At 68.1% G+C, this 112,635-nt stretch carries 106 protein-coding genes (2 of these 106 running past the window's edge); 64 read left to right on the forward strand and 42 right to left on the reverse strand.

All coding sequences use genetic code 11. The annotated features are described in order from the left end of the window. Positions 1–135, forward strand: partial view of a Gfo/Idh/MocA family protein gene (locus AC5RVG_RS14845; RefSeq protein ID WP_494014429.1) — the 3' end only. It extends 957 nt beyond the left edge of the window; the window shows 135 of its 1,092 coding nt (coding positions 958–1,092); its start codon lies off the left edge, out of view; its stop codon occupies positions 133–135. 136 nt (positions 136–271) lie between these two features. Here AC5RVG_RS14845 and AC5RVG_RS14850 read toward each other — a convergent pair whose 3' ends face one another. Further along, on the reverse strand, positions 272–2,500 hold the full coding sequence (locus tag AC5RVG_RS14850; RefSeq protein WP_494014430.1) for an NADP-dependent isocitrate dehydrogenase: 2,229 nt from the start codon (positions 2,498–2,500) through the stop codon (positions 272–274). Positions 2,501–2,820: 320 nt separating this feature from the next. Continuing rightward, a complete protein-coding gene (gene purH, locus AC5RVG_RS14855; protein WP_494014431.1) occupies positions 2,821–4,497 on the reverse strand; it encodes a bifunctional phosphoribosylaminoimidazolecarboxamide formyltransferase/IMP cyclohydrolase in 1,677 nt (558 codons plus the stop codon). A 131-nt stretch (positions 4,498–4,628) separates the two neighbouring features. Between purH and AC5RVG_RS14860 the strand changes: the two genes are divergently transcribed. The 7 genes from AC5RVG_RS14860 to AC5RVG_RS14890 all read left to right on the forward strand — a co-directional run bounded on the left by AC5RVG_RS14860 (position 4,629) and on the right by AC5RVG_RS14890 (position 10,326). Next, positions 4,629–5,435, forward strand: a complete 807-nt coding sequence (locus tag AC5RVG_RS14860; RefSeq protein ID WP_494014432.1) for a hypothetical protein — start codon at positions 4,629–4,631, stop codon at positions 5,433–5,435. 93 nt (positions 5,436–5,528) lie between these two features. After that, on the forward strand, positions 5,529–7,175 hold the full coding sequence (locus AC5RVG_RS14865) for an AAA family ATPase (RefSeq protein ID WP_494014433.1): 1,647 nt from the start codon (positions 5,529–5,531) through the stop codon (positions 7,173–7,175). A gap of 31 nt (positions 7,176–7,206) precedes the next feature. Next, positions 7,207–7,419 carry a DUF2997 domain-containing protein gene (locus tag AC5RVG_RS14870; protein WP_494014434.1) on the forward strand — a complete coding sequence of 71 codons (213 nt, stop codon included), beginning with the start codon at positions 7,207–7,209 and terminating at the stop codon, positions 7,417–7,419. Further along, positions 7,400–8,209 (forward strand): 4Fe-4S single cluster domain-containing protein, encoded by an 810-nt coding sequence (locus AC5RVG_RS14875; protein ID WP_494014435.1) that lies wholly within the window; start codon positions 7,400–7,402, stop codon positions 8,207–8,209. The genes AC5RVG_RS14870 and AC5RVG_RS14875 overlap by 20 nt, the downstream gene beginning before the upstream one ends. Next, positions 8,206–8,688, forward strand: a complete 483-nt coding sequence (locus AC5RVG_RS14880; protein WP_494001529.1) for a hypothetical protein — start codon at positions 8,206–8,208, stop codon at positions 8,686–8,688. The genes AC5RVG_RS14875 and AC5RVG_RS14880 overlap by 4 nt, the downstream gene beginning before the upstream one ends. Next, positions 8,675–9,493 (forward strand): ComEA family DNA-binding protein, encoded by an 819-nt coding sequence (locus tag AC5RVG_RS14885; RefSeq protein ID WP_494014436.1) that lies wholly within the window; start codon positions 8,675–8,677, stop codon positions 9,491–9,493. The genes AC5RVG_RS14880 and AC5RVG_RS14885 overlap by 14 nt, the downstream gene beginning before the upstream one ends. After that, positions 9,493–10,326 (forward strand): ComEA family DNA-binding protein, encoded by an 834-nt coding sequence (locus tag AC5RVG_RS14890; protein ID WP_494014437.1) that lies wholly within the window; start codon positions 9,493–9,495, stop codon positions 10,324–10,326. The genes AC5RVG_RS14885 and AC5RVG_RS14890 overlap by 1 nt, the downstream gene beginning before the upstream one ends. A gap of 48 nt (positions 10,327–10,374) precedes the next feature. Here the strand turns inward: AC5RVG_RS14890 and AC5RVG_RS14895 are convergent, their stop codons facing one another. Next, the gene (locus AC5RVG_RS14895) at positions 10,375–10,752 is read right to left on the reverse strand and encodes a hypothetical protein (RefSeq protein ID WP_494014438.1); all 378 of its coding nucleotides are present in this window, start codon (positions 10,750–10,752) and stop codon (positions 10,375–10,377) included. A 143-nt stretch (positions 10,753–10,895) separates the two neighbouring features. Between AC5RVG_RS14895 and AC5RVG_RS14900 the strand changes: the two genes are divergently transcribed. Next, positions 10,896–12,248 (forward strand): MFS transporter, encoded by a 1,353-nt coding sequence (locus AC5RVG_RS14900; RefSeq protein ID WP_494014439.1) that lies wholly within the window; start codon positions 10,896–10,898, stop codon positions 12,246–12,248. A gap of 87 nt (positions 12,249–12,335) precedes the next feature. Here AC5RVG_RS14900 and AC5RVG_RS14905 read toward each other — a convergent pair whose 3' ends face one another. The 4 genes from AC5RVG_RS14905 to purN form a co-directional block, all read right to left on the reverse strand. After that, positions 12,336–12,929 (reverse strand): DUF6318 family protein, encoded by a 594-nt coding sequence (locus tag AC5RVG_RS14905; RefSeq protein WP_494014440.1) that lies wholly within the window; start codon positions 12,927–12,929, stop codon positions 12,336–12,338. Between the two features lie 149 nt (positions 12,930–13,078). Then, positions 13,079–13,573 carry a hypothetical protein gene (locus AC5RVG_RS14910; RefSeq protein WP_494014441.1) on the reverse strand — a complete coding sequence of 165 codons (495 nt, stop codon included), beginning with the start codon at positions 13,571–13,573 and terminating at the stop codon, positions 13,079–13,081. A 412-nt stretch (positions 13,574–13,985) separates the two neighbouring features. Next, on the reverse strand, positions 13,986–14,645 hold the full coding sequence (locus AC5RVG_RS14915) for a DUF6318 family protein (protein ID WP_494014442.1): 660 nt from the start codon (positions 14,643–14,645) through the stop codon (positions 13,986–13,988). Between the two features lie 210 nt (positions 14,646–14,855). Beyond that, positions 14,856–15,413 (reverse strand): phosphoribosylglycinamide formyltransferase, encoded by a 558-nt coding sequence (gene purN / locus AC5RVG_RS14920; RefSeq protein WP_494014443.1) that lies wholly within the window; start codon positions 15,411–15,413, stop codon positions 14,856–14,858. 41 nt (positions 15,414–15,454) lie between these two features. On the opposite strand from purN, the gene AC5RVG_RS14925 reads away from it, so the two are divergent. Continuing rightward, the gene (locus AC5RVG_RS14925) at positions 15,455–15,865 is read left to right on the forward strand and encodes a hypothetical protein (protein WP_494001537.1); all 411 of its coding nucleotides are present in this window, start codon (positions 15,455–15,457) and stop codon (positions 15,863–15,865) included. Between the two features lies 1 nt (position 15,866). Here the strand turns inward: AC5RVG_RS14925 and AC5RVG_RS14930 are convergent, their stop codons facing one another. After that, complete coding sequence (locus tag AC5RVG_RS14930) at positions 15,867–17,168, reverse strand: cell division protein PerM (protein ID WP_494014444.1); 1,302 nt, start codon at positions 17,166–17,168, stop codon at positions 15,867–15,869. A gap of 217 nt (positions 17,169–17,385) precedes the next feature. Between AC5RVG_RS14930 and AC5RVG_RS14935 the strand changes: the two genes are divergently transcribed. Then, positions 17,386–17,967, forward strand: a complete 582-nt coding sequence (locus tag AC5RVG_RS14935; RefSeq protein ID WP_494014445.1) for a dihydrofolate reductase family protein — start codon at positions 17,386–17,388, stop codon at positions 17,965–17,967. Between the two features lie 354 nt (positions 17,968–18,321). Here the strand turns inward: AC5RVG_RS14935 and AC5RVG_RS14940 are convergent, their stop codons facing one another. Both AC5RVG_RS14940 and AC5RVG_RS14945 read right to left on the reverse strand, forming a co-directional pair. Next, positions 18,322–18,450, reverse strand: coding sequence for a hypothetical protein (locus tag AC5RVG_RS14940; RefSeq protein WP_493978854.1), 129 nt, complete (start codon positions 18,448–18,450; stop codon positions 18,322–18,324). Between the two features lie 109 nt (positions 18,451–18,559). Then, the gene (locus AC5RVG_RS14945; protein WP_494014572.1) at positions 18,560–19,306 is read right to left on the reverse strand and encodes a sulfite exporter TauE/SafE family protein; all 747 of its coding nucleotides are present in this window, start codon (positions 19,304–19,306) and stop codon (positions 18,560–18,562) included. A 101-nt stretch (positions 19,307–19,407) separates the two neighbouring features. On the opposite strand from AC5RVG_RS14945, the gene AC5RVG_RS14950 reads away from it, so the two are divergent. The 4 genes from AC5RVG_RS14950 to AC5RVG_RS14965 all read left to right on the forward strand — a co-directional run bounded on the left by AC5RVG_RS14950 (position 19,408) and on the right by AC5RVG_RS14965 (position 25,234). Next, on the forward strand, positions 19,408–20,577 hold the full coding sequence (locus AC5RVG_RS14950) for a glycosyltransferase family 4 protein (protein WP_494014446.1): 1,170 nt from the start codon (positions 19,408–19,410) through the stop codon (positions 20,575–20,577). Positions 20,578–20,635: 58 nt separating this feature from the next. Next, positions 20,636–21,052: a hypothetical protein gene (locus tag AC5RVG_RS14955; RefSeq protein WP_494014447.1), complete on the forward strand. Its 417-nt coding sequence runs from the start codon at positions 20,636–20,638 to the stop codon at positions 21,050–21,052. A 181-nt stretch (positions 21,053–21,233) separates the two neighbouring features. After that, the gene (locus AC5RVG_RS14960; RefSeq protein ID WP_494014448.1) at positions 21,234–21,662 is read left to right on the forward strand and encodes a hypothetical protein; all 429 of its coding nucleotides are present in this window, start codon (positions 21,234–21,236) and stop codon (positions 21,660–21,662) included. 110 nt (positions 21,663–21,772) lie between these two features. After that, a complete protein-coding gene (locus AC5RVG_RS14965; RefSeq protein ID WP_494014449.1) occupies positions 21,773–25,234 on the forward strand; it encodes a DEAD/DEAH box helicase in 3,462 nt (1,153 codons plus the stop codon). Between the two features lie 51 nt (positions 25,235–25,285). Here AC5RVG_RS14965 and AC5RVG_RS14970 read toward each other — a convergent pair whose 3' ends face one another. The 3 genes from AC5RVG_RS14970 to AC5RVG_RS14980 all read right to left on the reverse strand — a co-directional run bounded on the left by AC5RVG_RS14970 (position 25,286) and on the right by AC5RVG_RS14980 (position 28,631). Next, entirely contained in the window at positions 25,286–25,426 is a 141-nt protein-coding gene (locus tag AC5RVG_RS14970) for a hypothetical protein (protein ID WP_494001544.1), read from the reverse strand. A gap of 215 nt (positions 25,427–25,641) precedes the next feature. Further along, the gene (locus tag AC5RVG_RS14975; protein WP_494014450.1) at positions 25,642–27,426 is read right to left on the reverse strand and encodes an ABC transporter transmembrane domain-containing protein; all 1,785 of its coding nucleotides are present in this window, start codon (positions 27,424–27,426) and stop codon (positions 25,642–25,644) included. Positions 27,427–27,428: 2 nt separating this feature from the next. Continuing rightward, entirely contained in the window at positions 27,429–28,631 is a 1,203-nt protein-coding gene (locus tag AC5RVG_RS14980) for a P-loop NTPase family protein (protein ID WP_494014451.1), read from the reverse strand. Between the two features lie 265 nt (positions 28,632–28,896). Here AC5RVG_RS14980 and AC5RVG_RS14985 point away from each other — a divergent pair, with 265 nt between their 5' ends. Further along, positions 28,897–29,454 (forward strand): histidine phosphatase family protein, encoded by a 558-nt coding sequence (locus AC5RVG_RS14985; protein ID WP_494014452.1) that lies wholly within the window; start codon positions 28,897–28,899, stop codon positions 29,452–29,454. A gap of 93 nt (positions 29,455–29,547) precedes the next feature. Here the strand turns inward: AC5RVG_RS14985 and AC5RVG_RS14990 are convergent, their stop codons facing one another. Continuing rightward, positions 29,548–30,834 carry a hypothetical protein gene (locus AC5RVG_RS14990; RefSeq protein ID WP_494014453.1) on the reverse strand — a complete coding sequence of 429 codons (1,287 nt, stop codon included), beginning with the start codon at positions 30,832–30,834 and terminating at the stop codon, positions 29,548–29,550. Positions 30,835–30,970: 136 nt separating this feature from the next. Here AC5RVG_RS14990 and AC5RVG_RS14995 point away from each other — a divergent pair, with 136 nt between their 5' ends. From AC5RVG_RS14995 to AC5RVG_RS15005, 3 genes are all read left to right on the forward strand, one after another. Continuing rightward, complete coding sequence (locus AC5RVG_RS14995) at positions 30,971–31,732, forward strand: DUF1353 domain-containing protein (RefSeq protein ID WP_494001550.1); 762 nt, start codon at positions 30,971–30,973, stop codon at positions 31,730–31,732. A gap of 136 nt (positions 31,733–31,868) precedes the next feature. Continuing rightward, positions 31,869–32,390, forward strand: a complete 522-nt coding sequence (locus AC5RVG_RS15000) for a MarR family winged helix-turn-helix transcriptional regulator (RefSeq protein WP_494001551.1) — start codon at positions 31,869–31,871, stop codon at positions 32,388–32,390. A 40-nt stretch (positions 32,391–32,430) separates the two neighbouring features. After that, positions 32,431–33,072, forward strand: a complete 642-nt coding sequence (locus AC5RVG_RS15005; RefSeq protein WP_494014454.1) for a hypothetical protein — start codon at positions 32,431–32,433, stop codon at positions 33,070–33,072. Between the two features lie 98 nt (positions 33,073–33,170). Here the strand turns inward: AC5RVG_RS15005 and AC5RVG_RS15010 are convergent, their stop codons facing one another. From AC5RVG_RS15010 to AC5RVG_RS15025, 4 genes are all read right to left on the reverse strand, one after another. Beyond that, on the reverse strand, positions 33,171–34,076 hold the full coding sequence (locus AC5RVG_RS15010) for a macrolide 2'-phosphotransferase (RefSeq protein ID WP_494014455.1): 906 nt from the start codon (positions 34,074–34,076) through the stop codon (positions 33,171–33,173). 198 nt (positions 34,077–34,274) lie between these two features. Next, entirely contained in the window at positions 34,275–35,816 is a 1,542-nt protein-coding gene (locus AC5RVG_RS15015; RefSeq protein WP_494014573.1) for an APC family permease, read from the reverse strand. A gap of 2 nt (positions 35,817–35,818) precedes the next feature. Beyond that, the gene (locus tag AC5RVG_RS15020; RefSeq protein WP_494014456.1) at positions 35,819–36,742 is read right to left on the reverse strand and encodes a universal stress protein; all 924 of its coding nucleotides are present in this window, start codon (positions 36,740–36,742) and stop codon (positions 35,819–35,821) included. A 2-nt stretch (positions 36,743–36,744) separates the two neighbouring features. Next, positions 36,745–38,142: a flavin monoamine oxidase family protein gene (locus AC5RVG_RS15025; protein WP_494014457.1), complete on the reverse strand. Its 1,398-nt coding sequence runs from the start codon at positions 38,140–38,142 to the stop codon at positions 36,745–36,747. 212 nt (positions 38,143–38,354) lie between these two features. On the opposite strand from AC5RVG_RS15025, the gene AC5RVG_RS15030 reads away from it, so the two are divergent. The 10 genes from AC5RVG_RS15030 to AC5RVG_RS15075 all read left to right on the forward strand — a co-directional run bounded on the left by AC5RVG_RS15030 (position 38,355) and on the right by AC5RVG_RS15075 (position 47,034). Then, entirely contained in the window at positions 38,355–39,053 is a 699-nt protein-coding gene (locus tag AC5RVG_RS15030) for a TetR/AcrR family transcriptional regulator C-terminal domain-containing protein (RefSeq protein ID WP_494014458.1), read from the forward strand. A 323-nt stretch (positions 39,054–39,376) separates the two neighbouring features. Then, on the forward strand, positions 39,377–39,613 hold the full coding sequence (locus AC5RVG_RS15035; RefSeq protein WP_494014459.1) for a Flp family type IVb pilin: 237 nt from the start codon (positions 39,377–39,379) through the stop codon (positions 39,611–39,613). A gap of 80 nt (positions 39,614–39,693) precedes the next feature. Next, a complete protein-coding gene (locus AC5RVG_RS15040) occupies positions 39,694–40,098 on the forward strand; it encodes a TadE family protein (RefSeq protein ID WP_494014460.1) in 405 nt (134 codons plus the stop codon). Then, complete coding sequence (locus AC5RVG_RS15045) at positions 40,086–41,111, forward strand: pilus assembly protein TadG-related protein (RefSeq protein WP_494014461.1); 1,026 nt, start codon at positions 40,086–40,088, stop codon at positions 41,109–41,111. The genes AC5RVG_RS15040 and AC5RVG_RS15045 overlap by 13 nt, the downstream gene beginning before the upstream one ends. 11 nt (positions 41,112–41,122) lie before the next feature. Then, positions 41,123–41,842 (forward strand): Flp pilus assembly protein CpaB, encoded by a 720-nt coding sequence (gene cpaB, locus AC5RVG_RS15050; RefSeq protein ID WP_494014462.1) that lies wholly within the window; start codon positions 41,123–41,125, stop codon positions 41,840–41,842. Further along, positions 41,839–43,032, forward strand: a complete 1,194-nt coding sequence (locus tag AC5RVG_RS15055; RefSeq protein ID WP_494014463.1) for a CpaE/TadZ family protein — start codon at positions 41,839–41,841, stop codon at positions 43,030–43,032. The genes cpaB and AC5RVG_RS15055 overlap by 4 nt, the downstream gene beginning before the upstream one ends. A 2-nt stretch (positions 43,033–43,034) precedes the next feature. Beyond that, the gene (locus AC5RVG_RS15060) at positions 43,035–44,579 is read left to right on the forward strand and encodes a TadA family conjugal transfer-associated ATPase (protein WP_494014464.1); all 1,545 of its coding nucleotides are present in this window, start codon (positions 43,035–43,037) and stop codon (positions 44,577–44,579) included. Continuing rightward, positions 44,576–45,511, forward strand: a complete 936-nt coding sequence (locus AC5RVG_RS15065) for a type II secretion system F family protein (protein WP_494014465.1) — start codon at positions 44,576–44,578, stop codon at positions 45,509–45,511. The genes AC5RVG_RS15060 and AC5RVG_RS15065 overlap by 4 nt, the downstream gene beginning before the upstream one ends. Positions 45,512–45,542: 31 nt before the next feature. Then, on the forward strand, positions 45,543–46,424 hold the full coding sequence (locus AC5RVG_RS15070; RefSeq protein ID WP_494014466.1) for a type II secretion system F family protein: 882 nt from the start codon (positions 45,543–45,545) through the stop codon (positions 46,422–46,424). A 178-nt stretch (positions 46,425–46,602) separates the two neighbouring features. Continuing rightward, positions 46,603–47,034: an Hpt domain-containing protein gene (locus AC5RVG_RS15075; RefSeq protein ID WP_494014467.1), complete on the forward strand. Its 432-nt coding sequence runs from the start codon at positions 46,603–46,605 to the stop codon at positions 47,032–47,034. Here AC5RVG_RS15075 and AC5RVG_RS15080 read toward each other — a convergent pair. Next, the gene (locus tag AC5RVG_RS15080) at positions 46,985–47,755 is read right to left on the reverse strand and encodes a response regulator transcription factor (RefSeq protein ID WP_494014468.1); all 771 of its coding nucleotides are present in this window, start codon (positions 47,753–47,755) and stop codon (positions 46,985–46,987) included. The genes AC5RVG_RS15075 and AC5RVG_RS15080 overlap by 50 nt on opposite strands. Positions 47,756–47,964: 209 nt before the next feature. Here AC5RVG_RS15080 and AC5RVG_RS15085 point away from each other — a divergent pair, with 209 nt between their 5' ends. Next, positions 47,965–48,600 carry a prepilin peptidase gene (locus AC5RVG_RS15085; protein ID WP_494014469.1) on the forward strand — a complete coding sequence of 212 codons (636 nt, stop codon included), beginning with the start codon at positions 47,965–47,967 and terminating at the stop codon, positions 48,598–48,600. 8 nt (positions 48,601–48,608) lie between these two features. Here AC5RVG_RS15085 and galK read toward each other — a convergent pair whose 3' ends face one another. From galK to AC5RVG_RS15105, 4 genes are all read right to left on the reverse strand, one after another. After that, on the reverse strand, positions 48,609–49,814 hold the full coding sequence (galK, locus tag AC5RVG_RS15090; RefSeq protein ID WP_494014470.1) for a galactokinase: 1,206 nt from the start codon (positions 49,812–49,814) through the stop codon (positions 48,609–48,611). Next, on the reverse strand, positions 49,811–50,992 hold the full coding sequence (gene galT, locus AC5RVG_RS15095; RefSeq protein WP_494014574.1) for a galactose-1-phosphate uridylyltransferase: 1,182 nt from the start codon (positions 50,990–50,992) through the stop codon (positions 49,811–49,813). Before galT ends, galK begins: the two co-directional genes overlap by 4 nt. Positions 50,993–51,068: 76 nt before the next feature. Further along, entirely contained in the window at positions 51,069–51,446 is a 378-nt protein-coding gene (locus AC5RVG_RS15100; RefSeq protein ID WP_494001568.1) for a TraR/DksA family transcriptional regulator, read from the reverse strand. A 193-nt stretch (positions 51,447–51,639) separates the two neighbouring features. Beyond that, positions 51,640–53,157 carry a SulP family inorganic anion transporter gene (locus AC5RVG_RS15105; protein ID WP_494014471.1) on the reverse strand — a complete coding sequence of 506 codons (1,518 nt, stop codon included), beginning with the start codon at positions 53,155–53,157 and terminating at the stop codon, positions 51,640–51,642. Between the two features lie 170 nt (positions 53,158–53,327). Here AC5RVG_RS15105 and AC5RVG_RS15110 point away from each other — a divergent pair, with 170 nt between their 5' ends. The 3 genes from AC5RVG_RS15110 to AC5RVG_RS15120 all read left to right on the forward strand — a co-directional run bounded on the left by AC5RVG_RS15110 (position 53,328) and on the right by AC5RVG_RS15120 (position 55,766). After that, positions 53,328–53,720 carry a MerR family transcriptional regulator gene (locus tag AC5RVG_RS15110; RefSeq protein WP_494001570.1) on the forward strand — a complete coding sequence of 131 codons (393 nt, stop codon included), beginning with the start codon at positions 53,328–53,330 and terminating at the stop codon, positions 53,718–53,720. Between the two features lie 81 nt (positions 53,721–53,801). Next, positions 53,802–55,373, forward strand: coding sequence for an FAD-dependent monooxygenase (locus AC5RVG_RS15115; protein WP_494014472.1), 1,572 nt, complete (start codon positions 53,802–53,804; stop codon positions 55,371–55,373). 54 nt (positions 55,374–55,427) lie between these two features. After that, positions 55,428–55,766 (forward strand): GYD domain-containing protein, encoded by a 339-nt coding sequence (locus AC5RVG_RS15120; protein ID WP_493987808.1) that lies wholly within the window; start codon positions 55,428–55,430, stop codon positions 55,764–55,766. Here AC5RVG_RS15120 and AC5RVG_RS15125 read toward each other — a convergent pair. Further along, positions 55,750–56,754 (reverse strand): universal stress protein, encoded by a 1,005-nt coding sequence (locus tag AC5RVG_RS15125; protein ID WP_494014473.1) that lies wholly within the window; start codon positions 56,752–56,754, stop codon positions 55,750–55,752. The genes AC5RVG_RS15120 and AC5RVG_RS15125 overlap by 17 nt on opposite strands. Before the next feature lie 113 nt (positions 56,755–56,867). Here AC5RVG_RS15125 and AC5RVG_RS15130 point away from each other — a divergent pair, with 113 nt between their 5' ends. The 3 genes from AC5RVG_RS15130 to AC5RVG_RS15140 all read left to right on the forward strand — a co-directional run bounded on the left by AC5RVG_RS15130 (position 56,868) and on the right by AC5RVG_RS15140 (position 60,168). After that, complete coding sequence (locus tag AC5RVG_RS15130; RefSeq protein ID WP_494014474.1) at positions 56,868–57,533, forward strand: TetR/AcrR family transcriptional regulator; 666 nt, start codon at positions 56,868–56,870, stop codon at positions 57,531–57,533. A 77-nt stretch (positions 57,534–57,610) separates the two neighbouring features. Continuing rightward, positions 57,611–58,525, forward strand: coding sequence for an ABC transporter ATP-binding protein (locus AC5RVG_RS15135; protein WP_494014475.1), 915 nt, complete (start codon positions 57,611–57,613; stop codon positions 58,523–58,525). After that, positions 58,522–60,168, forward strand: a complete 1,647-nt coding sequence (locus AC5RVG_RS15140; RefSeq protein WP_494014476.1) for an ABC transporter permease — start codon at positions 58,522–58,524, stop codon at positions 60,166–60,168. Before AC5RVG_RS15135 ends, AC5RVG_RS15140 begins: the two co-directional genes overlap by 4 nt. 93 nt (positions 60,169–60,261) lie before the next feature. On the opposite strand, the gene nhaA is transcribed toward AC5RVG_RS15140, so the two are convergent. Together nhaA and AC5RVG_RS15150 are read right to left on the reverse strand one after the other, a co-directional pair. Continuing rightward, complete coding sequence (gene nhaA / locus AC5RVG_RS15145) at positions 60,262–61,605, reverse strand: Na+/H+ antiporter NhaA (protein WP_494014477.1); 1,344 nt, start codon at positions 61,603–61,605, stop codon at positions 60,262–60,264. Between the two features lie 122 nt (positions 61,606–61,727). Continuing rightward, positions 61,728–62,135: a sortase gene (locus tag AC5RVG_RS15150; protein ID WP_494014478.1), complete on the reverse strand. Its 408-nt coding sequence runs from the start codon at positions 62,133–62,135 to the stop codon at positions 61,728–61,730. A 373-nt stretch (positions 62,136–62,508) separates the two neighbouring features. On the opposite strand from AC5RVG_RS15150, the gene AC5RVG_RS15155 reads away from it, so the two are divergent. Further along, positions 62,509–64,113, forward strand: coding sequence for a stealth conserved region 3 domain-containing protein (locus tag AC5RVG_RS15155; RefSeq protein ID WP_494001579.1), 1,605 nt, complete (start codon positions 62,509–62,511; stop codon positions 64,111–64,113). A 79-nt stretch (positions 64,114–64,192) separates the two neighbouring features. Here AC5RVG_RS15155 and AC5RVG_RS15160 read toward each other — a convergent pair whose 3' ends face one another. Both AC5RVG_RS15160 and AC5RVG_RS15165 read right to left on the reverse strand, forming a co-directional pair. After that, positions 64,193–65,107, reverse strand: coding sequence for a phosphodiesterase (locus AC5RVG_RS15160; protein ID WP_494014575.1), 915 nt, complete (start codon positions 65,105–65,107; stop codon positions 64,193–64,195). A gap of 113 nt (positions 65,108–65,220) precedes the next feature. Next, the gene (locus tag AC5RVG_RS15165) at positions 65,221–65,880 is read right to left on the reverse strand and encodes a pentapeptide repeat-containing protein (protein ID WP_494014479.1); all 660 of its coding nucleotides are present in this window, start codon (positions 65,878–65,880) and stop codon (positions 65,221–65,223) included. Positions 65,881–66,016: 136 nt separating this feature from the next. On the opposite strand from AC5RVG_RS15165, the gene AC5RVG_RS15170 reads away from it, so the two are divergent. The 3 genes from AC5RVG_RS15170 (at position 66,017) to AC5RVG_RS15180 (ending at position 68,993) form a co-directional block, all read left to right on the forward strand. Further along, complete coding sequence (locus tag AC5RVG_RS15170; protein WP_494014480.1) at positions 66,017–67,024, forward strand: NAD-dependent epimerase/dehydratase family protein; 1,008 nt, start codon at positions 66,017–66,019, stop codon at positions 67,022–67,024. Between the two features lie 10 nt (positions 67,025–67,034). Further along, on the forward strand, positions 67,035–67,862 hold the full coding sequence (locus AC5RVG_RS15175; protein ID WP_494014481.1) for an alpha/beta fold hydrolase: 828 nt from the start codon (positions 67,035–67,037) through the stop codon (positions 67,860–67,862). 405 nt (positions 67,863–68,267) lie between these two features. Further along, positions 68,268–68,993 carry a FadR/GntR family transcriptional regulator gene (locus tag AC5RVG_RS15180; RefSeq protein ID WP_494014482.1) on the forward strand — a complete coding sequence of 242 codons (726 nt, stop codon included), beginning with the start codon at positions 68,268–68,270 and terminating at the stop codon, positions 68,991–68,993. A 102-nt stretch (positions 68,994–69,095) separates the two neighbouring features. Here AC5RVG_RS15180 and AC5RVG_RS15185 read toward each other — a convergent pair whose 3' ends face one another. From AC5RVG_RS15185 to AC5RVG_RS15200, 4 genes are all read right to left on the reverse strand, one after another. Next, entirely contained in the window at positions 69,096–70,151 is a 1,056-nt protein-coding gene (locus AC5RVG_RS15185; RefSeq protein ID WP_494014483.1) for an L-idonate 5-dehydrogenase, read from the reverse strand. A 133-nt stretch (positions 70,152–70,284) separates the two neighbouring features. Continuing rightward, positions 70,285–71,058 (reverse strand): SDR family oxidoreductase, encoded by a 774-nt coding sequence (locus tag AC5RVG_RS15190; RefSeq protein ID WP_494014484.1) that lies wholly within the window; start codon positions 71,056–71,058, stop codon positions 70,285–70,287. Positions 71,059–71,118: 60 nt separating this feature from the next. Next, positions 71,119–72,525 carry a GntP family permease gene (locus AC5RVG_RS15195; protein WP_494014485.1) on the reverse strand — a complete coding sequence of 469 codons (1,407 nt, stop codon included), beginning with the start codon at positions 72,523–72,525 and terminating at the stop codon, positions 71,119–71,121. An 86-nt stretch (positions 72,526–72,611) separates the two neighbouring features. After that, a complete protein-coding gene (locus tag AC5RVG_RS15200) occupies positions 72,612–73,142 on the reverse strand; it encodes a gluconokinase (protein ID WP_494014486.1) in 531 nt (176 codons plus the stop codon). Between the two features lie 262 nt (positions 73,143–73,404). Between AC5RVG_RS15200 and AC5RVG_RS15205 the strand changes: the two genes are divergently transcribed. The 11 genes from AC5RVG_RS15205 (at position 73,405) to AC5RVG_RS15255 (ending at position 85,425) form a co-directional block, all read left to right on the forward strand. Then, a complete protein-coding gene (locus tag AC5RVG_RS15205; protein WP_494014487.1) occupies positions 73,405–73,683 on the forward strand; it encodes a DUF3040 domain-containing protein in 279 nt (92 codons plus the stop codon). 255 nt (positions 73,684–73,938) lie between these two features. After that, positions 73,939–75,609 carry a thiamine pyrophosphate-dependent enzyme gene (locus tag AC5RVG_RS15210; RefSeq protein ID WP_494001878.1) on the forward strand — a complete coding sequence of 557 codons (1,671 nt, stop codon included), beginning with the start codon at positions 73,939–73,941 and terminating at the stop codon, positions 75,607–75,609. 191 nt (positions 75,610–75,800) lie between these two features. Continuing rightward, a complete protein-coding gene (locus AC5RVG_RS15215) occupies positions 75,801–76,358 on the forward strand; it encodes a hypothetical protein (protein WP_494014488.1) in 558 nt (185 codons plus the stop codon). Positions 76,359–76,432: 74 nt separating this feature from the next. Continuing rightward, positions 76,433–76,984, forward strand: a complete 552-nt coding sequence (locus AC5RVG_RS15220; RefSeq protein ID WP_494014489.1) for an RNA polymerase sigma factor — start codon at positions 76,433–76,435, stop codon at positions 76,982–76,984. Then, positions 76,981–77,766 (forward strand): hypothetical protein, encoded by a 786-nt coding sequence (locus AC5RVG_RS15225; protein ID WP_494014490.1) that lies wholly within the window; start codon positions 76,981–76,983, stop codon positions 77,764–77,766. Before AC5RVG_RS15220 ends, AC5RVG_RS15225 begins: the two co-directional genes overlap by 4 nt. Before the next feature lie 223 nt (positions 77,767–77,989). Further along, positions 77,990–79,747 carry an alkaline phosphatase D family protein gene (locus AC5RVG_RS15230; protein WP_494014491.1) on the forward strand — a complete coding sequence of 586 codons (1,758 nt, stop codon included), beginning with the start codon at positions 77,990–77,992 and terminating at the stop codon, positions 79,745–79,747. A gap of 76 nt (positions 79,748–79,823) precedes the next feature. Further along, the gene (glsA, locus tag AC5RVG_RS15235) at positions 79,824–81,638 is read left to right on the forward strand and encodes a glutaminase A (RefSeq protein WP_494014492.1); all 1,815 of its coding nucleotides are present in this window, start codon (positions 79,824–79,826) and stop codon (positions 81,636–81,638) included. 161 nt (positions 81,639–81,799) lie between these two features. Then, the gene (locus AC5RVG_RS15240; protein ID WP_494014493.1) at positions 81,800–82,444 is read left to right on the forward strand and encodes an ABC transporter permease; all 645 of its coding nucleotides are present in this window, start codon (positions 81,800–81,802) and stop codon (positions 82,442–82,444) included. Next, complete coding sequence (locus AC5RVG_RS15245; protein ID WP_494001596.1) at positions 82,441–83,658, forward strand: ABC transporter ATP-binding protein; 1,218 nt, start codon at positions 82,441–82,443, stop codon at positions 83,656–83,658. Before AC5RVG_RS15240 ends, AC5RVG_RS15245 begins: the two co-directional genes overlap by 4 nt. 1 nt (position 83,659) lies before the next feature. After that, positions 83,660–84,457, forward strand: coding sequence for an ABC transporter permease (locus tag AC5RVG_RS15250; protein ID WP_494014494.1), 798 nt, complete (start codon positions 83,660–83,662; stop codon positions 84,455–84,457). A gap of 26 nt (positions 84,458–84,483) precedes the next feature. After that, positions 84,484–85,425, forward strand: coding sequence for a glycine betaine ABC transporter substrate-binding protein (locus AC5RVG_RS15255; protein ID WP_494014495.1), 942 nt, complete (start codon positions 84,484–84,486; stop codon positions 85,423–85,425). A gap of 69 nt (positions 85,426–85,494) precedes the next feature. Here AC5RVG_RS15255 and asnB read toward each other — a convergent pair whose 3' ends face one another. Further along, a complete protein-coding gene (gene asnB, locus AC5RVG_RS15260) occupies positions 85,495–87,015 on the reverse strand; it encodes an asparagine synthase (glutamine-hydrolyzing) (RefSeq protein WP_494001599.1) in 1,521 nt (506 codons plus the stop codon). A 214-nt stretch (positions 87,016–87,229) separates the two neighbouring features. Between asnB and abc-f the strand changes: the two genes are divergently transcribed. Continuing rightward, positions 87,230–88,867 carry a ribosomal protection-like ABC-F family protein gene (gene abc-f / locus AC5RVG_RS15265; RefSeq protein WP_494014496.1) on the forward strand — a complete coding sequence of 546 codons (1,638 nt, stop codon included), beginning with the start codon at positions 87,230–87,232 and terminating at the stop codon, positions 88,865–88,867. Positions 88,868–88,896: 29 nt separating this feature from the next. On the opposite strand, the gene AC5RVG_RS15270 is transcribed toward abc-f, so the two are convergent. From AC5RVG_RS15270 to AC5RVG_RS15285, 4 genes are all read right to left on the reverse strand, one after another. Then, positions 88,897–90,336, reverse strand: coding sequence for an amidase (locus AC5RVG_RS15270; protein ID WP_494014497.1), 1,440 nt, complete (start codon positions 90,334–90,336; stop codon positions 88,897–88,899). Next, entirely contained in the window at positions 90,333–91,628 is a 1,296-nt protein-coding gene (locus AC5RVG_RS15275; RefSeq protein ID WP_494014498.1) for a M20 family metallo-hydrolase, read from the reverse strand. The genes AC5RVG_RS15270 and AC5RVG_RS15275 overlap by 4 nt, the downstream gene beginning before the upstream one ends. A 103-nt stretch (positions 91,629–91,731) precedes the next feature. Then, positions 91,732–92,994, reverse strand: a complete 1,263-nt coding sequence (locus tag AC5RVG_RS15280) for an MFS transporter (RefSeq protein WP_494014499.1) — start codon at positions 92,992–92,994, stop codon at positions 91,732–91,734. 364 nt (positions 92,995–93,358) lie between these two features. After that, positions 93,359–94,276 carry a LysR family transcriptional regulator gene (locus tag AC5RVG_RS15285; RefSeq protein ID WP_494014500.1) on the reverse strand — a complete coding sequence of 306 codons (918 nt, stop codon included), beginning with the start codon at positions 94,274–94,276 and terminating at the stop codon, positions 93,359–93,361. A 175-nt stretch (positions 94,277–94,451) separates the two neighbouring features. On the opposite strand from AC5RVG_RS15285, the gene AC5RVG_RS15290 reads away from it, so the two are divergent. The 5 genes from AC5RVG_RS15290 to AC5RVG_RS15310 all read left to right on the forward strand — a co-directional run bounded on the left by AC5RVG_RS15290 (position 94,452) and on the right by AC5RVG_RS15310 (position 99,103). Then, positions 94,452–94,754, forward strand: a complete 303-nt coding sequence (locus AC5RVG_RS15290) for an ArsR/SmtB family transcription factor (protein ID WP_494014576.1) — start codon at positions 94,452–94,454, stop codon at positions 94,752–94,754. After that, positions 94,751–95,236, forward strand: a complete 486-nt coding sequence (locus AC5RVG_RS15295) for an SRPBCC family protein (protein WP_494001601.1) — start codon at positions 94,751–94,753, stop codon at positions 95,234–95,236. The genes AC5RVG_RS15290 and AC5RVG_RS15295 overlap by 4 nt, the downstream gene beginning before the upstream one ends. A 162-nt stretch (positions 95,237–95,398) precedes the next feature. Then, positions 95,399–95,887, forward strand: coding sequence for a pyridoxamine 5'-phosphate oxidase family protein (locus AC5RVG_RS15300; RefSeq protein WP_494001602.1), 489 nt, complete (start codon positions 95,399–95,401; stop codon positions 95,885–95,887). A gap of 50 nt (positions 95,888–95,937) precedes the next feature. After that, the gene (locus AC5RVG_RS15305; RefSeq protein WP_494001603.1) at positions 95,938–96,477 is read left to right on the forward strand and encodes a hypothetical protein; all 540 of its coding nucleotides are present in this window, start codon (positions 95,938–95,940) and stop codon (positions 96,475–96,477) included. A gap of 259 nt (positions 96,478–96,736) precedes the next feature. Continuing rightward, complete coding sequence (locus tag AC5RVG_RS15310) at positions 96,737–99,103, forward strand: putative bifunctional diguanylate cyclase/phosphodiesterase (RefSeq protein WP_494014501.1); 2,367 nt, start codon at positions 96,737–96,739, stop codon at positions 99,101–99,103. A 60-nt stretch (positions 99,104–99,163) separates the two neighbouring features. Here AC5RVG_RS15310 and idi read toward each other — a convergent pair whose 3' ends face one another. Beyond that, positions 99,164–99,694 (reverse strand): isopentenyl-diphosphate Delta-isomerase, encoded by a 531-nt coding sequence (idi, locus tag AC5RVG_RS15315; RefSeq protein WP_494001605.1) that lies wholly within the window; start codon positions 99,692–99,694, stop codon positions 99,164–99,166. 176 nt (positions 99,695–99,870) lie between these two features. Here idi and AC5RVG_RS15320 point away from each other — a divergent pair, with 176 nt between their 5' ends. Beyond that, positions 99,871–100,464, forward strand: coding sequence for a helix-turn-helix domain-containing protein (locus tag AC5RVG_RS15320; RefSeq protein ID WP_494014502.1), 594 nt, complete (start codon positions 99,871–99,873; stop codon positions 100,462–100,464). Between the two features lie 41 nt (positions 100,465–100,505). Here the strand turns inward: AC5RVG_RS15320 and speB are convergent, their stop codons facing one another. Further along, a complete protein-coding gene (gene speB / locus AC5RVG_RS15325; RefSeq protein WP_494014503.1) occupies positions 100,506–101,471 on the reverse strand; it encodes an agmatinase in 966 nt (321 codons plus the stop codon). 246 nt (positions 101,472–101,717) lie between these two features. Between speB and AC5RVG_RS15330 the strand changes: the two genes are divergently transcribed. After that, a complete protein-coding gene (locus AC5RVG_RS15330) occupies positions 101,718–102,905 on the forward strand; it encodes a CaiB/BaiF CoA transferase family protein (protein WP_494014504.1) in 1,188 nt (395 codons plus the stop codon). A gap of 3 nt (positions 102,906–102,908) precedes the next feature. On the opposite strand, the gene AC5RVG_RS15335 is transcribed toward AC5RVG_RS15330, so the two are convergent. Next, positions 102,909–104,498: a PucR family transcriptional regulator ligand-binding domain-containing protein gene (locus AC5RVG_RS15335; protein ID WP_494014505.1), complete on the reverse strand. Its 1,590-nt coding sequence runs from the start codon at positions 104,496–104,498 to the stop codon at positions 102,909–102,911. 81 nt (positions 104,499–104,579) lie between these two features. Here AC5RVG_RS15335 and AC5RVG_RS15340 point away from each other — a divergent pair, with 81 nt between their 5' ends. The 4 genes from AC5RVG_RS15340 (at position 104,580) to AC5RVG_RS15355 (ending at position 109,624) form a co-directional block, all read left to right on the forward strand. After that, positions 104,580–106,010, forward strand: a complete 1,431-nt coding sequence (locus AC5RVG_RS15340) for an aminotransferase class III-fold pyridoxal phosphate-dependent enzyme (protein WP_494014506.1) — start codon at positions 104,580–104,582, stop codon at positions 106,008–106,010. A 78-nt stretch (positions 106,011–106,088) separates the two neighbouring features. Then, positions 106,089–107,249, forward strand: a complete 1,161-nt coding sequence (locus tag AC5RVG_RS15345) for an acyl-CoA dehydrogenase family protein (protein WP_494014507.1) — start codon at positions 106,089–106,091, stop codon at positions 107,247–107,249. A 28-nt stretch (positions 107,250–107,277) separates the two neighbouring features. Then, a complete protein-coding gene (locus tag AC5RVG_RS15350; protein WP_494014508.1) occupies positions 107,278–108,747 on the forward strand; it encodes an aldehyde dehydrogenase family protein in 1,470 nt (489 codons plus the stop codon). A 7-nt stretch (positions 108,748–108,754) separates the two neighbouring features. Further along, positions 108,755–109,624: a 3-hydroxyacyl-CoA dehydrogenase family protein gene (locus AC5RVG_RS15355; protein ID WP_494014509.1), complete on the forward strand. Its 870-nt coding sequence runs from the start codon at positions 108,755–108,757 to the stop codon at positions 109,622–109,624. Positions 109,625–109,753: 129 nt separating this feature from the next. Here AC5RVG_RS15355 and AC5RVG_RS15360 read toward each other — a convergent pair whose 3' ends face one another. Next, the gene (locus AC5RVG_RS15360; RefSeq protein WP_494014510.1) at positions 109,754–110,521 is read right to left on the reverse strand and encodes a VOC family protein; all 768 of its coding nucleotides are present in this window, start codon (positions 110,519–110,521) and stop codon (positions 109,754–109,756) included. 31 nt (positions 110,522–110,552) lie between these two features. Beyond that, on the reverse strand, positions 110,553–111,488 hold the full coding sequence (locus AC5RVG_RS15365; RefSeq protein WP_494014511.1) for a VOC family protein: 936 nt from the start codon (positions 111,486–111,488) through the stop codon (positions 110,553–110,555). Between the two features lie 162 nt (positions 111,489–111,650). Between AC5RVG_RS15365 and AC5RVG_RS15370 the strand changes: the two genes are divergently transcribed. Further along, a protein-coding gene (locus AC5RVG_RS15370) for a glutamine synthetase family protein (protein WP_494014512.1) crosses the window boundary here: on the forward strand, positions 111,651–112,635 show its 5' portion. Its footprint extends 338 nt past the window's final position; only the first 985 of its 1,323 coding nucleotides appear in the window; the start codon lies at positions 111,651–111,653; its stop codon lies off the right edge, out of view.

Below are 112,635 nucleotides of genomic sequence, written 5' to 3' on the forward strand. Positions count from 1 at the left end.
GTCCAGTCCGGCCTGCAGCAGAGCCCCACCATGCCCTGGGCGGACACCGTGGACACCATGCGGCTCTTCGACGGGGTCCGCGCCCAGCTGGGGGTCAGCTATGCCAATGACCGTGCGGTGCCGGTGACGGACTGAGCCGAAGAGCAGCGGCCGACACGGCGGCAGCGGACCGGCCCGGACAGCACGACGGCGGACGGCGCACCTTCCCGCGGGAGGTGCGCCGTCCGCCGTCGCAACGGGTGGCTGCTGCCGGACGGGCGCCCGGCGCGGCCTACTTCTTTTCGGTCAGCGTGGCCACGATGCTGTTCAGCGTGGCCGACGGGCGCATGACCTCAGCGGCCTTGGCCGCATCCGGCCGGTAGTAGCCGTCCAGGTCCACCGGGGATCCCTGCACGGCATTGAGCTCGCCGACGATGGCCCCTTCGTTCTGGGCCAGCTCGGAGGCAATGCCGGAGAAGGCCGCGGCCAGCTCGGCGTCGGCGGTCTGGTTGGCCAGTTCCTGCGCCCAGTAAAGGGCCAGGTAGAAGTGGCTGCCGCGGTTGTCCAGCTCGCCGGCCTTGCGCTTGGGCGACTTGTTTTCCAGCAGGAACGTGCCCGTGGCGGCGTCCAGCGTGTCGGCCAGGATCTGCGCGCGGGCGTTGCCCGTGGAGGTGGCCAGGTGCTCGAAGGACACGGCCAGGGCCAGGAACTCGCCGAGCGAATCCCAGCGCAGGTGGTTCTCGGCCAGCAGCTGCTGGACGTGCTTCGGAGCGGAGCCGCCGGCACCTGTCTCGAACAGGCCGCCGCCGTTGATCAGCGGGACGATCGAGAGCATCTTGGCGCTCGTGCCGAGCTCCAGGATCGGGAACAGGTCCGTGAGGTAGTCGCGCAGCACGTTTCCGGTCACCGAGATGGTGTCCTCGCCCTTGCGGAGGCGCTCCAGGGTGAAGGCGGTGGCCTTCTCCGGGGCCATGATCTCGATCTGCAGGCCGTCGGTGTCGTGGTCCTTGAGGTACTCGTTCACCTTGGCGATCAGGTTGGCGTCGTGGGCGCGGGTTTCGTCGAGCCAGAACACGGCAGGGGTCTGGCTGGCGCGGGCGCGGGTGACGGCCAGTTTCACCCAGTCGCGGATCGGCAGGTCCTTGGTCTGGCAGGCGCGCCAGATATCGTTCGGGAACACCTGGTGCTCGATGAGCACGGTGCCGGCCCCGTCGACTACCTGCACGGTGCCGGCGGTCTGGATCTCGAACGTCTTGTCGTGGCTGCCGTATTCCTCCGCCGCCTGGGCCATCAGGCCGACGTTGGGGACGGTGCCCATGGTGGTCGGATCGTAGGCACCGTTGGCGCGGCAGTCGTCGATAACCACCTGGTAGATCCCGGCGTAGGAGCTGTCCGGCAGCACTGCCAGCGTGTCGGCTTCCTGGCCGTCCGGCCCCCACATGTGGCCGGAGGTGCGGATCATGGCCGGCATCGAGGCGTCCACGATCACGTCCGAGGGAACGTGGAGGTTGGTGATGCCCTTGTCGGAGTCCACCATGGCGATGGCCGGGCCCTCGTCCAGGCCCTTGTCGATCAGTTCCTGGACGCCCTTGCGGTCTTCGGGGTCCAGCGCCGCCAGCCCGTTCAGGATGGCGGCCAGGCCGTTGTTCGGGCTCAGGCCGGCAGCGGCCAGCTTGTCGCCGTAGGTTGCGAACAGCTCGGAGAAGTAGGCCTTGACCACGTGGCCGAAGATGATCGGGTCGGAGACCTTCATCATGGTGGCCTTCAGGTGCGCCGAGAAGAGCACGCCTTCTTCCTTGGCGCGGGCCACCTGGGCCGCCAGGAATTCGTCCAGCGCCGCGGCGCGCATGACGGTGCCGTCGATGACCTCGCCGACCAGCACCGGGAAGGCCTCCTTCAGGACCGTGACGGTACCGTCCTCGGCCACCAGCTGGATCTTGATCTTGTCGTCGGCCGGCATGACGACCGACTTCTCGTTGGAGCGGAAGTCATCGGCGCCCATGGTGGCCACGTTCGTCTTGGAGTCGGCGGTCCAGGCGCCCATGCTGTGCGGGTTCTGGCGCGCGTAGTTCTTCACCGACAGGGGCGCGCGGCGGTCCGAGTTGCCCTCGCGCAGCACCGGGTTGACCGCCGAGCCCTTGATCTTGTCGTAGCGGGCGCGGATGTCCTTCTCCTCGTCGGAGGACGGATCGTCCGGGTAGTCGGGCAGCGCGTAGCCGTGGCCCTGCAGCTCCTTGATGGCAGCCTTCAGCTGCGGCACGGAGGCGCTGATGTTCGGCAGCTTGATGATATTGGCTTCCGGCTGCTTGGCCAGTTCGCCCAGTTCGGCCAGGGCGTCGCCGATCCGCTGCTCGGGGGTGAGGTAGTCGCCGAAGACGGCGATGATACGGCCGGCGAGCGAGATGTCGCGGGTCTCCACTTCCACACCAGCCGTGGAGGCGTAGGCCTCAACGATCGGCAAGAACGAATAGGTGGCCAGCATCGGCGCTTCGTCGGTGTGGGTATAGATAATCTTGGCCATGGGTGAGGCGTCTCCCTGCAAAAGTGGGTCTCTTTGGTTACTCAACTCCTCCAATTTACCCGAGGAGGGCAGCCGGGCGCCGGTTGAAGACGCGCACACCGCAGATCGCGAGGACGACGGGAAGCCGCCGTGCCGCAGAAGCCACACGCGTCCGGACCGGTCCCGCGCCCGGCACGACGGCGGTGCACCGACTCCCGAGGGGCGCGACGCCTGGCGGCCGGTGCCGGGCACGCAGGTTCCCTTGAACCTGCGCCCCCGGCACCCTGCCGGCAAGGATTTTCGCCCGTTGACGAGGCCCCGCTGCCCAGCGGGGGGACCGGTCAGTGGAAGAAGTGGCGTGCCCCGGTGAAGTACATGGTGATGCCGGCGGCGTCTGCCGCTGCCACCACTTCTTCGTCCCGGACCGAACCGCCGGGCTGCACTACGGCACGGATGCCGGCATCGAGGAGGATCTGCAAGCCGTCGGCGAACGGGAAGAACGCGTCCGATGCCGCCACGGCACCGCGGGCCCGCTCGGGCGCCCCGGAGCCCTGCACATTGGCCGCTCCCCCGGCAGCGTCCGCCCCGCCGTCGACCGCCACGCCGAGCGTATTGGCCCGCTCGACGGCCAGGCGGCAGGAATCCAGCCGGTTAACCTGGCCCATGCCGATGCCCACCGCGGCGCGGTTGGCCGCGACCAGGATGGCGTTGGACTTCGCGGCCCGGACAGCGCGCCACGCGAAGGCCAGATCCGCCAAGGTCCCCTCGTCGGCGGCCTCGCCGGCGGCCAACGTCCAGTTGGCAGGGTCGTCGCCGTCGGCGTCGATCCGGTCGGAGGCCTGCAGCAGCATGCCGCCGGAGACCTGCTTGTACTCGACCGTGTCCCGGGCAAAGCCGTCCGGCAGGACCAGCAGCCGGATGTTCTTCTTCTTCGACAGGATCTCGACGGCCTCCGGCTCGAAGCCCGGGGCGACAACCACCTCGGTGAAGATGTCCTTGACGGTGTTGGCCATGCCCGCGGTCACCGTGCGGTTTGCGGCGATGACGCCGCCGAATGCGGACACGGGGTCGGTCGCGTGGGCCTTCGCATGCGCATCCGCAATGGGATCGGCGGCGCCCGGGGACGCGACGGCGATGCCGCAGGGGTTGGCGTGCTTGACCACCGCGACGGCCGGCTCGGCGAAGTCGAAGGCCGCGCGCACGGCGGCGTCGGCGTCGACGTAGTTGTTGAAGCTCATGGCCTTGCCGTGCAACTGTTCGGCCTGCGCGATGCCCGGCTCGGCGCCGGTCTCCGCATACAGCGCGGCGGCCTGGTGCGGGTTCTCGCCGTAGCGCAGCGACTCCGAGCGCTCCAGTGCCAGGCCGGCGTACGGCGGGAGCGCCGGCGCCGCCTCGACGGCCTCGGCGTCGTCGCCGAACTGCTCGGCGGTCCACTTGGCCACGGCGGTGTCATAAGCGGCGGTGTGGGCGAAGGCCAACGACGCCAGCCGGCGGCGGGTCTTCAGGTCGAATCCGCCGGAACCCGCCGCCTTCACCACGTCCGCGTACGAGGCGGGATCCACCACGACCGCCACGGACGGATGATTCTTCGCCGCGGCCCGCACCATCGAAGGGCCGCCGATGTCGATCTGCTCCACGACCTCGTCCTGGCTGGCGCCGGACCGCACGGTCTGCACGAACGGGTAGAGGTTGACCACCACGAGGTCGAAGGGCTCGATCTCGAGGTCGGTGAGCTGCCGGACATGGTCATCGAGGCGGCGGTCGGCCAGGATGCCGGCGTGAACGCGCGGGTGCAGCGTCTTGACCCGGCCGTCCAGGCACTCGGGGAAGCCGGTGATTTCGGAAACCTCGGTGACGGGGATGCCTGCGGCGGCGATCTTCTTGGCCGTCGAGCCGGTGGAAACGATGCCGACCCCGGCGCTGTGCAGGCCTTCCGCCAGCTCCTCCAGCCCGGTCTTGTCGTACACCGAGATCAACGCGCGGCGGATGGGAACACGGTCAAGCTGCTTCAGGCTCACACAAATCTCCAAGGAAGAATGGATTCGGGGATGCTCCAAGTCTAGCGTCGGGCTACTGCCGGGCACCGAGTGTGAAGCGGATCCGCGGTGTGGGTAACCTCATGGGGACATACAAAGGAGAACAGCACAACATGTCGGCACCGATGACTGAGGACGCGGCACTGCGGATCGGTCGTTTTTCGCTCGTGGTCTGGCTGCTGGGTCTCCTGGTTCTGTGCGGCGCGCTCGGCTTCGCCGTCCCCCGGCTGCTGCCTCACCTTTTCACCGCCGCGGCCGCCACGGGTGCTGACCCCGGTCCGGCGGACGGACCGGCGGCAGGGAACGCAGCGGATCCGGCGCCCGGCGCCGGGGAAGCGACCGGCACGGCGTCGGCGGCGGCCGGGGAGGGAACCGTGGCAGAAGCCGGCGGCCCCGGCAGCTATGCAGGATCCGGCAACGCGGTCCTCGGCTACCAGCGGCCGGCCGGTTACGACGGTCCGTTCGAGATCGTCATCGACAGCGGCGTGGATGCCAGCGTAGCCGTGGACGACCCGGAGAACCCCGACTGGCCGGTCCACTTCCTCTACAAGTCCGGCGACCGGGACGAACCCTCGGCCGGTCTCCTGGCCACCGCGCGGGAAGAATTTTCACTGCATGTCGAGGCGGACGGCGACTGGCGCCTGGAGGTCCGCCCGGTCGCTTACGCCGTACCGGAAGACGGTAGGGTCGCCGGCTCCGGCCCTGCCCTGGTGCGCTACGAGGGCGATGAGGTACTGGCCGAATTCACCTACACCGGTGACGCCAACATCGCCGTCTACACCTGGCAGGAATCGCGTCGAAACCTGGTGGTCAACAAGATCGGCACCAGCACCACACGGTTCTCCTGGCAGCCGTACCCGGTGACGTATTTCCTGGTGGACACCAGCGAGGGCAGCTGGAGCCTGGACATCGGGCGCTGAGAACTGCGCCAAACCCGCGGCCAAAGCGCCCAGTCCCTGCAACTGTGCCTAAAGTAGAGCCAGATCCCGATCCGTTCCTTAAGGGGAGAGACCATGTCTTTTGCTGAAACGCTTGACCAAGCGTTCAAGGCCCGCATCCCCGTGCTGTATGTCGAAAGCCATGAAGAAGCACGCGTGCACGCCGAAGTGCTCAAGTGCGCCGCCGCGCTGCGCACCCCGCGCCCCGTCTGGACGTGGAACGCCAGCAGCGGGCTCCTCTCCCCCAGCGACGGCCAGCAGTCCAACACCACGGCCCCGGCGCGTGCCCTGGACCGGGTGCTCGGCGCGCACGATCCGGGCGTCTTCATCTTCTTCGACCTGCACGCCTACTTCGGCACCGACCAGCGCCCGGCGGACCCCGAGGTGGTCCGGAAGGTCCGCGAGGTCTCTGCCGCCTTCCGGCAGGGCACCACCGGTCGGGTGCTGATCATCGTCGCCCCGGTGCTGCGCATTCCGCCCGAACTGGACAAGGCCGTCACGTTGGTCGACTTTCCGCTGCCCAGTCATGACGAAATCAAGGCCATGCTGGCGCACATGATCAGCCAGAATTCCGACGGCGGACGGATTAAGGTCAGCCTGGGTGAAGCCGACCAGGAGAACATGGTGCAGGCGGCCCTGGGCCTGACCATGGCCGAAGCCGAGAACGCCTTCGCGCGGGCGATGGTCGACGACGGCGAGCTGACCGCGCACGACGTGCACGTGGTGCTGGACGAGAAGCGCCAGACCATCCGCAAGTCCGGGCTGCTGGACTACGTGGACGTGAACATCAGCCTGGACGAGGTCGGCGGGCTGAACAACCTCAAGCGGTGGCTGGCCAAGCGAAAGGGATCCTGGCTGGATGCCGCTGCCGACTTCGGCCTGCCCGCGCCCAAGGGCGTGCTGATCACCGGCGTGCCCGGCTGCGGCAAGTCCCTAACGGCCAAGGCGATGGCGTCGGCCTGGGGGCTGCCGTTGCTGCGGATGGACATCGGCCGGGTCTTTTCCGGCCTGGTCGGCTCCAGCGAACAGAACATGCGCAACGCCATCGCCACCGCCGAAGCCATCTCGCCGGCGATCCTGTGGATCGATGAGATCGAAAAGGGTTTCTCCGGCACCAGCGGCGAGGGGGATTCCGGAACCTCCGCCCGCGTGTTCGCCTCGTTCCTGACCTGGATGCAGGAAAAGCGCCATCCGGTTTTCGTGGTCGCCACCGCCAACAACATCGACCGGCTGCCCCCGGAGTTCATGCGCAAGGGCAGGTTCGACGAAATTTTCTTCGTCGATCTGCCCAGCGACGCCGAACGCCGGGTGATTTGGCAGATCCAGATGGCCGGCAAGGGCACCGCCGCCAACCAGCTGCACGCCGTCGCCAACGATCCGGCCGCCGTCGGACTCCTCGCCGATGCCTCGGAAAACTATTCCGGTGCGGAAATCGAACAGGCGGTCGTCGCCGCGCTTTTCGATGCCTATGCCGAAGACCGCCCGGTCCGCCTGAACGACCTGCAGCGGGCCGTCGCCAACATGATTCCGTTGGCCATCACGCAGGCCGAGGAAGTGGGCGCCATCCGGCAGTGGGCTGCCTTGCGTGCCGTCGGTGCCACCGGCAGCGAGGATCTGGACGCGGACATTCGACAGCCGATCGACCCGGCGCCACCTGCCGGTGGCCTGCCCGCAGCAGCCGCCGGGCAGCCGGTACGCGGCGGCCGCACCGTGGACTTTTAGACAACACCCGACCTCCCCCGAAGGAAGAGCGATGGACCAGCAACAACTGATCGTCACGGTCAGGCCCGACGGCGCGGTATCGGCCGAGACCCGCAACATCTTCGGCGCCGAGTGCCTGGAATACATCACGGTTTTGGAGGATCTGCTGGAGGCCGAGAGCGTCTCCAGCTCCTACACGGAGGACTACCACCGCACCGCCGTCACCACCAGCGACTACGTCCACAATGAGTCCGCAGACCGATAGCCCCGGAGCGCCCGGCCAGCCGCGCGGCCCGGCCCCGGAGCCCCGCATCCACAACGGCTGCGCTCCGGCGCCGGCCGATGCCGGCCTCATTCGGCACGCGCGGTTCCTCCCGGCCACCGAGGCCGAGGGACCGGGCCGGCGGGCCGCGCTCTGGCTGCAAGGCTGCTCCATCCGGTGTCCCGGCTGCTTCAACCCCCACCTGTGGGCCGCCCACGGGGCAGAGCTCGTCCCGACCCGGCAATTCGCCGCCGATCTCGTCGACCAGGCGGTGGCGGCGGGCGCCGAAGGCCTGACCCTGCTGGGCGGCGAACCCTTTGAACAGGCGGCGGCCAGCGCCGTCGTCGCGCGCGCTTTCCAGGCCGCCGGCCTGTCCGTGATGACGTTCACCGGCTACCTGCACCGTGACCTGCGGCGCTGGGCCGCGGACCGCGAAGACATTGCCGGGCTGCTCGCTGCCACCGACCTGCTCGCGGACGGACCGTACCTGAGGGACCGGCCGGAACTGCACCGGCCCTGGATCGGTTCAACCAACCAGGGCCTGACCGCGCTGACCGGCCGCTACCGCAACCTGCTGGAAGACATTCAGGCACAGCCCGACCGGATCGAGATCCGGGTCGCGGCCGACGGCACCGTCGGCCTGAACGGCTGGGCCACCGACGACCAATTGGACGCCCTGCTGGCGGACCTGGGCGCCCGGGCCGACCGCCCGGCCGCCCGCCGCAGCCCGCTCGCCCCCGCCACCATGCCCCGCCCGGTTCCGGCCGGCGCCGAACCAGGAGAAACCCCATGAGTGTTTCCGTTCTGCTGATCCCCGCGGCCATCGCCGCCGTCGCCACGGTCAATGCCGCCCTCGAGGGCAGGGCCAAGAGCCGTACCGCGGACACGGTGCCGGAGATTGCTGCCGTGCCCCAAATCCAGGTGCAAACCCGGATGCGGGACCTGAACCTGCTGCAGGCTGCCCTAGAAGATACGCAGGCGAAGGTTTCCCGTGTCACCGAGGCCTCCCTCGAGGCGGACTGGGCAGACGTGGCGGCGGTCTTCGAACGCGACGCCGACGGCATTTGGCAGGTCCACTTCAGCGGTGAAGACGTCGACCGGCGGCGCGCGGCCGAGATCGTCCAGGCGATCGACGCCGCGTACGCGCGCCAAGTCCAGCAGGCGGTGCTGCAGAAGCTGCGGGAACGCGCGCACACCGCCGGCCTGGAGCTCGCATCGGAGAGGGTCGAGGAAGACCAGAGCGTCACCATGGTCCTGAATGTCCGCCGCTGACTCTCCCGCCGCCCTCGCGGGCCGGACCGGAACACCGCCCATTCCCTGGCTGGGTGTCGCCAGCCTGTGGCTGCTGCTGCCGCTGCTCGGCCTCGGGGTGGGCTGGGCCGGCTTCGTGATCATCGGCCTGCTGGCGCGCCGCGCCGCCTGGCTGTCCGCCGGCGGCCTCTATTTGGTGGCACTGCTGGTTTCGCTGTTCATGAACGAAGAGGCCGGCCCGACGGCCCGGCTCCTGCTCTGGGCCATCAGCTCACTGCATGCGCTGGGCATCAATCAGGCCTGGCTGCGCAACCGCTGGAACCAGGCGTCCCGCTCCTCCGGCAGCGCGTGGAGTGCCCTCGTCCGCCGGACTCCAGCGGGCACCGGAATGGACAGCACGACGGCGATGCCCACCGCCGCTGCCATGTTCCGCCGTCGTCCCCGTTCCGCCTCGCCACTTGCAGGGACTGCTCCGGCCCCCGCGGGGGCCGCGGCCGATCTCCTCAACGACCCCGGGCTCGACGCGGCAAGCTACTACGCCCAATCCGGCAGACCGGGAGCAGGCGCGTCTTCTGCGCTGCCGGGCGAGCCCGTGGACGTGAACTCGGCACCGGCGGCGGCCCTGCAGAAGCTGCCAGGGATCAGCAGGCACAAGGCGCGCAAGGCCGTGCGGTTGCGCCTGGAGCGTGGGCCCTTCCGCACCGTGGCGGACTTCGCCGCCGCTTTGGATGTGCGGGATCCAGAGCTCGCACGGTTGAACCGGTTGGTGGTCTGCAAGCTTCCGCCGGCCAAACCGGTGCCGTTTGGAAGGTCGGTGGATTACTGATGTCTTCGGCCCAACCGAGCCTGATGTGGAATCTGCGCCAGAGCCTCTGGCTGCTGGTCCCCTTGGGAACCTTCGGGTTCCTGGGCGGAGCTGCCTTGCTGGTGGTCGGTTCGCGGGCGGGGCGGCCGCTGTGGTGGATCCTCGGTCTGGTCCACCTCACCCTCACGGCCGTGGCCATAGCCCTGGTCGACGGCACCGGCGTGCAGGAAGAAATCGCCACGTGGCTGCTCCTGGCATGCTGGCTGGCCGGCAGCAGCTTCGCTCTGGCCATCAACCCCGAATACCTGCGCTTCAAGTGGGACCGGGACCGCGGCGCGGCCCGTCCTTCCCGCACCTCGGGGTCAACAACACGGGCGCGCTCCGGCAGCCAGCTGAACTCCCGCGGTCGGTCGCGCAACCGGTCCGGCTCGGGCAGCCCCAGGTCCGCGCACCGTAGCCGTGCCGGTTCCCGCAAGGGCGCCCCGGCACCCGGAGCCGACACTGGCGGGGAACCCCGGGCGGCCCGGCCGGACGCGCCAGGTTTGGCCGGACCACTTGGCCGGCAGGCTGGAGCTCCGGCGGCTGCCTCACGGGCGACGGCCGATGCCGCGTTCGAACCGGTAGATGTGAATGCGGCCACCGCCCGCGAACTCGAAACGCTGCCCGGATTCTCGCGTGCGCTTGCCAAAAAGGCCGTCCAGGTCAGGGAAAAGCGCGGCGGGTTCACCTCTGAACAGGACTTCGCCGCCGCCCTGGACCTGCCACCGCACATCTTCCAGCGGCTGCGCGGCCGCATCGCCTGCCGGCGCCTGCCGCAGGCACCGCCGTCGTTCGGACGCGTAGTGGATTACTGACGCGGTACCTGGGCAACTTCCGGGACCCCGGGCAGCATTGGCGCTCCGTTAGTCAGCACTCTGCGCGCTCGGGGCCGAAACCGCGGACTGCGCCGAGACCGGCGAGGGCGCGCTCTGGGCCGAGACCGGGCTGGCGGGTGACTGCGCCGAGACCGGCGACGGCGCGCTCTGGGCCGAGACCGGGCTGGTCGGGCTCTCGGCCGTAGCGGCGGAGGCCGCTGTCTTCACATCCTGCCTGTCCAGATTCACCGCAGTCGGGGACACGCTGCTGCTCACGACGGGGGCAACTGCCGGTGCTTCCGGCGCCTGGACGATGCCCGGGCCCAGATCCTGGCTTCCGAACCCGGAGTCCGCGACGGCGGCACCGGCACCGATTGCCATGATGCCGAGGGTTCCGGTCGCGATCCACAAAGTGCGCTTGTTCATGTTGATGCCTTTCATCCTGCGGTGAGGTGCTGATGAATCAACAATGCACGCCGACCGTGAGACGTTCAGGAGAACTCCATGAGAACGTTCTCATCTGCCGCCCGCGACTAAAGTATCCATAGCTACTCCCTGGAAGGCCACGAATGACGCAGACCGCTCACCTGCCCACCGGCGACCAAATCGTGCAGGAACTCCCCTGGCGCTGGCGGGTGCAGGGCAAGATCTTCCTGCTTGGCGGCCTCGGCTTCATGTTCGACGCGTGGGACGTCACGCTCAACGGCGTCCTGATCCCGCTGCTGTCTGACCACTGGGACCTCGTTCCGGCGCAGGCCGCGTGGATCGGCACCGCGAACCTCATCGGCATGGCCCTGGGCGCCTTCATCTGGGGATCGATTGCCGACATCATCGGCCGTAAGACGGCGTTCACTGCCACGTTGCTGGTCTTCTCGCTCTTCACGGTCCTCGGAGCCTTCGCCCCAGACCTCGTCTGGTTCTGCGTTTTCCGGTTCATTGCGGGCTTTGGACTTGGCGGTTGTGTCCCCGTGGACTATGCGCTGGTCGGCGAATTCACGCCGCGGCGGCTTCGCGGGCGGGTCCTTACTGCCATGGACGGCTGGTGGCCGGTCGGGGCCGCGCTCTGCGGCGTCGTCTCGGCCCTCATCATGGCCACCGTGGCCGATTGGCGATTCACTATGCTGATCATGGTGCTGCCGGCGCTGCTTGTCTTCTGGGTCCGCCGGTCGGTGCCCGAATCCCCGCTCTATCTGGTCAGCCGGGGCCGCACGGCGGAGGCCGAGCAGGTTATCAACAGCATGATCGAGCGAACCGGCGCAACAGTTCGCGACTGGCGGCTGCCTGAACCGAGCGAGGCGCCGCGCCTGTCGGCCGTCAACGTCCTGGAGCAGTTCCGCGCGGTCTGGAAATTCAACTGGAAAATTACGACGGCGGCGTGGGCTTTGTTCTTCAGCATTCTGCTGGTCTACTACCTTGCCCTGACTTGGATGCCGATCATCCTCATCGACGCCGGGTTCGCCGCAGCGCGGGCCTTCCTGACCACGGCGGGCATGGCCGCCGTGGGCTTGGTGGGCGTCATCATCGCCGCCTACTTCGTCGAGAAGACCGGGCGCAAGTGGATCCTAGCCATCACCGGGCCGTTGTCCGCACTGACGCTGGTCGTCGTCGCGCTTCTGATCGATGTCCCCGCGGCGGTGGTGGCTCTGCTGCTGGCCTACGGCATGATCGTGCAGATTGCCATCCCCGTGCTGTACACCTACGTCTCCGAGCTCTACCCTACGGAGCTGCGCGGGTCGGGCTTCGGCTGGGCATCGACGTTCTCCCGCGTCGGCGCGGGCTTCGGCCCACTCATCTTCGCCTCGGTCATGTGGCCCTACCTCGGGCTGGCCTGGTCCTTCGCCATCGCCGGAGTCCTGGTGCTGCTCGCCGTGTTGTGGATGGCGCGCTTTTCTCCCGAGACCAAGGGCGCCGAACTTCTCTAGTGCAAAGCCCCGCCCCGCCCCGCAGACGGCAGTGCGCCCTTCCGCCATCAGGCGGAAGGGCGCACGTGGCTAGGAGCCGACCGGGGTCTACTCCGGGATCTCGGCGTCCGGCGTCTCTTCGACAGACACCATCGACCACGCGCCGTCGGCGTAGTTGGCAGTCACTGTCAGAGTGGTTCCGTCCGAATCCCATTCCTTGGTCTCGACGGTCTGGCCGTCCTTGTCCAGGGTGGTACGGGCATCTTCCATGAACGGAACGACTGCGCTCAGGTTGCCTTCGTCGTCCTTGGCCTTAGCCAACGCCACGACGTTCAGCGCCTTCGGCTGGCCGCCGGCAATCCAGCCGCCGTCCGCGTAAACAGCCTCGAGGGCGTCAGCTTCTGCCATGCAGCCTGTGCAATCCGCGGCAACTTCACGCATCAGATCTGCATCACCGGTCTGGACCGCGTAATTCTTGGCGTCAAAGTAGTAGTACGTGAAGGAGGCCAGGCCTTCGGCCGAATCCTCGGCCATCCGGTCGTTCTTCTCCGGAGTCCGCACATTCTGCGCCGGCGCTTCGGTGGTAGCTGCTACCGGTTTGTTGCTGTCGGCTGGCTTGTCGGTACCGGCCTCGCTGCCACAGCCGACAAGCGCAATCGCCGCCACGGCCATCACGGCGCCGGACATCATCAACTTCTTCATGCTCTCCCCTGGAATAACGGTATGCGAGGGCCGACTGCCGCTCGTCTCGGTGGCGTCAGCACCGTCACATACCCTATCCGCGGGTCGGCCGCATATTCTGAAAAAACTGCTTCAAGTGCTGCATGTCACAACACGTAATTGGCTCCTGGCTAACAGCCCGCACCCTCGGGATTCTCCAGGCAATTATCTGCGTAGTTATTGACCACTGAACGCCAGACGCTGATTGCAACAGGTGCTGAACGGAAATCAGCAGTGTTGGGAATTGGGATCTCTTGGCCGCCATTCACAGAGTAATAACCCCTGAAAGTAGTAGTCAGGAGGATCTGAAAGTCCCCCGTCTGTTGGTAGATGTGGCTCGTCGCCGTCTGCTCGCCCCAACGCTCGAGCGGCACCGGTCCGCCTGGAGTTGTGACCGGGCCAAACCCGCTCCCGTCCCCGTAAGTCCATGCATAGCCCACGGGCTCAACCCTGATAACAACTTCTTGTCCGAGCATATTGAGTTCAAAGATCTGCTCCTGGGCCACAGCGTAGATATTTGTGTTAGCTCCTCTCAGTGTGTGCTCATTCGGTTGGAGTAAGACCTCCCCAGCTATCACCGGCCGTTGCTCAAACTGATGCTGGATTTGCCCCGCGATTTCTTCCATGATGTCCGCAGGCTCATCCGCATACACACAAACATTGCCACCGAATGCGACCCAGTCACTTGTGTCGGTTCCTCGAAGGCCTCGGTACCATTGCACAAGTTGGGGCTGGTCACCTTCTGTGCAGCGCGCGGTACGAGCCACGCATCCAGGTGAGATGTGGGCTTTGTCTTCTAAACACAGAGGCCGAAACTGGTAAGCAAATGGGTCAGTAGATGACGCGTAATTCTCGCTTGACCACACACCCATGCCTGGGTGGAAATACCACGACGACGCTTGAGCACCACCACTACCCAGCCCAACTCCATCTTTGCGATCCGCCCATACAGTGTCCCCTAAAACCATCAGGCCTATCAATGCGGCAAACAGCGCACCTATTGTCCTGGCTGCGTCTCCTCGAAAATCAGGCATCTCACTAGCTGGCCATCAGTTCAACGACTTCAGCAGTCCACGCGCCACTTGAATAGGTCGCTTCCATCATCAACAGCGAGTCATGTGATTCAGTGGAATTGTTCAAAGTTCCGTCAGGACGATAGAAATCCAACTCTTCCTGTGAAAAGTGCAGAACTATTTGATACCTCTCATCCACTGTCTCCTGAAAGGTAGTTTGAGACGTCAGCAGTTCCACTTTTCCACCGTCAATCCAATGTCCGTCTGACATCCAATCGTCAACGGTTGTCACTACTTGTTGACATATGGTGCACCGCTCACCACTAATGGTATCCAACGGTATGACGTCTCCTGATTCGTATGCGTACGAAACAACGTCGAGCCAGTGCTTACCGAAGGCGGTAAGTCCCTTTTTCGACTTCTCCGAGGCGGCTTTCGGGAGTTTTGGCACCGGCACATTTTCCGCCGGGCCTTCCTCGGTTGCAGGTTTGTAAGTCGGCGCGGGTGACGGGGTTGGAACCGGCGGCGGAGTCTGACTGGCTGGAGTAGAAGTAGCGGACGGAGCGGAGGGCTCGGCCCCGGCAGAGCCGGTGCAGCCCGATAGGGCGAGGGCAGCCGCTGCGAGGAGCGGGGCAAGGACACGGGCAGCGCGCGTTCCTGCTGAGAGTGGTAGCTGCTCGCTCACTCAGACCCCCCGGTGCTGGTCGGCTAGACGCTAGGTGCGTGCCAGTCTAGCCAGACGCCTCCGCGGATGCGGAGGTTTTCCACAGGTTTGGTCTGCAGCACGTCGAAACGTCAGCCGTCCCTTGACAACACTCTCCCTATTCTCGGTGTTGGGAAGGAGAAGCGAGCCGGAGCACCCCGACGAGACACCGACGTCGTTGTTGAGCCGAGGCTAGGCGAAGTTGGCGAGGGTTTGCACCAGAAGTTGGCGTTCCTCAACCTTGATCCGTTCGTGGAGGGATTCTTCAGTGTCGTCGTCGAGCACCGGCACCGCGGCCTGGGCGAGAATGGGTCCCGTATCGACCCCGGAATCGACCAGATGCACTGTCACGCCGGTGATCTTGACCCCGTGGGCAAGGGCATCGCGCACGCCGTGGGCGCCGGGGAACGAGGGCAACAGCGCCGGATGGGTATTGAGCAGCCGCCCCTCGAAGCGGGCAACAAATACGGCGTCGAGGATGCGCATGAACCCTGCCAGCAGCACCACGTCCGGTTGGAAGGCGGCGGTAGCTTCTTCCAACGCCCGGTTCCATTCCGGCCGGGCGGCGAAGTCTCCGGGAGCCACGCTGAACGTCTCAATGCCCGCAGCGGCGGCACGTTCCAGGCCGCGGCAGCCGGGCACGTCGCTGCCCACGGCCACGATCTCGGCGTTCAGGCGACCGTCGCCGATAGCGTCGATGACGGCCTGAAGATTGGTGCCGGAGCCGGAAACGAGGACCACAATGCGCATGGAAGCAACTTTATGCGTCCCTCTCGCCTAGGCTTAAACCCATGTTGCAGAACACGCGCCCGGCGCCGACCGAGGAACAGACCAAGTCGGCGGGGCTTTTCATCCGTGTGCTGCTGCTGCTACTGGCTTCCACGTTCCTGGCGACGGCGCTCCCGCTCCCCTGGAAGGCCGTGGCTCCCGCGCTTGCCGTGGCCAGCATTGTGGTGGCCGTGATCGGACTCGTCAAAGCGGTGCGCGCCGGCCTGCCGGGATCGCTCCGGCTTACCTATGTGCTGGGTGTCGGTGCTGGCGGCTTCTTCCTGCTGACCACGCTGGCGCAAGTGCTTTTCTGGCCGCTGACGGCCGAGTTCGAGGCCTGCAACCAGATGGCCGTTACGCAGTCAGCCCGCGAAGAATGCCTGGCCGCCTATGAAGACGAGCTGCTGAACCTGAACGATCTGCTGAGGCCGTAGGTTACTTCCGGCTGCGGGATTTGGCCGGCTCGCGTTCCAGCCAAGGGGCCACCGCGTAGCCGAGCATCGTGCCGACGGCGACTTCGCCCGCCACCCAGAGGGCGGTCGAGATCGGATCGGGTCCGATCTCCGTCAACCGTCCGATCCCCAGCGAACCGTTGGACAGCCACACCAACCCGGCGGTCACGGCCCCGGCGACAGCACCGACGAACAGGCCCAAAACCACGGTGGAGCCTGATGCGGTGAACCAGCGGGCTTGGATCTTGATGGAGAGCCACTCGTCGAAATGGTTCTCGCCCTCGCGCAGGAACCACCATCCGGCCAGCACCCCGGCAAGCACGGGCAAGGCCAGGGCCGCGAGGCCATAGGACAGCTCCCCCGTGGGCAGCGCCCCCAGCACCGGGAACGCGGGCATCGGGCCCACCGTGGTGGCCAGCGGACCGATTGAACTGCCCGAGCCGATAGCAAAGCCGGCCCCCGAGGACCATGCCAGCGTCCACACCACGAGGTTCGGGACCAGCCCAAGCTGCGCCACCGTGAGCACTGCGCCGCCGATAATGCCCGCGCCGAGCTGTTCGTAAATTTCCACGATTTCGGCCCAGTGCAGTCCGAGATCCACGGCGAGCAGCAAGGCCGAGAGGGACACCGCGGCCGTCACCGCCAGCAGCCCCGCGCGGACCGCCGCCCAGACGTAAGATCCCGCCCAGCGTGAGTGCTGGCTGGTGCGGGCGACCCAGGCCGCTGCATCCACGCCGATCAAGCGCCCCCACGATCCGGCCTCCCGGTACGCGCCGACAATCAGCCCGGCACCGGCGGGCAGCAGCGGGATGAGCGCGCCGGCCACAGTGGAAATATCCACTTCGTCGGTGCGCACCATGTAGGCGGTTGCGGCTCCCGCCGCCGCGTACGTTCCCAGCGCGCCGCCCAGCGCCTGCCACAGTTGGTCGGTGTACGAGGCCCTCGCCAAGCGCCGTCCGGCGCGCCAGGAGAGGAAGAACGGAACGAGCATGAGTCCCAGCGGCACCAGAGATAACGTGCCGCGCAGGGTTTCCGCCGAACTGGAGCCGGTCTGGATGGCCAGTTCCAGCGGGACGCCGTGGATCAGCAGCCATGCCTGGCCTCCGAGCCGCGCCAGCGAATCGAAGCTGCGGTCGTCGAAGCCGTCCGCGAACCACACACCTACCAGCGGCAGCAGCACCAGGATGGCCGAGAGCAGGGCGCACTGAAAGAACTCGAAGACACCCTGCAGCCACAGGGGCATCGGCAGTCCGGCCTGGCCTTCCGGTCGCGACGTGAGTTTCATTGCTTCTATCGTGCCAGCCCGGCTGCCCCTGTCCGTTCAGCGACTCGGTGCCGTGGCAATTGGCACACGGCGCGCTCGAGCGGACCCTGCCGACGCAGCGGGTGCCGGGCTGGGCTTTGGCAGCGGGTTCGAGTCGCTGCAGTTTCCCCGCGCTTGTTGCTGGAGCACCAGCTCACGAGACGTTAGTGTGGGGGCACCCGAAGCAGAGGAGAGCCCCGTGGGCAAGGTGGTCATGTACAGCTCGGTGTCGGTGGATGGCTTCGTCGCGGACGAGGATGACCAGCCCGGACCTCTGTTCGACTGGTTGTCCAACGGCGACGTCCCGTTGGACGAGAGTGGCGAGTTGAACGTGTCGCAGACGTCCTACGACTACACGCGGCCGTACTGGGACCAGATCGGGGTGACACTGGTCGGCCGCCACGTCTTCGACCTGACGGACGGCTGGGACGGGAAGCCTCCGAGCGGGGTCGACCACGTGGTCGTCGTGACGCACCGGCCGGAGCCCGAGGGCTGGGACCCCGAGGCGCCGTTTCACTTCGTCGACGGCGTCGAGGCAGCCATGGCCAAGGCGCAAGAGCTTGCGGGTGACCGCATCATCGAGGTCGCCGCCGGTGACGTCGGTGGCCAGATGCTTGCCGCGGGCCTGGTCGACGAGGTTCGCATGGACGTCGTACCCGTCGTGTTCGGGTCCGGCAAGCGCTACTTCGGGTCGGTCCACGCACAGCACCTGCTGGAGGATCCCGACGTAGTGATTCAGGGCAACCGGGTGCTTCACGTGCGCTATCAAGTGCGCCGCTGATGGGCCTCAACGCCTCTCACCCCGCAGCCACGCTCCCAGCGGCGCGCCGCTCTCCCCCACCGCAACTCGGAACGGCCCGCTTTGTCCGGGAAACTCATACTGCTTCGAGAGTCGGGCTCAACAATGGAATGGGCGGCCGGATGACATTGACATCAATCCGGCCGCCCCGCAGGCGGATATTTGCTCAACGAAAATTCAACGCAGGAAACCAAATTCCGCGGACTCTTTCCGTGGCTCCGCCAGTCTGCAAGAACCGTGTTTCAACGATTCTTTCGGCATCGGCATTCCGTACGCCTCTAGACCGCAGCACCGCAAGGGCTGTCGATTTGAGGGACGGTGTTGGTTACCGGTGTGTTAGCGCTTGCGCCGCTTGGGAACGGTTTCGTTCTCCAGGACCGCCTTTTCGCGCTTTTCGGCACGCTTTTCTTTGATGCTTCTGCCTTGTTTCTTTGCACTCTCGCGTGACGGCGTTTTACCTGACATTCGTGCTCCTCTTTCTCAAGCGGGATGTCTTGCTAAAGACCATACCCGCTTTGGGAAATAAAGCCAGCCCCCTATTCCTGCTCCCCGGAATACCGGAAAAGGCCCGGATTCAGGCCATCAAGTCCGCCAGCCCCTTGGCCAATGCACCCGCAGCTCCCAGAAAGGCAAGCACGACTACTGCGGTCCTGGCGTGCTCGTCCCGCAGCCGCCGTCCGAGCCGTTCGCCGGCAACGATGCCCATGATGATCGAAAGCACAATCACCGCCCACATCCACCAGTCCAACTGCGGCACGCTGCCCGGGTCCACCGCCAGCTTCGCGCCCACGGTGATGATGCACAGCTGCAGGAAGAATGGCTGCAGCGTCGCAGCGAACCGGCGCGGCGGCCAGTGGGACAGAATGGCGTACGCGCTGACGGTGGGGCCACCCACGCCGGCGAGCGCGTTGGTCAGCCCGGAGCCGAAACCCGCGAGCACCTTGGGCAACTGCCCGGAAACGGTGACATCGGCACGGCCCAACACCACCGCCACGGCCAGCCCCGCCATCACCACCCCGCCCACCACGGCGGAGAGCACTGCGGGCGCGACCTGCACCGCAAGCCAGGAACCGAAAACCGTGCCGGCGGCGGCCGGGACGGACAACCACAGCAGCAGGTTCCAGTCAATCTCCTGCCAGACCCGGGGCACGATCAGCCCGCAGGAGACGACGGCGCAAATGTTGATCATCATGATGCCCTCGTGCGGCCCGAGCAGGATCGCCAGGATCGGCGCCACCAGCAGCGCGAACCCGATGCCCGCGATGCGCTGGGCCACCGAACCGAAGAAGATTGCGCCGGTGATCAGCGCCAGGAGTCCCATGGTCACCCGACCACCCTCCCAGAGTGGAGTTAGGCCGCCGTTCACCGACACGATCACACGTGCTTGCCTGCCGGTCGCCGGCCGCGGGCAGGCTGGGCGGTGTGAGGATAGCTATCGTTGCCGAATCGTTCCTTCCGCACATGAACGGGGTCACCCAGTCGCTGTTGCAGGTCATCGCCCACCTGCGCCGCCGCGGCGACGACGTCCTGGTGATCGCACCGGCGTCGTCCTGGCTGGAGGACACCGCCCCGGCCACGGTGGAGGGCTACCCGGTCCACCGCCTGCCGTCCATCCCGCTGCGCGGTTATCCCAACGTGCGGGTGGCGGCCGGAACCGTGGCTCGCCTCCGCCGCGTGCTGGCGGACTTCGGTCCGGACGTGGTCCACGTGGCGTCGCCCTTCATCCTGGGCTGGCGTGCGGTGCAGGCCGCAAAGCAGCTCGGCCTGCCCACGGTCTCCGTCTACCAGACCGAGGTGCCCGCCTACGCGGCCCGCTACGGCGCGCCCTGGCTGCAGGAGCTGCTGTGGCAGCGGGTGGAGAACATTCACAAGGCCTCCACCCTGACCCTGGCGCCGTCGTCGTTCGCCATGGAGCAGTTGCGCGGCCGCGGCATCCGCGTCCACCTGTGGCGCCGCGGCGTGGACACCAGCCGTTTCCATCCGGATAAGCACGACGCCGGCTGGCGGGCGTCCGTGGCGCCGCGCGGCGAACGGATCATCGGCTATGTGGGCCGCCTGGCGGCGGAAAAGCAGGTGGAGGACCTGGCCGTGCTGGCCGACCTAACCGGCACGCGGCTGGTGGTGGTCGGCTCGGGTCCGCTGAAGGAGGAGCTGCAGGAGAGGCTGCCCGGCGCCCACTTCGCCGGTTTCCAGGGCGGCGAAGACCTGGCCCGGCATGTGGCTTCCTTCGACCTCTTTGTCCACCCCGGCGAATCCGAAACGTTCTGCCAAACCATCCAGGAGGCCATGGCCAGCGGCGTGCCCGTCGTCGCTGTGGGCCGCGGCGGCCCGGTGGACCTGGTCGATCCCTCGCGGACCGGCTGGATCTACGAGCCCGGGAGGCTGGACCAACTGCGCGGGTACGTCCAGGATTTGGTGGGCGACGACACCAAGCGCCGCGCGCTGGGCAGGGCCGCCTTCGACTCGGTGCAGGGCCGCACCTGGCCGGTGCTCTGCGAGCAGCTGGTGGACTATTACCGGCTGGCCATCCGGGTCAAGCGCCGCGCCCTTAACCTCGAAGCCCGCGGCGTGCTCGGCTTTCTCACCGGGTGAAAGCTTCAGCCCGGCCCGGACCGGTGGACCCCCTCCCTGCCTCGACTAGGATGTGGCCATGCCAACAGAAACCGGTTCCGTCCCGCCCGACAGTGGCTCCTCCCTGCGACAGGAGCAGCGCGTGCCGACCGGACAGGAGCAGCGCGCTTCGGCCGGGCAGTCCGTGCCGGAGCGGCTGGCCGAGCAGTTCAAGTCCCTGGGTGTCGCCCGGACCTACGGAGAACCGCTGCAGGTGGGCGGCGACACCGTGGTGCCCGTGGCCATGGTCCAGTACGGATTCGGCGGCGGCGACTCCGGGGGAGCTGCCGGCGGAGGCGGCGGCGGGATGGCCGTTCCACTCGGCGCCTACATCGGCAACGGCACCGGACCCGCCACGTTCCGGCCAAACACGGTTGCGTTGTTCACCGTGCTGATCCCCCTGGTCTGGATCACCGGGCGGGCCCTGGCCCGCGTGGTCCGGGCCGCCAAGAAGTAGGCAGCGCCGGCCAGGGACAACGGCGCGGAAGCCGGTGCAGGCCGCGAGAACCGTGCCCGGCAAGCTTCCCTCCAAGAGCCCGCTCCCGCCTTGGCGGACCCTGCGTCGGGACCCTAGCGGACACTGCGGCGGGACCGTAGGCTCGAACATGACAGCCACCTACCGGAGAAGGACAGTCCCGATGAAACTGAGCCATATTCCCCTGCGCCTTTCCACCGGCGCGTTCATCCTCAACTCCGGTCTGGGCAAGCGGAACCTGGACCGAGACAGTGCCGCGGCGATGCAGGAAATGGGCAGCCGCGCGATCCCCCAGTTAAAGGAAATGGAACCCGAGAAGTTCGGCAAGCTGCTCGCGTACGGCGAGACCGCCCTCGGCGCCGCCCTGCTGCTGCCGTTCGTGCCCAGCCGGCTGGCCGGCCTGGGGCTGGCCGCATTCTCCGGTTCGCTGCTGGCCATGTACTTCAACACCCCCCACATGACCACCGAAGGCGGCGTCCGCCCCAGCTCCGAGGGCACCCCCGTGGCCAAGGACGTCTGGCTGCTCGGCATCGCGCTGGCGCTGATCCTGGACACGAAGGACAAGAAGCCGAAGGTCCTCACCACCCTGTAACTTCCGCGGCGCAGGACGACGGCGGAGCGTCCCCTCCGGCGTCGTCCTCCCCGTCCCCAGCGCCAGCGGCAGGTGCCGGACGCCGGTTTCAGCGTGAGATGATGGAAGCCATGGCCGCTCTCACTTTTCCGCTGGTTGACGTCAGCGAAATCATCCGGCTGGTGGGCGGCGCCGCCTTTGCGCGCGGCAAGATCTACGCCTCCGACGGCTCCGTTGCAGAACCCGTATGGGACCCCTCCGTCCGGCTGCTGACCGCCAAGGTCATTGGCACCGCCGCCCTGCCGTACCGCTGCCGGATTTACCTGGAAACCGGCAAGAGCGGGCAGTGGCGCCCGGCATCGTCCTCCTGCAGTTGCCCGGTGGGCGACGACTGCAAGCACGTGGCCGCGGTGCTCTTGGCCAGCAACAGCCAGCACCTCATCTCCAGCCAGGCCTTCGCGCGCGAGCCGGAACCGGCACCGGCCGGCTGGCAGGACTCGTTGGAGGGGCTGATCGGCGGAACGCCGGACCCCGCCCGGCAGGATACCGGCAAGCCGTCAAAGGCCAAGGCGAAAAGTACGTCTCCGCTCGGACTGCAGTTCGACCTCCTGGAACCCGGACGGCGGCAGGACCGCCAGTACCGGCCCTCGGGCCTCTCCCTGCCGCAGGCCTCCGCGCCGGGCCCGAACTGGACGCGCAAGGCCGGGAACCGGCTGCGCGTCGGGGTCCGTCCCGTGCTGCAGAACGAGACCGGGCGATGGATCCGCAGCAAGCTGCGCTGGAACACCATCAGCTACAAGACCTACGGCCTGCCGCTGGACCCCGAACAGCACCGCTGGTTCAGCCAGTTTGCACCGCTGCACCGGGCCACCGGCCTCACCTACTTCGGCGAAGACAACGACTGGCTCTTCCTCGACGAGTTCAGCAGCCCGCTCTTGTGGGAACTCTTCGCCGAGGCCAAGCGGCTGGGCATCGCCCTGATCGGCGCCAAGGCCGACACCGTCGTCGAGGTCCGGGAACAGGCCGTGATCGGCCTGGACGCCCACCGCGACGGCCCGGCCGACGCTTACGCTGACGCCGCCACTCCGGAAGCCGCCGCGGAAGCCCCCGCGGCCGAAGCCGCGGCGGAAGCCCCCACCCCGGAGACCGGCGGGGAGACCGGCCCCGCGACCGGCGACCTGGTCCTCACGCCGTCGCTGCGGATCGACGGGCGGGAACTGCCCACCGGGACGGCGGGCATCGTCGGCACGCACGGCGTCTACCACTACGCCGTCGACGGACAGACCGTCATCACGCTGGCCCCGACCGGGCATCCGGTGACCGACCAGGAAGCGAACCTGCTGCTCTCCGGCACCCCCCTGAAGGTGCCGGCCAGCGACGTCGAGCAATTCATGGAGCGCTACTACCCCGTGCTCAGCCAGCGCATCGCCGTCGTCAGCAGCGACGGTTCGGTGAGCTTCCCGGAGATCGTCCCCCCGGAGCTCGTGCTGACCGCCTCCTACCGAAAAGGCAACGTGCTGCAGCTCGGCTGGCACCTCGAGTACCGCCACGGGGACAAGCCGCTGCGCCTGCCGGTCGACGAGCAGCCCGACGGCAGCCACTACCGCGATCTGTCGGCCGAGCAGGACCTGCTGGAGGCGGCCGAGGCGGTGCCGGGCGTGGGCACGACGGCGGCGCGCACCCTCCGGGACATGGCAACCGTGGATTTCACCCGCTACGCGCTGCCGGCGCTCGAACAGCTCGACGGCGTGCGCGTGGACATTGTCGGCGACAAGCCCGACTACCAGGAACTCACCGAGGCACCCGAGCTGACCATCAGCACGGTGGAGACCGACGAGAGCGACTGGTTCGACTTGGGCGTCATGGTCCGCGTGGCCGGCCGCACCGTCCCCTTCGGGAACATCTTCAAGGCCCTGGCCCGCGGCCAGACGCGGCTGCTGCTGGTGGACAAGTCCTACCTGTCGCTGGAGCAGCCGGTCTTCGACCGGCTCCGCCAGCTCGTGGACGAAGCCCGCCACATGCAGGACCGGGAATCGGGCGAACAGCTGCAGATCAGCCGCTACCAGGCGTCCCTCTGGGAGGACCTGGAGGAAGTGGCCACCGAAACGGTGCAGGCGCGTACCTGGCGCGAATCGGTGCAGGGGCTGCTGGAACTGGAAACAGTCGAGCAGACCCCGCTGCCGGCCGGCCTTCACGCCGACCTCCGCCCCTACCAGGCCGAAGGCTTCAACTGGCTCGCCTTCCTGTGGCGGCACCGGTTGGGCGGCGTGCTGGCGGACGACATGGGACTGGGCAAGACGCTGCAGACCCTGGCCCTGCTGCTGCATGCCAAACAGCAGGGCGACCCGGCCATTGCCCGGCCGTTCCTGGTCGTGGCACCCACCTCGGTGGTGTCCAACTGGGTCAACGAGAGCCGGCGCTTCGCCCCCGACCTCCGGGTCGAGAGCATCACCGACACCCAGGGCCGCGGCCGGCCGCTGTCCGAGATCGCGGCGGACACCGACGTCATCGTCACGTCCTACACGCTGTTCCGGCTGGATTTCGACACCTACAAGGAGATGGACTGGGCCGGGCTGATCCTGGATGAAGCCCAGTTCGTCAAGAACCGCGCCACCAAGGTCCATCAGTGCGCCCGCGATCTGCACGCGCCCTTCAAGATGGCGATCACCGGCACGCCCATGGAGAACAACCTCATGGAGCTCTGGTCCATCTTCTCCATCGTCGCGCCCGGGCTCTTCCCGTCCGCGGTCCGGTTTGTGGACCAGTACCAGCGGCCGATCGAACGCAGCCAGGACAAGGAGCTGCTGCAGAAACTGCGCCACCGGATCAAACCGCTGATGATGCGCCGCAGCAAGGAGGCCGTGGCCGAGGACCTGCCCGAGAAGCAGGAACAGATCCTCGAGGTGGAGCTGACGCCCAAGCACCGGCGGATCTACGACACGCACCTGCAGCGCGAACGGCAGAAGGTGCTGCGGCTGGTCGAGGACATGGACAAGAACCGGTTCACGATCTTCCAGTCGCTGACCCTGTTGCGGCTCTTGAGCCTGGATCCCTCACTGGTGGATCCGAAATACTCGTCGGTCCCCTCCAGCAAGCTGGGCGTCCTGTTCGAGCAACTCGAAGACGTCCTCGGCGAGGGGCATCGGGCGCTGATCTTCAGCCAGTTCACCAGCTACCTCAAGAAGACCGCCCAGCAGTTGGACGCGGCCGGCATCGAGTACTGCTATCTGGACGGCTCCACCCGCCGCCGCGCCGACGTCATCGACACGTTCAAGAACGGCAACGCGCCGGTGTTCCTGATCAGCCTCAAGGCCGGCGGCTTCGGCCTGAACCTCACCGAAGCCGACTACTGTTTCCTGCTGGACCCGTGGTGGAACCCGGCCACCGAGGCACAGGCAGTGGACCGCACGCACCGGATCGGCCAGACCAAGAACGTCATGGTCTACCGGATGGTGGCCCGCGGGACGATCGAAGAGAAGGTCATGGCCCTGAAGGAACGCAAGGCCAAACTGATCGCCTCGGTGCTCGAGGACGATGCGATGTTCTCTTCCAAGCTCACCGCCACCGACATCCGCGGGCTGTTCGGCGAGTAGCCGGCGCCGGGCAGCACCTCAGCGCCTACTGCGTTTTAAGTGCCTCAGCGCCTACTGCGTCTTGATCTGCAGCAGCCGCCAGCCTTCGGGCACCTGCGCTTCGATCGCGGCCTTGGCTTCGGCATACGTGTCACCCTCGGCCGACAACTCCTTGGTTTCCACCGGCTGAATGATTCCCACAACTTTGACCACGGACTAAAGATATCTCCGCCCGCCCGGGCACCGCGGGATGCGGCGTGGTGCTTCCGCTCACGCCCGCCGCCGGGTGCGGCGCCAGCCGCGCCCTTCCCACCACGCGCCGGGCCAACCGGGTACGCGCCGCCCGCTCACGCCGGCCCGGCCCTTCCCATGGAGGCGGGGCCACCGAGCGCCGGGTGTTCCCGCAAGGCGTTTCCTCCCCCGGGCAGTCACTTGCCTCCGGCATGCCGGCGCCAGACCAGGTCCAGGCCCGCGTGGGCGCAGTCGATGTTCCAGTCCGTGTACTCCACGCCGAGCGCGTCCGGATGGTCGGAGGCGAATACCACCACTCCCGGGTAGTCCCGGATGAACTCCGACAGCATGTCGATTCCCTGCCGGTCCAAATCTGCGTCGAGCCGGTTCAGGACCAGCAGCGGCGGATCGCCCAGCGAGGCCCTCGCCAGCATCAGCCGGGCCAGCTCGGAGGTGGTCAACGGTTCGCCGCCGCGCTTGAGCTGGGTCTCCTCGCGCCGCTCCAGTTGCCCGATCCGGCCGGCGAGGCCGACGCGTTCCAGGGCCGCCGATCCGTCCTCCGGCGGGAGGTCGGGCCGGCGGTACCGCACGCTGCGGGCGATCGAGCCGCGCTCCACGTACATGCCCGCGGCGGCGTAGCCCACCAACTTCCGGCGAATGCGGCTGCCGCTTTCCAGCAGGTGCCGGCCGCCCACCAAGGCCACCGCGTGCGGGTCGCTGCGGATCCCGACCAGTGTCTCCAGGGCCCTGGTCCCGGCCGCCGGATCGGCGGTACGGATTCCGATCCGCGCGCCAGCGCCGGCCGACAAGGGCGGCACCGGGCAGTTCCGGCAGGCGGCCAGGCCCTCCACCAGCACGGCCCCGCCGTCGCGGGAAACCGCCGGGACGGTTGCCTCCGCCGCTGCGCCGGACGCTGCCGTCCCGGTCGCGGCCCCCTCACTGGTTCCGGACCGGGCTGCCGGGCGCCGTCGTCGGGCATCCCGCGCCGCGGCGGCCACCGCGAGGGCCGGACCGAGAATGCGCCGCGCGGCCCGGAAGTTTTGCCGGTATTCCACCACCCGACCCAGGTCCGTGACGGGCGCGGAGATCATCCCCACGATGGTCAGCCCGGCGGCGATGCTGGCCGTGGGCACCGCCTGCCAGGTTCCGACCGCGGCCACGGCGGCGCCGGCGAGCGAGGCGGCTGCCGCCGCCGCCCCGCGGATGTAACCGGCGGCGGCGGCGCGGTGCACGGCCGCGTCCACCACCTTCCGCCCGGCCTTGTCGATCTGCCTGACCTCCCGGTCCTCGCCGCCGGCGGCACGGATGGTGCCGGCGGCAATCACCGTGTCGGCGAGCCGGGCGGCCAGCCGCCCCCGGTGGCGGCGCAAGGCGCCGGCGCGCCGGAACGCCGGCCGGGACAGCAACGCCAGCCCGGCGGCCAGCAGCACCAGGGGAACGACGACGGCGAACGCCAGCACCGGAGACAGGAACCACAGCGCCACCGTGGTTCCCGCGATCAGCGGGATGCCGACCGCCAGCGGCGCGATGCCCAGCGCGATCCAGTTCCGCACGCTGGAGAGGTCGTTGGTACTGCGCGCGATGGTCACCCCCGGCGACGGTCCGCGGTCGGTGGCCAGGGCGGAGGCCACCAGTCCCTTGCGGATCTCGTGGATGTAGTCCTGCCCGAGCTTTTCGGCCAGGACGCGCTCGAGGGCCCGTAGGCCGCCCAGCGCCAGCGCCGCGGCAGCCAGGCCGAGGGCGGGCGGCAGGATGCCGGCAGCATCCGGCGCGGTGCCGCCGAGCAGCCGGGTCATCAGCAGCGCGCTCGTCCCGGCGGCCGCGGCCATCAGCAGGCCGGTCCCCAGCAGGGCCGCCATCAGCCAGCGGCGCCGGCCGCGCAGCAGCTGGGGCAGCCGCCCGTCGGCAGGCGGCGGATCTTCCCGCGGTGAGTCCGCCCGATTCCGTGCGGCCGGCGCGGCCTTGGCCACCCGGGCCGTCACTGTTACCTCCGCTCCGGCAGCAGCTGCAGGGCCGTCGCCGGGTCGCACAGGTCGTAGGTGTTGATCACCGGGGCATCAATGACGCCGGCTGCTTCCCGGGCGGCCAGCGGCGAGGCGGTCAGCAGGCCGGAGACCGCGGGCACGCTGACGCCGGCGTCGCGCAGGACGGCCACGCCGGCGGTGGCGCCCAAGGCGTCGGCCGCGGAGAACACCACGTGGTCCACGGCGGCATGGAAGACCGGGTCGGCCAGCAGCCGGGCCGTTTCGCCCTGATAGACGCCGTCGGCAATTTCCACCACCACCACGTCGGTCTCGGAAGTGGTCAGCGCGTCGATCAGGCTGGTGAGCAGGCCGCGCACGCGCTCGTAGTCCAGCAGGTAGGTGGTCGGGAAGCCGAAGTCGGTGAAGTCGAGCACTTTCGCGGCTCCGGCATCGGCGAACAGCAGCGGGTCGTTGCCGGCGCCGGTGCCGGTGGCCTTTCCCGCGGACACGTGCAGGCCGGCCGCGGTCAGGCCCTTGACCAGGCAGCCAAGCGTGGTGGACTTGCCGGAGTTCATGGACGTGCCGAGCACGGCAATGACCGGCGGCCGGCCCGGCAGCGCGGTGCCGGCGCCGATCGAGTGCGGCGCCAGGTCGGCAAGGTTGACCGCGCGCCCGTCCCGCGCCAGCAGGCCGATGGGCTGGATGCGGGTGGCCCTGTCGATGCCGGCGTGCTGTTCCAGCACCCGCGCCGCCAGTCCGCCCCCGGCCACCAGCGAGCATTCGGACAGGTCGGCGGGTACCACCGCCAGGAACTGGTCCGGCGCGTACCGGTTGCCGTAGGCCACCAGGATCTCGTCGCCGACGAACATTGCCTGCCGCCGAGAGGCCGGGCTCTCCAAACGGGTGTGCTTGCCGATCTCGACCACCCGGGCCAGCACCACGTCGCCGGCGGCCGGGGCGGCCTGGAGCAATTGGTAGCCGGTGGCGTCGAGGCAGAGGCGCTCTGCCAGGAACCGGGTGGTGTACGCCTTCTTGGCCCGGCGCAGCCGCTGCGGGTCCACCGGAGCGGCCGCCGGGCCGAAAAGCTCCTCGGCCGCACCGACGGTCGATGCGGCAACGGAGAAAACCTCCGCCGCCGCGCCGGCCGCCGGTGCTGCAGGGGTGCCGAGTGCTTCGAGTCCTGTTGTTCCAGCGGTGCCTGCGGGGAAGTCTGTGATGGTCATGGCCTGCTCCTTGGTTGTTGGGTGCGTCAGGAATGAGTCAACACATCCGCGATGAAACGAACATGACAGCCGCATGAGGGCTTTCTCATGAACCGTTTACCCTGCGGTTACCCGCGCTCCCCGCGCCGTTCAGTCCACCGCGCCTGAAAGTCCCCCAGCTTCGGGAAGCCGCATCCGGGCCGGCGCGGACCGCCGCCGGGCTATGGTTGATCAGGGGACACGTCACTGTGGGAGCCGTCCCGTCCACCGGGCAAGAAGGGGAAGAGTGCTGGCACTGGTACGTCACGGGCAGACCGACTGGAACGCTGAGGGCCGGCTGCAGGGGCATACGGATGTGCCGCTCAACAGCGTGGGCAGACGGCAGGCGCTGGACGCCGGCAGTTGGCTCGCCGAGAGCGATTGGAACGTCCTCGTGTCCTCGCCGCTGGGCCGCGCGATGGAGACCGCCCGCCTTATCGGCAGCCGGGTGGGGCTGGAGTTGGCGGAAACCGTGCCGGACCTCTCGGAGCGCGACTACCGCGGAATCGAAGGCACCGTGCTGCGCGGCCTGGAACGGCCGGAGATCGACGCGCTCATGCGGCAGGCCGAGCCCGAACGCGAGGTGGCCGCGCGGGGCGTAGCCGGCCTGCAGGAAGTGCTCCGCACCTACCCGGGCCGCAACATCATCGTGGTGGCCCACGGCACGATCCTGCGGCTCACGCTGAATCTCCTCCACGGCACGCCGCGGGGCTACATCGCCAACGGTGAGACCGTGCGATTGGATCCCGACCTGGTGCTCGGCTACCGGGCGGACCCGGACCAACTGGCCGCCGCGCGCTTCTGACCGGACCGGTGCTCGGGTTCCGGCCGCCAAACGGTGACGGGGCCGAACGGGTGATGGGGGCGGGCCACCAGCTGCCGTGGAGCGGCCAGGTTCCTAGCTCCCGTCCAGGTGCCGGTGCAGGACGGCCGCCGCATGCGCGGACAGTTCCTCCCGCGGTGCGCACCAGTCCACCCAGCGGTGCAGGAAGGCGGTCACCTCGCCCGGGTCAACCGGCTCCAGTCCCCCTTCGGCCAGCACGGTTTCGCTGATCAGATCCAGCTTGACCGGGCTCACCCGGGTGAGGCGTCCGCCGTCGTAGTCCCAGCCGTAGCCGAGAACGAGGTTCAGCATGGCGCGTTCGGCGGGCGAATCGCGCCCGGTCTCCCGCACATAGCGGGCGGCCGTCTCCTCGATTTCCTCCTGGCGGAGCGCCTCGAGTTCTTCTTCCCGGACAGGCCCTGGTTCACCGCCGCCGGACGGCAGCGCGCCGGCGGCGGGCGCGTCGGCGGCCTCGGCCCCGGTGCCCGCCACAGTTGTCCCCGCCACTGCCCCTGCCCCCGCCTCGGCGTCGTCGAGCTCGGCATAGTCCTCGTCGGAGAGCCAGTCTTCGCTCTCGTCCTCGGTGTCGTCCGCGAGCTCGATGATCGTCCGCAGCCACGCCTGGGCCACCCAGCGGCGCGCACCGAAGTCCTCGTCCACCATGTGCTCCGGCAGGTCCGTCGAGGCATCCAGTCCTTCCCAGGCGTCCAGCGCGGCGCCGGTCAGGTCTGCGTCCGCGTCGAGCACCAGCCCGGCTTCCTGGGCGTCCGCGTTCAGGTCTTTGAGCGCGGCGGCCGGATCGTCCACGAGCCCGGTTTCCATCACCGTGCCGCCGAAGATGTTGCCGTCCAGCAGTGCCAGCAGCCCCACCTTCTCGGTGCCGGTGGTGAATTCGAAGAGCATGTTGGCTTCGTCGCCGAAGACGTCCGCATAACGGTGCAGGGCCGTCACAGCCACCGGATGCTTGGCCCATTCCGGCTCGGTGAACCCGTCGGCCACCAGCCGGTCGGCCAGGGTTTCGGCGTCGCGGCGCATGTCCGGACGATCGATCAGGAAGGCCAGCGCGCGCAGCATCGGCACGGTCCCGGGGCCGGTTCGGTCCTCGGCCAAATCCAGCCAGCCGTAAAACAACTCATGACGGCGCTGCTGGCCGGATGCGTCGGCCGTGTCCCACAGGTCCAGCAGGTAACCGGCCAGGGAATGGGCGTCGATGGGGCTGGGCGAGTCCAGTGTGTCGGCGAACGGCCGTTCCAACTCGCGGTAGAGCTCCAGCAGCGGGTCGCCGGCCGGCCCGCCCTGCCGGCCACCGAACCGGCTGTTCTTCAGCTTTTTCGGCTTGCGCTTGCGGCTCACAGGGCTCATGGCACGAGTGTGCCACGACCGCCGCCGCGAAGGTACCACCGGGCGGGCCCGCGGCCGCGGCGCGTATCGGCTCACAGGCCGCGCATTCCGCAGAGGACCCGTGCGGAACGTCCGCCCCGGATGTAAGACTGGCCGCATGCCGTTTTACCAGGACCCCTCCGCCACCGAACCGCTGACGGCCATTCCCCTGGTCCAGCGCACCAAGAGATGCTTCCAGCTCGCGGCGCCGATTTTCTACCGGGCGGAAACAACCTCCCCCGTGGTCCGGATCGAGGCGCACGATCTCTCCGCCGGGCTCGAGCACAATTCCACCGACCTGGCGTCGGTGCCCACCTGGATGTGGGGACTCATCGCCAGCTACGGACGGCAGACCGCTCCGGCCCTGCTGCACGACCAGCGCACGACGATGTGTTCCAGCATGCCGGGCGAGCAGGGGCTGCAGTTGCGCCGCATCTACGACGAGGAATTCCGCCGCGCACTGCTGGACACCGGGGTGGCGGCCTTGCGTGCCCGGCTGATGTGGGCGGTCGTGACGGTCCAGGCTTACCTTCAGTATGCCGGTGCCCGCGGCCGGCTGCTGACGGCGTCCGTCGGGGCAGGTGCCGTCGGGCTGCTGGCCGGCGCCGTGCTCGCGGCAACCGGCGCCGGCCTGGTGCCCCTGGCCGCGGCTGTCCTCCTGACCGGCGCCCTCTGTTTGGCTTGGAGCCGCGACTGGGCGGTGGTCGCCGTCCTGGCTCCGGCGTTCGCTTTGTTCTCGCCCGTGCTGGCCGCAGCCGCCGCCGGGGCCCTGCTGCTCTGGGTCTGCGAAACGGCGTGGTGGGCAGCGGGCAAACCCTTCGCAAAGCGCCCCGATCCGCCACCCGTCGTCGGACCCTTGGCCCGGACAACTCAACCGTGAGCCCCGGCGGTATTTCGGGGCTCCCGGGCGCGCTCCCTGGGCCGGCTTCCCCGCCCGGAACCGGTGCCGGCCAGCCCCCCAAAGCGCCGGTTTGGTTTGATTGGCAAAACCAAACGGAAACGGCTAAACTTGAGGCATGCCCGCCAGCTCCCGCAAACAGCCCGATCCGGGCGTCATGATCCGTGACGCCGTGGCTCAAGTGGTGCGCTGGGCATCCCATGCGGAGACGCGAAAACAGCTGTTCGACCCGCGCGAGGTTGGCCTGACGCCCACCGACGTGGCCTTGCTCGAGTACATCGACGACAACGGCCCCGTCCGGGTCTCGGAACTGGCCTCGCAGCAGGGCGTGGACAAATCCACCATGACCCCGCAAGTCCGCCGCCTGGAGGACAAAGGGCTGGTGGACAAACAGTCCGATCCGGACGACGGCCGGGCCACCCTGGTGACGGCGTCCACGGCCGGACGGCGGATGCACCGGAACATCGGCAAGGCCGGCGCGGCCGTCGTCGATGAAATCCTGGCGGATTGGTCCGACGAAGACCGCGAAGCTTTTGCCCAATTCTTTACCCGCTTCGCCGAGCAACTGCTGCGCGGTGAAGCGTCCACCCGAAGCGACTCAGAAAGGAACACGACCGGCGATGTCATCGAAGGCTCTTGAGCAAGGTGGCAAACACGATCTGCATACGCTTTCTACACGGTTGACCGCAACCCGGCAGCTGCTGACCCAGAAAGTACGTACCGCCGGTTTGCTGTTCCCGCTGCTGACCCTGGCCGGTACGGCCGTGTTCTGGTCCATCGTCTGGCTGCTGGACACCGCCCCCGTCCACGCCCTCTCCCCCGTGAACGCGTTGCTGCGGATCTACGGCACCGGGATCGCGGTGATCGCCACGATGGTCATCGTCGGCGCCTCCGTCTGGCTGATCGTCAAGCGGTTGGGCTACGCCGACAGGTTCACCGAGGTTCTGTTCGAGCATGCCGACGACATGGGGCCGGTTCCGGCCGCGTCCGGCAGCCTGGCACGGAGCGCCACGGCGCCGGCGGCCGGCAGCACCATGTCCCCGGCGGCCGGCAGCGCCTTCGCTGCGCTGCCGTCCGCGGCTCCCCGACTGCAGCTTGAGGCCGCACGCACCGACGCCGATGCGCGGCCGGTCTACGCACTCGCTGCCCCCACGGCGCAAGCCGAAGCCATCCCCGGCGCCCCGGCTGCGGCGGCACCGGGCGGGGAAAAGCCTGCCGTCGCCGAAAACCGGGCGACAGACCCAGCGACGGGATCGGCCTGCACCGCCCCGCCGCTGGCCAAGGGCAACCCGCTCAAGAAGGGCAAAGGCCGCCGGAAGTAGCGGCCCCACCATCCAATGGCCGGCGTCAGCGAACGGGCGCCGGCCATTATTCTTGCCAAACGCCGCCCGCTGCCCGGGCGGAGCTTCGCGGTTGCCGGTCAGCCCCGGGACGGATCCAGCTGGGCGGCGGCCGCCGCCTGGAGGTCCGGGTCGCCGGTGGCCATGGCATACAACCCATAGTTGATCGGACCGGCCGAAACCAGTTCGGCACAATGCTCGGCCAGCCGCTGCGGCACCCGGCCGCCCGCTTCCCGGAAGGTCCGCACGGTCATTTCGAAGGCCTCGGGCGTGGACATCATGTAGTGCAGGCTGAAGTCCAGGGCCGGATCCCCCACCCTGGCGCTCGTCCAGTCCAGCACCGACCGGATCTCGGCGTTCTCGTCCAGCAGCAGGTGGGCCGGGTACAGCTCGCCGTGGCTGAAAGCGGTGAAGTCCGGCCAATAGCTGTCGTCTCCCAGCCAGGCGTCCCACCGTCGCAGCAGGTCCGCCGCCACCCGGAACTCCGATCTCACCTTGTCCAGGTTGGTTCGCATCTCTTGACGGACCTCGGCAGCCGTCAAAGCCGGGATGCCGGCCTGCCGCGCCTCGTCCGCGCTGATGCGCTGCAGCTGGGCGATCAGCCGTCCCAACGACGCGCAGTAGGCGGGAGACTCGCGGTCGAAGTGCCAGACGGGCTCCCCGTCCTCGAGCGTCAGGCCCGGCTCGCCCGGCAGTTCGGGGTAGGCGATCAGGCCACGGTTCCGGATCCGCCAGTCCGGCACCGCGGCGGAAATCCTGTTTTTGACCAGGTTCAGGATGCTGGCCTCGTCGGACATCTTCGATGCGACGTCAGGCCGCCGCGGGATCCTGAGCACCCACCTCTTGCCGTCATGGGCGGTGGCATAGGCCACCAGGTAGTCCAGCCCTGCTTCGTTGAACCGGACGGAGCGTGGATCGATGGCCAGCCCGTTTTGTGCGGCGAGGTCGGCGACGGAGTCCGGCGTGTAGTCGTGCGCTGCGCTCATGGGTACCTCCGGTCGGCTGTGTGCCACTGTAGCCACAAGCCCGCGCGGAGGCCATGCCAGCCCGCCACGGCGCCTGCCCGGCCCTTAATGCCCCCGCCGTACCGCCGCCATCACTGCGGCAAGCACGACGGCGGTGCCCCGCCCCGCGTGGGGAGGCACCGCCGTCGACGGTTCCCGGAGGACGGCCGTCCTCTTCGGTCAGCCGCGGTCCGAAACGTCGTCGGCTGCCACTCCCTGGCGCAGGGTGGCGCCGCGGAAGAACTCCGGGTTGCGCCGGTACATGAGCACCATCAGCACCGCCCCGAGCAGGATCACGCCGCAGCCGAGCACAAATACCAGGCCCAGGCCGCCGATCGAAGAACCGGAACCGTAGGCAGGATCCATCGAGTCCACGGCCGTCTGCACGAACATCACCAGCAGGATGACCCCTCCCAGCAGCGGCGCCAGGAACTTGAGCCCGAAGCCGCGCAGCGAGGCGAAGGCATCGGCCCGGAAGTACCAGACGCACGCCAGGGCGGTGACGCCGTAGTAGAAGCAGATCATCATGCCCAGCGCGGTGATGGTGTCCCACAGCGCGTTCTCGGACATGATCCGGGTGACGGTGTAGAAGCCGCCGGCCGCCACCGCGGCCGCGACGGTGGCGTAGCTGGGCGACTTGAACCTCGGGCTGATCGTGGCGTAACCGGCCGGCAGCGCCCGGTAGTGGCCCATGGCGAGCATGGTCCGGGCGGGCGAGACGAAGGTGGACTGCAGCGACGCGGCCGAACTGCTCAGCACGGCCAGGGACATCAGGATGGCGAACGGTCCCATCACCGGACCGGCGAGCGTGGCGAAGATGCTCTCCTGGTTCTCCGGGTTGCCGGCGCCCAGGCCCTCGGTGCCCACGCCGGCGTAGGCCAGCACGGCCAGTGCCACGGTCATGTAGATCACGACGATGACCATGATGGTTGCCGCGGCGGCACGGCCCGGCGTCTTTTCCGGGTCTTTCGTCTCCTCGTTCATGGTGAGGGTGACGTCCCAGCCCCAGAAGATGAAGATGGACAGCGAGATGCCGGCTGCGAAGGCCGAGAAGGATTCGACGCCGAACGGGTTGAACCAGTCGGCGGAGATCTCCAGCGCGTCGAACGCGGTGCCTCCCGCCACGTGGCCGAAGGCGGCCACGGCGAACCAGACGAGCACCACCACCTGGAACGCCACCAGCACGTACTGGAAGGTCTTGGTGGTTTCCATGCCCCGGTACGAGATCCAGCAGGCCAGTCCGATGAAGATCCAGGTGGTGGCGATGTTCAGCGGCAGGTTGTTGGTCAGGTCGGCGAGCGCTGCGTTGCCGGTGAGCTGGGCGAGCATCAGGTAGAAGAAGTCGACCGCCACCGCCGCCAGGTTGGAGAGCACGATCACCGTTGCGGCGATCAGGCCCCAGCCGCCCATCCAGCCCACCCAGGGACCGAAGGCACGGGTGGCCCAGGTGAAGGACGTGCCGGAATCCGGCATGGCGTTGTTCAGTTCCCGGTAGCCGAGGGCCACCAGCAGCATCGGGATGAAGCCCACCAGGAAAATCGCCGGCAGGTGCACGCCGACCTCGGCGATGGTGGGGCCGAGCGCCCCGGTCAGCGTGTACGCCGGGGCAATGCAGGAGACGCCGATGACGACGGCGCCGAGCAGGCCGACCGAACCGGATTTCAGGCCCTTCCGGCTCAGTCCGCCCGCGGTACGCCCGGGCTTGGTGATGGTAGTGGTCATGGTCATGCCTCCTTGCGGCCGGCGCCGTCGGAATCTTCAGGCCCCGTGGGCTCGCCGGGATCTTCGGTAAGTTGTGGGGCGCCCAGGTAGCCGCGCGGGACCACCACCATGGGCACCGGCAGCGCGCGCAGCACCTTGCTGGCCGTCGCCCCGAGGAACATGCGGTTGTGCGGCGCCAGCCGGCTGGAGCCGATCAGCATCACTTCGCCGTCGTCCCACTCCAGCGCGTCGATGGCGTCTTCGATCGAGCGGCCCTCGGCGACGCCGGCGGTCACCCGGCCGGGCAGCACCACTTCTGCCTCTGCCAGCCGTTCCTTCACGTGGGTTTCGGCGCGGGATACCGCGTCCGCGTCGGAGGAATCCAGCGGCACCAGCGAGAGCAGTCGCAGGTTTAGGCCCCGCTGGTGGCCGGCGTTCAAGGCGACCTGCATGACCTCGTCCGCCCCGGCCCGGTTGCCGATGCCCACCGTGATCCGCGAGACGGAGTCGGTGCGCCGGTAGCCGCGCGGCGCCAATGCCACGGGGACCGTGGACGCGTGGAGCAGTCCGCTGGCGACGGTGCCGACGCTGAAGCGGCGGAAAACACTGTTGCGCCCGGCACCGATCACGATCAGCGCCGCGCCGAATTCCTCGGCGGCGGCAATCAGGCCCTCGGCGTTGGAGTCGGCCGGGCGAACATGGGCGCGGGCCGGCACGTCGTCGGGCACCAGGTCCAGTCCCTCGGCCAGCCACTGCCGGATCTGGTCGGAGAGGATCCCGCCGAAGCCCGATTCGGGCCGCGGATAGGCGCCCGAGTAGGGCGAGGATTCGGGCAGCACCATGACCAGGTCGAGGCTGCCGCCCTGCCGGCGGGCCAGCGCCGTCGCGAGGTTGACCGCCTCGCGTCCGCTGTCCGTGGCGGTGTAGGCAACAACATAACGCCGCATGCCTAGCCCTCCCGGCCGGCAGCAGGGACGAGCTCACCGGCGTCGGCCGTGTGTGCCGCGAGGATGCGGGCGGCGGTCGCGCGGCCCATCCGCACTGCGCCGTCCACGTGCTGGTAGCCGGCGCCGGCCAGATCGGAACAGGACCAATGGATCGGTCCGACCGGGGTCGACTGGTCCTTGCCGTAGCGGGACAGGCCGCCCAGATCGTAACTGGAGGCGTAGGCGCCGCGGGTCCATTCCTCTGACCCCCAGTCCGACTCGTAGTACACCACCGGGGCCAGCGCGGCCGGGCCCAGGTAGTCGGCGATTGCGGAGAGGATCGCGGCCTTGCGCTCCCCCGCGCTGAGTTCGAACATCGCGTCTGCCTTCTCATCGCTCACGAAGCCGACCAGGGTGCCGCGCGAGTCGCCGTGGTTGGTGTTGTCGTACACCTCCTGGACCACCGAGTTGGCGCCGAAGCACGTTCCCGAGAGGCCGTCGGCCCGCCAGAACGGCGTTTCGTAGACGGCGTGGACCTTGATCACCAGGCCCAGGGACTGGTGCTGGTGCATCTGGTGCTGCCGGCGCGGCAGCGGCGGGTCGTAGGAGACACGCGAATACAGGTTCGGCGGCACGGCCATCACGGCGTAGCGGGCCTCCACGGTGACGCCGTCCGCGGTGGCGGTCACGCCGTCGTCGTTCCAGCTCAGCGCGCGCACGGGTGCGTTGAGCACGACGTCGTCGCCCAGTTCGGCGGCCAGGCGCACGGAGACCTCCTGCATGCCGCCCACCACGCGCTTGTCCAGGATGAATTCGTCGTCGACCAGGTTGCTGAACGAGCCGGCGGACGCGGCCATCAGCACCGCCTGCAGCACCGAGAACGAGTGCGCCGGCTTGGTCAGCATGCCGCCGGCCACGAACAGGCCGATGTTGTTGCAGGCTTCCTCGTCCGCGGACTGCTGGCGCAGCCACTGGTCGAAGGAGATGGTGTCCAACTCGCGGGCCTTGGGGTGGGACCACGGTTCGTCGGCGCCGACCTCGCCGGCCAGGGCGTCCAGCAGCCCGATCAGCCGGTTCATCTCGGACTCCGTGGAGGCGCTGACCGGGAACATGGCGCCGGTGTAGCGCTTAGCTTCGCCCGTGGGGTCCAGGTAGATGCTCTCGCCGTCGCGGTAGCGGCTGTAAGTCTCGAGCCCCAGCTCGTCGAGCAGCTCCAGCAGGGCCGTCTGGTCCGGTGAGACCCACTGTCCGCCGATTTCGAGCATGGCTTCGTCCACCACGTCGGTCCAGGTGCGGCCGCCCACGCGGTCACGCGCCTCCAACACGGCCACGGACATGCCCGCCCGCTTCAGGTCCCGGGCCGCGGTCAGCCCGGAGGGCCCGGCGCCGATGACTACTACGTCCCGCTTCAACTTGCTCACTGTGTTCAACTCCCATTCGTGCCGTGGCGGGCCGGCCGCTTGGTGCCTGGCCCCGCCCGCTAAATGAACGACATTCATTTAGCGTCAACACTGTAACCCGTGCCACAGCGTTTTGAAAACCGGTGCCTCCACGGACGTTCGGAAAGCGTTGCGTAGGATGGCCCTACAGGCCGCACCGCCGCGGCCCGCACGGCCGAGGGAAGAGGGAGCCCGTGGTAACAGCACGCCCAGCCGGCGAGGACGCCTCCGTCCGGAACGGGAACCGCCCCGCCGGACGCCCCGTGCAGAAACTGCTGTCCAAGGAACTGATGACGACGGCGGCGCTCGGCCTGATCGAATCGCGCGGCTACGAGGGGCTCACCATGTCGGCCCTGGCGCGCACCCTCGGGGTGGCACCCTCCGCGCTCTACAACCACGTGGCGTCGAAGCACGACGTGCTGCTGCTTCTTCAGGACCACGTGATGGCCGGCGTGGACGTGAGCGTGTTTTCCGACCTTGAGTGGGCGGACGCGGTGCGCCGCTGGGCGTGGTCCTACCGCGACGCCTTCACCCACCACGCCCCGCTGATTCCCGTGATCGCGGTGCTGCCCGTCACCGGCGCACCGCACACCCTGGCCATGTACGAGGCCGTCACCGCCGGCTTCTTGAAGGCCGGCTGGCCCGAGCCGCAGGTCGTGCCGGCGATCGTGGCCCTGGAGTCCTTTATCTTCGGGTCGGCCTTCGATGTGACCGCGCCGGCGGACATCTTCGAATCGGGCGAGCTCGCCGCGGCGAACCCGGCCTTCACCTCCGCCGTGCGCTCGCAGGATGCCGGCCCCTCTGGCTCGGCTGCGGACGCGGCCTTCCGGCTGGGCCTCGAGGCGCTGATCGCCGGCCTGGAGATGCAGCTCGAGGCCGCCCGCTCCGCCTGACCCCCTGGTTGAACCCCCTGCGGGAGCCGACAGTGGGGGAACGGCGGCGGCTGGGCGGTCCTTTTTTCGACGACCGGAAGCGGGTCTTCCGAGCGGCGGAAGGGCGTCTCATCTGCGCCCGCCTTTTCCGCAGGAAAAACCATTAAGCCGCAGCAAACGTGCATCGTTTACCCACCGGGGGAAGCATTCCGCGGCAGGTGTCGCAGGATTGGCAAAAGCCGGCCATTTCGGGGCTTTCGGCTTGCTAATTTTCTTGAAGAGCTGGCGAGGTGCCAGCCGGCCGCTGGCCAGAATGCCAGCGATTCAATCGCACAGGAGTTCTCATGCTTTCCATCATCGCCACCCTCCAGACCCTCGGTTTCACCGTGAAGAACCGCCTGCAGCGCGAGGAGACCGGCGCCACCGCCGTCGAATACGCCCTCATGGTTGGCCTCATCGCCGTCGTCCTCATCGGCGGCCTGACAATCTTCGGCCCGCAGCTGAGTGACTTCTTCGAGGGCCTGGGCAAGAAGTTGAACATCACCGGCGGCACCACCGCTCCGGCCGGCGGCGAAGGATAAAACGTAATCACCTCCTGGGTGGCTGGGGCGGCGGCACCGTTCGCTCCCGTCCCAGCCACCGAACCGTGAAAGAGCAACACATGAAGCGCATGACATCGGAACGCGGAGCGGCAGCCGTCGAGTTCGCCCTGGTCTTGCCCGTTCTGTTGTTGCTGCTGCTGGGGATCGTCGAGTTCGGCCGCGTCTACAACGCTCAAATGCAGCTCACCGCAGCTGCACGGGATGGCGCGCGCGTCATGACCATCAACAGCACGGCGTCCAGCGCGGCGGAGTCCCGGGCGGCAGTGATCACCTCGGCCCCTGCACTGCACCCGCGGATTGCACCGGAGCAAGTCACCGTCGCCGTTTCCCCCAGTGCCACCGGGGTCTGTGCTCCGGGATCGGTCGCCACAGTCACCGTGGCCTACCCCATGGCTTTTCTCTCCGGCCTCTTCGGGGCCAGCATCACCTTGACCGGCAAAGGAGTCATGCAGTGCAGCGTCTGAGCGACGAACGCGGCGCCACCGCCGTCACCACCGCCCTTTTCATGGTGGTCCTGCTCGGCATGGCCGCCGTCGTCCTCGACATCGGGGCGCTGTACTTCGAGCGCGCCCAGCTGAAGAACGGCGCCGACGCCGGCGCGCTGGCCGTCGCCCAAAACTGCGCGGCAGGCCACTGCGCTGCTGACTTCACGGCCCTCGCCACCTCGCTCGCTAGCCAGAACGCGAACGACGGCCTGGCCAACGCCAGCGTCCAACTGGACCCCGCCGCCGCCACCGCCACGGTCACCACCACCACGCGGTCTTCGGACGGCCACTTCCTGGCCCAACACTTCGCGCCGATCCTCGGCCTGGACGACTCCGCCTCCATCACCACCGAATCCCGGGCCCGCTGGGGAGCCCCCGTCGCCGGCACAGCAGTCCTCCCCATCGCCATCTCCTACTGCCAGTTCCTGGGCATGCTCGACGGCGGCCTGCAGCGGGTGGAATTCAACCCCAACGGGCTGACAAACACTGGATGTTCCAGCTCGACGGTGCCGGGCAGCACCGGGGCGGCCTACACGATTCCGGGCGGCTTCGGCTGGCTGAAGCAAGATCCGGCCCGCCCGTGCCAGGCCAAGATCAACCTCGGCGCGACCGGCCTTCCGGGCTTCCCCGTCGATCCTGAAGTGGCCAGCGATACGGGTAACGACGTGCCGTCCTCCTGCAAGCAGACCAACATGCTGCAGCAGATTGCCGGCACCACCGTCCTGTTGCCGCTGTATGACAAGGTCGGTGGCCAGGGGACGAGTGGCTGGTACCACATCATCGGGTTCGCTGGCTTCAAGGTCGCCGGCTGGAACTTCAGCAGCACGTCCCATAACAACCTCAGCCCGGCCTCGGTGCAGTGCACCGGCAACTGCCGGGCACTGATCGGCGAGTTCGAAACGTTCGTGACGCTCGACGCCGGCGAACAAGACTTCATCTTCGGCGGCGCCAACAACACCTTCGGCGCCTCCCTCGTCACGCTTGTCCATTAGGAGCACCGTCGGTGAAAAAGAGAATCATAGGGGCCCTGGCGGCGCTGCTGGTGGCCGTCGTCGGAACCACGATGGTCCTCGCCTACATCGGCAGCGCCGATCAGCGTGCTCTGGCCGGCACCGAGACGGTGGAGGTCCTGGTGGTCGCAGAGAATGTGCCGGCAGGCACCCCCGGCGAAGAGCTCGGCGCGTATGTTGCGGCCGAGCTCGTTCCGGCCAAGGTCGCGGCGGCCGGGGTGGTAACGGACGTGCAGAAGCTGGCCGGACAGGTCGCCACCGTCGACCTGATCGCCGGGGAACAGCTGCTGGCCGCCCGCTTCGCCCCGCCCGCGGACCTGCAGGAACCGGGAACCGTGGCCGTCCCGAAGGGCATGCAGGAGGTCTCCATCTCCCTGGAGCCGGCACGCGTGGTCGGCGGGCAGTTGCAGGCCGGAGACACCGTGGGCGTCTTCATCTCGCTGGAAAACGGCCCCGAAAATACCGCACACGTCACACACTTGGAGCTGCATAAGGTCCTGGTCACCCGGGTCCAGGGCGTGGCGGTTGCCGCCGAGTCCGGCGATGCCACCGTTCCCGCCAACAACGTGCTGGTCACCCTGGCGGTCATGGCACCGGACGCCGAAAAGATCGTGTACGCCCAGGAGTTCGCCCGCACCTGGCTCTCGAAGGAACCGGCCGACGCCAGCGAAAAGGGAACGCGCACGGTGGACAGCGACGAGGTCTACGAATGAGCCGCTACGTACTGGTGGGCACCGACGCCGACTTCGAACAACGCTTCGCCGCCGCCGCGGTAGGTTCCCTAGCCGGCCATACCCAGCTGTGGAACGGCGCGGGCCTCCCCACCGAACCCAACGATGTCTTCGCCGTGCTGTCCAACCCGCAGCTCCTGGATGCCGTGGTGCTTGGCCCCGGGCTGGCCACCGGTCAGGCGCTGGCCCTGGCGGCCGAATTCGAATCCCAGCGGCCCGAGATTTCGGTGCTGCTGGTCGCGGCGCCGAGCCCCGACGTCGTGCTGGCCGCCATGCGTGCCGGCATCCGCGACGTCGTGGCTCCCGGCGCCGATGTCCGCGATATCGCCGCACTGCTGCACCGCGCGGTACGCAGCGCCAGCCACCGGCGGCACAGCGTACCCTCGTCCGATGGCCAGGCCGCGAACGGCCGCGTCCTCGCCGTCGTCTCGCCCAAGGGCGGCGCCGGGAAGACCACGGTGGCGACCAACCTCGCCGTCGGGCTGGCTGCCGCCTCGGAGCAGCAGACCGTCATCGTCGACCTGGACCTGCAGTTCGGCGACGTGGCCAGCGCGCTCTGCCTGGAGCCGGAACATTCCCTGGTCGACGCCGTGCAGCCGCACGCACAGAAGGACAGCATTGTGCTCAAGTCTTTCCTGGCCCGGCACCCCAGCGGGCTGTATGCGCTGTGTGCACCGCCGTCCCCGGCCGATGCCGACCAGGTCACCGGCGAGCAGGTATCGCTGCTCCTCGACCAGTTGGCCGCACAGTACGCGCACGTCATCATCGACACGTCCCCGGGGCTGTCGGAGCACACGCTGGCCGCGCTGGATCGCGCCACGGACTATATCTTCGTGGGCGGCATGGACGTTCCCAGCATCCGCGGACTCCGAAAGGAGCTCGAAATCCTGCGCGAGCTGGGCATGGAACCGCTCACCCGCCACATCGTGTTGAACGGGGCGGATCCGCGCGACGGGCTCACCCGCCGCGATGCGGAGACCACCCTCGGCTGCAAAGTCGACGACGTCATCCCGGACACCCGCGCGGTCCGGATTTCCACCAACCAAGGCGTGCCGGTGCTCGAAAGCGCCCCGCGCGATCCTGCGGCCCGCGCCTTGCACAAGGTGGTGGACCGCTTTGCCCCCGCCCCGGCCGGCCTGCTCAAGCGCCGCGGTCGTCACCGAAGAGGATAGCCATGAACCTTGCCCAACGGCTTCAGGCAGTGCACGGCACCGCCCCGATAGCTCCCCCCGCCCGCCACCATGCCGCCGCGCCCGCTGCCCCCGCCACCACCGCGCCGGCACCGGCTGCTTCCGCATCCGCTGCTCCGGCGACGACGACGGCGGCGGCGGCGGCGACGCCGACTCCCTCCGCCGCGGCCGCGGCGCAGCCGGCCTCTGCCGGCCGCACGGCTCCCCCGGCCGCCCTTCCCCCGGCGCAGGATGCCCTGTCCAAGATGAAGGAACGTGCGAGCAAGGTCCTCTTCGAACGCATGGGATCACGGCTGCTGGATGCTTCCCTGGACGAGGACAAACTGCACCTCGTGGTGCAGCAGGAGCTTGCCAAGGTTGTCGAGGAAGAAGAAAATCCGCTCAGCCACCTGGAGCGCCAGCGCCTGATCCGTGAGGTCAGCGACGACGTGCTCGGCTACGGTCCGCTGCAGCCGCTGCTGGAGGATCCGGACGTCTCCGAAATCATGGTGAACGGACCCGACATGATCTACGTGGAGCACAAGGGCAAGCTCTCGCGCAGTTCGGCCCGCTTCCTGTCCGAGGACCAGCTGCGCCGCGTCATTGAACGCATCGTGTCCAGGGTCGGCCGCCGGATCGACGAATCGTCGCCGCTCGTCGACGCACGTTTGGCCGACGGCTCGCGCGTGAATGCGGTCATCCCGCCGCTGGCAGTCAACGGGTCCTCCCTGACCATCCGGAAGTTCGCCGCCGACCCCTTCCAGGTCCAGGACCTTATTGGTTTCGGTACGCTCTCCCCGGAGATGGCCGCGTTGTTGGACGCCTGCGTCCGGTCACGGCTGAACATCATCGTCTCCGGCGGCACCGGTACCGGAAAGACCACGCTGCTCAACGTGCTCTCCTCCTTCATTCCGGCCGGCGAACGCATCGTCACCATCGAAGACGCCGTGGAACTGCAGCTGCAGCAGGACCACGTAGTCCGGCTGGAAAGCCGCCCGAGCAACATCGAGGGGAAGGGCGCGATCACCATCCGCGACCTCGTCCGCAACTCGCTGCGCATGCGCCCGGACCGGATCGTGGTGGGCGAGGTCCGCGGCGGAGAAACACTGGACATGCTCCAGGCCATGAACACCGGGCACGACGGATCGCTGTCCACGGTGCATTCGAACTCCCCCCGGGACGCCATCGCGCGCCTGGAGACCCTGGTGCTGATGGCCGGGATGGACCTGCCCCTGCGCGCGATTCGGGAACAGATCGCCTCCGCGGTGGACGTCATCGTTCAGTTGACCCGCCTGCGCGACGGTACCCGCCGGGTCACGCATGTGACCGAGGTACAGGGCATGGAAGGCGACATCGTGACGCTGCAGGACGCCTTCGTCTTCGACTACAGCGCCGGTGTGGATGCCAGCGGCAGGTTCCTGGGCAAACCCATGCCAACCGGAGTTCGTCCGCGGTTTACCGACCGGTTCCGGGAACTGGGCATCGACCTGCCGGCCGACATCTTCGAGCCGGCCGCCGGCCCGTTGCGCCCGCAGGCGGCAACGCGATGACCCCGGCGGTCCTGGTTATAGGAATGCTGTGTTGCTACGGCTCGCTGGCCCTGCTCGTATGGGCCGCCTTCGGCACGCGGTCCCTGCGGCTTTCGCCGTCCCGCCGTGGCGCCCCGGAACAGGGCTCCCGGCTCAGTGACGTGGCCGCCCGCTCCACCGCTGCCATCGAACGGCTCCTGGCCCGCCGCCGGGAAGCCCCGGCGATGGCCGGCGCCCTCGAAGCCGCCGGGCTGAGGCTCACCCCCGCCGAACTGGTGGTCCTGGTTTTGTCCGGCGCCGCGGTCGGCGCGGCCCTCGGAATTATGCTCGCGGGACCCGCCGCCGGCTTGCTCCTGGCCGTTGCGGCCCCGGCCGTCGCCAAAGGGGTCCTGGTCTTCCGCGCCGGCCGGCGCCGGACGGCCTTCGCTGACCAGCTCGACGACACGCTCCAGCTGCTGGCCAGCGGACTGCGTGCCGGCCACAGCCTGCTGCGCGCCGTGGACGCGGTCTCCGCCGAATCGGCGGCACCGACGTCCGAAGAGCTGCGGCGGGTGGTCAACGAAACGCGGCTGGGCCGAGACCTCGGCGAATCGCTGCACGATACCGCCGACAGGATGGGCAGCGAAGACTTTCACTGGGTCGCCCAGGCCATAGACATCCACCGGGAAGTGGGTGGCAACCTGGCCGAAGTCCTGGACCAGGTGGGCCAGACGATCAGGGAACGCTCCCAGATCCGGGGCCAGGTCAAGGCGCTCAGCGCCGAAGGACGGATCTCCGCCCTGGTCCTGATGGTCCTGCCCTTTGGACTCAGCGCGTTCCTGTTCGTGTCCAGCCCCGGCTATCTGGACAGTTTCACCCAGAGCCCGCTCGGTTTCTCCCTGCTGTTCGTGGCCGGAGCCCTGCTCGTCGCGGGCGGGCTGTGGATGCGCAAAGTCGTCAGCTTCAAGTTCTAAAGTTCAGCACCGTAAGTAAAGGAGTCCGCCGATGCCGCTGACTGTCATGGTGGCTGCCGCAGCCCTGGTGCTGTCGCTCCCGCTGTTTGCCTGGTCCCTGCTGGGCGGCAAGCATCCCCAGCACGAGGCCATCCGGGCCAATTTGTCCCGTGGCCTGGCCGGGCCGCGCGCGGTCAAACGCGCCCGCAGGCGCCGGTTCGAGGCGCTGGCCACCCGGTTCACGCCGGCAACCTTTGCCCAGCGCTTGGAACGCCAGCTGGCGCTGGCCGGACGTCCCGAGGCCTGGCCGCTGAAGCGGCTCATGGCTGCCAAGATCGTCCTTGCCGTGGCAGGCATTGTGGTCGGGCTCCTGTACGTGGCCGCCGCATCCGCGGGGCCCAGCGTCCTGCTGGCGATCGTCATCGCCGTCGTCGCCTACTGCCTCCCTGACCTTCTGCTGCACAGCGCGGGCCAGAAACGCCAAGCAACGATTAGCGAGGAACTGCCGGACACGTTGGACCAAATGACCATCGCCGTGGAGGCCGGCCTGGGCTTTGATGCGGCGGTCGCCCGGGTAGGAGCGAACGGTTCCGGTCCGCTCGCCGCCGAACTGATCCGCGTCCTGCAGGACATGCAGGTGGGCCGCTCGCGCCGCGAGGCCTACGACTCGCTGGCCGGCAGGACCACCTCGAAGGACCTGCAGCAGTTCGTTCGCGCCGTCATCCAGGCGGACGCCTACGGCGTTTCCGTCTCCGGCGTGCTCCGCACGCAGGCGGCCGAAATGCGCGTCAAGCGGCGCCAGCGCGCCGAGGAAAAGGCCATGCAGATCCCGGTCAAGGTAGTCTTCCCGCTGATGTTCTGCATTCTTCCGGTGCTTTTTATCGCGCTGCTCGGCCCTGCGGCACTGAACATCATCGCCACCCTGGGCGGCTGACGAGGACCGGCAGGCACGTCGGCATCCTCAGCAATCCCGCAACATTAGCCAAAGAAACCGGAAAACCGGCAGACCCGCCCGACATCGGAAAGTAGTCTCGAACCATGCCCATCCCATCCACCCACTGTGCACCGACCGGGCCGGCCCCGGCCGGGACCCGCCGCGTGCGGCGCCTGCCATGATGGCCGCTGACCAGCACCACGTCCTGCCGCTGGTTGACCGCGCGGTAGTGGAGGACCTCGGCGACGGTTTGGCCGACCACGGCATCGCCCGCGGCTTGGTCCAGGACTTTTCCGAGGCATGGCCGGAACGGTTTAGCTGCCTGGAGACCGCGTTGGACAGCCAGGACCGGACCGATTCCTTGGACGCAGCCCTCAGCCTGAAGACCGCCTCGATGATGGTGGGTGCCAGCCGACTGGCCTGGCTGGCCGGCGAGGTGGAGGCTCATATTCGTGCGGCGGATTTCGCAGAGGCAGCCGCCCTGCTTGGTCTCATCCAGCAGTGCGGTGCGGCCACGGTGAGCGAAATGCAGGGCATGAGGGCCGAGCCGGGAGCACCCGCTATACCGAGCGCTCCGGAGCCAGCCGATAACCGATTCCCCGCACCGTAACGAGCCAGCGCGGGCGGTGCGGATCTTCCTTCAGTTTGCGCCGCAGATTGCCCACATGGACTTCGATCGCCCGCTCATCGGCTTCGCTGATGTAGGCGTCCTCGGGGTAATAGTCCCCGCGCACTACCTTGACCAGCTCCGCCTTCGAGCGGACCGCCCCCGAACTGCGCAGCATCTCCTGGAGCACGTTGAACTCGCTCCTGGTCAGCCGCAATTCCTCACCCTCGCGCGACGCCGTACGCCGATCGGAATCGAGGACGAGCCCATTGTGCTCGAGGATTCTGCTGTCGGCGGGCGGGGCCGACGGCAGCGGCGGTGCGTTGGCCGGGGTGGCTTCCAGCGGATGAGGAGTGCGGGGCCGGCGCATCATCGCATGGATCCTGGCCCGCAGCTCGCGGGGACGGAACGGTTTGGTCATATAATCGTCTGCCCCAAGCTGCAACGCCGTGAGCGTGTCGAGTTCTTCGTTCCTGCTGGTGAGCATCACGATGTAGCAGTTGCTGAACTGACGGATCCTCCGGAGCACTTCGAAGCCGTCGATGTCCGGCAGCGAGATGTCCAGGGTGACGACGGTGGTGATCCGTTGCCGCACGGCATGGATCCCTTCCCGCCCGCTCGCGGCCGCCTGTACGTCGAATCCTGATTGCAGGAGGACGGCGCTCACGAGATTGCGGATGTCCACGTCGTCTTCGATCACTACGGCCGCACCCGGGTCACTCATTCTGCATCTCCTCCCTGCACGGTCCGCGTCGGGCTGCCCGAAGGCCATCCGGGCCTCTGCAGAAGCCCGGAACTCTGATACTCCTAGAGGTTAATCGATTCTTCCTACTATGAGCCTATGTCGGGCAGTGATGTGATGAAAGGGTGACCAACGATCTACGGAGTTGAGGGACCCGAAGGAACAAGGGCTCTGGCCTGTGAGCGGGTCCGGTGACTTTGCTGTTACCGGTCCTGCTTGCCGCGCTCGGAGCCCTAGCCGGCTGGTGCGTCTTTGCACTCGCCCACCGGGAGGACCGCACGGTACTTCCTGCCGCGTGGCGCTGGCCGATGGCGGCCGCAACGGGCATCCTCTGCGGCCTCCTGGCTCCGGCCCGGGAAGCCGCAGAGCTTCCCGCCTTCGGCCTTCTCGCCGTCCTGGGCGTGCTGCTGGCCGCGATTGACCTGCGGCATAAGTTGCTGCCGAATCGCGTGGTCCTTCCGTTCCTGGGGACGGCAGTGGCGCTGCTGCTCCTGCCTGCCTTGACGGGCTCCGCGTGGCAGCCGGTCATGGCCGGGCTGCTCGGCTCGCTGGCGATGTTTGCCTTCTACCTGCTGGCGGCTTTAATCAAGCCCGGCGGCATCGGCATGGGAGACGTGAAGCTTGCTGCCGTCGTGGGCCTGTATGCCGGCTACGACGGCGTAGCGGCCTGGGTGGCCGTGCTGCTGGGGGCGTTCCTGCTAAACGCGGCGGCCATCGTCCTGCTCATGCTGGCCCGCGTGCTTAAGCGGGATTCGGACATCCCGTTTGGCCCGTCCATGATCACCGCCACGCTCGTGGTCGCGCTGGCCGGCCCGCTGCCCGGATAGCCCCGGGCTTACAACAGCCGGCGGGCAGCGTCCGCGGAAGTGACGGTGAACATTTCCGGTTGCCGGAAGCCGACCGAAGCGAACGCCCGCAAGACCGCATCCCGCACCGCATCCACCTCGTTTGCCGGCACCAGGGCGACGGCGGAACCGCCGAATCCCCCGCCGGTCATGCGGGCACCCAGGGCGCCGTTCGCCTGAGCGGTCTCTACGGCCAGGTCCAGCTCCGGACAGGAAATTTCGAAGTCATCGCGCATGGAAACGTGGCTGGCGTCCAGCAACCGGCCGACGGCCGCGGGCCCCTCGGAGCGCAGAATTCTCGCGGTCTCCACCACGCGCGCGTTCTCGGTGACGATGTGCCGGGCGCGGCGGAAAGTCTCATAGTCGAGCAGCCGTTGAGCTTCCGGCAGCCGGTCGAGCGGTACGTCGCGCAGCAGCGGCACACCCAGGGCTTCCGCGGCCCGGTTGCAGGAGTCGCGGCGGCTGGCATAGTCGCCGGTGGCATGGGCATGCGAAACCTTGGTATCCATGACCAGGCAGGCCAGGCCCGCAGCCTCGAGGTCCAGTGGCACCAGTTCCACGGCTTCGCTGCGGCAGTCCAGAAACACCGCGGACCCGGCCGCCCCGAACAGGGAGGCGTACTGGTCCATGATGCCGGTGGGCGCGCCGACCACCTCGTTCTCCGCGCGCCGCCCGGCGGCAGCCAGCCCGGCCCGATCCAGCCCCGGAGGCTCCGGCCCCGCCCTATCCGGCCCCGCATCCGCCCGCCGCCCTCCCACCAGTTCGGCCAGGCCGAGGGCTACCGCGCATTCCAGCGCGGCGGACGAGGACAAGCCGGCGCCGACCGGAACGTCCGAATCCACCAGCAGGTCGAAGCCGGGCAGGCGTACCCCCGCCTGCCCCAGCGCCCAGGCCACGCCCAGCGGGTACGCCGACCAACCGGAAACCGAGCCGGGGCCAAGATCGTCCAGCCCGATCTCCACCGCCTCGGCGCCCGGCAGCGCCGAGGCCACCCGAACGGTGCGGTCGCCGCGCACGGCGAGCGCCGCCGTCGTGATCTTGTCGATGGCGAACGGCAGCACGAAGCCGCCGTTGTAATCGGTGTGTTCGCCGATCAGATTGGCCCGTCCCGGTCCTGCCCAGACCCCGTCCGGGCGGCGCCCGAACCGTGCGGCGAAGGCGTCGGCGGTGCGTGCGGCCAAAGCTTCGGCGGTCACGGGGCCTCCCCGCCGGCGCCCCCGCCGGCGGCCCGAGTCCCTTCGTCCGCCGCGCGTGTCCCGCCCGGGCCGCCGCTGCCGGCACCCGGTATGCGGCCAGGATCCGCCTCCCGCAGCGCGGCGGCCACCTGCTCCGGCAGGGTGTCGTTGATGAAGGCGCCCATCGCTGCCTCGGAGCCCGCCAGGTACTTCAGCTTGTCGGCGGCCCGTCGCGGCGAGGTCAGCTGCAGGTGCAGGTAGCCCGCTTCCCGCAGCGCCCGGGCGACCGGCGCCTGGTGCCAGGCGGCGATGTACGGGGTCGGGCTGTCGTAGAGCGCGTCGAACCGGCCCAGCAGCTGCGGGTACAGCACCGCCAGTTCGTCCCGCTCCGCGCCCGTGAGCCCGGCGAGATCCGCGATCTGCCGGTGCGGCACCAGGTGCACCTCCAGCGGCCAGCGCGCGGCGAACGGCACGTAGGCGCTGAAGTGTTCGCCTTCGAGAACCATCCGGGAGCCGTCGGAGCGCTCATGGCCGAGCACCGCCCCGGTCAGCGTCTGCCGCCCGCCGGTGGCCTCGAAGTGTTTCCGGGCCGCCGCCGCCATGACCGCCCCGCGCGGGGGCAGGTAGGAGTAGGCGTAGATCTGACCGTGCGGATGGTGCAGCGTCACGCCGATCTGGGCGCCGCGGTTTTCGAAGCAGAAGACCTGGGCAATCCCGTCCGTCGCGCTGAGCGCCGCGGTCCGGTGCGCCCACGCGTCGATCACGGTGCGCACGCGGCGGGTGTCCAGCCCGGCGAACGAACCGGTGTGCGCCGAGGTGAAGGAGACCACCTCGCAGCGCCCGCCGGCGGTGTAGGCGCGGCCCCACTCCGGGTCCTCGGGCGTTGCCAGCAGGTCCGGCCCGAGCGACGGAAACCGGTTCTCGAACACGGCCACGTCATAGTCGGCCGCCGGGATTTCGGAGGCGTAGTCCGGCGTGCTCGGGCACAGCGGGCACGCGTCCGCCGGCGGCAGGTAGGTGCGGGTCTGCCGGTGCGCGGCCAGCGCCACCCACTCCCCCGTCAGCACGTCGTAGCGCAGCTCCCCCACCGGCGGCCGTTCCGGCAGGTCCCGGGTGTCCCGCGAATCCCGCGGAACCGGCCGCGCGCCGTCGTCGAAAAAAAGCAACTCCCGGCCGTCCGCCAAACGGGTCGCGGTCACCGCGGTGACGGGGGCGCCTTCCGGAACAACGACGGCGGTGCCCGCCCCGGGCTGGGCACGATCCACGGTGCTTCGCTCAGGCACGGCGCCGCTTCGCCGCACAGGTCACGCAAAATTGTGCTTCCGGCCGGATCTCCAGGCGTTCGCGCGGGATGGGGTTGCCGCACGAGGCGCACGTCCCGTAGGTGCCGGCCGCGAGCCGTGCCCGGGCGGCGGCGATGTCTGCCAGCGCCTTTTCCGTGCTGGCCAGCAGCGCCACTTCGCGCGCGCGTTCCAGCGTGGCCGTGGAGCCCTCGGGGTCGTGTTCGTCGTCGGCCGGGACGTCCCGGGTGGCCGCGGTGACCTCGGCAATGTCGACCGTGAGGCGCTCCACCTGGGCGCGGTCCGACGCCTCGCGGGCGTCCAGCAGCGCGGCGAAGTGCTCCACATCGTCGTGGGTCAAGCTCTCGCTCATCTGTGCCTCCCGTCGGCCGGACGGTCCGGCAGGTCCGGACCAGGGTGCCCCTAGAATACGCCGTTGCCGCGGTACATGGGGTGGACGCCTGTCACGGGACGCTCCCCGCCGCGGCGGCGGTCAGGTCAGCCGGTGGCGGCCGGGCCGGGTCAGCCGGTCAGCCGGGCCCGTCAGCCGTTATCCGGTCAGCCGGTCAGCCGTTGAGCTTGCCGGCCATCCGCTCCCGCATGGCCACACTGGCCGAGTTCAGCCCGATGATCCGCACGTCCTTGCCGTGGGCGCGGTACTTCTCGGTGATCGCGTCCAGTGCCGCCACGGTCGAGGCGTCCCACAGGTGCGAGGCGTGCATGTCGATGATGACCTTGTCCGGGTCCAGTGCGTACTGGAACTGGGTGTAGAGGTCGTTCGAGGACGCGAAGAAGAGCTCGCCGTCGACCACGTAGGTGGCTGTCTCCTCGCCGTTCAGTTCCAGCACCGTCCGCTCGACGGTCACCAGGTGCGATACCCGGTTGGCGAACAGCACCATGGCGGTCAGCACGCCGAGCCCGACGCCGATGGCCAGGTTGTTCGTGGCGACGGTGGCGATGACGGTGACGAGCATGACCGCGGTCTCGCTCTTCGGCATCATCTTCAGGGTCGAGGGTTTGATGCTGTGCCAGTCGAACGTCGCCCAGGACACGAAGACCATCACGGCCACCAGGGCCGCCATCGGGATCAGCGCCACGATGTCGCCGAGAACCACCACGAGGATGAGCAGGAACAGGCCGGCGAGGAAGGTGGAGAGGCGGGTGCGGGCTCCGGAGGCCTTCACGTTGATCATGGTCTGGCCGATCATCGCGCAGCCGCCCATGCCCCCGAAGAAGCCGGTGATGATGTTCGCGGCGCCCTGGCCCAAGGACTCGCGGGTCTTGTTGGAGCGGGTGTCCGTGACGTCGTCGACCAGCTTGGCCGTCATCAGCGATTCGAGCAGCCCCACGAACGCCATCGCCAAGGCATACGGGAAGATAACCTTCAGGGTTTCCAGGGTCAGCGGTACTGCCGGGAAGAACAACGCGGGCAGGCTGTCCGGCAGCTCGCCCTTGTCGCCCACGGTCGGCACCGCAACCGAGGCGAACACCGTGATCAGCGTCAGCACCACGATGGCGACCAAGGGCGCGGGAACCGCGTTGGTCAGCTTCGGAAGACCGAAAACAATCGCCAGCGCCAGCGCGGTCAGCGGGTACACCAGCCACGGAACGCCCAGCAGTTCAGGCACCTGCGCCATGAAGATCAGGATGGCCAGCGCGTTGACGAACCCCACCATCACCTGCCGCGGAATGAACCGCATCAGCTTGGCGACGCCAAGCGCCGCCAGCAGCACCTGGAACACGCCGGCCAGGATGACCGCCGCCACCAGGTAGTCGAGGCCGTGGCTTTCCACCAGCGGGGCAATCACCAGCGCCACCGCGCCGGTGGCAGCTGAAATCATCGCCGGGCGGCCGCCCAGGAACGCGATCGAGACAGCCATGGTGAAGGAGGCGAACAGCCCGACGCGCGGGTCCACCCCGGCGATGATGGAGAACGCGATGGCCTCGGGGATCAGGGCCAGCGCGACCACCAAACCGCCGAGCACTTCCGTCTTCAGCAGCCGCGGCGACTTGAGGGTGCGCAGCACGGACTGGCGCTCCTCGGGAGTCAGCTCAGGCCGGGCAGCGGCGGTTGTCGTGGGCATGGGGGCTCCATTCGCATCCTGAAGGCGGCAGGCCTTCGCGTACATCTAAAGTCTGGGGGCGCGGCGATGCGCGGGGAAGTAGTCGACGGACAAGAACGTCGATATCGGTTACAACCCTAACCTAACGTAAGGGTAGAGTTGTAACCGGGTGACCACGGGAGGGATGGACCATGAGCAAGGCCGAAAGTACCGCGTCGGGCACGCGCACGATGCACATCGGCGAACTCGCGGAGGCCACAGGCCTGTCGCTGCGGACCATCCGCCACTACGACGACATCGGGCTGCTGCCGGCCACCACGCGCACCGAGGGCGGCTTCCGGGTCTATACCCAGTCGGATCTGGACCGTTTGCTGATCATCCGCTCCATGAAACCGCTTGGCTTCACGCTGGAGGAGATGGCCGAGCTCCTGGACATCATCGACGTTTTAGCCGACGGCGCCGTCCATCCAGCCGAACGCAAACTCTTGCAGGACTACATCGGGCGCGCCGACGAAAAACGCAACAAGCTCGCCCTGAACCTGACCCGGGCGGACGAGTTCATCAGCGACCTGCGCGGGCGGTGACCGCCGGTCCCGCCCGTTCGGACCCCTCCCCCCTGCCGCTGCTCCCGGGGCAGCGGTAACCTCGGAGGAGGAGGTACCGCCATGGCAGCCGAACTCCAAACCGATGTGCTGATTGTCGGGGCAGGTCCCACCGGGCTGATGCTCGCCAACTGGCTGGCCAAGCTGGGCGTCGACCACATCATCGCGGACGGCAAGTCGGGCCCCACGAGGGAATCCCGGGCCCTCGGGGTGCAGGCGCGCAGCATGGAAATTTACGACCAGCTGGGCGTCGCCGACACCGTCATGGCCGAAGGCGTCCTCGCCGAAGCGGTGGTCATCGGGTTCGGCACGAAGCCGCGCGGCAGGGTCCCGCTGGGCCGGATGGGCCGCGGGATCACGCCTTTCCCGGGCATCATGTTCTACGAACAAAGCAAGAACGAGGAGCTGCTGCTCAAGAACCTGCACGCACTCGGCGGCGAGGTGCTGTGGGAGTGCCGCGTTGCCGCCCTGGACGTCGCGGGCGGCAGCCACCCGGACCACCCCGTCACGGCGCAGCTGACGGGCCCCGCTGGCAAGGCGACGGTCCGCGCCCGCTACTGCGTGGGGACGGACGGCGCCTCGTCGACCGTGCGGACCAGCCGCGGCATCGGGTTTGAGGGCTCCACCAGTCCGCACACCTTCTTTGTCAACGACGCCACCGAGGTCCGGGGCCTCTTCGGCGACGTGGTCAATATCCGCGCGGGCGTGGACGAGTTCCTGCTGGCCTTTCCCATGAGCGGGCCGGACCACCTCCGGCTGATCGGCGTAATCCGTGATCCCGAAGGCGGCTTCCAGGGGCGGGACGACGACGGCGGGGCGGACGTCTCCGAGGAGTCCCTCCGGGAGCGCCTGGTTCAGAAGTTCGGCGTCCGCTACGGCGCCTCGAACTGGTTCTCCACCTACCGCGTGCATCACCGGATCGCCGCCCGGTTCCGCGACGGGCCGGTCTTCCTCGCCGGGGATGCGGCCCACGTCCATTCCCCCGTCGGTGCGCAGGGCATGAACACCGGCCTGCAGGACGCCCACAACCTGGCCTTTAAGTTCGCCGATGTCCTCGCCGGCCGGGCCGCGGACTCCTACCTGGACCGATACGAGGCCGAACGGCGGCCGGTGGCGGTGCGGCTGCTGCAAAGCACGGACCGGGTGTTCGCCTTCATCACGTCGACGGCACCGTGGGCGCTCGCCGCCCGGAGGTCGGTGCTGCCGTTCCTCATTCCCGTGGCGGCGCGGGTGGTGCCGCGGTCCTCCGGTGCCTCCCGAGTGTTCGGTTATCTATCGCAGACCCGGATCCATTACTGGATGGCCCCGGGCGCCAAGGAAGCGGCCCGCGGCCGGCGGGGCCGCGTCGTGGGACGGCGGCTGCCGTACACCGGCAGCAACTTCGACGTCCTGCGCAGCCTTCAGTGGCAGGTGCACTCGTACGGCGACCCGGGCGCCGTCGTCGTCAATCACGTGGAGGCAGCGCTGGGGCTGCCGATGCACGCGCTGCCGCGCAACGGGAACAAGAAGCTCGATCCGGACCAGCTGTACCTGGTGCGCCCCGACGGGTTCGTGGCGGCGCAGTCCCTGCCCAGCCATGCCGTGGCCACGTTTACCCAGGCACTGCGGCGGGGACGCCGTTCCGCCAAGGTCTGAGCCAACGCCTGCTCCGCGCCCATCCGGGGCCGGACACGTTCGGAAGGAAAGCCGATGGTGCTGTATCTCTCGAAGTTCAGCTACACCCCGGAGACCTGGGCCAGGATGATCAACAACCCGGAGGACCGGGGGAAGGCGGCCAAGGCCTACATCGAATCCGTCGGCGGGAAACTGCACGGCTTCTGGTACGCCTTCGGCGCGCACGACGGCTACAGCGTGTGGGAGGCCCCGAACAACGTCTCCATGGCCGCCGTCGCCCTGGCCATCAGCGGAGGCGGTGCGCTGAGTTCCTTCGAAACAACCGTGCTGCTGACCATCGACGAGACCATCGACGCCCTGCGCATGGCCGGCGAAGTCCGTTACCGGGCTCCCGGCGTCACGGGGTCCGGCTGACCCCCACGCCCTTGGGCACCACCATCATGGGGCAGAGGCCGTGGTGCAGCACCGCCTGGCTGACCGAGCCCAGCAACAGGCCCGGAAATCCGCCGTGGCCGCGCGTCCCCAACACCATCAGCTGGGCCGTGCGGGTGGCGTGGACCAGGACTTCCGCGGGTTTGGCCAGATAAAAGTTCCAGCTCGCATCCAGGTCCGGGTAGCTGCCGCGGACCTCCCGCAGCGGGCCGTCCAGCTCAGCGGCGACCTCCTCGCGGAACCGGTGGGCACCCTCGGCGTGGTCCAGCCAGACCGAATCGCGGTAGAAAGGCGCCCGGGACGAAAGCATCCGCAGCGGGACTGAGCGGCGGCTGGCTATCTCGGCCGCCGCCCACAGGGCGGGATTCGCACTCCCCGACTGGTCGACGCCGACCACCACCTGCCCCGCGTAGCTGAACTTTTCGGAGGCATCCGGCGGATGCAGCCCCCGGTCCGACCCCTCCCGCGGCGACGGCAGCAGCCAGGGCACCGGTCCGCCGGGTAGTTCGGCCGCGGCATCCGGGGAGAGTTCGGCGGCCGTCGCGCCCGGTTTCCAGCGCTGCGGCACCACCACCGTGGGGCAGGCGGCGTGGGCCGCCAGGCCCGAGGAGACACTGCCCAGCAGCCGTCCCGCAAAGCCGCCGCGGCCGCGCTTGCCCACCACGGCCAGTCCGGCGGAAGCAGATTCGTCCACCAGCACTTCGCTCGGGTCCCCGGCCACCACGTGCCCTTCGGCCTGGAGCCCCAACGCTCCGGCGCGGTCAAGCGCCGCCTGCAGCACCCCTTCCCCGCCGCGCCGGGCGGTGGCCAGATACTGGTGGTCCACCTGCGGATCGTCCACGCCCGCGGTTGAGACGACGGTGACCAGCCGCACCGGCCATCCGCGGGACTGGGCCTCGAACAACCCCCAGTCCAGCGCCCGGGCGCTGGTTTCCGAGCCGTCGAATCCCACCAGGACGACCTCTTCCATGCCTTCCACCCTAGGGGACGGCCGCGCGGCTGAGTAGGGGCAGCGGGTTCCGACGGCGGCCGGGCCTCACCAAACCATTGCCGTAGGCTGAACACAGGTTTAGACTGCTGAACATGCGTTCAGCAGCGCCGCCGCAGGCTGCCGCACCCAGTGATCTCACCGCCCGTGCCCGGGTCCGGGACACCGCCGTCGTACTGTTCGGCAGCCGGGGTTTCCGGGTGGGTGTCCGCGCCATTGCTGACGCGGCAGGGGTCAGCCCCGCGCTGATCCTGCACCATTTCGGTTCCAAAGACGGTCTGCGGACGGCCTGCGATGAATACGTGTTGGCCAAAATCGGCGCCTACAAGCAGCAGGCAGTCCACTCCGGCTCGCCGACGGAACTGCTGGCGGCCATGGCGGAGCTGGAGGAAACGGCGCCGCTGGTCGGCTACGCCTTGCGGAGCCTGCAGTCCGGCGGCGAGCTGGCCCAGTCCTTCATCGAGCACTTCGCCGCGGACGCCGAGGCCTGGCTGGCCCAAGGCGTCGCCGCCGGCACCATCCACCCGTCCGTCGACGAGCAGGCGCGCGCCCGCTATCTGACCATCCAGGGATTCGGTGCCATGCTGCTGGACCTGACGCTTCACCCCCCGGAGGATCCCACCGATTTTTCCGCCATCATGCGCGGCTACCTGGACCGGCACGGCCTTGCCAACGTGGAACTCTACACGCAGGGCCTGATGACCACCCGCGACCTGCTCGACGCCTACCTGATGTATGTGACGGACCCGCCCGGTTCCTGACCCGCCGCGTCTCTGTCCCGTCCGCGCCCCGCGCACCCTTGTTCCTTCCATATTCCGCCCCGAAGCAGGTGGTTTCCATGTCTGAAGTAATCGACCTGAACCAAGTGGACAAGGCCTTCGGCTCCGTCCGCGCCCTGGACCAGCTCAACCTGGTGCTGGAACCCGGCGAGGTCCACGGCTTCCTCGGCCCCAACGGTGCCGGCAAGTCCACCACCATCCGCATCATTCTCGGCCTGTTGAAGGCCGACGCCGGAACCGTGCGGCTCTTCGGCGAGGACCCGTGGTCGCGCGCGGTGCCCCTGCACCGCCGGCTGGCCTACGTTCCCGGTGACGTCAGCCTCTGGCCCAAGCTCACCGGCGGGGAGGCGATCGACCTGTTTGCCAGCCTCCGCGGCGGGATCGACCGCAGGCTCAAGGCCGAACTGTTGGAACGCTTCCAGCTGGATCCCACCAAGAAGACACGCTCCTATTCGAAGGGCAACCGGCAGAAGGTCGCGCTCGTCGCCGCCTTGGCCAGCGACGTCGAGCTTCTGGTGTTGGACGAGCCGACGTCCGGACTGGACCCGCTGATGGAACTGGAATTCCAGCAGTGCATCCGCGAGTCGAGGCACGCCGGCAAGACGGTGCTGCTCTCCAGCCACATCCTGGCCGAGGTGGAAGCCTTGTGCGACAAGGTCACCATCATCCGGGCCGGCCGCGCTGTCCAAACCGGTTCGCTCGCGGAACTGAGGCACCGGCGGCGCACCGCCGTCGTCGTGGTGGCCGACGGCGATGCCACCGCGGTGGGCAGCCTCACCGGCGTGCACGACCTCCGGCGCGAAGACGGGCGCGTGCACTTCACCGTTGACGAAGCCGCGCTGCCGGCCGCGTTGTCGGCCCTGCTCCCGCTGGGTGTCCGCAGCCTGACCAGCACGCCTCCGACGCTGGAGGAACTGTTCGTTCACCAGTACGGCCCCGATGGGCGGGCCGCGGCCGAAAGCGGCAGGTCATGAGCACCGCTACCGCGGCGCCGGGGATCTCCCGTGCGCGCAGCCCACGGAATCAGGCGCTGGCCGGGACCGGCCGGCTTCTCCGCCTGGCGCTGCGGGTCGACCGGGTGCGGATCCCGGTCTGGGCGCTGGCCCTCGGCGGGTTCATCAGCTACTTCGCGCTGGTGCTGCCCCAGGTGTACGGCGACCAGGCGGCATGGCAGAGCCGGGCGGCGATCATGCAGGACCCGTCCGGCGCCCTGCTGGCAGGCCCGGGGTACGGCCTGGAGAACTACGGCCTGGGCCCGATGCTGGCCAACGAAGTGCTGGGGATGCTGGCGGTGGCCACCGCGTTGATGTCCATCTTCTCGGTAATCCGGCACACCCGGGCCAATGAAGAAGCCGGACGTGCCGAGCTCATCCTGGCCGCGCCGGTGGGACGGCGCGCACCGCAGACTGCCGCGTTGGCGGTCATGCTGCTCACCAACCTGGCGGTGGCAGCGGCCCTGTTCGCGGCACTGGTGGCCAACGGTCTCGCGGCACTCGATTCGCTGGCGATGGCGGCCGGAGCGGCGCTGGTCGGGGTCGTCTTCGGCGCGGTGGCGGCGCTGACCGCGCAGCTGAGCGAACATGCGCGGACAGCCAGCGGCATGGCCGGGGCGCTGCTGGGTCTGGCGTACATCCTCCGCGGCATCGGCGATGCCCAGGCGCTGGGCGGCACCGCGTTGTCGTGGCTCTCCCCCATCGGTTGGGTCCAGCAGGCGCGGGCCTATGTCGAGCTGCGCTGGTGGCCCTTGCTGCTGTGCCTGGCGCTCGCGGCGCTGCTGGTGCCGGCGGCGTATCTGCTGCAGGGCCGGCGCGACCTGGCCGCTGGGCTGGTGCCCGCACGCCGGGGCCGCGCCAATGCCACGCCGCTGCTGGTGCGGCTGCCGGGGCTGTTCCTTCGGTTGGAGCGCGGCAGCATCGTCAGCTGGTCGCTCGGCCTGTTCGTCTTCGCCGTGCTGACCGGGTCTCTGGCCCAGGCGGTGGTGGACAGCTACGAGTCACAGCCGCAACTGGCCGCGGTGCTGGGCCTGGACGACAGCTCCGACTTCCTCCGGACCGCGCTGGCCGCGTTCCTGAAGTATTTCGCCATGGCCGTGGCCGTGTTCGCCGTGGTCTCCATGGGCAGGCTCGGCAAGGAAGAAGCCGACGGCCGAACCGGGGCCGTGCTCGCCGCCTCGGTGGGGCGGGCGCACTGGGTCCTGAGCGCGCTGCTCGTCACCTCGCTGGCCTCGGCGCTGATGCTCGTTGTCTCAGGGTTGGGCCTGGCCCTGGGCGCGCTCTCGGTGGTCGGCGACAGCTCGGTGATCGCGGAATTCGCTCCCGCCGGGCTGGTTTTCCTGCCCTTGATCCTCTGTTTCGCCGGTGCCGGCGCCCTCGCCTACGGGCTGCACAGCGGTACCTGGTGGGTCTGGATCCTGCTGATTGCTGCACTGCTGGCGGGCATGTACGGGCCGGTGCTCAACCTGCCGGAGGCGGTGCTGGACGCCGAGCCGTTCGGACTGGTCCCGCGGGTTCCGGCCGCGGACGTGGACGTGCTGCCGCTGGCCTGGATGTCGGCGGTCGCCCTGCTGCTCACCGTCGGCGGGACGCTGGCCTTCCGGCGCCGTGACCTGGAGGCCTGACAGCCCGCGGAGCAGCGGCCCCCGGGCCGGTGTTGCCATGCCGGCGCGGCAGCGGACGGAAGCCGCGCCTGCGGGGGCCGAAAGCCGGGGCGGCTACGCCCTGCCGTCCTGGTAGACGTCCGGAATGCCGTCGTTGTCGGCGTCGACCTGTTCCTCGGCCTCGATGCGCCGGTAGTGCCGGTTGCGGGCGCGCAGCACCACCGATGCCAGCAGCGCGGCCAGCAAGGACGCCGCGAGGATGGCCACCTTGGCGTGGTCATTGGCCGGCGTGCCAAGCCCGAAGCTCAGCTCAGCCACCAGCAGGGAGACGGTGAAGCCGATGCCGGCCAGCATGGCGATGCCCAACAGGTCGACCCACTTCATCGACGTGTCCAGCTCCGCCCGGGTCAGCTTGGTCATCAGCCACGTAGTGCCGAGGATGCCGATCGGCTTGCCGAGCACCAGGCCCGCGATGACGCCGGCCGCCACCGGATCGCCGAGGGCGGCGGTAAATCCATCAACCCCGCCCACCGCGACGCCCGCTGAGAAGAACGCGAAGACCGGGACCGCGAAGCCGGCGGAAACGGGCCGGAGCCGGTGTTCGAAGATTTCGGCGAGCCCCGGACCCGCTTCCGGCCCGCCGCTGGCCTTGCTGCGCAGTACCGGGACGGTAAAGCCGAGCACCACGCCGGCGATGGTGGCGTGGATGCCGGAGGCATGAACCAGGGCCCAGGCCACGATGCCGACGGGCAGCAGGACCGCCCACAACGCCGCGTGATGCTTCCCGAAGAAGCTGCGGAACTTCTGGGCCAGGAAGGCGTAGAGCGCGATGGGGACCAGGGCCAGCAGCAGTGCCGGGACGTGAATTTCACTGGTGTAGACGAACGCAATGATGGCGATGGCGATGAGGTCGTCCACCACGGCCAGCGTCAGCAGGAAAATCCGCAGCGCGCTGGGCAGGTGCGAGCCGATGACTGCCAGGACCGCGACCGCGAAGGCAATGTCCGTCGCCGTCGGGATGGCCCAGCCGCGGATGGTTTCCGGACTGCCCCAGTTGATGGCTGCGTAGATGACGGCGGGAACCACCACTCCGCCAACGGCGGCCGCGACCGGCACCATGGCCTTCCGCGGGCTGCTGAGGTCCCCCGCGACGAACTCACGTTTGAGCTCCAGCCCCACCAGGAAGAAGAACACCGCTAACAGCCCGTCGGCGGCCCACGCCCCCAGGCTCAGCTCCAGGTGCCAAGGCTCGTAGCCGACGGTGAAGTCGCGCAGGGCGAAGTAGCTGTCTGCCGCGGGCGAGTTGGCCCAGATCAGGGCGACGACGGCGGCGGCCACCAACAGGGCTCCGCCGACGGTTTCCTTGCGCAGGATTTCGCCGATTCGCAGCGCTTCGGCATAACTTCCGCGTCCCAAAACCTTGGGCTTGGCGGATGATTGGGGGGTCTTGGCGGCCATGGCGGGTCCTCAAAGGGTCGACAACAGAACTGCCGACCAGACTTCCCGGCGCACCGGGTTCCACCCTACCCGGGCAAGCGGCCAGCGCCAAAGCCGGGCGGCGAGCACCACGGCCCGCCCGGCTAGCCCCCGGCCAGGACCATCGCCAACAATCCGACGACGGCGGAGAGCACGCCGACGGCGGTGAGGATCTCGCCCAGCAGCAAGACGATCCGGCCCGGCCGCTCCGGCTCCGAGACCTGCCAGCGGTCCGGCCGCCGCGCGTCGTAGAAGACCAGCACGTCCGACCCGGCGGCTACATCGGAGCCCGTTCCGGTCGGGAAGACGCCCTCCAGGAATCCGTGCCGCGTATCGAACCAGCGCACGCCGCGGCGCCGGCCGTCGTCGAACGCGACGCCGTCGGCGCGGTGCCACCGGGTTCCGGCCAGGCGGAGCACAGCGGCCACGAAGAGCAACAGCAGTCCCGGGACCAGGGCAGCCCACGTCAGCACTTCGGACACCAGTCCGATCGACGCGGCAAGATCCGGCATGCTCAGATCGTATGACACCTTGGGCATGCGGCGGAGAAAATGCTGCTGAACGTTGCACTGCTGTGAGCCCCTACGTCCCGGCTGGCAAATGTGTTGGACGCGGACCGTCGTCGTCGTTCCGGGGATCATCATGCCGACTGCCCCTGTTCGGGGCGGCACCCGGGTAATTTTTCGCCGGTTGGGCACGTCCTGGCGCAGCGGGAGGGCCAAACTGCATGTACCGTCAAAGGAGTGGCCTGCCGCGGTCGATCCGCTGCGGGCTTATCCTGTGGCGGCAGCGTCTGTAACGCCCGCCCGTCCACGCCTACCATGGTGACAGCAGCCCCTTTTCGGGTTGGCGCCACCATGTTTCCGGAGGTTTTTTGTGACCAGCATGCCTGCAGTGCAGGACGCGTTCTACGCCGAGCCCGAACCCGACCGCGCGCCCGAGTCGACGGTCGAAATCGCCTCGCCCGCCGCCGTCGTCCGCCTCACGGAGCGCCCCGACGTAGTCATGGTCAAGGGCGGTTACGCGCTGGTCAACACCACCCTGACGCCGCACCAGGCGATGGTGGAGGACCTGTTGTTTGTCCGCAGGGCGCTGGACGAGGCGCAAATTCCCTACCTGCTGGTGCGCGGCAACGATGCCCGCCCGGTGGTGGCGGTGAACTGGGAGAAGCGCGACGAGCTGCGCGCGGCGCTGGTGGCCGCCTGCGCCGACGAGCCGTTCTACTCGCTGACCGTGGACGCGAACAAGAAAACCGCACGGCTGGTGGCCGACGGCGAGCTCGCCGAGGGCGACCGGTCGCGCGCGTTCCGGCTGTACCGCCCGCGGATCGAGCCGACCGGCGGGCTACGGTACGGCCAGGGCACGGGTGTGCAGGTGGAGCTGTGGCGCTGGGAAAATGACCTGATCCACCTGCCGATTGAAAACTCGCTGACGCGCCGCACGCTGCCGGCCGCGGAGGCGGTGCGCGGCGAAGTCGAACGCTACGGGCACCGCTGGCCCACCATCGAGAACATGTTCGCCGACCACGCCACGGACATCGACTTCGACATCGACATCGTCTTCTCCTGGGTGGACGGGAACAATCCGGAGTACCGCCGCTACCGGAACAGTTTCATGGAGCACGCCGTGGTGGGCGAGGGCGACGACGCCGAGGCGCGCTTCCGCCAGATCGACGAACTGCGGTACGCGCTGCGTTCGGTCTACATGTTCGCGCCCTGGATCCGGCGCATCTTCATCTGCACGGACTCGCCGCTGCCGGCGTGGCTGGACGCGGAGCACCCGGACATCCGCGTGGTGCGCAGCGAGCAGCATTTCCGCGATCCGTCGGTGCTGCCGGTGTTCAACTCGCAGGCGATCGAGGCGCAGCTGCAGCACATCGACGGCCTGGGCGAGCACTTCCTGTACTCGAATGACGACATGTTCTTCGGCCGGCCGGTGGGCCCGGACATGTTCTTCTCCCCCGGCGGCATCACCAAGTTCGTGGAGGCGGACACCCGGATCGGACTCGGCGACAACCACCTGGACCGGTCCGGTTTCGAGAATGCCGCCCGGGTGAACCGCCGGCTGCTGCACGACCGTTTCGGCAGGATCACCACCCGGCACCTGGAGCACTGCGCCGCGCCGCTGCGCAAATCCGTGCTGCTGGAGATGGAGGAAGAGTTCGCCGAGGAGTTCAAGACGACGGCCGCGAGCCGCTTCCGGGCCAAGGACAACATCTCGGTGACTAACTCGCTCTACCACTACTACGCGCTGCTGACCGGCCGCGCGGTGACCAATCCCGGCGCCAAGGTCAAATACGTGGACACCACCATGTATGCGGGCCTGAAGCAGCTGGAAAAGCTGCTGCAGAAGCGAAACAGGGACTTCTTCTGCCTTAACGACGGCAGCTTCCCGGAGGTCCCGGCCGAGGAACGCCAGCGCGTGGTCACGGACTTCCTGGCCCGCTACTTCCCGCTCCGCGCGCCGTGGGAGAAACCGCCGGCGGCGTAGTCTCACCGGGCGGCGGAGTTTCACGGGCGGCGGAGTTTCACCGGCTAACGGAATCTGCCCGGCTAGCGGAGTTTCCCGGCTAGTGGTGTGCCGGCATCCGGCCCGGCCGCACGGCGTCGGGAATGACGACGGCGGCGGCCTCGAGCAGCTGCCGGGTCTGCTCGGCGCTGACCTGGCGGCCCACCGGCAGGCCGCCGCGCGCCGGAACCACCGAATGGACCACGGTGTCCTCGTAGACATGGACCATGTTGTAAGCCTGCGCGGCATCGCGGCCGCGGGTGCTGCCGGCGTCGGCGGCCAGATCCTGGGTGTAGCAGGTGGCGGACGCGACGGACACCGGGATCCCGGCCACGGTGCCCGAAGTGGAATAGTGCAGGTGGCCGGCGATGATCGACTTCACGTCGCTGCCCCGCAGCACCTCGGCCAGTTCGGCCTGGCCGCGCAGTTCCACCAGCACGGACAGGTCCTGCACGCTCGGCAGCGGCGGGTGGTGCATGGCCAGGATGGTCCCGTGCGGTGCTGGTTTGGCCAACTCGTCGGCCAGCCACTGCAGCTGCTCGTCCTCCAGCCGGCCGTAGTGTGCCCCCGGCACGGTTGAATCCAGGGTCACCACGCGCAGTCCGTTGACGTCGTATACCCGGTCCAGCGGCTCGGAGCCGCCGGGTTCGTCCAGGAGCATGGTCTTCAGCCCGGCACGGTCGTCGTGGTTGCCCATCGCCCAGATCACCTGGGCTCCCAGCCGGACGGCTGCCGGTTCGACGATCCGGCGGAGCCTGCCATAGGCTTCCGGTTCGCCCTTGTCCGCCAGATCGCCGGTGAATACCAGGGCTTCGGGGCGGGATCCGGAGTCTTCCAGATCCTCGAAGATCTGCTCCAGCCTGGCTTCGCTGTCCACAGCCCCGTAGAGCCGGCCGTCGCCGCCCACCAAGTGGGTGTCGCTGATGTGAAGTAAGAAATGGTTCGGCCGTGGATGCTCGGCCTGACGGAAGTCCATCATCTACCTTCTGTTGTTCGCCGGACGCCTGCTGTCCAGTCCACTACAGACCATCCAAACAGAAAAAAGCTGAACTGTGGATTAATTCGGCCCGGCAGTTACGTATATTGCGGCTAACTTTTCTCCACGATCCCGAAATGGGCGGCGAACAGCGGAGCGAGCTCGCCGATCTGGGTGGAGGTCATGGCCGCCCCGCGCAGGCCTTCCAGCCCGGCCAGTTCCCGGATGTCCAGGCCACGCAGGTCAACGTGCGCCAGCTTCGCCCCGGTCAGGTCGAGCCTGCGGACCCGGCTGTCTTTAAAGGCCACCCGGCGACCGGTCGCGCCGCCCAGATCGAGTTCGTCCAGGATGCAGCCGGCAAACGCGACGTCCTGAAGTTCCGCTCCGCGCAGGTTCACATACCCAAGCTTGCAGTTGCGGAACTCCACCGATTCCCACTCGGATTCGTAGACTTCGGCCGACCCGAGGCGGGAGCCGTCGATCACCACCCGGCGGAAGCGTGAGCGCGGCGCACTGAAGTCCGGCGCATTCAACCGCTCGAATGTTACGTCCACGAAACCGGCAGAACGCAGGTCCGCCCCGTCTGCGGAAACATCCAGGAATGCGCATTCCGTGAAGGAGGCACCGGCCAGCCGCCGGCCGTCCAGTTCCACACCGGCAAACAGCTTGCCGGCCACGCGGGCCTCGGGAATCAACGCCGCTACCTGCCCGGGTAACAGTTCCCCCACGTCCGGGGCGTCGAGGCGCGGCGTGAAGTCGTCGGGTTTAGCCATCTACGGAGCATAGCCACAGTTCCGGACATGGGCCGCCCCGGCCCAAAGGCGGTTGTCCACCAATTTGGGGCGGTTCTCCCTGCTGTGCGCGAACACCCCGTGCGCATCCGCCCCGGGACGGTGTTCCATGGGCAGCATGCATCTACTCGTCCTGGGCGGCACGGCCTGGTTGGGACAGGCAATCGCTGCCGCGGCGCTGCGCCGCGGCCACCGGGTCACCTGCCTGGCCCGTGGAACGTCCGGGTCCGCTCCGGCCGGCGCCCGACTGGTGCGCGCGGACCGGGAAGCTCCGGACTGTCTGGACACCGTCGCGGGCCAGCACTGGGACGCCGTGCTCGATGTCTCCCGCCAGGCCGGCCAGGTCCGCCGTGCCGTGGCGGCGCTGGCCGGCACGGCGGAGCACTTTGTTTTCGTGTCTTCCTGCAGCGTCTACGCCGACCACCACACCCCGGGCGCCGACGAAACTTACCCGTTGCTGCCGCCCCTGGCCTCGGACGTGATGACGGCTCCGGACGTCTACGGCGAGGCGAAGGTCGCCTGCGAGCAGGCGGTGCAAGGCGCCTTTGGCCCCGACCGCAGCCTGATCGTCCGCCCGGGCCTCATCGCCGGTCCCGGCGACACCACCGACCGCACCGGCTACTGGCCCCTGCGCTTCGCCCGGCCGGTGGCCGACGACGGCGCCGTCCTGGTCCCCGATGCGCCCGGGTTGGACGCCCAGGTCATCGACGTCCGGGACCTCGCCGACTGGCTCATCGCCGCGGCCGAACAGCGGTTGGCCGGCGAGTTCAACGCGGTGGGCGACGCGTTTCCGTTGACCGAGCATCTGGAAATGGCGCGCCGGGTCGCGGACCACGCCGGTCCGGTCCTGTCCCTGGGCCAGGAGGAACTGGCAGCGGCCGGCATCAACCCCTGGGCCGGCGAGCGGTCCTTGCCGCTCTGGCTTCCGCTGCCCGATTTCGCCGGCTTCTCCTCCCGCAGCAACGCGGCCGCCAAGGCAGCCGGTCTGGCGTTGCGTCCGCTGCGGGACACGTTGGCCGACACGCTGGTGTGGGAGCTGGCGACCGGCGCCGACCGTCCCCGCAAAGCCGGCCTGGCGCCGGACGACGAGCGCCGGCTGCTGGCCATCGCGCACGCGGGGTCCTGAGGATCCGGCCATGGAGCCCCGCCAGCGGTTCGCTCGTCTCGGCAATGGACTCCGCTTGGCCTATGCCGAGGCCGGCTCCCCCGGCGGCACCCCGGTTCTGCTGGTTCCGGGCTACGGGGACTCCTGGCGGTTTTGGGTCCCGCTCTTGGACCGGTTACCGGCGTCGCTCCGGCTGATAGCGCTCAGCCCCCGCGGCCACGGCGATTCGGACAAGCCCGCCACGGGCTACCGGTTACACGATTTCAGCAACGACCTCGGCGATTTCCTGGACGCCCTGGCCATCCCACGGGCCGTGATCGCCGGGCACTCCAGCGGCGGCTATGTCGCACGGCGTTTCGCCGTCGACCAGCCCGCACGGGTCCGGGCCCTCATGCTCATCGGCTCTCCGCTGAGCCTCTACAAGCGCCGGCCGCCCTTTGCCCCGACCATCGAGGCGTTCCGCGATCCCATCGACCCCGCCGACGTCCGCGCCTTCGTGGAGTCCTTCACTCTGCTGGCTGACCCCGGCGAGGCCGTCCGACAGGCGGTGTTGGCGGACGCGCTCAAGATCCCCGCCCGCGTCTGGCAGCAAACGCTGGCCGGGCTCGCCGAGGCGACTCCCCCGCCACCGGAGGCCGTCAGGGCCCCGACCCTCGTGGTGTGGGGCGACGACGACGACCTGCTAGCCCCTGCCGAGCAGAACGTGCTGGCCGATGCCATCCCTTCCGCCCGGCGCAACCACTACCCCCGGGCGGGGCACACGGTCCTCTGGGACGCCCCCGACCGTGTCGCCGGGGACTTGCTGACCCTCGTCACGGACGGCGGGAAAATCCTTGAGGCGCCCGGGACACAGTTGTAGCGTGGCAGGCAGCAGGCCTACCGCACCGCTGCCCAAGGAGGCACGCCGTGACCATTCCACCGCCGCCGGAGCCGGCACACGATCCGAACGAGCCGGGACCCAGGCACCCGTTCCCGCCGGAGCCGAATCCGGATCCCTTCGCGCCGCCCACGCCCGAACGGCCCGAGCCCAGTCCGGATCCCAATGCGCCGCCCACTCCCGAACGGCCCGGGCCGCCCCCGGACCCGGGGCCGCAGCCGCTTCCGCCGCAACCGCAGCCCGGCCCGTTCCCCGATCCGGGGCCGATCCTGCCGCCGAGAAGGCCCTGACCTTCTGCCGGTTCGCGTCGGCATCGTCCCGCAACACAGCCGGTGTGCGCATCCGGCCCCCATAGAATGAACGCGTGACCGCTACCCTTCCGCACGCATGAGTTCGCGCCTGCACAGCCTCGTCATCGAGACGCTTGGCAAGCGCATCGTCTCCGGCGAGCTGGCGGCCGGCGCCACGGCGCATGCCGAGCAGTTCGAGGCCGAGCTCGGCGTTTCCCGTTCCGTGCTGCGCGAGGCGGTGCGCGTGCTGCAGTCGCTGGGGCTGGTCGAGTCGGTCAAGCGCATCGGCATCCGGGTACTGCCGCCGGACCAGTGGAACAAGTTCGACCCCTCGGTGATCCGCTGGCGCCTGGCCGGGGACGGCAAGGGCGTGCAGCTGCGCTCGCTGACCGAGCTGCGCTCCGCCGTCGAACCGGCCGCCGCCGAGCTGGCCGCGCAGCATGCACCGCAGGACACAGCGGCGGAGCTCATGGCCGTCGCTGCGAAGATGCGGGCGGTGGGACGGGCCGGCGACCTGCAGCAGTTCCTGGAGCTGGACATTCACTACCACACGCTGGTGCTGGCGGCCTCCGGCAACGAGATGTTTGCGCAGATGCACTCGATGATCGCCGAAGTGCTGCGCGGCCGCACCGATTACGGGCTGATGCCCGCGCACCCGCACGAAGAAGCACTGCAATTGCACGTCGACGTCGCGGACGCCATCCAGTCCGGCCGCCCGGAAGCGGCCCGGGCGGCCATGGACCAGATTATGCGGCGGACCGTGGAGGAAGTGCGCAGCGTCTGGGAGTCCGAGCCCCGGCTGTTCGAAGCCCCCGGAACCTAGACCTGCCTTTCCCGGATCAACTATTCAGCAGGCGCCCTTCCCGTGTGCGAGAAGGGCGGCTGCTGAATAGTAGATTCCGGGCGCGGACCGACCGCCCGGCGGCTACTCCGCGTCGCTGAACCGCAGCAGCACCTTGCCGCTCTGCGACGAGTCCCGCGCCATGCCGAACGCCTCCAGGGCGTCGGCCGCGGCGTATTCGTGCGTCGTCACCGGGTCCGCGTAAAGGGAGCCGTCGGCCAGCGCCGCAATCACGTCATCGATCTCGTCGTTGAAGCGGAAGGAACCCACCAGTTCCAACTCCCGGGTGATGGCCAGCGAGATCAGCGCCGGCTGCTCGCCCGAGGGCAGCAGCCCCACCATCACCACGCGGCCGCCGCGGGCCGCACCGCGCACGGCCGACGCCAGACCGTGATGGTTGCCGGACGACTCCAGGCAGATGTCCGCCTCGACCCCGGCGATCGCCTCGGCATCGGTCGCCAGCAGCGTGCGGCCGGCACCCACTTCCCGGGCGATGTCCAGCGGCTTCTCGTGCATGTCGACGGCGACGATCTCGCCCGCGCCGGCCCGCTTCAGCACCGCGATGATCAGGGCGCCGATCGGGCCGCAGCCGATGACCAGCACCCGCTTGCCGGCCACGTCTCCGGCCCGCGCGACGGCATGCCAGGCCACGCTGGCCGGCTCCACCAGGGCCGCCCGCCGCAACGGCAGCTTGGCTGGCAGTTCCCGCAGCATCCGCGTCGGCAGGTTCACGTAGCGGGCGAACGCGCCTTCAGTGTGCGGAAAACGTGCGGCGCTGCCCAGGTACGTGCAGCCCGGCGATAGGTTCGGGCGGTCCTCCGGGTACCTGGATCCGTCACCCGGCCCCGGCGTCGCCGGATGCACGGCGACGGCGGTGCCGGCGGCCGGTCCGCTGCCATCGGCCGCCGCTGCCGCCACGGTGCCCACCACTTCGTGGCCCAGCAGCATCGGCGCCTTCAGGATGGATTCGCCGGCGGCGCCGTGCTGCCAGTAGTGCAGGTCGGACCCGCAAATGCCGCCGTAGGCGATCTCGACCACGGCTTCGTCGGGTCTGGCCGGCGCCAGCGCGACGGGTTCGACGCGCAAATCACCGGCCGCGTGGGCCACGACGCCGAGGGACTGTGTTGGGAGGGAAGTCATGGAAACTGCCTTTCGCTGGTTCTGCAAAACTACGACGGCGGCGCACCGCCTTGGGTGCCCGCGCCCGTCGGCCCAGGGAACGCAGGCCCGGGCACGGACTCGCTGAGGCCTTGGCGCGAACGGGTCGGCGGGATCACACGACGGTGGTCATGCCGCCGTCGATAAACACCACCTGGCCGTTCACAAAGTTGGAGGCGTCGGAGGCCAGCCAGATGGCAGGTCCCACGATGTCCTCCACCGTGCCCCAGCGGTGCGCCGGGGTGCGGCCCAGGATCCAGGTGTTGAAGGCCTCGTCGTCCACCAGGTTCTGCGTCATCTCGGTGTGGATGTAGCCCGGCGCGATTGCGTTGATCTGCAGCCCCAGGCTGGCCCACTCGGCGGTCATCGCCCGGGTCAGGTTGCGGATGCCGCCCTTGGACGCCGTGTAGGGGGCGATGGTCGGACGGGCCAGGTCGGTCTGCACGGACGCGATGTTGATGATCTTCCCGGCGCCGCGTTCGATCATGTGCCGCGCGGCCTCGCGCCCGACCAGGAACGCGCTCGTCAGGTTGGTCCGCAGCACGCGCTCCCAATCGTCCACGTCCAGGTCCAGCATCGGCACCCGGTGCTGGACGCCGGCGTTGTTGACCAGCACCCACAGGGGGCCCACTTCGTGCTCGACCCAGGCCACGCCGTCCGCCGCCGCCTGGGCGTCGGTGACGTCGAAGGCCCGGGCGTGGATCCGGTCTGCGCCGAACTCCGCGGCCAGCTCCGCGCGGGTGCCTTCCAGCCGTTCCTCATCCAGCCCGTTGAGCACCACGACGGCGCCGGCGGCGGCGAGCCCGCGGGCGATCGCCTTGCCGATTCCGCGGCTGGAGCCGGTCACCAGAGCCACCCGCGAGGAAATGTCGAACATGTTCACAGTCATTACTCTCCAAATGCGGACGGGACGGCCGCAGCCGCCCCGTCCATGTTGCCCTCGGTTGTACTAGAAAGAGGTGGCGATCAGGTAGATGGCCAGTGCCAGGACAAAGCCGACGATGCCCACCAGCGCCTGGCCCACCGTCCAGGTCTTCAGCGTGGTCTTGGTGTCCATCTGGAAGAACCGGCTGACCAGCCAGAAGCCCGAGTCGTTCACGTGGCCGGCGAACACCGAGCCGGCGGCCAGCGCCAGCACGATGGCGGCCAGTTCCACCGGGTTGAAGTCCGGGTTGCCCATGACGACCGGCTGGACCAGCGCGGCCGCGGTGGTCAGCGCGACCGTCGCCGAGCCCTGGGCCACGCGGACGACGGCGGCGATCACGAAGCCGGCGACGATGATCGGCAGCCCGATCGCGTCCAGCGAGCTGGCGATGGCGTTGCCGATGCCGCTCGAGCGCAGCACGCCGCCGAACATTCCGCCGGCGCCGGTGATCAGGATGATCGAGCAGACCGGGCCCAGGGCACTGTCCACCACGGTCTCGACGAGGCTGTGCTTCTTGCCCTGGCGGTGGCCCAGCAGCCACATGGCCAGAAGCACGGTGATCAGCAGGGCGATCGGCGTTTCACCGAGCGTCCGCAGGACCTGCACCCAGGTGTCCTCCAGCGAGACAACCTCGGCGGTGGCGAGCATGTTCAGGCCGGTGTTGAGGAAGATCAGCAGCAGCGGCAGCAGCAACAGGAAGAAGATGGTACCCAGCTTCGGGGCGGAGCGGAATTCGTTCTCCACCGAGCCCTTCGGGGCATCGAGGATCTCCGGCACGGCGATGTTGAACCGGCGGCCCAGGAAGTGGCCGAACAGGTAGCCCACCAGGTACCAGGTCGGGATGGCAATGACGAGGCCGAGGATCAGGACCAGCCCGACGTCGGCGCCCAGCAGGCCGGTGGCGGCCACGGGACCGGGGTGCGGCGGCACGAAGATGTGCATGACGGAGAAGGCGGTGGCTGCGGGGAACGCATAGGTGAGCAGCGATCCCCCGAGGCGTCGTGCCACGGTGAAGATGATCGGCAGCATGACCACGAGGCCCGCGTCGAAGAAGATCGGGAAACCGAACAGCAGCGACGCCACGGAGAGCGCCAGCGGCGCGCGCTTCTCGCCGAACTTGTCGATCAACGCCTTCGTCATGACGTCCGCACCGCCGGAGACCTCCAGCATGCGGCCGAGCATGGCGCCCAGGCCGACCAGCAGGGCCACGCTGGCCAGGGTTCCGCCGAAGCCACCCAACAGCGTCGGCATAATGTCTGCGGCCGGAATGCCGGTGGCCACCGCGGTGAGCACGCTGACAATAATCAGCGACAGGAAAGCGTGCACGCGGAACCGCATGATCAGCACCAGCAGCAGCGCGATGGCTGCTACGGCGACCAGCAGGAGGCCCGCCGTGCCCAACGTCCAGTTGAGCTCGAGTTCGGTCATCATTGTCCTTCGTTGTATCGGACGGTGGCCCGACGGATTTTCGGGTCAACCGTTTCAGTTGTTTGGCTCAGTTGTTTCCCGCGCCGGCGCTAGCTTCCCGCCCGGTGGGCCGGGTCCTGCAGGTAGTGCTCCACCAGCACCGCAATCCGCTCGGGGGAATCGGTGACGGAGACCTCAAGGCCCGCCTCGTCGTCGCCGAGCGGTTCCAGCGTCTGGAACTGCGAATCCAGCAGTGTCGGGGGCATGTATTCGTGGTCGCGCCCGCTGATCCGCTTGGCAATCAGTTCCTGGCTGCCGGTGAGGTGAATGAACCGGGTCTGCGGCGCGAAGGAGCGGATGAGGTCGCGGTAGCTGCGCCTCAGCGCCGAGCATGCGACGACGGCGGTGGTCCCCTCGGCCAGTTTCTCTGCCATGACCTTGCCGATGGCGCTCAGCCAGGGGTGGCGGTCGGCGTCCGTCAACGGCTGGCCGGAGGCCATCTTTTCCTTGTTCGCCGCGCTGTGCAGGTCATCGCCGTCGATGAACTCAAGGCCGAGGTGCCGGGCGACCGCGCTGCCCACCGTGGATTTTCCGCATCCTTGGACGCCCATGACCACCAGCGGGGGATATTGCAGGGACATGGGCAGAACTCCTCAGACGCATCATTACATCTGATTTGGTGACCAATCTCTCGTCAATAAATCAGATTTATCCGGATCAAAGTACCACCGGCGGAGAGGCTCCGGCAAAACCGCAACCTTCCGTCGTCGACGGCGTCGATAACGAATCGGCCTTCGCTTGGCCTCGGCCCATACCCCCGGCGGGCATCCCGAGGCTACATTTGTCTTATACGGTGTCCGGCGCGGCACCGGCTGCGGCGCCGCGGAGCCCGAGGAGGTCGGAATGTCTCTATCGGATGACGAACGGCAGCGCCTGGACAGGCTGGGGCAGCAACTGCAGAACGACGACCCCCGCCTGGCCCGCTCCCTGTCGACCCGCGGCGTGCTGGTCTTCGGCCACGTCGTCGGGGCGGCAACCCTGCTGGCCCTGGCCGGCGCGCTCCTGCTGTTCATCGGCATAGCGGGGAATGCGCTGGTTCTGGCCATGCTGGGCCTCATCTGCCTGGCCGCGGGCGCCATCCGCGGCTGCGCCGATTTCGTGTCCCGCCACCGGCGCGGGTGAGAGCGGCCGCACCTGCCGATTTCGTGTCCCGGCACCGGCGCGGCTGATAACGGCCGCAGCAGACACCTCGGCCGGGAACAATGCGAACCACGTCACTTTCGTTACCTCGCCATGTCACAGGGACGGTGCCCTAACACACCCCTTGATGTACTTTTGCTCAAGCGCGTTCATCGGGAACCGTGCACCCGCACGAGAAGAATGCCGCGGACGAGTTCGATTCAAAGGTGAAAGAGGTCTCCTGTGACACAGGATCAAATGGAAGCGGTCGCAGTCGCAGCGCAGCAGCAGCAGCCGGTCCGCAAATCGGCAGGGCACATTATTGTCGACTCATTGATGGCGCACGGCGTCGAACGCACGTACGTGGTTCCCGGCGAGAGCTACCTGGAAGTGTTGGACGGGCTCCACACTTCCAGCATCGACACCATCGTCTGCCGCCATGAGGGCGGCGCGGCCTACATGGCCGAGACGGACGGAAAGATGAACCAGCGGCCCGGCATCGCCATGGTCACCCGCGGGCCCGGCGCGGCCAACGCACACGTTGGCCTCCACACCGCCTGGCAGGACTCCACGCCCATGGTGCTGTTCGTGGGCCTGATCCCCTTCGAGCACCGTGACCGCGAAGCCTTCCAGGAATTCGACATCAAATCCTGGTTCGACACCGGCGCCAAACGGGTCATGGTGCTGGACCACCCCGAGCGGGCCTCGGAAATCGTCGCCGAGGCCATGTTTGCCGCCATGAGTGGGCGGCCGGGACCCGTCGTCGTCGGTCTTCCCGAAGACGTCATCCGCGAAGAAGTGGACGCCACGCTGCACCCGGTCATCCCGGTGGCGCAGGGCGGCATGACGGTCACGGACTGGAAGGCGCTCAAGACCGCGCTGAAGGACGCCGAGAAGCCGCTGTTCGTCGTCGGCGGCAATGACTGGACCCAGGAAGGGTCCAGCGCACTCACGACCTGGCTCGAAGAGCACAACATCGCGGCTGCCGTCGAATGGCGCTGCGAGGGCACCATCCCCTTCGACTCCCCCTCCTACGTGGGCCCGATTGGCTACGGCCGGCCGAAGCCCACCTACGATCTGCTTGAGGAAACCGACCTGCTGGTCTTCGTCGGCACTGTCCCGGGCGATGTCATCACCGACGGCTTCCTGGTCCGGCAGGACTGGTCGAAGAAGAACTTCCTGGTCACCATCGACCCGTCGCTGCGGGGCCGCTCCGGCCCCGTCTCCTACCAGATCGTGGCCAAGCCTGATGTCTTTGTCCGCGACCTGGTCATGATGGACCTGCCGGTGAAGGAAGAGTGGAAAGACTTCACCCAGCGCATGCGCGGCGAGCAGGTCAAGTTCGCCGCCCTGCCGCCGGCCGAGCCCGGCGACGGGCCCGCCCGGATGGACACCTTGATGGCCAACCTGGTCGCGGGCTTGCCGCGCGACGCCATGGTCACCCTCGGCGCCGGCGAGCACACCAACTGGGCGCACCGCTACTTCCCCACGCACGACTACGGCTCCATGCTGTCGGCCCGCAACGGTTCCATGGGTTACTCCGTCCCCTCCGCCATCGCCGCCTCGCTGGCCCACCCGGGACGGCGCGTAGTGACCATCGCCGGCGACGGCGAGTTCCTGATGAACGGGCAGGAACTGGCGACCGCCGCCCAGTACGGTGCCACCCCGCTGGTCATCGTCATGGACAACCAGGAATACGGCACCATCCGCACCCACCAGGAACGCTGGTACCCCGAGCGCATCTCCGGCACCCAGCTGAAGAATCCCGACTTCGCCCTGATGGCCCAGGCCTTCGGCGGCTTCGGCGTGAAGGTCGAGAAGGACGCGGACGTTCCCGCCGCCCTCGAAGCTGCCCTCAAGGCCATCGACGAGGACAAGACCTTCGCCCTGATCCACTTGGTGGTCGAACAGCGGGTCAAGGCCTACTGACACCCGTCAGTTGGTCGCAGGCCGGTGGCCGGGGCGTAATGCCCCGGCAACCGGCGTTTACCGTGAAAAATGTTTCTCCCGAAAAATCACGAAAGCGTAACCTTTCACCCTCTACCTTCGATTAGTCAGGTGTAAGGGCGCGCCGCAGTAGCAGTACCGCGGCCGTGCCGAGCAACCTTTTGAGGAGATCCATGTCGAACCGTTTCCGCACCCTGAGCCTGCCCGCCAAGGGAGCCGCCCTGGCCGCCGTCATCGCCGTGGGAGGCGCCGGAGCCGCCGTGGCAGCACCCGCTCTGACCGCCGCCGGCAATTCGGAGACCGCGGTCACCACCCCGGCAGTCCCGGCCACCCCGGCCGTCCCCGCCGGCGAGGGTGAGAACGCAGTCCCGGCCATCCCGGCCTCCCCCGCCGTGCCGGAAGTCCGGTCCGCAGCCGCAGCCGATGCCGCGGTCGACGTCACCGAGGGCGCAGACGGAGCAGAGGCTGACGCGGCGCTGGGTGCAGAGGCCGAGGCCGGCACCGAGGAGAACGGCGCCGAGCTGCATTCGGGTGCCGCCGTGGCTCCGGCAGTCCCGGCCGTTCCGGGTGCCGACGGCGTGCCTGCTACTCCGGCCGTCCCTGCCGTTCCGGAGCTGCCGGTAACCGCCAACGCCAAGGCCGAGGCCGCGATCGACGCGCGCACGGAAGCCGCGGAAACCCGCGCCGAACTGCGTGGCGCCGCTTCGGTCACGGTAGAAGCCGGACAGTAATTCCCGTGGTACCGGGTGCGGCGCCTACACTGGGGGCGCCGCACCCGTCGCCCGCTGTCTGAAAGAACGTCGACTTGCCCCCATCACTTCCCGACGACATCGTGTTCGCGGCGCAGTCCGGAGATGCAGCTGCATTCGGCGAGATCTACGCCGCGCTGGCACCCGGGCTCAATGGATACCTGAAGGTGCGCGGTGTGGAAGACCACGAAGGCGCAGTACAGGAAGTATTCCTCGCCCTCTTCTCCCGCATCCGGTCGGTGAACGGCGGGTTCCAGGGGCTGCGGACGCTGGCGTTCTCCATCGCCCATGCCCGCTACGTAGACGATGTCCGGCGCCGGGCCCGGCAGCCAGTGCTGTCGCCCTACGACCCGGATGCCGACGCCCGAGCGGTGGAGTCCGCCGAAACAACTGTCCTGGAGACGCTCGCCGAGAGCGATGTGGGACGCCAGCTCAAGGAGCTGAAGCCGGAGCAGCAGGAAGTGCTGATGCTGCGCGTGGTCGCCGGCCTGTCGATCGAACAGGTTGCCGAAATCATGGGCCGGAGCGCCGGCTCCATCAAACAATTGCAGCGGCGCGCCCTGCTTAAACTCAAATCCGTTCTGGAAAGGAAGGAGGTCCTGGTATGAACAGCGCTGAAATGTCCGACGACGACGCCGTCCTCCGGCTGCTGGACGAATCCGGGCTGGCTCCTTCTGCCCCGCTGGAGTCCACCTTGCTGGCCCTCCGCGCCGCCGGGGAAGCCCCCATCCCGGCACCATCGCCCGAGGTGCTGGCTTACCTGACGCCGGCTGCCGGCACGGCGGCCGCGGGCGCGCAGGTCGTGCCGCTGCGCCGACGCCGCACGGTGCGCGGCGCCCTGGTCCTCACGGCCGCGGTGGCCGCCACCGGGCTGGGAGTGTCCGGCGTGGCGGCGGCCAACCCCGACTTCCGGGCAGCCGCGGACCAGGCCGTCCGGCAGGTCGTGGGCTTCCTCGCCCCGTCCGGCACCGGCCAGGAAACTCCCCAGGACCACTCCGTGCCCGCAGCCCCCGCCCGCGCCCCGGCCGTAACGGGCGAGGCCCCGGTTGAGGAAGGCGGCTCCGGCTCGGCCGACACCGGCACCGATTCCCCGGCCGCTCCCGCTGCCCCGGCACATCCTGCTGCCCCCGCGCCGCAGCCCGGGCACAAGGCGGAGCGGACCCCTGGTACCGATGATGCTGCCGGGCAGGATGCCAAACGTCCGCCGGGCACGCCGTCCCGGGACGTGCTCCCCGCGGTGCCGCCGCTGGAGGGCGGACTGCCGGATCCGTCCCTGGGCCAGCGCGACGGCAATCCCGGCAAGGAGGCCCCGCGGATAAAGCAGGAGGCGCCCGTCCCCGCTTCCGGCCACCTTCCGACGCTGCAGCCCCTCCCCTCACCGGAGCGCTGACCGGCCACAGTCCGGCGCTCCGGCCACGCCGTTGCGTGACCGCTGCCCGACCGCCGGCTCTCCGCCGCCGCCGGCCGGAGGGCTGACCGGCGGCCGTCGGGAATGACGGCGGCGATGCCCGCGGCCGAAGGCAATCCTCCGACGCGGGCTCTTTCGGCAGGCGGGCGATAGTGGCAGAGTTGCGCAAGGGAACACCGTTCTGTCGGGTCAGGCAGGAGGATTCATGACCGCATCGCCGCTGGTACTTGGCCCGATGCTGCGCTATGTGGACCAGACGTCGGCCAGCATCTGGGTGGAAACGCGCGAAGCCGCCACCGTCGCCGTCGTGGTTCAGGGGCGCAGCTGGCAGGCAGGCACGTTCTCCGTGCGCGGCCACCATTACGCGCTGGTCGAGGCCGAGGGGCTGGAGCCAGGAAGCGTCACACCCTATCGGGTGGAGGTTGACGGCATGCGGGCCTGGCCGGAACCGGACTCGCCGTACCCTGCACCCGTGATCCGCACCCTCACGCCCGGACGCCCGCTCCGGCTGGCCTTTGGATCCTGCCGCACCAGCGTCGAGCATGACGCGGCCGGCAACAGGCAGCACGGCGTGGACGCGCTCCGGGCGTACGCGCTGCACCGTGCCGACGGCGCGGCCCGGCACGGGGACAAGGCCGGCACCGCGGACAGAACCGGGAGCGGGGACGCGACCGGCGGGGCGCTCGACGGGACCGGGACGGACCCCGGCTGGCCGGACCTGCTGCTCTTCCTCGGCGACCAGGTCTACGCGGACTCGACGACCGAGGCGATGCAGGAGTTCATCCGCGCCCGCCGCGATATCAAGGAACCGCCCGGCGAAGAGCTGAAGGACTACGCGGAATACGCCCACCTGTACATGCTCGCGTGGTCGGACGGCGCCAACCGATGGCTGCTGTCTACGCTGCCCAGTGCGATGATCTTCGACGACCACGACATCCGCGACGACTGGAACGCCTCGCTGAGCTGGCGGCGGAAGATGGCCAAGAAGCCCTGGTGGCATGGCCGCATTGTCGCCGGCCTCGCGTCCTACTGGGTCTACCAGCATCTGGGCAACCTGTCACCGGAGCAGCGTGCCGAGGACGAACTGTGGCAGCAGGTGGTGAACCATCCGGGCGACGGCGAACCGGACCTCAGCGACGCGCTGGAAGCTTTCGCGGAACGGGCGGACCGGCAGCCGGACACCTACCGCTGGAGCTTCACCCGCGACATCGGCGGTTCACGGCTGGTCGTGCTCGACTCGCGCGCGGCCCGTGACTTGCAGCCGGACCGGCGGACGCTGCTGGACGAGGAAGAAATTGCCTGGCTGGACGGCCAGCTCCAGGGCGGCTTCAAGCACCTGCTGATCGGTACCTCGCTGCCGTTCCTGCTCCCCAGGGGCCTGCACCACATCGAGTCCTGGAACGAGGCCCTCAGCGAAGGGGCCTGGGGCAAGCTGCCGGCGGCCGCCGGTGAACTGCTGCGGCAAGCCGTGGACCTGGAGCACTGGGCAGCCTTCCAGCGCACCTTCCACGAGGTGGCGGCCATGGTGCAGGAGGTGGCCGACGGCGGGCGCGGACCGGCGCCGGAGACCGTCACCTTCCTCTCGGGCGACGTGCACTTCTCCTACGTGACGGAGGTGGTGCGAGATTCGGGCAGCCGGATCGTCCAGGCCGTCTGCTCGCCCGTCCGCAACCCGCTGCCCCGCTTCCTGCGTTATTTCACCGCCGCCATGTCCTACGGCATCGCCGCTCCGGTGGGCGCGCTCGTAGCCCGCGGCGCGAAGGTCCCCGATCCACCGTTCACCTGGAAGAGCCACATGCGGCCATGGTTCGACAACAACCTGGCCAGCCTGGAGGACTCCCCCGACGGCCTGAAGATCTGGTGGGAAAAGGGCGTGGTGCATGACGGCGACGACCTGCACCCGCGACTGGAAGAGGTCGCCTCCCTGACCATCGCGCCGCAGGGCATTCGGATTGCGCGATAGCCCGATGGCGCGATGAGGCGTAGGCCAGCCCGGGCGGCTGTCCGGGCCGCGTCGTCCGCCCACTTACGCTGGTGATATGGAATCGCCGATCGACAGCTACTTGCGCACCCTGCACGCCGAGATCTCCGAGCTCCGCGACGGCACGCCTTATCTGGTTGGTCCTGCCTCGGCGGTAGTCGATCCGGACGACTTCGGGATCTGCCTGGCTACCGTGGACGGCTACGTCTACGAGGTAGGCACCACCCGCAAGGAATTCACGCTGCAGTCGATCTCCAAGCCGTTCAGCTACGCGCTCGCGCTGGCCGAGCTTGGTTTCGACGCGGTGGATGAGAAGGTGGACGTAGAGCCCTCCGGGGACCCGTTCAACGAGATCTCCCTCGCCGCAGGCACCGGGCGGCCGGCCAACGCGATGATCAACGCGGGCGCGCTGGCGGTCACCGGGATGATCAAGGGCTCCGGCGGCAGGTCCGCGATCAAGCGGATCCTGAACACGTATTCCGGATTCGCCGGCCGGAAACTGAAGAGCAGTCCGCGCGTGTTCGAAGCCGAGCTGCGCAACAGCGACCGCAACCACGCACTGGCCTACCTGCTGAGCTCATTTGGCATCATCGAGGACAACCCCACCACCGCGTTGGAGAACTACCTGCGGCAGTGCTCGGTGCAGGTGACCTGCCGGGACCTGTCCATCATGGCCGCGACCTTGGCCAACGGCGGCACCAACCCCGTCACCGGCAACCACGTCATGGACATCGGGCCGGTGGAACGGGTGCTGTCGGTCATGATGACCTCGGGCATGTACGACGACGCCGGAGACTGGGTCACCAACGTGGGGATGCCGGCGAAGTCCGGGGTGGGAGGGGGCACCCTGGCGGTGCTTCCCGGCCAGGTCGGGCTCGCGGTGTTCTCCCCGCCGCTGGACGACCACGGCGGGTCGGTCCGCGGGATCGCCGTGAGCCGACGGCTGTCCGAGGACATGGAGATGCATTTCGTGCGTTCCGCGCGTGCCGGGCGTTCCGCGATCCGCGCCAGCTACGACATCACCGTCGTTCCTTCCGGCATCCGCCGCACGGACGAGTCGGCCGAGGTGCTGCGGGAGAACGGCCATCGCGCGCAACTGATCGAGCTCAACGGCGACCTGCTGTTTGCCGGTACGGAATCGATGGTCCGGGAAATCAGCTCGCTCCCCGACGACGTAGAGCTGGTGGTCCTGGACCTGCGCCGCGTCGACGAAGTGGGCGGCGTGGCCCTGCGCATGTTCGCCCGCCTGGAGGAGATTCTGGCCGCGGACAACCGTGAACTGCTGCTGATCGATCCGGAGGACAGGCTCGCCGACGTCTTCATCGACACCGGGCGGCACGTGCCGGTCTTCGACACCCGCACCGGGGCCGTCGAGTTCTCCGAGAACCGCCTTATTGCCCGCTACGGAGATCCGCTGGGCGTGCCCACGTCGGTGCCGGTGGAGCAGTCGCTGGCCCTGGGCACCCTGCACGCGGACGAAATTGTCGCCCTGGTGGAACGCATGGAGCCCGCGAAGTACGAGGACGGCGAGATCGTCCGGCGGGTCGGCCAACGGTTTGGCGGGGTGTACTTCATTGTCTCCGGCCGGATCAGCACCATCGCCGCCGACTCCGAGGGACGGCGGGTCAAGCTGAGCACGCTCAGCGCCGGCATGACGTTCGGCGAACTGGCACTGGGCAGCGAAGACCGGCAGGAGACCACCGAGAAGGCGGACGGCCCGGTGGAACTCATGGTGCTCTCCGCGGAGGCGATCGAGGAACTGGAGGAGCAGGACCCGAAACTGGCGATGCGCCTGTGGAAGGCGCTCACCCGCGACGCCTACACACGCGTGGACCAGTTCCTGCGCGAAACCGCCGTCCGGATCCGCGACTGACCGTCCGCGGCGGCCCGCTGCCGGCGGCCCAATGGGCATCCACCAGCGGTGATCAACTATAGTTACGGGCAGTCGTACCACCTGCCACATCGGCAACAGAAACCACACTAGCCTCGGTCTCTCCGTGTCTTGTTCCCGGCAGAGGTTACAGAAAGGAACGTGTGAACTTTTTCGAGTTTCTCGCGAAACGGGCCGACGACATGCTGGAAATGGGCATCGAGCATGCCATCCTCGTGGGCGTTGCGGTCATGCTCGCCACCGTGATCGGGGTCGGCCTGGGCATCGCGACTTATCGGCACGAACGGCCGCGCGAAACAGTCCTCGCGGTCACCGGTGCTTTCCTGACCGTCCCCTCCTTCGCGTTGTTCATCCTCCTCATCGGCCCCCTGGGCTTGGGCGCGCTGCCCGTCGTCGTCGCCCTCACCATGTATGGCCTGCTGCCCATCGTCCGCAACACCATCACCGGCCTGCGCGAAGTGGATCCTGCCATCGTGGAATCGGCCAAGGGCATGGGCATGAGCCGAACCCAGCGGCTGCTGAGGATCGAACTGCCGCTGGCGTGGCCGGTGATCATCACCGGCATCCGCGTCACCACCCTGGTCCTGCTGGGCATCGCTGCCATCGGCGCGATCGTACTGGGCCCCGGCTACGGAGAGCTGATCTTCACCGGCCTCGCCCGGGTGGGCACGCCGGTGGCTGTCAACATGGTCCTGGCCGGAACCCTCGGCGTGATTGTCCTCGCCATCCTGTTCGATCTGCTCTTCCACACCGTCCGCAAGCTGACTACCTCCAAAGGAATCCGATGACCGCTTCCGACCATCAGACCCCCCAGCCCAGGCCGGTCAAGATCCGCTTACAGAACCTGTCCAAGAGGTTTCCCGGACAGAAGGACAACGCGGTCGACGACCTGACCCTGGACATCCACGAGGGCGAGATCGTGGTGCTGGTCGGCCCGTCGGGATGCGGCAAGACCACCACCATGAAGATGATCAACCGGATCATCGAGCCCACCTCCGGCCGGATCATCCTGGACGGAGAGGACGTCACCACCACCGACCCGGACCAGCTCCGCCGCCGCATTGGCTACGTCATTCAGCAGGTCGGCCTGTTCCCGCACATGACCATCGGCGAAAACGTGGCCACCGTGCCCAAGCTGTTGGGCTGGGACGCCAAACGGATTTCCGCTCGGGTGGACGAATTGCTGGACATGGTCAACATGCCGCCGTCGACGTACCGCAACCGCTACCCCAAGGAGCTCTCCGGCGGGCAGCGGCAACGGGTAGGGGTGGCACGCGCTCTGGGTGCAGACCCGGAAGTGATGCTGATGGACGAACCGTTCGGGGCGATAGACCCGATCACCCGGGACCGGCTGCAGAACGAATTCCTGCGCCTGCAGTCGGAGGTGCGCAAGACCATCGTGTTCGTCACCCATGACATCGATGAAGCAATCAAGATGGGCGACCGGATCGCCATCCTGCAGGACCGCTCCCGGATTGCCCAGTACGACACCCCGGAGCAGATCCTGACCGCCCCTGCCAATGATTTCGTCTCCGACTTCATCGGCAACGGCGCCTCCCTGAAGCGGCTGAACCTCAGCCGCGTGGCCGACATCGAGCTGACCCAGTGGCCGACCGTCCGGCTGGACACCCCGGCCGAGGACGCGCTGGAGCAGTTGCGGCGCAGCGACCGCTCCGCGCTCCTGGTGCTCGACCACGCCGGGCGGCCCCGCCGCTGGGTGGGTGCGGACGACCTGCATCGGGCAGGCACACGCGCGCTGGACGAGGTGGGGCTGCCGCCGGAAGCCATGGTGGAACCCCGCGCAACCCTGTCCGATGCCCTCAACGAGCTCATCACCGCCCGCTACAGCGTGACCATCGTGGTGGACTCGCACGGTGTCTACCAGGGCGTGGTGGATATCGAACAGATCAACGAGGCCATCCGCGCCATGCGGGACACGGCGGTCACTCGAGCCCGGGCCGGTCTGGGCGAGGTGGCCGAAGCCGTACAGGCGGGTGGCTGACGTGGCCGCTGCCGCACCACAGCACCCGGTGCACGACGAGGATGTTGCGGTCCAGCCACCGGCCAGGACGCGGCGCAGGACCCTGACCGGTTACCTGCTGGTGCCGGCCATCCTGGCGCTGGCCTGCCTGGCGCTGTACCTGTATGTCGGCTCGCAGGAACTGGACAGCATCGAGGCGCGTGCCCTGGCCCCGGCCAACCTGGCCGCCGCCCTGGGCCGGCACCTGCAGCTGACCGCGGTCTCGACGCTGCTGACCCTGGTCATCGCGGTGCCGTTGGGCATCCTGTTCACGCGCCCGGCCATGCGCCGGATCCGCCCCTACCTGATCACCCTGCTGACCCTGGGACAGGCGGTTCCGACCATCGCCGTGTTGGTCCTGCTGGCCGTGGCTTTCCTGTTCCTGGGTTTCCAGGCCGCCATCGTGGGCTTGGTGCTCTACGCCATCATCCCGGTGCTGCTCAACACCATGGTGGGCCTGGAGCAGGTTGACGAATCCGTACTGGAAGCCGGGCGGGGCATGGGCATCTCCAAGTTCGGCGTCCTGCGCCGGCTCGAACTGCCCCTCGCGGTGCCGATCATGCTGGCCGGCGTTCGCACCGCGCTGGTCATCAACGTGGGTACGGCCACCCTGGTGACCTACATCAACGCGGGCGGACTCGGGGACATCATCGTGGCCGGGCTGTCCACCAACCGCGTCCTGGTCCAGATCGTCGGCGCCGCGCTCACGGCGGCGCTGGCACTGCTGATCGACTACCTGGCGAGCATCGCCGAAGACTTCCTGCGCCCGAAAGGGCTCTAGGCCATCCCCTGCATGACGAAAGAGGAATGATGAAAGCGAATAGTTCACGGAAGACGGCGTTCGCCGCGTTTGGCGCCGGAGTGGCCCTGCTGCTGACGGCCTGCGGCGGCGGCGACGCCGCCGAGGCGACGGGCGACGGCGAGCTCGCGGGCGCACACTTCACGGCGGGCTCCAAGGAATTCACCGAATCGATCCTGCTGGCCCAGATCGCGGCCGTCGCGCTCGAGGATGCCGGTGCCACCGTCGAGGACAAGACGGGCATCTCCGGCAGCGCCACCGTGCGGGAGGCCCTGGAGTCGAGCCAAGTGGACTTCTACTGGGACTACACCGGAACCGGCTGGGTCAATGTCCTCGGCCACACCACCGAGGACGTGCCGGAAGACCTCTACGCCGCCGTCGCCAAGGAAGACGCGGAGAACGGCGTCGCGTGGCTGGAACCGGCGCCGTTCGAGAACACCTACCGGATTGCCGCCAAGAAGGAGTTCGCGGAGGCCGAAGGCATCACCAACATGACCGAAGCCGCCGCGTTCATCCAGAAGAACCCGGACCAGGGTGCCGTCTGCGCCGCCAGCGAGTTCATCAACCGCGACGACGGGCTCCCGGGCCTGGAGAAGGCGTACGGTTTTGAGTTCAGCAAGGTAGTGGAGCTGGACCTGAACCTCATCTACACACAGGTCGGCGGATCCTGCCAGTTCGGCGAAGTCTTCTCCACCGATGCGCGGGTCATCTCCAACGAACTGACCGTGTTGGAGGACGACAAGGAATTCTTTGTCCCTTACCAGGGCTCCATGACCCTGCGCCAGGAAACCCTGGACGAGTACCCGGCCATCGCGGAGATCATGGCACCGATCAGCGCCGCACTGACCAATGAAGTTATCACCGAGCTCAATGGCCGGGTGGACAACGACGGCGAGGATCCCCGCGACGTCGCCGAGGAGTGGCTGCAGGAGCAGGGCCTGGTGGGCTAGCCACCGGACCTTGCCTCCGCACAACGGCCAGCGGCCGCCGGTCACCACGACCGGCGGCCGCTTGGCGTATCAGGCCTCCGCGAAACGTCCCACCGTCTTCTGCGCATCGATCCCCGGCAGCGCGGCGGCGAAGATGCGGTAGTAAGCGAGTTCCTCGCGGGTCCGCACCGGCGGATCCAGCACGCCTGCCTCCTGCTCGAGCTCGGCTTCGCTGACCGAGGCTTCGAAGTGTTCGCGGAGCACGTCGTTCATGCCGGTGCCCTCGCCGAACTGCTCCTTCGGCCGCCAGAGCACCTCGTGCGGAACCATCCCGTCGAAGGCCTTGCGCAACAGCCATTTGGCGGGCCGCTCCGGTCCCGTCAGCTTCCACGCCGGCGGCAACGCCAGGGCCAGTTCCACCATGTCCAGGTCCAGGAAGGGCAACCGCGGCTCGATCCCGTGCGCACCGGCCACCCGGTCCACCCGCTGCAGTCCCCCGATGGGCATGCCTTCGATGGTCTCCAGCAGGTCTTCGTGCAGCGCCTCGCCGGAGTCATGGCGGCCGTAGTGCGAGTAGCCGGCGAACAGCTCGTCGGCCCCCTCGCCCACCAGCACAATCTTCACGTGCTCGGCGGCCAGCCGGGACACCAGGAAATTCGGCACCGCGCTGTGCACCAGCGTCGGGTCAAAGGACTCAAGTTCCGCTATCACCTGCGGTACCAGCGCGATCGCATCCTCGGCGGTGTAGACCAGCTCGTGGTGCTCGGTCCCCGCGGCGGCCGCCATCACCCGGGCGGCGAGCAGGTCGGCGCTTCCCTCCAGCCCGACGGCGAACGTCTTCAAAACCTTCCCGCGCTCGGCGGCCTTGCGGGCCGCCACTGCCGTGACGATGCTGGAGTCCACCCCGCCGGACAACAGGACGCCCACCGGCACGTCGGCCTCCAGGTTGCGCTCCACCGCCCGGACCAGGGTGTCGCGCAGGGCATCGAAGACCCACTGCGGGGGATCCTCGTCCGGCCGTCGGCTCTTGAGCAGCACCGGGGCGCCGGCCGGGAAGACGGGCCCTGCCATCAGGCCGTCTTCCGGTGTCCAGGCATGGCCGGGCGGAAACGGCTCCACGAAAGGCCGCCACTCGTCGTCGAACGCCTTCATTTCGGAGGCAAACAGCACGGTTTCTTCGCGCCGCGCCCAGTACAACGGGGACAATCCGAGCAGGTCCCTGGCCGCGACGAAACGCCCGTCATCGCCGGCGATCACCAAGGCGAACGGACCCCAGAGCTTGTCGAAGGCGGCGACGCCTAGCTCCTCGTACAGCCGCAGCGCGGCCTCCAGATCGGACCGGGTCCGGAAACCCTCCTGCCCGAGCCGGTCGCGGATCCGGCGGTAGTTGTAGATCTCGCCGTCGCCCACCAGCCACGCGTCGCCGTCCCGGCCGGCCAGGGGTTGCTGCCCGTTCTCCGGATCGACGATGGACAGCTGCCGGCTGCCGAGCCAGGACCTGCCCACCCGGCGCGACCCCGATCCGTCCGGTCCACGGTGTGCCAACCGGTCCAGCATCCGTTCGCCCGCTGTCACATCGAACTCCCCGTGGGCAGCCACTATCCCTGACATCTGCATCCCGCCTTCGCGCTTGTTCAACAAATCCGGCGCCGCATGCGGCCGGGCTCTGTCCGCCCCAGGCGCTGCGACGCGACTTCTCCAGCATAGCCAGCCGGCGCCCGCGCGCTTCCGCCGGTCGCGGGCCAGGCCGAAAGGCTCGAAGGTTCCATGGTCGTGGAGCCGGCGCGGTCCGGACCACCCGCCGCCGCTCTCTAGACTGGTAGGCATGACTGCAACGCTGGTGGCCAAGGACCTCTCGGGCGGCCACGGCCACCGCACCCTGTTCTCCAACCTGAACCTGACCGTCGCGCCGGGCGACGTCGTCGGGGTGGTCGGCGCCAACGGTGCCGGCAAGACCACGCTGCTGCGGATTCTGGCGGGCGCGGACGCACCGCTGGCGGGGTCCGTGAGCACGGCGCCCTCGGACGCCTTTGTCGGCTGGCTGCCGCAGGAACACGAACGGATTCCCGGCGAGAACATCGCCGCCTACCTTGACCGCCGCACCGGTGCCGCGGCCGCCACCGCCGCCATGGAAGCCGCGGCCGAGGCGCTGGGGTCCGGCTCCAAGCAGGCCGGCGATGCCTACGCCGCCGCCCTGGACCATTGGATGGCCAGCGGGGCGGCGGATCTGGAGGACAGGATCCCGCCCATGCTGGCCGAGCTCGGCCTGGACGTCGGCCCAGACGCCCCGATGACCGGGCTTTCCGGCGGCCAGGCCGCCCGCGCCGCCTTGGCAGCCCTGCTGCTGAGCCGGTTCGACGTGGTCCTGCTGGACGAGCCCACCAACGATCTGGACCTGGCCGGACTGGCTCGGCTGGAGTCGTTCGTGCAGGGCCTGCGCGGCGGCGCGGTGCTCGTCTCCCACGACCGCGAGTTCTTGGCCCGCTGCGTGACCACCGTGGTGGAGCTGGACCTGGCCCAGAACAAGGTGGCGGTGTACGACGGCGGCTACGATGCCTTCCTGGAGGAGCGGGCCGTGGCGCGCCGCCACGCGCGCGACGCCTACGACGAGTTCGCGGAGAAGAAGGCGGACCTCGTGTCCCGGGCGCGGACCCAGCGCGAGTGGAGCTCCCAGGGCGTCCGGAACGCCATGAAGAAGAATCCGGACAACGACAAGATTCGCCGCAAGGCCAGCACGGAGTCCTCCGAAAAGCAGGCGCAAAAGGTGCGGCAAATGGAGTCCCGCATCGCCCGGCTGGACGAGGTGGAGGAGCCCCGCAAGGAGTGGCAGCTGCAGTTCAGCATCGGCGCCGCCCCGCGCTCCAGTTCGGTGGTCGCCACCCTGAACCAGGCCACCGTCCGCCGCGACGCCTTCACGCTCGGCCCGGTCTCGCTCCAGGTCAACGCCGGCGAGCGCATCGGCATCACCGGCCCCAACGGCGCGGGCAAGTCCACCCTGCTGCGCCTCCTGCTGGGACACCAGCAGCCCGACGACGGCGCCGCCGGGCTGGGTGCCAGCGTCGCCATCGGCGAGATCGACCAGGCGCGCGGCCAGCTCGCGGAGGACCGGCCGCTATGTGCCGCCTTCGAAGCGCTGGTCCCGGACTACAGCCAGGCCGAGGTCCGGACGCTGCTGGCAAAGTTCGGCCTCAAGGCCGACCAGGTATCCAGCGCCGTCGGCGCCCTCTCCCCCGGCGAGCGCACCCGGGCCGCCCTCGCCCTGCTGCAGGCCCGCGGCGTGAACCTGCTGGTCCTCGACGAACCCACCAACCACTTGGACCTGCCCGCCATCGAACAACTGGAGCAGGCACTGGACAGCTACGACGGCACGCTACTGCTGGTCTCGCATGACCGCCGGCTGCTGGAAAACGTCCGGCTGGACACCCGCTGGGACGTCGACGCCGGCCAGGTCACCGTCCGCTGAGTCCCTCGGACCTCCGGTTCAGGACGGGGTTAGAGTGCCGGCCGCATCCCGGACCAGGGGCGCAACTGTTCCACGGCAGCACCGATGCGGAAGACGGTGAGGTCGTCGTAGGGGTTACCGACGATTTGCACGCCTGTCGGTATCCCGGTCTCGGAAAGTCCGCTCGGCACGGCCAGGACGGGACAACGGTTGTTGATGTTAAACGGCGCAGTCATGTGCGCTTCCCAGTAGTGCTCGAGATGTTGCCCATCGACGTCGATCCCGTCGAGGTAGTCGGCGTCGGCTTTGAGCGCAGGAACTGCTGAGGCGGGACAGATCAGGGCGTCGAATCCGTCCATGGCCTGGGCCAGCTGCCCCTGGATACGTGACTCGGCTTGCAGTCCGTCCAGGAGTGTGTGGCGCGTCGACGCCTCACGCGCGTCGGCCATGAAGCGCAGCGTATAGGCGGCCAACTGCTCGGTGCCGCCTGCGGTGGCTGCCTCCATAGCGGGGCCGAGAATGTGCCCGAAGTGGGTGAAGATAACATCGCTGATCTCCCGATGGGACCAAGGAAGTTCGATCTCCTCGACGACGGCACCCGCTGCCTCCAGAGCCGCGGCCACGGCCCGGGTGTTGGCCTCGATCTCCCCTGTGACCGGGTAGTCCCCGAGCCGGATGCACAGCGCAATCCGCATGTGGTGGACCGGCGCAAATTCCAAGGGCAAAGGAGCGGACGGCCCCACCGACGTGTGGTCCATGGGGTTCGGTCCGGCCATCACATTGGTCAACAGCGCGGTGTCGGCGACCGTGCGGCCCATCGGGCCGTCGCCGCGGTACCAGTCACTGGAAAGAGGCGGCATGCCCGGAATCCTGCCGTACGGTGCTTTGTAACCGACGGTTCCGGTAAAGGATGCGGGTAACCGGGTAGAACCCGCGATGTCCGAGGCCGTCGCCAATGCCGTCATCCCGGATGCCAGCGCTGCACCGGCCCCGCCGGAGGATCCGCCCGGCGAGTACTCCGGGTTCCACGGGTTCCGGGTGATTCCCCACATCGGGCTGTGTGTCACCGTGGCGCAGCTGAATTCGGGCGAGGTGGTGCGGGCATGGAGGATTCCTCCGGCGGCTTTGATCCGCCCAATGATCGGGTGATCGGCCGCTGCGGTCTCGCCGGCGCACGCCAACAGCCCCTGCGAGAAGCTTCGGCCGGCGATGGCATGCTTCTCTTTTGCGGCCACAGGCAATCCTAGTAACGGCGGCGCCGAATCCAGGCCTCGGGGTCCGCCGTCGAACTCGCCGCGCTGGTACAGCAGCTCGGCCTCCCGCGACTCAGCGAGGGCCTCCTCAAACATCGTCTCGGTCAGCGCATTGACGGTCCCGTTGATCTCGGTAATTCGTTCTATGACCGCTTCCATCAGTTCGACAGGGGAAAGCTCCCGAGAGCGGAACAGCCGCAGCGCGTCCACTGCACTGAGGTAATGCAGCTCGGTCATGACCTGGCTCCTGCAGTGAACTTGTCCACGAGGCCAAACTCTCCCGACACCGAGTCTTCCGACGACAGCGCACCATAAACCAGTTCCAACGCGATCTGGGTCAGGGCATCCAGGCCCGCCAGCATGTCCGCATCCTTGGTAAATTCGCGTTCGCAGTGGCTGACGCCGTCCACTGACGGAATGAACACCATGACCGATGGCACGATCCGGTTCATCGCTACCGAGTCGTGCCCTGCCATCGTCTGCATACGGCGGACCCCAAGTCCCAGCTTCTCGGCCGTCTTCTCAGTCAACACGACACCGGATTCGGGGTAGTACTGGTTGGCCCGGACATCGAAGTCCTTCACGTTGATCCGGATGTCGTGTTCCTCGGCAAGCCGGGCGATGTCTGCCAGCAGGCTGTCCCGTGCGGAGCGCACAATCTCGGGGCTGTTGGAGCGCAAATCAGCTACGAGGTGCACCCGGCGGGCCACGACGATCGGCGAATTCGGTTCCAGCGTCAGCTGCCCCACGGAGGACACGAGCGTCTCCTCCTCAAAGTTGCGCGTGACGTCGTGCACCATGAGGACAATCTTCGAGGCGGCAACCAGCGCATCGTGCCGGTCTGCCATGGCGGTAGCGCCGGTATGGGACTGCTCGCCGAGGACCTCAATATCCAGCTTCTGGGTGTACCAGCTCGAGTCCACGGCGCCTATGGTCAGGCCCTCGCGCTCCAGGATGCGGCCCTGCTCGATGTGGATCTCCGCGTAGCTCACTGCTTCGGGCCCCTCCTCCGTTCCGAGGTAGCCGATCGACGCCAGGGCTTCCCGCACGGAGACTCCCTGGAGGTCCCTCACGCCGAGCATCTGCTCACGATCCATGATTCCCGCGAAGACGGAGCTGCCCATGATGGAGGGTGCAAAGCGGCCGCCTTCCTCGTTGAACCAGTTCACCACCGCCAGATTGAACGGCGGAACGTTGCCTGTCGCGTTGACGTGCGCCTCGATCCGGGCAGCAGCGTGCAACCCGGCCAGCACGCCGTACGCCCCGTCGAAGCGACCACCCAGCGGCTGGCTATCCAAGTGGGAGCCGATCATGACGAATTTCGCAGCGGGCCGGAATTCGATCAAGGCGAACATGTTGCCGATGCCGTCCACGCGCACGCCCCAGCCGTGCTCGGCTGCAAAAGCGGTGAACCAGTCCCGGGTCTGCCGGTCTTCCTCGGTGGCGGCTTGCCGATGCACACCTTGGTTTGCTGTGGCCCCGATGGTGGCAACGTGGTGAAAGTCCTTGAGGAAAGCTTCAGCGGACATAACAAAACTCCTAATACCTAATACGTGAGCTGCCGGTGGGAACCGGGAAGGGCGGAACCTGCGGGAGCCGGAAGGAGTATCGGTCCCCCCCCGGCTCCCGTTATCAGCCGAGGCGTCCGCGGGTCTCCGGAACCTTGGTCAGCGTGAGCAGCAGGAACACAATGATCGCCGCGCCGCACAGCCAGTAGGCCGGCGAGTAAGAGATACCGGTGCCGTTCACCAGCGCGGTGCCGATGAAGGGCGCGGTTCCGCCGAACAACGCGTATCCAAGGTTGTAGCTGACGGCGGCCGAGGTGAAGCGGGTCTTCGTCGTGAAGATTTCCACGAAGAACGTGTAGCAGCCGCCGCCGTAGATGCATAGCGGAACGACGAAGAGCAGCTGTCCCAGAATTGCCAGGCCCAGCGAGCCGCTGGTTACCAGCATGAAGCAGGGGAAGGCCAGCAATGCGATCGCGGCCGACCCTGCAATCAGCATCGGCTTGCGACCTACCTTGTCACCGATGATTCCGCCGACCGGGAGCAGCAAAGCGTAAAACAGCATCGCCGATGCGTTCGCCACTAGGGACGCCTGCAGGGTCAGGTTGCCGGTCGTCTGCACGTAGCCGACGAAGTAACCGGACAGGAAGTAGAAACCCATGGCGGTCAAGCCCATGACGAAGACGACCTGGAGCATCCGGACCTTGTTCTCGCGGAAGGCCTCGCGAACCGGGCTGTACTCCTTTTTCTTCTGTTTTTCAGCGACCTGCTTGAATGCCGCGCTCTCCTCGGTCCTGGAGCGGATCCACACACCGAACAGGGACAGCGGCAACGCCAGCAGGAACGGTACGCGCCAGCCCCATGAGAAGAAGGCCTCATCGGAAAGGCTTTGGTTGAGGATCAGGATCATCGCGCCGGCCACGACGGACGGCAGCGCGGTGGCGGCAAGGGTGATGTTGAGCCAAAAACCGCGACGGTTCACGGGCGCATGTTCGAAAACGAAGGCCGGTGCACCGACGGATTCTCCGCCTGCCGAGAACCCTTGCAGCAGCCGGCACAGTACCAGCAGTGCAGGGGCGAGAGCTCCGATGGCGGCATAAGGCGGCAACAGGCCGATGGCGGTCGTGGCACCGCCGATGGTCACCAGCGTGATGTAGAGGACGCGGCGTCGGCCGATCCGGTCGCCCAGCTGTCCGAAGAACAGACCTCCGATCGGCCGGGCGATGAAGGCGACACCGAACGTGGCAAAGGTGGCCAACAGCCCGATAAGTGCGTTCTCGCCGGGGAAAAACAGCTGGGAGAGCGTCACTGCGGAGAGACCGTAGAGGGAAAAGTCGTAGAACTCAATAAACTGCCCAACACTGCCACCTGCAAGGACGCGCTTCTGCATCCCGGTGGTTTTGTTCGACTGTGAGAAGGCTGTGGCGTCTGCGGATCCCGATGTAGTCCGGGCTCCATTCACCGTCATGACTGCCGCCAGAGGCGGGACGAACTGCGGCCCTTACCCGAATTCGCGTGTAACCCGGAACACGACGTGGATCTTGACTGCCTGTAGTCCATCGCAAGTCCTCCTGAAGGTTGCGGCTGATCCTCGTACGATCCCGCGTCTTTGCAGGTTCGGCCAGCGGTGGATCAACCTCTTGGAATGATGTTCAGTCTCAGTGGCCCACCTCACATCTGTCCAACAGATAATTTCTGCGTTTGTAATCGAAATTATGAATCCGAAGTCTGGCCAGCCGCAGCCAGCGGGAGATCTAGGTTTTATCCGCGCCGTACAGCGCGCGGCACACTGCCTCGAACGCGAGCGCCCGCCGGGTGGGCGTCACACCCTCGGGTCGCACCAGCACCACCTCGATGGCCGGCAGTTGATCCACAAGCCGTAGCGGAACGACACCCCCGCCCGCGTAAGTCAGGTTGTGGTGGAGCCGCTGATTCAGCACAGCGTAACCATGGCCGCGGGCAACGAAGGAGCGGACAGTTTCATAGCCGGTCGCCCGGTGACGAATATTGGGCTTTAAACCTGCAAGTTGGAACAACTGCATGAAGTACTCACGGGTATGCGGCAGGTCCAGCAGGATCATCGGCTCCTCTTCCAAATCCTTCAGTGCCACCTCGTGGTCAGGACTTGCAGCGAGAGGATGCCCCTCCTGAACCAACACGTGCGCCGGAATGTGCTCCACCGTCTGAGTGGTGAAACCGCCGCCCAACCCAATGCTGTACATCAGCGCCAGTTCACAATGCCCCTCGAGCAAGGCCCGCCGCAGGAACTCCTGATCGCCCTCCAGGAACGAAACGTGTACGTCCGGGTATTCCGCTTCAAAGGCCTGGAGAATCACTGGAGCCCGGAAGGGCGCCAGCGGTCCGAAGACCCCTACTTTCAGCTCGCCGGTGAGATTTTGCGACAGGCCCCGCGCCGACTCGTACAGGGAATCTGCGTGCTCGAGGAAGGCGTTCAGGTCTTTGGCGAATTGTCGTCCGGCGGGACTCAGTTTCAGCCCCCTCTGCGACAACCGAATGAAGAGCTGTACGTCCAGGTCCTGCTCAAGCTGGGAAATCGCATTGGACAGCGCCGACTGCGTCAGGTTCAGCCGTTGTGCGGCGGCCGTCATGTTCTCGGTCTCGGCGACCGTCGCAAAGTAGCGCAGTTGGGTAAGGGTGAAGGGCTTGGCCATGCTTCATCCTGTCAGACCCCAGACCCGCCCTCCCCTGACATTCCGAATCGTGCCACAACCCCTTGACCTGTGGTCGCCAGCGGAGTAACTTCTTAGTCAACCGAAAGGTTGATCAAAGGAAGAGTTGAATAACGTGACCGATCGTAGCGACGAGGCCCTCCTGGACAGGGCGTTCATGGCCCTGGCAGATCCGGCCCGCCGCCGCATCATCGCCCGGCTCAGCCGCGGACCGGCAACGGTCAACGAGCTGGCCGAGCCCTTCGAAATCTCCAAGCAGGCGGTTTCGAAACACATCCAGGTCCTCGAGCAGGCACTGTTGGTCACCCGCAGCAGGGATGCCCAACGCCGGCCCGTTCACCTCAACGCTGCACGGCTCGAAGCGCTTACCGCGTGGATCGACCAGTACCGGCTGGTTCGGGAGGCGCAGTACCGCGGACTGGACGCCGTGCTCGGCCAACTATCCAAGGACAAACCATGAGCAACTCACTCAAAGTCACCCTCCCGGAGGGCCTTCCGTTCATCGATACCGAACGCGAGTTCGACTACCCCGTCGCCGACGTTTTCCGCGCACACAAAGATCCCGACCTGCTCAAGCAGTGGCTGGGCCCGCGGGGCATGAAGATGGACGTCGACCACTACGACTTCCGCACCGGCGGCAGCTACCGCTACCTACACACCGGACCCGACGGCCAACAGTACGCCTTTACCGGCATATTCCACACGGTCCGCGAGAACGAGTTCGCCATCCAGACCTTCGAGTTCGGCGGCTACCCGGACGTCGTGAGCATCGAGTTCATGACCTTCGAGGACCTCGGCAACGGACGCTGCAAACTGATCGGACATTCCGTCTACCCCACGCTGGAGGCGCGCGACGGCATGGCCCAGTCCGGCATGGAAAGCGGCATGAGCGAAGGCTACGAGCGGCTGGACGAACTGCTCGCCGGCGCCCGCACCGCGTAAAGAGGCGGCACTGCCGCGGCATGAAGCCGAAGCCGACCAGGCTCCGGCCTCATGCCGCGCGCACTTCCCTGTTCAACCGTTCCCGCCCGCCACCACCATTGGCCTCCTCGGAATTAGAAAGTATGCTGAGGATTCCCTGCACCCTAGTCGGAAGGTGGTTTCATGGCGAACGATGATGAAGGACGCAAGGAAGTAGCCAAGATCCTGAAGGACGCTGACATCGGCGTCCTCACCACGGTCAATGCCAGCGGCCAGCTGTTTAGTCGGCCCCTGGCACTACAGGAAGCGGAGTTCGACGGCGACCTGTGGTTTGTGACGCACGATCCCTCGCCCAAGGCCAACGAAATCCGCGCCAATCCGCACGTGAATGTGTCGGTCAGCGGGTCGGACGGCTACCTGTCCATCTCGGGCACCGCCTCCATCGTCCGGGACCAGGCGAAGATCGACGAACTCTGGGGCCCCATGATGGAACCGTGGTTTGAGAACGGCAAGGACGACCCCACGGTGGCCTTGCTCCGGGTCGAGGCCCACACCGCCGAATATTGGAAGCCGGATTCCCCCAAGGTGGCCACGCTGTTCAAGCTGGCCAAGGGAATGGTCACCGGGAAGCAAGCAGACGACGTCGGCAAGAACGACGTCGTCAACCTCTAGCCGGAGGCATCTGCCGATCGGCACCACAGCACGCACTTAAGGAGTCAGCAATGTCCGGAAATCTTTTGGCCCGTTCTGTGCACGACCTTACTGCCGCCGCTTGGTTCGGCGGTTCCCTGATGGGCGCCATCGGGCTTAACGGGGCGGCCGCCGCCGCCCAGGATCCGCGCGAGCGCACCCGTTTGTCCAGCATCGGCTGGATGAAGTGGGCGCCGGTCCAGACCGTGGCCTTCGTATCGCACCTTGCCTCCGGCCTGCCGCTGCTGGCGGGCAACAAGGGCAGGATGGTCAAGCAGGAAGGGGTGACGCGGAATACCGTCATCAAGACCGTCGTCACCTTGGCCGGCGCGGCCGTCACCCTCTACGCCGGAATGCTGGGCAAGAAGGTGGAGAAGATGGCCGAACAGGGTGCAGAGGGCGCCACCGAGCCTTCACCGATGGCGTCACCGGAGCTTAAGTCCGCGCAGAAGCAACTCAAGCTGCTGCAGTGGACCATCCCGGCCTTCGCCGGCACGGTCATCGTGCTCGGTGCCAAGCACGGCGAAATGCAGCGGCCCGCCACCTTCTTGGAGGGGCTGCTCAAGCACTAAAGGCGAAGGCCCGCCCACGCGGTGTGCAATGTCCGGAGCGAGCCGGACAGGTGCCGCGTTCGGGCGGGCCGCCTGCTGTCCGTCTTTCCGCGGCTGGTGCCGGTCACGAAGGCGCGCGTCGGGCGCCGGTTTCCCGTGGCCCCTCCCTGTTTCGGAGCGTCCGCCGCTGCCTGCACGGGCTGGGCCTGCTGCACGGTTACGATGGTTGAAACGTTAACGCGGGACGGCAGAAGTGGGGAACGGGCATGCCGGCAGCATCATGACGGCCACCAAGGCGGCGGCCGCCTTCGCGTGGGCTGCCATCGCCGGCATTTCGTCTGCCGGGCTGCTGGTGTTGGGCCAGGTCGTCGCGGCTTCGATCGTCGCTCCGCCACGCTTCGACCTCGTGGCCGTCCTCTCCGTGCTGATGCTGGTGCTGGCCTGGCACCTGCGCGTGGATACGCCGCTCATGCGCCGCCAAACCACCGCCGCGATGACCGCTGCCGTGATCGTCTGCAACGACCTCACCGCCCCGCTGCACGAAACGGTGGCGGTGGTGGGAGTCGGGCTCCTGGCCACCCGCGTGGTTTTCCGGCGCTTCCGCTGGGGAGAGGTGTACTGGTTTATCAGCCGGCTGCTCGCCTCCGCCGTGCTGGTTGCGGTGTTCCAAGCCTTCCACGCGGGCGGTTTTGCGTGGCCGGCCGCACTGCTGGCCGGCTGGCTGGCCTTCTTCATGACGGCGATTGCCGTCGAGCGTGCCTTCGCCACCACGGCCACGCGCAGCGGCACCTTCCGCAACGGCATCGGTTGGGCGCCGGCCCTGTGCACGCTGGCCATCAATCTGCTCCTGTGCCTGGCCGCCCAGTACGCCGCCCTCCGGTTCGGCCACGACGGCGTCCAGTCGCTGCTCCTGGTCTTCGCGTCCGTGCTGGCGCTGGCGGTCACCGGCTGGCTGCGCAACCGCGAGCTGCGCCGCCGCCTCACCGGCCTGGTCGACGCCTCGCTCGAGCTGCCGTGGAATCCGGACGGGCTCGACCGGACCCTCCTCGCCGCCGCCAGCGCCTCGGTGCGCGCCGACCGCGTGTCCTTGCGTCCAGAAGCGCCGCAAGATAGGGAAATCGGTGTCCGGATGCGTCGCTGGGACCACGGCGACAACTACCTGGTGGCGTCGCGGAACGGCGGCGCACAGTTCACCGAGGAAGACGAGCAGGTGCTCGACGCGCTGGCACACGTCGGCAGCATCATGGTCCGGCACGATGAGCTGGTGCACGAACTGCGGCTGCAGGCGGACACCGATGCCCTGACCGGGCTGGGCAACCGGCGCGCCCTCTGGCAGCGGCTGGCCGAGATCAACGCCGGCCGCCGCCCCGGCGAGGCCATCGCCGTCGTCTATCTGGATCTGGACGAGTTCAAGGCCGTCAACGACAGGCACGGCCACGACGTCGGCGACCTGCTGCTCACCGCCACCGCGCAGCGGATACGCTCGGAAATCCGAGAGGACGACGTGGCCGCGCGCATCGGCGGCGACGAATTCGTCGTGGTGCTCCGCGACGTCACCAGCGAAACCGGCGCCCGCGCCGCCGCCGAACGGATCGCCGCCGCGATCGCACGCCCGCTCACCGCCCGCGGCAACACACTGCGGGTGCGGGCCAGCACCGGCGTGGCGTACTCGGATCGCCCGGCACCCAATATCGAGGAGCTGCTGCGCAACGCCGATTCCGGCATGTACGGCTCCAAGCGGCTGCAGCAGCGGCTGCGCGACGCACAGCGCGACGGCTCGGAGGCCGAAGCCTGTCTGGCTGTCGCGGTTGAACGCGGCATCCGCCGGCGCCTGTTGCGTGTGGCGCTGCAGCCCATCGTTTCGCTGGACCTGGATGCGATCGTCGGATTCGAGGCCCTGGCCCGCTATGAAGACGACGAACTGGGCAACATCCCGGCGGACCGGCTGGTCACTGAGGCGAACCGGCTGGGCCTGCTCAACGAGCTGACCATCCAGGTGATCGATGGTGCGGCGGCGGCGATGGCCCGCATCAGCGAAATCACCAGCGTCCGCTCCGTCTCCGTCAACGTGGAGCTGGGCCAGCTCGCCACCGGATCCCCCGTCGTGGACCGGCTGCGGCGGATGCGCGCCGAAGGGCCGGAGCTGAACATCATCGTGGAGCTGACCGAAAACTCGTTGGACAAGATGTCCGAGCAGTCCCGGGCAGCCCTCGTACAGTTGCGCAGCGAGGGGTTCAGGATCGCCGTGGACGACTTCGGCTCCGGCTACTCATCCATGAACGCGCTGACCGAGTTCCCCTTCGACATTGTCAAGGTGGACCGCTCGCTGGTCAGCGGTGACGACGGAAGCGCACCGAACGACGACGAAACCGCCCGCAACATCGTGGTCAGCCATTTGATCGCCATGTTCACCGCGCTGAAGGCGGACGTGGTGATCGAGGGCATCGAGACCGCCGAGGCCGTGGAGTGGCTGGCCGGCTGCCCGGGTTTGAATGCGCAGGGCTTTTACTTCGGCCGGCCCATGTGGCCGGACGAACTCATCTCCCGGCTGGTCACCTCCGGGACGGCGGCGCTGCCGGCGCCGTCCCGCCGCGATTCGCGTCCGGCCATGGCCGGACGGACGGCCGAACATTCGCCTGCTACCTAAAGGCGCGGGCCGTCCGGCATCCGGCTGACGCCGCGGTGCCCGCGCCAATCCCTGCGGACGCTAGGCCAGTCGTTCCAGGGCCTGCAGCTGAAGCACGATCCACGGGCTGAAGGCCCACGGCGCTGCGGTCGCGGCGGTCCGCAGGTCGGAGGGCCGCACCCAACGGTATTCGGCCACCTCGTCATCGCGCGGCGACAGTTCGCCGGCGGCCAGCGCCGTGTAGACGGGGCAGAACTCGTTCTCCACAATGCCGGACGCGTCGACCGCGCGGTAGCGGAAGTCCGGCAGCACCAGCTTCAGGTCTTCCAGCCCGAGCCCCAGCTCGTAGCGCACCCTTCGCCGCACGGCGTCGGCCATCTCCTCCCCCGGGGCCGGATGGCCGCACGCGGAGTTGGTCCAGACGCCCGGCCAGGTCAGCTTGTTCAGCGCACGCCTGGTCACCAGCACGCGGCCCTCGGCGTCGGAAATATGGCAGGAAAAGGCGAGATGCAGCGGTGTCTCGCCCGTGTGGATCTCGGCCTTGTCGGCAACGCCGGCGGGCTTCAGGTTCTCGTCCAGCAGCACTACCTGCTCGGTCGTTTCCGCCGTCATGTCGGCCCGGACCCGGGCAGCTGCCGTTGCCGGGGGAGCTCCCGGCGGTCAGTGGTGTTCATACCAGCCATTGTATGGGCGGCAGGTGGGAGAACCACCGGCAGCATCTGCGGGGACATCGGCACATGCGCGAGGGCCGTGGACCGTATCACCGAGCGGTAGGGCAAGATAAGAGCATGAAGGACGACGCGGCGCGAACCGACGAAAGGCCGGCGACGAAACAGGTCAAACTCATCGGCGAGCGGCTGCGGCGGGCGCGGGAGGACCGCGGGCTCACCATCCTTGAGACCGCGAACCACACCGGGTTGACCAAGGGCTTCATTTCCCAGGTGGAACTGGGAAAAACATCGGCCTCCGTCGCGTCGCTGGCCTCCATCTGTGATGCGCTGAATCTTCCGCTCTCGGCCCTCTTCGAGCCGCCGGCCGTTCACCTGGTCAGGGCGGATGCCCGCGAACCCTCGCGCTTCCTCGGCCACAAAGTCGCCGATTCGATCCTGACGCCGCCGGGCCAGGGAGGCGTGCAGGTTATCGAAACGGTCATCCAACCCGGCGGCGGAAGCGACCCCGAACCGTACCGGCTCCCCGTCGATCGGGAGTTCGTCACTGTTCTGCAGGGCGAACTCCACATCACCGTCGAAGGGCAGCAGCTGGAGCTCCAAGAGGGTGATTCGCTCACCTTTCGTGCCTCGCTCCCCCATCTCTGGCGGAACCCCTCGAAAACCCGGCAAGCGCGGGTCCTGTGGGTCCTGACTCCGCATGCGTCGATGTGACGTGCCGTCGGCCTACACACGGGGCCGGTGGGGCAGCGGCTTCAGGGCTTAGCCCAGATGCTCAAGTACTCGTAGGCAACCTGAGCGGCGGCCATTGAGGTGATGTCCGCATGGTCGTATGCGGGGGCCACCTCCACGATGTCGGCCCCTACAAGGTTCAGGCCCGCGAGGCCCCGCAACAGGTGCAGGAGGTCCCGACTGGCGAGGCCGCCGGGTTCGGGTGTCCCGGTGCCGGGGGCAAACGCCGGATCGAGCACATCGATGTCAACGGAGACATAGAGCGGACGCGTTCCCACCCGATGCCTGATCTGTTCGACGATGCCGTCAAGTCCGGTGCCGATGAACTCGCTGGCACGAATGCGTTGAAAGCCCGTCGCATCATCGTTGTCCTGGTCTTCCGGCCCGTAAACCGATCCGCGAACACCAACATGGAGGCATCCCTCCGGGTCGATCAGGCCTTCTTGGAACGCCCGGCGAAATGGTGCTCCATGGTGGAGATTGGCGCCGAAATACGGGCCCCAGGTGTCGAGGTGGGCGTCGAAGTGAACCACCGCCACCTGGCCGTGAAGGCGGTGCAGTGACTTCAGCGCCGGGTAGGCAATCGTGTGATCGCCCCCGAGCACGACCAGGCGCTGGCTCCGCTCCGAAGCCTCGTCGAGGCCTCGAATCATGGCCTCCACGGCAGCCTCGATATTGAACGGAGTGACCGGGATGTTGCCTAGATCCGCGACCTGATGCTGCCTGAAGGGATGGGAGCCGAGTTCGACGTGGTAGGGACGAATCAGGCGGCTTGCGCTGCGGATCGCCTCCGGTCCGAAGCGGGCCCCCGGCCTAAAGGTCACCCCGGAGTCGAAGGGAATGCCGACGAGACCTACCTGATAGTCGCTGACTTGGTCCAGGCGGGGAAGCCCGGCGAACGTAGGCGCCGACGAGAACCGAGGGACGGCCGCGAAGTCGACCTGCTCGACGACGGGTTCGCCCTGTTCGTTGCGGGATGTGGTGTGCACTGGCAATGGGGGCAACGGTCTTCCTTATTGTTGGCGCGGGTGTCCGGAGTATTGCAATACGTGACGTAGGTCATGCAACACTATCCCTGTCGCGTGCAGGGCCGTCAAGACTCCATCCCGGCGGTAGGGTCGGCAGTTACCGCCCCTTGGACGAAACAACCAATGTCTGGCCAAGACAACCAGTCCCACGCCGAAAGCCCTGCCGTAGACTCAACGCCACTTCATGCTTGTTCGGAAGGACGGATCGTGCCTGACTCCCCCACTGCCGCTGACGCGGCTTCAGTCAAAAGACCCTTGGAAGGCCTGCTGGTGGCCGACTTCTCCCGGGTGCTCGCCGGCCCGCTGGCCACCATGACGCTGGCCGACCTGGGTGCACGGGTCATCAAGGTAGAGCGTCCGGGCACGGGGGACGACACCCGCAGCTGGGGTCCGCCGTATTCCCCGACCGGGGCCACCTACTTCGAGAGCGTGAACCGCAACAAGGAATCGATCTGCCTGGACCTGGCGGATCCCGGCGACCGGCGGTTGGCCCGGAAGCTGGCGCTGGCGGCCGACGTCGTCGTGGAGAATTTCAAACCCGGCGGGATGGACAGGCTCGGGCTCGGGTATGCGGACCTCGCGGCCGACAATCCGGGCCTGGTCTACGCCTCGATCTCCGGTTTTGGTTCGGCCGAAGGTGCGTCCCTGCCCGGCTATGACTTCATCGTGCAGGCGGTCGGCGGCCTGATGAGCATCACCGGCGAGTCGGACGGCTCACCCTACAAGGCGGGTGTCGCCCTGGTGGACGTGCTGACCGCGAAGGATGCGACAGTCGGGATCCTCGCCGCGCTCAACGCCCGCGCTGCCACCGGCCGGGGCAGCCGGCTCGAGGTCAACCTGCTGTCCAGCCTGCAGGGCGCCCTGGCCAACCAGGCCCAGGCCTACCTGGGAGCAGGCAAGGTCCCCCGGCGGATGGGCAACGAGCATCCATCCATCGTTCCCTATCAGCTGTTGGAATGCTCCGATGGCCCGCTGGCCGTCGCATGCGGCAACGACGGACAGTTCCGGCAGCTGACCGCTGTCCTGGGAGAGCCGCAGCTCGCGGACGACGAGCGTTTCGCCACCAACAGCGCCCGGGTGCAGCACCGCCGGGAGCTCATCCCGCTGCTGGAGGAGGCCCTGTCCGCCGCCTCCGCATCGGTGTGGCAGGGCAAGCTCACCGGCGTCGGCGTTCCAGCCGGCCCGGTGGCCGGCATCGACGAAGGCATCAGGTATGCCGAAACACTGGGGCTGGCCCCGACCATCGAAGTCCGCGATGCCAGCGGGGAGCCAGCCGGCCGCCAAGTCCGCCACCCGATCTCCTGGAGCCCGGCGTTCGAACCCCGCACCGCTGCCCCGCCCGCGCTCGGCGAACACACCACACCGGTGCTGGAGTGGCTGCGCAGCCTGGACTGAACGTCAGAGGCCACGCCGCCGGAGGGCCAGCCACAGGTGCGCGGCGACGTCCGGATCGTCGAGGCTGACGCCGAGCAGACGCTCGGCCACCGCCATCCGGTGGCGCAGCGAATTCCGGTGCACGCCCAGTTGGCGGGCCGTGTCTTCCCAATGGCCCCGGTGGCGCAGGTAGGCGGCCACCGTCTCCAGCAGCTCGGCGCGCCGGTACCCCGCCAGCGCCTCGACCCACGCATCTGCGCGCGCCTCATCGTCGGCCGCCAATTCCACGAGCTTGCCCGCGGGCGCCGCGACCGCGGCACGGCGCACCGCTGACATGGCCGCCGCCACGTCCGCCAAGGCGAGGGACTCCGTCCAGGCAGCACCGGTCTCCGGACCCCCAGAGGCAGCTGCCGACATTGACGCCGGCGCAACCCCGGCTGCATCGGCGCCCGCGCCGCCCCCCGACCAGACCAGAAGTTCCGCGTCGGCTTCTTCCCCATCTGCCTGCCCGTCTGCCGCTGGCCGTTCCGCGAGCCCGGCATGCAGCAGGAAGTAGGCCACGCCGTCGTCGGCGAAGCGCAGGGTAGAGCCGGCCAGCGCCGCCGCGGGCGAGCCGCCGCCGTCGGCCGGCCGGAGCCGGGCTACCGTACCGGCGAGCGCGGCGAGGGAATCCGCCGTGCCCATCCGCGCGGCCAGCACGCGGACCCGTTCGGGCAGCTGCCCGAGGTTTCCGTCGGTTGCCACCAGCCGGGCTGCCTCCACCTGGCCGCGGGCAACCAGCTTGGCGACGACGGAGCCCAGCACCGTCGTCGTCCCCAGCAGCTCCTCGCGCTGCTGGGCCTTCAGGGCCAGCAGGACGCAGACCGTGGTGATGATCTGCCGATCGGCCTTGGTCAGGGTCCGGCCGGGGCCGATGGCCAGGAAGCCGTCGATCCGCCGTCCGACGAGGATCGGATACTCGACGACGGGAGCGCCGTGCAGCCAGAAGGTAGCGGCGGAATGGGTGCCGGCAACATTGAGTCGTGTGGTTTCCAGTCTCAGGTGCGGCAGCAACGGCAGCGCGCTGGCCGGCCAGACGGTGGCCTCCGTCCCGGCGTCCGCGGGCAGGTAGGCCGCCCAGCCGCCCAGCGCCTGGGCCAGCCCCTGTACGACCGACGGCAGGGCATCCGGACGCATCGTCGCGCGGGCCAGAGCTGTCTGCGTTCCCAGGTTCGCTATCAGGTCGGCTTGGTCGCTCCGCGAGGCCAATTCCCAGAACATCCGCGAGACGTCCAGGAAGGGAACGCCGTCGGGGACCACCAGCAACTCCACACCCTCGGCGGAGCAGGCCCGGACCAGCTCCGGCGGCACGCTGTCCAGCCCTTCCCCCAGCCCCAAGCCAAGGGCGGCGACCCCTTTGGCCGCCAGCCGCCGCACGTACCCGTCCACGGCGGCGGCACTCCCGCTGAGCGGGATGCCGGTGGTCAGCAGCAGCTCGCCGCCCTCCAGGTAGGCCCCCGGGTCTGCCAGCTCGGACACATGGACACCGGAGAGCTGGATCCCCGGCACGGGTCCGGGAACCGCCGGTCTGAGCGAATCTCCGAGTTCATGGCTGAGCTGCGCAAGGGAAACCATGGACTGATTATCCAACACCGCCGGAGCTTTTGGGCAGAACATCCGATGACCCACTGCCCACCGCGCGCTTAGCGTTGCCCTATGACCGATGTGCTCACTTCCGCGACCGGCGCGGCCGCCGTCACGCTCCCCCAGTCCCGCCACCTGGCGACTGCCATCCCCGGCCCCCGTTCCCAAGCGTTGCACCGGGACCGGCTTGCCCACGTCAGCGACGGCTTCGGCATCGTCCTGCCGGTCTTCATCGAGAAGGCGGACGGCGGCATCCTGCAGGATGTGGACGGAAACCGGCTGATCGACTTCGCCTCCGGCATCGCCGTGACCAGCATCGGGGCCAGCCACGCCCGGGTCGGAGAGCGGGTGGCCGCGCAGCTGGAGAGGTTTACCCACACCTGCTTCATGGTCACCGAGTACCAGTCCTTCACCGAGGTGGCCAAGTGGCTCAACGAGCACACGCCGGGCGACTTCGAGAAGCGCACTGCGCTGTTCTCCACCGGCGCCGAGGCGGTGGAGAACGCGGTCAAGATCGCCCGTTCGGCCACCGGCCGCAGCAGGGTGCTGGTCTTTGACGAGGCGTACCACGGCCGCTCCCTGCTGACCATGGCGATGACCGCCAAGGAGAACCCGTACCGGATGAACTTTGGGCCCTTTCCGGCAGAGATCGTGCGGTCCGTTTCGGCCAACCCCCTGCGCCCGGCGGCACAGCACGACGGCGGGGTCCCCGCCTCGGCCGCGGACGTCACCGCGGCGGCCCTTGCCTCGGTCGAGGCCACGCTCGCCGAGCACGGCGCGGACAGCTTCGCCGCCATGGTCATCGAACCCATCCAGGGCGAGGGCGGCTTTGTTGTTCCGGCCCCCGGCTTCCTCGCCGGGCTGCGGCGGATCGCGGACCGGCACGGCATCGTGCTGGTGATCGACGAGATCCAGGCCGGCATGGGACGCACCGGGACGCTCTTCGCCAGCGAACACGAGTCGGTGGCCGGGGACATCACGCTCACGGCCAAGGCGCTAGCCGACGGGCTGCCGCTCAGCGCCGTCACCGGCCGCGCCGACCTGATGAACGCCGTGCACGCCGGCGGTCTCGGCGGCACCTACGCCGGCAATCCGCTGGCCTGCGAGGCCGCGCTGGCCGTCTTCGAAGCGTTTGAGGACGGCAGCCTGCTGGCCAACGCCCGCGCCATCGAAGCCACGGCACGCCGGGTGTTGGAGCCGCTGGTCGCGGAGACCGACGTCGTGGCCGAATTCCGCGGCCGCGGCGCCATGTTGGCCTTGGAGTTCGCGGACCGGGACACCCTGGCCCCGCGGGCCGACCTGGCCAAGGAAGTTTCTGCGCGGTGCCACGCGCAGGGCGTGCTGACCCTGACCTGCGGCACCCATGGCAACGTCATCCGGTTGTTGCCCCCGCTGGTCATCGGCGAGGACCTGCTCTCCGATGGCCTGCAGGTGCTGCGGCAGGCAGTCCTCGACGTTGCGGCGGACGGGAAGCCAACGTCGGCCGCCCCGGCATCGGCCTGACCCGCCTGCTGGGAACCGTCCTGCGGCAGCCCCACACCTCAACACCATCCCGCCGAACTCCACTGGAAGGAACACCCGATGTCTTTGGACCATGACCTGATTTCGTTCGAATCCCTGCTCACCGAGGAGGAACGGCAACTGCAGAAGAACGTCCGTTCCTTTGTGGACAGCGCGATCAAACCGAACATCGCCGGCTGGTACGAAAACGCGGTGTTCCCGCTGGAGATCGTGCCCGAGCTGGCCAAGCTCGGCCTGCTCGGCATGCACCTGGACGGCTACGGCTGCGCCGGCCGCTCCGCCGTCGAATACGGGCTCGCCGGCGCCGAACTGGAGGCCGGCGATTCCGGGCTGCGCACCTTCGTCTCCGTGCAGGGTTCGCTGGCCATGAGCGCGATCCACAAGCACGGCTCCGAAGAGCAGAAGAACGAGTGGCTGCCGCAGATGGCCGCCGGCGAGGCCATCGGCTGCTTCGGCCTGACCGAACCCAGCGCCGGTTCCGACCCGGCCAGCATGAAGACCTTCGCCCGCCGCGACGGGGACGACTGGGTACTCAACGGATCCAAGCGCTGGATCGGCCTCGCCTCGGTCGCCGAGGTCGCCGTGATCTGGGCCCAGACCGACGACGGCGTCCGCGGCTTCGTGGTGCCGACCGACACCGCCGGTTTCAAGGCCACCCCGATCGAGGCCAAGCTCTCCATGCGCGCCTCCATCCAGTGCGACATCGAACTCACCGACGTCCGCCTGCCCGCCGGGGCGCTGCTGCCGAAGGCCAAGGGGCTGCGCGGCCCGTTCGAATGCCTGAACGAAGCCCGCTACGGCATCATCTGGGGCGCCATGGGAGCCGCCCGCGATGCCTGGCAGACCGCGGTGGACTATTCCAAGGAGCGCATGCAGTTCGACAAGCCGCTGGCCGGCTACCAGCTCACCCAGGAAAAACTGGTCAACATGGCGCTGGAGATCAACAAGGGCTTCCTGCTCGCCCTGCACCTTGGCCGCCTCAAGGACGCCGGACAGTTGCAGCCCCACCAGATCTCCGTCGGCAAGCTCAACAACTGCCGCGAAGCCATCGAAATCGCCCGCGAATGCCGCACCATCCTCGGCGGCAACGGCATCACCCTGGACTACTCGCCGCTGCGCCACGCCAACAACCTCGAGTCCGTGCGCACTTACGAGGGCACCGACGAGGTCCACACCCTGATCCTCGGCCAGAAGATCACCGGCGTCCCCGCCTTCCGCTGACCCCCTCTCCGAACGCCAAGGAGCACGCATGACCTCTCCGGTACAGCTGCAGCACTACATCGACGGCGCCTGGGTTCCCGGTTCCGGCTCCCCCATCGCCAGCCACAACCCGGCCCGCCCCGACGAGGTTGTCGCCCGGGGCCTGCAGGCCGGACCTGCCGAGGTGCAACAGGCCATGGCGGCCGCCGTCGCCGCCCGGCGTGAGTGGGCCCGCACCCCGGCGCACGAGCGCGGCGCCGTGTTGCTGCGCGCCGCCGTCGTGCTTGAACAGAACGCCGAACCCTGGGGGCTGGAGCTGGCCCGGGAAGAGGGCAAGACCCGGGCGGAAGGCCACGGCGAGGTGCTGCGGGCGGCGCAGATTTTCCGTTACTACGGGAACGACGGCGACCGCGCCGCCGGGGAGATCTTCTCCTCCCCGCGGCGCGGCGAGAAGATCCTCGTGACCCGCAAGCCGCTCGGCGTGGTCGGCGTGATCACCCCGTTTAACTTCCCCATCGCCATCCCGGCGTGGAAAATCGCTCCGGCCCTGGCGTACGGCAACACCGTGGTCTGGAAGCCGGCGAGCACCGTGCCGCTGCTTGCACTGCGGCTGGCCCAGGCGCTGGACTCCGCCGGGCTGCCGGCCGGCGTGCTGAACCTGCTGATCGGCCCGGGCGCCATGGGCAACACCCTCGTCGAGCACCCGGCGCTGGACGGCCTGACCTTCACGGGCTCCACCGGGGTGGGCCGCCGGCTCGCCGCGGAGGCGGCCGGACGCGGCGTTCCCGTGCAGGCCGAGATGGGCGGCAAGAACGCCGCCGTCGTCCTCGCCGACGCCGACCTGCAGCTTGCCGCCGAACAAGTCATCCTCGGTGCCTTCCGCTCCACCGGGCAAAAGTGCACCGCCACGTCACGGCTCATCGTGGCCGATGCCGTCGCCGACGAATTCCTCGCCGTGCTCACCGAGCGCGCACATGCGTTGGCAGTCGGCGATCCGGCCGACCCCGCGGTGCAGATGGGACCGGTCATCAACGACGCCGCCCGGAAGTCCATCCACGACGGCATCGAAGCCGCGCTCGCGCAGGGAACCCGGCGGATCGTCGGAGGCCAGCGGTACGAGGATGGCTTCCTCGCCCGCGGCTACTTCGTCCCGCCTACCATCCTTGAGCTCCCCGACGACCGGGAGCTCGACCTGTGGCGCGAGGAACTTTTCGGACCCGTGCTGGCCGTCCGCCGGGCGGCCACCGTGGAGCAGGCCTTCGACTTGGCGAACGACAGCGAATTCGGGCTCTCCGCCGCCCTGTTCACCCAGGACGTTACCCGTGCCCTCGACGCGATCGACGACCTCGACGTCGGCATCCTGCACGTCAACTCCGAGTCCGCCGGCGCCGACCCGCACGTGCCGTTCGGCGGCGCCAAGAAGTCAGGGTACGGACCCAAGGAACAGGGCGCCGCGGCCAAGGAGTTCTTCACCCACACCACCACCGTTTATCTCCGCGGCGGCACCGCCGGAGCCTGAGGAACACATGACTGTCTCCATCGACAACATCAAGCACATCCTGGTCGTGGGTTCCGGCGCCATGGGTTCACAAATCGGCATGGTCGCCGCCCTGGCCGGGTACCGGGTCACCGTCCAGGACATCGCCGAAGACATGCTCGCCCAGGCCAAGGAGCAGTTGGCCGCGCGTATGCGGGCCAGTGCGGCCAAGGGACGGATCAGCCACGGGGACGCCGAGAGCGCGTTGGGACGCCTGGCCTTCGCCACGGACCTCGCGGCCGCAGCGGCGGACGCCGACTTCGTCATCGAGGCGGCCACGGAGCGGCTCGAGATTAAGCAGCAGATCTTCGCCCGGCTGGGCGAGGTAACGCCCCCGCACGCCATCCTGGCCACCAACTCCTCCACCCTCGGCTCGTCCAAGGTCGCCGCGGTGACCGGCCGGCCGGAGCAGGTCTGCAACATGCACTTCTTCAACCCGGCCCTGGTGATGAAGTGCGTGGAGGTGGTGCGGCACGAGTCGACGTCGCAGGCCACCGTGGACACCACGATGGAACTGGCGCGGCGTTTCGGCAAGGAACCCGTCCTGATCAACCGGGAGGTCCCGGGCTTCGTCGCCAACCGGCTGATGGGCGCCCTCCAGAAGGAAGCGCTGGCCCTGCATGCCGCCGGCGTTGCCAGCGTCGAGGACATCGATACCACCGCGAAAACCGCCCTCGGCCACCCGATGGGCCCCTTCGAACTCATGGATATGGTCGGCCTGGACGTCATCGACTTCATCGCCCGTGCCACCCACGCAGAAACCGGCGATGAGGCGGACCTGCCGCATCCGGCCATCACGGATCTTGTCGAGCAAAACCGGTTGGGACGCAAGAGCGGCCGGGGCTGGTACAGCTACTGACGAAACTCCAAGGTTTCTGTCCGAGCCAGCTCTGCAGGGCTACCGGACCGCACGCGAAAGGGCCCGCTCCATCCCCGATGTACGGGATGAAGCGGGCCCTTCGGCGCTCGGGCGGCCGGGAGGCGGCCGTCAAATAACGCGATCCAGCTGCAACGCCTTGAACGCGGCACCCGACGGGTCGGTCACCACCGCCCACCGGCCGAAAGCGATCGGCTGGTCCTGCACGTTCACGCCGCCACCGACCGCCGTGGCGGCAGCCGCTGCCGCAGCTTGGTCAGCCACCACGAACCAGGCCAGCCAGTGCGGGGGCAGGAAGTCTTTCGCTTCCGCGGGGATGGCGTTGATCGCGCGCAGTGCGCGCCCCTCGGCGTCGCGGTAGACGCTCAGTTCTTCCTCAATATGTTCCAGCACGTTCTCCGGGAAGAGCGCAGTCTGGAAAGACTCGGCCGCTGCGAGATCATGGCTCATCACGTCAACCAGTGCCAGCCGGCCGAGCTCGGAGGACGGCCCGGATGCTGCTCCGCCGTCCATGGCGGCGATGCCGAACAAAGGCCCTTCCGGATCACGGAGCACGACGCCGTTGCTTCCCCCTGCCAACAGGTTCACCTCTTCCTCAACAACCGAGGCGCCGGCTGCAACTGCCCGGTCGACGGCTGCGGCTACGTCATCGCTTCCGAGGAAGACTTTCCAGCCGAGTTCTGCCGGACCGGCCGCAGAGTCTACGCGCAGCCCTGCGATCGGCACGCCGTGAAGGGTGAAGAGGCCTGCATCGCCTTGCAGGTCGAGTTCCCAGCCCAGCACGTCGCGATAGAAATCGGCCAATCCTGCGGCGCTCCCCGCAGTCAGTTCCTGCCAGACACTGGCGCCCGGCGAGTAGGTAGTGGTGGTAATAGTCACGAACAGCTCCTTAGAACATAAAGGGTTGGGCCTATTCGCCCAGCAGCGCCGGCTCTTTTTCCCAGATGGACTGCAGGGACTCGCGCTCGGCTTCGATTGACTCCTTGTCGAAGCGGAAGTAGGAGCGCGGCGGCAGCATGCCCCACACATTGGAGGAGTGTCGGTCGTCCGGATACTCACGCGGAACATGGGTTTCGTCCAGCTGCTCGATGTCGCAGTACAACTCGATGAAGCAGTCAGCCTCCGGAAGCCGGACGTAGCCGGCCAGGTTGCCGCCAATACCGTGGCGGACGGGGCCCCACGGCATGACCCGGCCATACTGGGCGAGGTGATCGAAGGACTGGCGGATCTGCCCCCAGTCGAGCATGTCGAATGCGATGTGGTGGAAGTGTGCCTGGCCGGTGTTCACGAAGGCCATCACATGGTGGTCGGCGCCGATATGCAGGAAGGCACCGGCGTCTGGCCCCAGCTTGTCGGCCAGCTTCATGCCCACCACGTTGAGGTAGAAATCCACCTGCTCGCCGATGTTCGCGGTCAGGTAGTTCACGTGACCGAGCTTGCGCGGGGCGCCGATGCGGTGATTGCGGGTGGTCTGCCGCCACTCGCGCGGGTAGCGGTCCTGCCCCTGCTTCGGCCGGTATTCGACGAACTGGATGCCGTTACCTTCCAGGTCGGCAAAGGAGACTCCCTCGTCCGAGCGCGTGTATTCGACCCGGTGCTCCTTCAAGTGCTTCTCGGCGTCGTCCAATGTCAGTTCCGGCGCCAACTGGTAGGCGGCGTGAACGATGCCGGCCTCGGGGGCCTTCTGCAGGATCAGCGACGGCTTCTCGTAGTTGCACGCGAGGAAAGTCTGCTTGCCCTCGCGGCCAACCTCGGTCAGGCCGAACTCGTCCTGCCATTGCTGCGTGGAAGCATCCAGGTCCTCGACGCCCATGACCACATGGTCGATGTCATGCAGCTTGATCATTGTCGCTCCTTATTAACGGTTCCGGTGATGGCCGGCAGCCCGCCGGGCCCTTTTTCAGACCGGAGTGTTTCTTTTGCTGAACACGTACATTACTATAATAACCACGACGCCGAACGGCAAGACTTTGAGCTGCAGAGCAGTACCAACCTGAGGAAGGCAACCATGACAAGCCCCATGCTGGACCGAGAACCGGTCCTTCCGGCCTTTGACCCGGATTATCTGGACCAGTTGCTGGCCCGCGGCATACAGGTCATCCGGGTCATCCATTCCGATTTGTTCGGGCGCCAGCGAGGTAAGCAATATCCCGTGGCTTCGCTCCTCAACCTGGCCTCGGGGGTTGCGTATTCTAAGATGGCCAACGCCGAAGACCTGCTCGGCGTACCGGTGGACGACAAGGAATTCCCCGCTCTGGCCAATCATCCCGACCAGCATGCGTTCCTGGACCTGTCGACGGCGTTCGTCCCCCCATGGGAGCCGGACTCCCTGTGGGTCCTCACGCGTCTGAGCGAGCACGGCCAGCCGTCAGCGCTGTGCCCGCGCAGCCAACTGGCCGTCGCCGCCGAACGGTTGCAGGAAGAGCTTGGCCTCTCCGCCATTGCCGCCGGCGAGCCCGAGTTCTATCTCTTCCGGAACGACAATGACGGCCGGACTCCCTATGCGCTGAACGGCGTCTCCTACACCATGGACCGGATTACCGACCCCGACGGAGCCGTGGGCCGCATGCATCGGCAGCTAATCGGCATGAATATCGGCGTGACAGTGGTGAACCGCGAATTCTCCCCCGGTCAGTTCGAAGTAAACCTCCAGCACGACGATGTACTCGTCGCAGCCGACGCCGCCTTCCTGCTGAAGACCGGGGTCAAGGAGCTGGCCATCGCAGAGGGCCTGGAAGCCAACTTCATGGCCAAGCCTGTCGGCGGCGAGGAAGGCAGCAGCCTGCACGTGCACCTGTCCCTCTGGCGGGATGCAGAGAACGTGTTTGCCGCCCCCGAGGGCGCCCTCAGCCCGACGGCGCTGGCCGCCATTGCCGGCATCCAACTCCACGCCCCCGCGATCATGGCGTTCGCGGCCCCCACCGTGAACTCCTACAAGCGGTTGACCGGGGAAGGCCTGAGCCCGCGCACCAGCAACTGGGGCGAAGACAACC

The organism is Arthrobacter senegalensis (assembly GCF_059091765.1).

Coding starts and splice junctions, on each gene's coding strand:
- AC5RVG_RS14965 (WP_494014449.1), top strand. CDS start 21,773: ATGGCCGCTCTCACTTTTCCGCTGGTTGACGTCAGCGAAATCATCCGG.
- AC5RVG_RS14945 (WP_494014572.1), bottom strand. CDS start 19,306: ATGGGACTCCTGGCGCTGATCACCGGCGCAATCTTCTTCGGTTCGGTG.
- idi (WP_494001605.1), bottom strand. CDS start 99,694: ATGACGGCGGAAACGACCGAGCAGGTAGTGCTGCTGGACGAGAACCTG.
- AC5RVG_RS15040 (WP_494014460.1), top strand. CDS start 39,694: ATGAAGCGCATGACATCGGAACGCGGAGCGGCAGCCGTCGAGTTCGCC.
- AC5RVG_RS14905 (WP_494014440.1), bottom strand. CDS start 12,929: ATGAAGAAGTTGATGATGTCCGGCGCCGTGATGGCCGTGGCGGCGATT.
- AC5RVG_RS14875 (WP_494014435.1), top strand. CDS start 7,400: ATGAGTCCGCAGACCGATAGCCCCGGAGCGCCCGGCCAGCCGCGCGGC.
- AC5RVG_RS15180 (WP_494014482.1), top strand. CDS start 68,268: ATGAGTTCGCGCCTGCACAGCCTCGTCATCGAGACGCTTGGCAAGCGC.
- AC5RVG_RS15160 (WP_494014575.1), bottom strand. CDS start 65,107: ATGGACTTCCGTCAGGCCGAGCATCCACGGCCGAACCATTTCTTACTT.
- AC5RVG_RS15230 (WP_494014491.1), top strand. CDS start 77,990: ATGACCGCATCGCCGCTGGTACTTGGCCCGATGCTGCGCTATGTGGAC.
- AC5RVG_RS15270 (WP_494014497.1), bottom strand. CDS start 90,336: ATGACCGAGCTGCATTACCTCAGTGCAGTGGACGCGCTGCGGCTGTTC.
- AC5RVG_RS15010 (WP_494014455.1), bottom strand. CDS start 34,076: ATGAGCGCAGCGCACGACTACACGCCGGACTCCGTCGCCGACCTCGCC.
- AC5RVG_RS14995 (WP_494001550.1), top strand. CDS start 30,971: ATGCCGTTTTACCAGGACCCCTCCGCCACCGAACCGCTGACGGCCATT.
- AC5RVG_RS15345 (WP_494014507.1), top strand. CDS start 106,089: ATGTCTTTGGACCATGACCTGATTTCGTTCGAATCCCTGCTCACCGAG.
- AC5RVG_RS15185 (WP_494014483.1), bottom strand. CDS start 70,151: ATGACTTCCCTCCCAACACAGTCCCTCGGCGTCGTGGCCCACGCGGCC.
- AC5RVG_RS15290 (WP_494014576.1), top strand. CDS start 94,452: ATGGCCCTGGCAGATCCGGCCCGCCGCCGCATCATCGCCCGGCTCAGC.
- AC5RVG_RS15110 (WP_494001570.1), top strand. CDS start 53,328: ATGAGCAAGGCCGAAAGTACCGCGTCGGGCACGCGCACGATGCACATC.
- AC5RVG_RS14895 (WP_494014438.1), bottom strand. CDS start 10,752: ATGAACAAGCGCACTTTGTGGATCGCGACCGGAACCCTCGGCATCATG.
- AC5RVG_RS15020 (WP_494014456.1), bottom strand. CDS start 36,742: ATGCGGCGTTATGTTGTTGCCTACACCGCCACGGACAGCGGACGCGAG.
- AC5RVG_RS14910 (WP_494014441.1), bottom strand. CDS start 13,573: ATGGAAGAAATCGCGGGGCAAATCCAGCATCAGTTTGAGCAACGGCCG.
- glsA (WP_494014492.1), top strand. CDS start 79,824: ATGGAATCGCCGATCGACAGCTACTTGCGCACCCTGCACGCCGAGATC.
- AC5RVG_RS14885 (WP_494014436.1), top strand. CDS start 8,675: ATGTCCGCCGCTGACTCTCCCGCCGCCCTCGCGGGCCGGACCGGAACA.
- purN (WP_494014443.1), bottom strand. CDS start 15,413: ATGCGCATTGTGGTCCTCGTTTCCGGCTCCGGCACCAATCTTCAGGCC.
- AC5RVG_RS15225 (WP_494014490.1), top strand. CDS start 76,981: ATGAACAGCGCTGAAATGTCCGACGACGACGCCGTCCTCCGGCTGCTG.
- AC5RVG_RS15310 (WP_494014501.1), top strand. CDS start 96,737: ATGACGGCCACCAAGGCGGCGGCCGCCTTCGCGTGGGCTGCCATCGCC.
- AC5RVG_RS15350 (WP_494014508.1), top strand. CDS start 107,278: ATGACCTCTCCGGTACAGCTGCAGCACTACATCGACGGCGCCTGGGTT.
- AC5RVG_RS15215 (WP_494014488.1), top strand. CDS start 75,801: ATGTCGAACCGTTTCCGCACCCTGAGCCTGCCCGCCAAGGGAGCCGCC.
- AC5RVG_RS15175 (WP_494014481.1), top strand. CDS start 67,035: ATGGAGCCCCGCCAGCGGTTCGCTCGTCTCGGCAATGGACTCCGCTTG.
- AC5RVG_RS15125 (WP_494014473.1), bottom strand. CDS start 56,754: ATGGAAGAGGTCGTCCTGGTGGGATTCGACGGCTCGGAAACCAGCGCC.
- AC5RVG_RS15365 (WP_494014511.1), bottom strand. CDS start 111,488: ATGATCAAGCTGCATGACATCGACCATGTGGTCATGGGCGTCGAGGAC.
- AC5RVG_RS15255 (WP_494014495.1), top strand. CDS start 84,484: ATGATGAAAGCGAATAGTTCACGGAAGACGGCGTTCGCCGCGTTTGGC.
- AC5RVG_RS14980 (WP_494014451.1), bottom strand. CDS start 28,631: ATGACCATCACAGACTTCCCCGCAGGCACCGCTGGAACAACAGGACTC.
- AC5RVG_RS14860 (WP_494014432.1), top strand. CDS start 4,629: ATGTCGGCACCGATGACTGAGGACGCGGCACTGCGGATCGGTCGTTTT.
- AC5RVG_RS15055 (WP_494014463.1), top strand. CDS start 41,839: ATGAGCCGCTACGTACTGGTGGGCACCGACGCCGACTTCGAACAACGC.
- AC5RVG_RS15105 (WP_494014471.1), bottom strand. CDS start 53,157: ATGCCCACGACAACCGCCGCTGCCCGGCCTGAGCTGACTCCCGAGGAG.
- AC5RVG_RS15200 (WP_494014486.1), bottom strand. CDS start 73,142: ATGTCCCTGCAATATCCCCCGCTGGTGGTCATGGGCGTCCAAGGATGC.
- AC5RVG_RS15300 (WP_494001602.1), top strand. CDS start 95,399: ATGGCGAACGATGATGAAGGACGCAAGGAAGTAGCCAAGATCCTGAAG.
- AC5RVG_RS14865 (WP_494014433.1), top strand. CDS start 5,529: ATGTCTTTTGCTGAAACGCTTGACCAAGCGTTCAAGGCCCGCATCCCC.
- AC5RVG_RS14925 (WP_494001537.1), top strand. CDS start 15,455: ATGTTGCAGAACACGCGCCCGGCGCCGACCGAGGAACAGACCAAGTCG.
- AC5RVG_RS15285 (WP_494014500.1), bottom strand. CDS start 94,276: ATGGCCAAGCCCTTCACCCTTACCCAACTGCGCTACTTTGCGACGGTC.
- AC5RVG_RS15320 (WP_494014502.1), top strand. CDS start 99,871: ATGAAGGACGACGCGGCGCGAACCGACGAAAGGCCGGCGACGAAACAG.
- AC5RVG_RS15165 (WP_494014479.1), bottom strand. CDS start 65,880: ATGGCTAAACCCGACGACTTCACGCCGCGCCTCGACGCCCCGGACGTG.
- AC5RVG_RS15115 (WP_494014472.1), top strand. CDS start 53,802: ATGGCAGCCGAACTCCAAACCGATGTGCTGATTGTCGGGGCAGGTCCC.
- AC5RVG_RS14890 (WP_494014437.1), top strand. CDS start 9,493: ATGTCTTCGGCCCAACCGAGCCTGATGTGGAATCTGCGCCAGAGCCTC.
- AC5RVG_RS15035 (WP_494014459.1), top strand. CDS start 39,377: ATGCTTTCCATCATCGCCACCCTCCAGACCCTCGGTTTCACCGTGAAG.
- abc-f (WP_494014496.1), top strand. CDS start 87,230: ATGACTGCAACGCTGGTGGCCAAGGACCTCTCGGGCGGCCACGGCCAC.
- AC5RVG_RS15015 (WP_494014573.1), bottom strand. CDS start 35,816: ATGACCACTACCATCACCAAGCCCGGGCGTACCGCGGGCGGACTGAGC.
- AC5RVG_RS14900 (WP_494014439.1), top strand. CDS start 10,896: ATGACGCAGACCGCTCACCTGCCCACCGGCGACCAAATCGTGCAGGAA.
- AC5RVG_RS15340 (WP_494014506.1), top strand. CDS start 104,580: ATGACCGATGTGCTCACTTCCGCGACCGGCGCGGCCGCCGTCACGCTC.
- AC5RVG_RS15065 (WP_494014465.1), top strand. CDS start 44,576: ATGACCCCGGCGGTCCTGGTTATAGGAATGCTGTGTTGCTACGGCTCG.
- AC5RVG_RS14955 (WP_494014447.1), top strand. CDS start 20,636: ATGCCAACAGAAACCGGTTCCGTCCCGCCCGACAGTGGCTCCTCCCTG.
- AC5RVG_RS14930 (WP_494014444.1), bottom strand. CDS start 17,168: ATGAAACTCACGTCGCGACCGGAAGGCCAGGCCGGACTGCCGATGCCC.
- AC5RVG_RS15195 (WP_494014485.1), bottom strand. CDS start 72,525: ATGATGACCGAACTCGAGCTCAACTGGACGTTGGGCACGGCGGGCCTC.
- AC5RVG_RS15295 (WP_494001601.1), top strand. CDS start 94,751: ATGAGCAACTCACTCAAAGTCACCCTCCCGGAGGGCCTTCCGTTCATC.
- AC5RVG_RS14940 (WP_493978854.1), bottom strand. CDS start 18,450: ATGTCAGGTAAAACGCCGTCACGCGAGAGTGCAAAGAAACAAGGCAGA.
- AC5RVG_RS15335 (WP_494014505.1), bottom strand. CDS start 104,498: ATGGTTTCCCTTGCGCAGCTCAGCCATGAACTCGGAGATTCGCTCAGA.
- AC5RVG_RS15100 (WP_494001568.1), bottom strand. CDS start 51,446: ATGAGCGAGAGCTTGACCCACGACGATGTGGAGCACTTCGCCGCGCTG.
- AC5RVG_RS15170 (WP_494014480.1), top strand. CDS start 66,017: ATGCATCTACTCGTCCTGGGCGGCACGGCCTGGTTGGGACAGGCAATC.
- AC5RVG_RS15280 (WP_494014499.1), bottom strand. CDS start 92,994: ATGCAGAAGCGCGTCCTTGCAGGTGGCAGTGTTGGGCAGTTTATTGAG.
- AC5RVG_RS15275 (WP_494014498.1), bottom strand. CDS start 91,628: ATGTCCGCTGAAGCTTTCCTCAAGGACTTTCACCACGTTGCCACCATC.
- AC5RVG_RS14850 (WP_494014430.1), bottom strand. CDS start 2,500: ATGGCCAAGATTATCTATACCCACACCGACGAAGCGCCGATGCTGGCC.
- AC5RVG_RS15130 (WP_494014474.1), top strand. CDS start 56,868: ATGCGTTCAGCAGCGCCGCCGCAGGCTGCCGCACCCAGTGATCTCACC.
- AC5RVG_RS14870 (WP_494014434.1), top strand. CDS start 7,207: ATGGACCAGCAACAACTGATCGTCACGGTCAGGCCCGACGGCGCGGTA.
- AC5RVG_RS15075 (WP_494014467.1), top strand. CDS start 46,603: ATGATGGCCGCTGACCAGCACCACGTCCTGCCGCTGGTTGACCGCGCG.
- nhaA (WP_494014477.1), bottom strand. CDS start 61,605: ATGGCCGCCAAGACCCCCCAATCATCCGCCAAGCCCAAGGTTTTGGGA.
- AC5RVG_RS15150 (WP_494014478.1), bottom strand. CDS start 62,135: ATGCCGGATCTTGCCGCGTCGATCGGACTGGTGTCCGAAGTGCTGACG.
- AC5RVG_RS14880 (WP_494001529.1), top strand. CDS start 8,206: ATGAGTGTTTCCGTTCTGCTGATCCCCGCGGCCATCGCCGCCGTCGCC.
- AC5RVG_RS15060 (WP_494014464.1), top strand. CDS start 43,035: ATGAACCTTGCCCAACGGCTTCAGGCAGTGCACGGCACCGCCCCGATA.
- AC5RVG_RS15120 (WP_493987808.1), top strand. CDS start 55,428: ATGGTGCTGTATCTCTCGAAGTTCAGCTACACCCCGGAGACCTGGGCC.
- AC5RVG_RS15080 (WP_494014468.1), bottom strand. CDS start 47,755: ATGAGTGACCCGGGTGCGGCCGTAGTGATCGAAGACGACGTGGACATC.
- AC5RVG_RS15355 (WP_494014509.1), top strand. CDS start 108,755: ATGACTGTCTCCATCGACAACATCAAGCACATCCTGGTCGTGGGTTCC.
- AC5RVG_RS15210 (WP_494001878.1), top strand. CDS start 73,939: ATGGAAGCGGTCGCAGTCGCAGCGCAGCAGCAGCAGCCGGTCCGCAAA.
- asnB (WP_494001599.1), bottom strand. CDS start 87,015: ATGTCAGGGATAGTGGCTGCCCACGGGGAGTTCGATGTGACAGCGGGC.
- AC5RVG_RS15205 (WP_494014487.1), top strand. CDS start 73,405: ATGTCTCTATCGGATGACGAACGGCAGCGCCTGGACAGGCTGGGGCAG.
- AC5RVG_RS14990 (WP_494014453.1), bottom strand. CDS start 30,834: ATGAGCCCTGTGAGCCGCAAGCGCAAGCCGAAAAAGCTGAAGAACAGC.
- AC5RVG_RS14960 (WP_494014448.1), top strand. CDS start 21,234: ATGAAACTGAGCCATATTCCCCTGCGCCTTTCCACCGGCGCGTTCATC.
- AC5RVG_RS15070 (WP_494014466.1), top strand. CDS start 45,543: ATGCCGCTGACTGTCATGGTGGCTGCCGCAGCCCTGGTGCTGTCGCTC.
- AC5RVG_RS15245 (WP_494001596.1), top strand. CDS start 82,441: ATGACCGCTTCCGACCATCAGACCCCCCAGCCCAGGCCGGTCAAGATC.
- AC5RVG_RS15190 (WP_494014484.1), bottom strand. CDS start 71,058: ATGACTGTGAACATGTTCGACATTTCCTCGCGGGTGGCTCTGGTGACC.
- AC5RVG_RS15140 (WP_494014476.1), top strand. CDS start 58,522: ATGAGCACCGCTACCGCGGCGCCGGGGATCTCCCGTGCGCGCAGCCCA.
- AC5RVG_RS15135 (WP_494014475.1), top strand. CDS start 57,611: ATGTCTGAAGTAATCGACCTGAACCAAGTGGACAAGGCCTTCGGCTCC.
- AC5RVG_RS15000 (WP_494001551.1), top strand. CDS start 31,869: ATGCCCGCCAGCTCCCGCAAACAGCCCGATCCGGGCGTCATGATCCGT.
- AC5RVG_RS15305 (WP_494001603.1), top strand. CDS start 95,938: ATGTCCGGAAATCTTTTGGCCCGTTCTGTGCACGACCTTACTGCCGCC.
- AC5RVG_RS15155 (WP_494001579.1), top strand. CDS start 62,509: ATGCCTGCAGTGCAGGACGCGTTCTACGCCGAGCCCGAACCCGACCGC.